General features: G+C 57.2%; 121 protein-coding genes, 2 tRNA genes and 1 pseudogene (2 of these 124 cut by a window edge). 58 read left to right on the top strand and 66 right to left on the bottom strand.

Going from position 1 to position 110,413, the window contains the following annotated elements:
* From AB1A64_RS14470 to AB1A64_RS14435, 8 genes are all read left to right on the top strand, one after another.
* On the top strand, window positions 1-560 hold the 3' portion of the coding sequence (locus tag AB1A64_RS14470; protein ID WP_366552053.1) for a GIY-YIG nuclease family protein. Its footprint begins 163 nt before the window's first position; the window shows 560 of its 723 coding nt (coding positions 164-723); its start codon lies beyond the left edge, outside the window; its stop codon occupies window positions 558-560.
* Entirely contained in the window at window positions 550-1,035 is a 486-nt protein-coding gene (locus AB1A64_RS14465; RefSeq protein ID WP_366552052.1) for a very short patch repair endonuclease, read from the top strand. The genes AB1A64_RS14470 and AB1A64_RS14465 overlap by 11 nt, the downstream gene beginning before the upstream one ends.
* An 11-nt stretch (window positions 1,036-1,046) precedes the next feature.
* The gene (locus AB1A64_RS14460; protein ID WP_366552051.1) at window positions 1,047-1,913 is read left to right on the top strand and encodes a hypothetical protein; all 867 of its coding nucleotides are present in this window, start codon (window positions 1,047-1,049) and stop codon (window positions 1,911-1,913) included.
* Window positions 1,910-3,226 carry a ParB N-terminal domain-containing protein gene (locus AB1A64_RS14455; RefSeq protein ID WP_366552050.1) on the top strand — a complete coding sequence of 439 codons (1,317 nt, stop codon included), beginning with the start codon at window positions 1,910-1,912 and terminating at the stop codon, window positions 3,224-3,226. Before AB1A64_RS14460 ends, AB1A64_RS14455 begins: the two co-directional genes overlap by 4 nt.
* Window positions 3,226-5,118, top strand: coding sequence for a DEAD/DEAH box helicase (locus AB1A64_RS14450; protein ID WP_366552049.1), 1,893 nt, complete (start codon window positions 3,226-3,228; stop codon window positions 5,116-5,118). The genes AB1A64_RS14455 and AB1A64_RS14450 overlap by 1 nt, the downstream gene beginning before the upstream one ends.
* Before the next feature lie 115 nt (window positions 5,119-5,233).
* Window positions 5,234-6,034 carry a DUF3883 domain-containing protein gene (locus AB1A64_RS14445; protein WP_366552048.1) on the top strand — a complete coding sequence of 267 codons (801 nt, stop codon included), beginning with the start codon at window positions 5,234-5,236 and terminating at the stop codon, window positions 6,032-6,034.
* A 193-nt stretch (window positions 6,035-6,227) separates the two neighbouring features.
* Entirely contained in the window at window positions 6,228-8,084 is a 1,857-nt protein-coding gene (locus AB1A64_RS14440) for a retron Ec67 family RNA-directed DNA polymerase/endonuclease (protein ID WP_366552047.1), read from the top strand.
* A gap of 32 nt (window positions 8,085-8,116) precedes the next feature.
* Window positions 8,117-8,980, top strand: a complete 864-nt coding sequence (locus tag AB1A64_RS14435) for a hypothetical protein (RefSeq protein WP_366552046.1) — start codon at window positions 8,117-8,119, stop codon at window positions 8,978-8,980.
* A 154-nt stretch (window positions 8,981-9,134) separates the two neighbouring features.
* Here the strand turns inward: AB1A64_RS14435 and AB1A64_RS14430 are convergent.
* The 6 genes from AB1A64_RS14430 to AB1A64_RS14405 all read right to left on the bottom strand — a co-directional run bounded on the left by AB1A64_RS14430 (window position 9,135) and on the right by AB1A64_RS14405 (window position 14,354).
* Window positions 9,135-9,211 (bottom strand) — tRNA-Met (locus AB1A64_RS14430).
* A gap of 83 nt (window positions 9,212-9,294) precedes the next feature.
* Entirely contained in the window at window positions 9,295-10,269 is a 975-nt protein-coding gene (locus AB1A64_RS14425) for an alpha/beta fold hydrolase (protein WP_366552045.1), read from the bottom strand.
* 1 nt (window position 10,270) lies between these two features.
* A complete protein-coding gene (locus AB1A64_RS14420; RefSeq protein ID WP_366552044.1) occupies window positions 10,271-11,743 on the bottom strand; it encodes an NAD(P)/FAD-dependent oxidoreductase in 1,473 nt (490 codons plus the stop codon).
* 133 nt (window positions 11,744-11,876) lie between these two features.
* The gene (locus tag AB1A64_RS14415; RefSeq protein WP_366552043.1) at window positions 11,877-12,116 is read right to left on the bottom strand and encodes a hypothetical protein; all 240 of its coding nucleotides are present in this window, start codon (window positions 12,114-12,116) and stop codon (window positions 11,877-11,879) included.
* Between the two features lie 33 nt (window positions 12,117-12,149).
* Entirely contained in the window at window positions 12,150-13,304 is a 1,155-nt protein-coding gene (locus AB1A64_RS14410) for an aromatic ring-hydroxylating dioxygenase subunit alpha (protein WP_366552042.1), read from the bottom strand.
* A 99-nt stretch (window positions 13,305-13,403) separates the two neighbouring features.
* Complete coding sequence (locus tag AB1A64_RS14405) at window positions 13,404-14,354, bottom strand: LysR substrate-binding domain-containing protein (RefSeq protein WP_366552041.1); 951 nt, start codon at window positions 14,352-14,354, stop codon at window positions 13,404-13,406.
* Between the two features lie 503 nt (window positions 14,355-14,857).
* On the opposite strand from AB1A64_RS14405, the gene AB1A64_RS14400 reads away from it, so the two are divergent.
* The 3 genes from AB1A64_RS14400 (at window position 14,858) to AB1A64_RS14390 (ending at window position 18,814) form a co-directional block, all read left to right on the top strand.
* Window positions 14,858-15,364, top strand: a complete 507-nt coding sequence (locus AB1A64_RS14400) for a hypothetical protein (RefSeq protein ID WP_366552040.1) — start codon at window positions 14,858-14,860, stop codon at window positions 15,362-15,364.
* Between the two features lie 115 nt (window positions 15,365-15,479).
* Window positions 15,480-17,111, top strand: coding sequence for a bifunctional aspartate transaminase/aspartate 4-decarboxylase (locus AB1A64_RS14395; RefSeq protein ID WP_366552039.1), 1,632 nt, complete (start codon window positions 15,480-15,482; stop codon window positions 17,109-17,111).
* A gap of 29 nt (window positions 17,112-17,140) precedes the next feature.
* On the top strand, window positions 17,141-18,814 hold the full coding sequence (locus tag AB1A64_RS14390) for a TrkA C-terminal domain-containing protein (protein WP_366552038.1): 1,674 nt from the start codon (window positions 17,141-17,143) through the stop codon (window positions 18,812-18,814).
* A gap of 1 nt (window position 18,815) precedes the next feature.
* On the opposite strand, the gene aspT is transcribed toward AB1A64_RS14390, so the two are convergent.
* Together aspT and AB1A64_RS14380 are read right to left on the bottom strand one after the other, a co-directional pair.
* On the bottom strand, window positions 18,816-20,516 hold the full coding sequence (aspT, locus tag AB1A64_RS14385) for an aspartate-alanine antiporter (RefSeq protein WP_366552037.1): 1,701 nt from the start codon (window positions 20,514-20,516) through the stop codon (window positions 18,816-18,818).
* Window positions 20,517-20,895: 379 nt separating this feature from the next.
* Entirely contained in the window at window positions 20,896-21,762 is an 867-nt protein-coding gene (locus tag AB1A64_RS14380) for a LysR family transcriptional regulator (RefSeq protein WP_366552036.1), read from the bottom strand.
* A gap of 109 nt (window positions 21,763-21,871) precedes the next feature.
* Between AB1A64_RS14380 and AB1A64_RS14375 the strand changes: the two genes are divergently transcribed.
* The 6 genes from AB1A64_RS14375 (at window position 21,872) to AB1A64_RS14350 (ending at window position 32,319) form a co-directional block, all read left to right on the top strand.
* Complete coding sequence (locus AB1A64_RS14375; protein ID WP_366552035.1) at window positions 21,872-23,416, top strand: trimethylamine methyltransferase family protein; 1,545 nt, start codon at window positions 21,872-21,874, stop codon at window positions 23,414-23,416.
* On the top strand, window positions 23,413-24,702 hold the full coding sequence (locus tag AB1A64_RS14370; protein WP_366552034.1) for an aminotransferase class III-fold pyridoxal phosphate-dependent enzyme: 1,290 nt from the start codon (window positions 23,413-23,415) through the stop codon (window positions 24,700-24,702). The genes AB1A64_RS14375 and AB1A64_RS14370 overlap by 4 nt, the downstream gene beginning before the upstream one ends.
* On the top strand, window positions 24,699-27,098 hold the full coding sequence (locus AB1A64_RS14365; RefSeq protein WP_366552033.1) for an FAD-dependent oxidoreductase: 2,400 nt from the start codon (window positions 24,699-24,701) through the stop codon (window positions 27,096-27,098). Before AB1A64_RS14370 ends, AB1A64_RS14365 begins: the two co-directional genes overlap by 4 nt.
* Window positions 27,098-29,509: an FAD-dependent oxidoreductase gene (locus AB1A64_RS14360; protein WP_366552032.1), complete on the top strand. Its 2,412-nt coding sequence runs from the start codon at window positions 27,098-27,100 to the stop codon at window positions 29,507-29,509. The genes AB1A64_RS14365 and AB1A64_RS14360 overlap by 1 nt, the downstream gene beginning before the upstream one ends.
* A gap of 3 nt (window positions 29,510-29,512) precedes the next feature.
* Window positions 29,513-31,192 (top strand): thiamine pyrophosphate-binding protein, encoded by a 1,680-nt coding sequence (locus AB1A64_RS14355; RefSeq protein ID WP_366552031.1) that lies wholly within the window; start codon window positions 29,513-29,515, stop codon window positions 31,190-31,192.
* Window positions 31,193-31,398: 206 nt separating this feature from the next.
* Entirely contained in the window at window positions 31,399-32,319 is a 921-nt protein-coding gene (locus tag AB1A64_RS14350) for a LysR family transcriptional regulator (protein WP_366552030.1), read from the top strand.
* Here AB1A64_RS14350 and AB1A64_RS14345 read toward each other — a convergent pair.
* From AB1A64_RS14345 to AB1A64_RS14305, 9 genes are all read right to left on the bottom strand, one after another.
* Complete coding sequence (locus AB1A64_RS14345) at window positions 32,316-34,730, bottom strand: FAD-dependent oxidoreductase (RefSeq protein WP_366552029.1); 2,415 nt, start codon at window positions 34,728-34,730, stop codon at window positions 32,316-32,318. The genes AB1A64_RS14350 and AB1A64_RS14345 overlap by 4 nt on opposite strands.
* Window positions 34,731-35,435 (bottom strand): hypothetical protein, encoded by a 705-nt coding sequence (locus tag AB1A64_RS14340; RefSeq protein ID WP_366552028.1) that lies wholly within the window; start codon window positions 35,433-35,435, stop codon window positions 34,731-34,733.
* Window positions 35,428-35,871: an SRPBCC family protein gene (locus AB1A64_RS14335; RefSeq protein WP_366552027.1), complete on the bottom strand. Its 444-nt coding sequence runs from the start codon at window positions 35,869-35,871 to the stop codon at window positions 35,428-35,430. The genes AB1A64_RS14340 and AB1A64_RS14335 overlap by 8 nt, the downstream gene beginning before the upstream one ends.
* 12 nt (window positions 35,872-35,883) lie before the next feature.
* The gene (locus AB1A64_RS14330; protein ID WP_366552026.1) at window positions 35,884-37,389 is read right to left on the bottom strand and encodes a trimethylamine methyltransferase family protein; all 1,506 of its coding nucleotides are present in this window, start codon (window positions 37,387-37,389) and stop codon (window positions 35,884-35,886) included.
* A gap of 552 nt (window positions 37,390-37,941) precedes the next feature.
* The gene (locus AB1A64_RS14325; protein ID WP_366552025.1) at window positions 37,942-39,090 is read right to left on the bottom strand and encodes an amidohydrolase; all 1,149 of its coding nucleotides are present in this window, start codon (window positions 39,088-39,090) and stop codon (window positions 37,942-37,944) included.
* A 157-nt stretch (window positions 39,091-39,247) separates the two neighbouring features.
* Window positions 39,248-39,727, bottom strand: coding sequence for a hypothetical protein (locus AB1A64_RS14320; RefSeq protein ID WP_366552024.1), 480 nt, complete (start codon window positions 39,725-39,727; stop codon window positions 39,248-39,250).
* A gap of 232 nt (window positions 39,728-39,959) precedes the next feature.
* A complete protein-coding gene (locus AB1A64_RS14315) occupies window positions 39,960-40,715 on the bottom strand; it encodes a MipA/OmpV family protein (RefSeq protein ID WP_366552023.1) in 756 nt (251 codons plus the stop codon).
* Between the two features lie 138 nt (window positions 40,716-40,853).
* Window positions 40,854-41,837 (bottom strand): alpha/beta fold hydrolase, encoded by a 984-nt coding sequence (locus tag AB1A64_RS14310; RefSeq protein ID WP_366552022.1) that lies wholly within the window; start codon window positions 41,835-41,837, stop codon window positions 40,854-40,856.
* 23 nt (window positions 41,838-41,860) lie between these two features.
* Window positions 41,861-42,442, bottom strand: a complete 582-nt coding sequence (locus AB1A64_RS14305) for a cytochrome b/b6 domain-containing protein (protein ID WP_366552021.1) — start codon at window positions 42,440-42,442, stop codon at window positions 41,861-41,863.
* A 230-nt stretch (window positions 42,443-42,672) separates the two neighbouring features.
* On the opposite strand from AB1A64_RS14305, the gene AB1A64_RS14300 reads away from it, so the two are divergent.
* A complete protein-coding gene (locus AB1A64_RS14300; RefSeq protein ID WP_366552020.1) occupies window positions 42,673-43,368 on the top strand; it encodes a response regulator transcription factor in 696 nt (231 codons plus the stop codon).
* A 4-nt stretch (window positions 43,369-43,372) separates the two neighbouring features.
* Window positions 43,373-44,629, top strand: a complete 1,257-nt coding sequence (locus AB1A64_RS14295; RefSeq protein ID WP_366552019.1) for a HAMP domain-containing sensor histidine kinase — start codon at window positions 43,373-43,375, stop codon at window positions 44,627-44,629.
* Window positions 44,630-44,649: 20 nt separating this feature from the next.
* On the opposite strand, the gene AB1A64_RS14290 is transcribed toward AB1A64_RS14295, so the two are convergent.
* On the bottom strand, window positions 44,650-45,555 hold the full coding sequence (locus AB1A64_RS14290; RefSeq protein ID WP_366552018.1) for a LysR family transcriptional regulator: 906 nt from the start codon (window positions 45,553-45,555) through the stop codon (window positions 44,650-44,652).
* Between the two features lie 95 nt (window positions 45,556-45,650).
* Here AB1A64_RS14290 and AB1A64_RS14285 point away from each other — a divergent pair, with 95 nt between their 5' ends.
* Both AB1A64_RS14285 and AB1A64_RS14280 read left to right on the top strand, forming a co-directional pair.
* Window positions 45,651-46,943 carry a Xaa-Pro peptidase family protein gene (locus AB1A64_RS14285; protein WP_366552017.1) on the top strand — a complete coding sequence of 431 codons (1,293 nt, stop codon included), beginning with the start codon at window positions 45,651-45,653 and terminating at the stop codon, window positions 46,941-46,943.
* Window positions 46,944-46,947: 4 nt separating this feature from the next.
* Window positions 46,948-47,226 carry a hypothetical protein gene (locus AB1A64_RS14280; RefSeq protein WP_366552016.1) on the top strand — a complete coding sequence of 93 codons (279 nt, stop codon included), beginning with the start codon at window positions 46,948-46,950 and terminating at the stop codon, window positions 47,224-47,226.
* Between the two features lie 522 nt (window positions 47,227-47,748).
* Here the strand turns inward: AB1A64_RS14280 and AB1A64_RS14275 are convergent.
* The 3 genes from AB1A64_RS14275 to AB1A64_RS14265 are packed head-to-tail and all read right to left on the bottom strand — an operon-like array spanning window position 47,749 to window position 49,164.
* Complete coding sequence (locus AB1A64_RS14275) at window positions 47,749-48,180, bottom strand: nuclear transport factor 2 family protein (RefSeq protein WP_366552015.1); 432 nt, start codon at window positions 48,178-48,180, stop codon at window positions 47,749-47,751.
* A 36-nt stretch (window positions 48,181-48,216) separates the two neighbouring features.
* Complete coding sequence (locus AB1A64_RS14270) at window positions 48,217-48,618, bottom strand: nuclear transport factor 2 family protein (protein ID WP_366552014.1); 402 nt, start codon at window positions 48,616-48,618, stop codon at window positions 48,217-48,219.
* A gap of 12 nt (window positions 48,619-48,630) precedes the next feature.
* Window positions 48,631-49,164: a peroxiredoxin-like family protein gene (locus AB1A64_RS14265; RefSeq protein WP_366552013.1), complete on the bottom strand. Its 534-nt coding sequence runs from the start codon at window positions 49,162-49,164 to the stop codon at window positions 48,631-48,633.
* Between the two features lie 72 nt (window positions 49,165-49,236).
* On the opposite strand from AB1A64_RS14265, the gene AB1A64_RS14260 reads away from it, so the two are divergent.
* The gene (locus AB1A64_RS14260) at window positions 49,237-49,845 is read left to right on the top strand and encodes a TetR/AcrR family transcriptional regulator (protein ID WP_366552012.1); all 609 of its coding nucleotides are present in this window, start codon (window positions 49,237-49,239) and stop codon (window positions 49,843-49,845) included.
* Window positions 49,846-49,939: 94 nt separating this feature from the next.
* On the opposite strand, the gene AB1A64_RS14255 is transcribed toward AB1A64_RS14260, so the two are convergent.
* From AB1A64_RS14255 to AB1A64_RS14240, 4 genes are read right to left on the bottom strand one after another with little or no spacing between them, the layout of a single operon-like run.
* A complete protein-coding gene (locus AB1A64_RS14255) occupies window positions 49,940-50,338 on the bottom strand; it encodes a nuclear transport factor 2 family protein (RefSeq protein ID WP_366552011.1) in 399 nt (132 codons plus the stop codon).
* 42 nt (window positions 50,339-50,380) lie between these two features.
* Entirely contained in the window at window positions 50,381-50,818 is a 438-nt protein-coding gene (locus AB1A64_RS14250) for a hypothetical protein (protein ID WP_366552010.1), read from the bottom strand.
* Window positions 50,819-50,828: 10 nt separating this feature from the next.
* On the bottom strand, window positions 50,829-51,224 hold the full coding sequence (locus AB1A64_RS14245; RefSeq protein WP_366552009.1) for a DUF4440 domain-containing protein: 396 nt from the start codon (window positions 51,222-51,224) through the stop codon (window positions 50,829-50,831).
* Between the two features lie 12 nt (window positions 51,225-51,236).
* A complete protein-coding gene (locus AB1A64_RS14240) occupies window positions 51,237-51,533 on the bottom strand; it encodes a hypothetical protein (protein WP_366552008.1) in 297 nt (98 codons plus the stop codon).
* A 105-nt stretch (window positions 51,534-51,638) separates the two neighbouring features.
* Here AB1A64_RS14240 and AB1A64_RS14235 point away from each other — a divergent pair, with 105 nt between their 5' ends.
* Window positions 51,639-52,535, top strand: coding sequence for a LysR substrate-binding domain-containing protein (locus tag AB1A64_RS14235; RefSeq protein WP_366552007.1), 897 nt, complete (start codon window positions 51,639-51,641; stop codon window positions 52,533-52,535).
* A 44-nt stretch (window positions 52,536-52,579) separates the two neighbouring features.
* Window positions 52,580-52,915 (top strand): annotated as a pseudogene (locus tag AB1A64_RS14230) (M24 family metallopeptidase); the annotation flags it as partial.
* Between the two features lie 206 nt (window positions 52,916-53,121).
* Here the strand turns inward: AB1A64_RS14230 and AB1A64_RS14225 are convergent.
* Window positions 53,122-53,197: transfer RNA gene (locus tag AB1A64_RS14225), tRNA-Ala, on the bottom strand.
* Between the two features lie 141 nt (window positions 53,198-53,338).
* Complete coding sequence (locus tag AB1A64_RS14220) at window positions 53,339-53,665, bottom strand: TIGR02300 family protein (RefSeq protein WP_366552006.1); 327 nt, start codon at window positions 53,663-53,665, stop codon at window positions 53,339-53,341.
* A gap of 100 nt (window positions 53,666-53,765) precedes the next feature.
* Between AB1A64_RS14220 and AB1A64_RS14215 the strand changes: the two genes are divergently transcribed.
* The 3 genes from AB1A64_RS14215 (at window position 53,766) to AB1A64_RS14205 (ending at window position 56,378) form a co-directional block, all read left to right on the top strand.
* Window positions 53,766-54,461: a SprT family zinc-dependent metalloprotease gene (locus tag AB1A64_RS14215; RefSeq protein ID WP_366552005.1), complete on the top strand. Its 696-nt coding sequence runs from the start codon at window positions 53,766-53,768 to the stop codon at window positions 54,459-54,461.
* 30 nt (window positions 54,462-54,491) lie between these two features.
* Window positions 54,492-55,139: a GntR family transcriptional regulator gene (locus tag AB1A64_RS14210; protein WP_170377391.1), complete on the top strand. Its 648-nt coding sequence runs from the start codon at window positions 54,492-54,494 to the stop codon at window positions 55,137-55,139.
* A 111-nt stretch (window positions 55,140-55,250) separates the two neighbouring features.
* Window positions 55,251-56,378 carry a lytic murein transglycosylase gene (locus AB1A64_RS14205; RefSeq protein ID WP_366552004.1) on the top strand — a complete coding sequence of 376 codons (1,128 nt, stop codon included), beginning with the start codon at window positions 55,251-55,253 and terminating at the stop codon, window positions 56,376-56,378.
* 4 nt (window positions 56,379-56,382) lie between these two features.
* Here the strand turns inward: AB1A64_RS14205 and AB1A64_RS14200 are convergent, their stop codons facing one another.
* Window positions 56,383-57,345 carry an acetyl-CoA carboxylase carboxyltransferase subunit alpha gene (locus AB1A64_RS14200; protein WP_170350282.1) on the bottom strand — a complete coding sequence of 321 codons (963 nt, stop codon included), beginning with the start codon at window positions 57,343-57,345 and terminating at the stop codon, window positions 56,383-56,385.
* A 121-nt stretch (window positions 57,346-57,466) separates the two neighbouring features.
* Here AB1A64_RS14200 and AB1A64_RS14195 point away from each other — a divergent pair, with 121 nt between their 5' ends.
* Window positions 57,467-58,300 (top strand): AraC family transcriptional regulator, encoded by an 834-nt coding sequence (locus AB1A64_RS14195; protein WP_366552003.1) that lies wholly within the window; start codon window positions 57,467-57,469, stop codon window positions 58,298-58,300.
* Window position 58,301: 1 nt separating this feature from the next.
* Here AB1A64_RS14195 and AB1A64_RS14190 read toward each other — a convergent pair whose 3' ends face one another.
* Entirely contained in the window at window positions 58,302-58,898 is a 597-nt protein-coding gene (locus AB1A64_RS14190) for a LysE family translocator (RefSeq protein WP_366552002.1), read from the bottom strand.
* Window positions 58,899-58,971: 73 nt separating this feature from the next.
* Here AB1A64_RS14190 and AB1A64_RS14185 point away from each other — a divergent pair, with 73 nt between their 5' ends.
* Both AB1A64_RS14185 and AB1A64_RS14180 read left to right on the top strand, forming a co-directional pair.
* Window positions 58,972-59,424, top strand: a complete 453-nt coding sequence (locus AB1A64_RS14185; RefSeq protein ID WP_366552126.1) for an Lrp/AsnC family transcriptional regulator — start codon at window positions 58,972-58,974, stop codon at window positions 59,422-59,424.
* 117 nt (window positions 59,425-59,541) lie between these two features.
* On the top strand, window positions 59,542-60,120 hold the full coding sequence (locus AB1A64_RS14180) for a PA14 domain-containing protein (RefSeq protein ID WP_366552001.1): 579 nt from the start codon (window positions 59,542-59,544) through the stop codon (window positions 60,118-60,120).
* Window positions 60,121-60,155: 35 nt separating this feature from the next.
* On the opposite strand, the gene AB1A64_RS14175 is transcribed toward AB1A64_RS14180, so the two are convergent.
* Window positions 60,156-61,115: an L-malyl-CoA/beta-methylmalyl-CoA lyase gene (locus AB1A64_RS14175; protein WP_170517888.1), complete on the bottom strand. Its 960-nt coding sequence runs from the start codon at window positions 61,113-61,115 to the stop codon at window positions 60,156-60,158.
* Window positions 61,116-61,410: 295 nt separating this feature from the next.
* Between AB1A64_RS14175 and dgcN the strand changes: the two genes are divergently transcribed.
* The 3 genes from dgcN to AB1A64_RS14160 all read left to right on the top strand — a co-directional run bounded on the left by dgcN (window position 61,411) and on the right by AB1A64_RS14160 (window position 64,378).
* Window positions 61,411-62,412: an N-acetyltransferase DgcN gene (dgcN, locus tag AB1A64_RS14170; RefSeq protein ID WP_366552000.1), complete on the top strand. Its 1,002-nt coding sequence runs from the start codon at window positions 61,411-61,413 to the stop codon at window positions 62,410-62,412.
* A 63-nt stretch (window positions 62,413-62,475) separates the two neighbouring features.
* Window positions 62,476-63,441, top strand: coding sequence for an N-acetyl-D-Glu racemase DgcA (gene dgcA / locus AB1A64_RS14165; protein ID WP_366551999.1), 966 nt, complete (start codon window positions 62,476-62,478; stop codon window positions 63,439-63,441).
* A 76-nt stretch (window positions 63,442-63,517) separates the two neighbouring features.
* Window positions 63,518-64,378, top strand: coding sequence for a D-amino-acid transaminase (locus AB1A64_RS14160; RefSeq protein WP_366551998.1), 861 nt, complete (start codon window positions 63,518-63,520; stop codon window positions 64,376-64,378).
* A 44-nt stretch (window positions 64,379-64,422) separates the two neighbouring features.
* Here AB1A64_RS14160 and AB1A64_RS14155 read toward each other — a convergent pair whose 3' ends face one another.
* The 3 genes from AB1A64_RS14155 to AB1A64_RS14145 all read right to left on the bottom strand — a co-directional run bounded on the left by AB1A64_RS14155 (window position 64,423) and on the right by AB1A64_RS14145 (window position 65,913).
* Window positions 64,423-64,737: a DUF1244 domain-containing protein gene (locus AB1A64_RS14155; RefSeq protein WP_170377405.1), complete on the bottom strand. Its 315-nt coding sequence runs from the start codon at window positions 64,735-64,737 to the stop codon at window positions 64,423-64,425.
* A gap of 112 nt (window positions 64,738-64,849) precedes the next feature.
* Window positions 64,850-65,089 (bottom strand): DUF6868 family protein, encoded by a 240-nt coding sequence (locus AB1A64_RS14150; RefSeq protein WP_366551997.1) that lies wholly within the window; start codon window positions 65,087-65,089, stop codon window positions 64,850-64,852.
* Between the two features lie 86 nt (window positions 65,090-65,175).
* A complete protein-coding gene (locus AB1A64_RS14145) occupies window positions 65,176-65,913 on the bottom strand; it encodes an N-formylglutamate amidohydrolase (protein ID WP_366551996.1) in 738 nt (245 codons plus the stop codon).
* Window positions 65,914-66,046: 133 nt separating this feature from the next.
* Between AB1A64_RS14145 and pyk the strand changes: the two genes are divergently transcribed.
* Window positions 66,047-67,492: a pyruvate kinase gene (pyk, locus tag AB1A64_RS14140; protein WP_366551995.1), complete on the top strand. Its 1,446-nt coding sequence runs from the start codon at window positions 66,047-66,049 to the stop codon at window positions 67,490-67,492.
* 48 nt (window positions 67,493-67,540) lie between these two features.
* Here the strand turns inward: pyk and AB1A64_RS14135 are convergent, their stop codons facing one another.
* The gene (locus AB1A64_RS14135) at window positions 67,541-67,984 is read right to left on the bottom strand and encodes an Lrp/AsnC ligand binding domain-containing protein (protein WP_058282928.1); all 444 of its coding nucleotides are present in this window, start codon (window positions 67,982-67,984) and stop codon (window positions 67,541-67,543) included.
* Window positions 67,985-68,182: 198 nt separating this feature from the next.
* On the opposite strand from AB1A64_RS14135, the gene AB1A64_RS14130 reads away from it, so the two are divergent.
* The 6 genes from AB1A64_RS14130 to AB1A64_RS14105 all read left to right on the top strand — a co-directional run bounded on the left by AB1A64_RS14130 (window position 68,183) and on the right by AB1A64_RS14105 (window position 72,050).
* Window positions 68,183-68,620 carry a universal stress protein gene (locus AB1A64_RS14130; protein WP_058282927.1) on the top strand — a complete coding sequence of 146 codons (438 nt, stop codon included), beginning with the start codon at window positions 68,183-68,185 and terminating at the stop codon, window positions 68,618-68,620.
* A gap of 14 nt (window positions 68,621-68,634) precedes the next feature.
* Entirely contained in the window at window positions 68,635-70,185 is a 1,551-nt protein-coding gene (locus tag AB1A64_RS14125) for an alanine/glycine:cation symporter family protein (protein WP_366551994.1), read from the top strand.
* 182 nt (window positions 70,186-70,367) lie between these two features.
* Window positions 70,368-70,568: a 50S ribosomal protein L35 gene (gene rpmI / locus AB1A64_RS14120; protein ID WP_010443552.1), complete on the top strand. Its 201-nt coding sequence runs from the start codon at window positions 70,368-70,370 to the stop codon at window positions 70,566-70,568.
* Between the two features lie 14 nt (window positions 70,569-70,582).
* Window positions 70,583-70,948: a 50S ribosomal protein L20 gene (gene rplT, locus AB1A64_RS14115; protein ID WP_008756009.1), complete on the top strand. Its 366-nt coding sequence runs from the start codon at window positions 70,583-70,585 to the stop codon at window positions 70,946-70,948.
* Between the two features lie 202 nt (window positions 70,949-71,150).
* The gene (locus AB1A64_RS14110; protein WP_366551993.1) at window positions 71,151-71,321 is read left to right on the top strand and encodes a hypothetical protein; all 171 of its coding nucleotides are present in this window, start codon (window positions 71,151-71,153) and stop codon (window positions 71,319-71,321) included.
* A gap of 45 nt (window positions 71,322-71,366) precedes the next feature.
* The gene (locus tag AB1A64_RS14105) at window positions 71,367-72,050 is read left to right on the top strand and encodes a phosphatase PAP2 family protein (protein WP_366551992.1); all 684 of its coding nucleotides are present in this window, start codon (window positions 71,367-71,369) and stop codon (window positions 72,048-72,050) included.
* A 153-nt stretch (window positions 72,051-72,203) separates the two neighbouring features.
* Here AB1A64_RS14105 and AB1A64_RS14100 read toward each other — a convergent pair whose 3' ends face one another.
* The gene (locus tag AB1A64_RS14100; RefSeq protein WP_366551991.1) at window positions 72,204-72,662 is read right to left on the bottom strand and encodes a hypothetical protein; all 459 of its coding nucleotides are present in this window, start codon (window positions 72,660-72,662) and stop codon (window positions 72,204-72,206) included.
* Between the two features lie 122 nt (window positions 72,663-72,784).
* The gene (locus AB1A64_RS14095; RefSeq protein WP_366551990.1) at window positions 72,785-74,176 is read right to left on the bottom strand and encodes an aminotransferase class III-fold pyridoxal phosphate-dependent enzyme; all 1,392 of its coding nucleotides are present in this window, start codon (window positions 74,174-74,176) and stop codon (window positions 72,785-72,787) included.
* A 221-nt stretch (window positions 74,177-74,397) separates the two neighbouring features.
* Between AB1A64_RS14095 and AB1A64_RS14090 the strand changes: the two genes are divergently transcribed.
* Complete coding sequence (locus AB1A64_RS14090) at window positions 74,398-76,026, top strand: acyl-CoA synthetase (protein WP_366551989.1); 1,629 nt, start codon at window positions 74,398-74,400, stop codon at window positions 76,024-76,026.
* Here AB1A64_RS14090 and AB1A64_RS14085 read toward each other — a convergent pair.
* The 9 genes from AB1A64_RS14085 to hmgA all read right to left on the bottom strand — a co-directional run bounded on the left by AB1A64_RS14085 (window position 76,023) and on the right by hmgA (window position 83,767).
* A complete protein-coding gene (locus AB1A64_RS14085) occupies window positions 76,023-76,364 on the bottom strand; it encodes a DOPA 4,5-dioxygenase family protein (protein WP_366551988.1) in 342 nt (113 codons plus the stop codon). The two genes, AB1A64_RS14090 and AB1A64_RS14085, sit on opposite strands and share 4 nt — an antisense overlap.
* Window positions 76,365-76,453: 89 nt before the next feature.
* Window positions 76,454-77,092, bottom strand: a complete 639-nt coding sequence (maiA, locus tag AB1A64_RS14080) for a maleylacetoacetate isomerase (RefSeq protein ID WP_366551987.1) — start codon at window positions 77,090-77,092, stop codon at window positions 76,454-76,456.
* Between the two features lie 4 nt (window positions 77,093-77,096).
* A complete protein-coding gene (locus tag AB1A64_RS14075; RefSeq protein ID WP_366551986.1) occupies window positions 77,097-77,294 on the bottom strand; it encodes a DUF2783 domain-containing protein in 198 nt (65 codons plus the stop codon).
* A gap of 5 nt (window positions 77,295-77,299) precedes the next feature.
* Entirely contained in the window at window positions 77,300-78,910 is a 1,611-nt protein-coding gene (locus AB1A64_RS14070; protein ID WP_366551985.1) for an FAD-dependent oxidoreductase, read from the bottom strand.
* 136 nt (window positions 78,911-79,046) lie between these two features.
* Window positions 79,047-79,997 (bottom strand): MBL fold metallo-hydrolase, encoded by a 951-nt coding sequence (locus tag AB1A64_RS14065; RefSeq protein WP_366551984.1) that lies wholly within the window; start codon window positions 79,995-79,997, stop codon window positions 79,047-79,049.
* The gene (locus AB1A64_RS14060; RefSeq protein WP_366551983.1) at window positions 79,997-80,473 is read right to left on the bottom strand and encodes a DUF2059 domain-containing protein; all 477 of its coding nucleotides are present in this window, start codon (window positions 80,471-80,473) and stop codon (window positions 79,997-79,999) included. The genes AB1A64_RS14065 and AB1A64_RS14060 overlap by 1 nt, the downstream gene beginning before the upstream one ends.
* Window positions 80,474-80,501: 28 nt before the next feature.
* The gene (fahA, locus tag AB1A64_RS14055) at window positions 80,502-81,758 is read right to left on the bottom strand and encodes a fumarylacetoacetase (protein ID WP_366551982.1); all 1,257 of its coding nucleotides are present in this window, start codon (window positions 81,756-81,758) and stop codon (window positions 80,502-80,504) included.
* Between the two features lie 22 nt (window positions 81,759-81,780).
* Window positions 81,781-82,404: a LysE family translocator gene (locus tag AB1A64_RS14050; RefSeq protein WP_366551981.1), complete on the bottom strand. Its 624-nt coding sequence runs from the start codon at window positions 82,402-82,404 to the stop codon at window positions 81,781-81,783.
* Window positions 82,405-82,411: 7 nt separating this feature from the next.
* Window positions 82,412-83,767, bottom strand: coding sequence for a homogentisate 1,2-dioxygenase (gene hmgA / locus AB1A64_RS14045; protein ID WP_366551980.1), 1,356 nt, complete (start codon window positions 83,765-83,767; stop codon window positions 82,412-82,414).
* 57 nt (window positions 83,768-83,824) lie between these two features.
* Between hmgA and AB1A64_RS14040 the strand changes: the two genes are divergently transcribed.
* Together AB1A64_RS14040 and AB1A64_RS14035 are read left to right on the top strand one after the other, a co-directional pair.
* Window positions 83,825-84,277, top strand: coding sequence for a MarR family winged helix-turn-helix transcriptional regulator (locus AB1A64_RS14040; RefSeq protein ID WP_366551979.1), 453 nt, complete (start codon window positions 83,825-83,827; stop codon window positions 84,275-84,277).
* Window positions 84,278-84,342: 65 nt separating this feature from the next.
* Window positions 84,343-85,581 carry an adenylate/guanylate cyclase domain-containing protein gene (locus tag AB1A64_RS14035; RefSeq protein WP_366551978.1) on the top strand — a complete coding sequence of 413 codons (1,239 nt, stop codon included), beginning with the start codon at window positions 84,343-84,345 and terminating at the stop codon, window positions 85,579-85,581.
* 27 nt (window positions 85,582-85,608) lie between these two features.
* On the opposite strand, the gene AB1A64_RS14030 is transcribed toward AB1A64_RS14035, so the two are convergent.
* The gene (locus AB1A64_RS14030; protein ID WP_366551977.1) at window positions 85,609-86,427 is read right to left on the bottom strand and encodes a DUF2189 domain-containing protein; all 819 of its coding nucleotides are present in this window, start codon (window positions 86,425-86,427) and stop codon (window positions 85,609-85,611) included.
* A gap of 96 nt (window positions 86,428-86,523) precedes the next feature.
* The gene (locus tag AB1A64_RS14025) at window positions 86,524-87,333 is read right to left on the bottom strand and encodes a division plane positioning ATPase MipZ (RefSeq protein ID WP_366551976.1); all 810 of its coding nucleotides are present in this window, start codon (window positions 87,331-87,333) and stop codon (window positions 86,524-86,526) included.
* A 206-nt stretch (window positions 87,334-87,539) separates the two neighbouring features.
* On the opposite strand from AB1A64_RS14025, the gene AB1A64_RS14020 reads away from it, so the two are divergent.
* Together AB1A64_RS14020 and AB1A64_RS14015 are read left to right on the top strand one after the other, a co-directional pair.
* On the top strand, window positions 87,540-88,427 hold the full coding sequence (locus tag AB1A64_RS14020; protein ID WP_366551975.1) for an AEC family transporter: 888 nt from the start codon (window positions 87,540-87,542) through the stop codon (window positions 88,425-88,427).
* 79 nt (window positions 88,428-88,506) lie between these two features.
* Window positions 88,507-90,102, top strand: coding sequence for an MFS transporter (locus AB1A64_RS14015; protein ID WP_366551974.1), 1,596 nt, complete (start codon window positions 88,507-88,509; stop codon window positions 90,100-90,102).
* A 45-nt stretch (window positions 90,103-90,147) separates the two neighbouring features.
* Here AB1A64_RS14015 and AB1A64_RS14010 read toward each other — a convergent pair whose 3' ends face one another.
* The 3 genes from AB1A64_RS14010 to rplS all read right to left on the bottom strand — a co-directional run bounded on the left by AB1A64_RS14010 (window position 90,148) and on the right by rplS (window position 91,206).
* Entirely contained in the window at window positions 90,148-90,375 is a 228-nt protein-coding gene (locus tag AB1A64_RS14010; RefSeq protein ID WP_170350315.1) for a hypothetical protein, read from the bottom strand.
* A 214-nt stretch (window positions 90,376-90,589) separates the two neighbouring features.
* Window positions 90,590-90,811 (bottom strand): 50S ribosomal protein L31, encoded by a 222-nt coding sequence (rpmE, locus tag AB1A64_RS14005; protein WP_050605278.1) that lies wholly within the window; start codon window positions 90,809-90,811, stop codon window positions 90,590-90,592.
* 11 nt (window positions 90,812-90,822) lie between these two features.
* The gene (rplS, locus tag AB1A64_RS14000) at window positions 90,823-91,206 is read right to left on the bottom strand and encodes a 50S ribosomal protein L19 (protein ID WP_366551973.1); all 384 of its coding nucleotides are present in this window, start codon (window positions 91,204-91,206) and stop codon (window positions 90,823-90,825) included.
* Between the two features lie 380 nt (window positions 91,207-91,586).
* Here rplS and AB1A64_RS13995 point away from each other — a divergent pair, with 380 nt between their 5' ends.
* Window positions 91,587-92,387 (top strand): GH25 family lysozyme, encoded by an 801-nt coding sequence (locus AB1A64_RS13995; RefSeq protein ID WP_366551972.1) that lies wholly within the window; start codon window positions 91,587-91,589, stop codon window positions 92,385-92,387.
* Here AB1A64_RS13995 and trmD read toward each other — a convergent pair.
* The 11 genes from trmD to AB1A64_RS13940 form a co-directional block, all read right to left on the bottom strand.
* Window positions 92,384-93,181, bottom strand: a complete 798-nt coding sequence (gene trmD, locus AB1A64_RS13990) for a tRNA (guanosine(37)-N1)-methyltransferase TrmD (RefSeq protein WP_366551971.1) — start codon at window positions 93,179-93,181, stop codon at window positions 92,384-92,386. The two genes, AB1A64_RS13995 and trmD, sit on opposite strands and share 4 nt — an antisense overlap.
* Window positions 93,178-93,993 (bottom strand): hypothetical protein, encoded by an 816-nt coding sequence (locus AB1A64_RS13985; protein ID WP_366551970.1) that lies wholly within the window; start codon window positions 93,991-93,993, stop codon window positions 93,178-93,180. The genes trmD and AB1A64_RS13985 overlap by 4 nt, the downstream gene beginning before the upstream one ends.
* Window positions 93,993-94,496 carry a ribosome maturation factor RimM gene (gene rimM, locus AB1A64_RS13980; RefSeq protein WP_170350321.1) on the bottom strand — a complete coding sequence of 168 codons (504 nt, stop codon included), beginning with the start codon at window positions 94,494-94,496 and terminating at the stop codon, window positions 93,993-93,995. The genes AB1A64_RS13985 and rimM overlap by 1 nt, the downstream gene beginning before the upstream one ends.
* Entirely contained in the window at window positions 94,489-94,638 is a 150-nt protein-coding gene (locus tag AB1A64_RS13975) for a hypothetical protein (protein ID WP_165590802.1), read from the bottom strand. The genes rimM and AB1A64_RS13975 overlap by 8 nt, the downstream gene beginning before the upstream one ends.
* A gap of 2 nt (window positions 94,639-94,640) precedes the next feature.
* Window positions 94,641-95,276 (bottom strand): 5,6-dimethylbenzimidazole synthase, encoded by a 636-nt coding sequence (gene bluB, locus AB1A64_RS13970; protein ID WP_366551969.1) that lies wholly within the window; start codon window positions 95,274-95,276, stop codon window positions 94,641-94,643.
* Between the two features lie 12 nt (window positions 95,277-95,288).
* Window positions 95,289-95,678, bottom strand: coding sequence for a 30S ribosomal protein S16 (gene rpsP / locus AB1A64_RS13965; RefSeq protein WP_366551968.1), 390 nt, complete (start codon window positions 95,676-95,678; stop codon window positions 95,289-95,291).
* A gap of 43 nt (window positions 95,679-95,721) precedes the next feature.
* Complete coding sequence (locus AB1A64_RS13960) at window positions 95,722-96,018, bottom strand: chorismate mutase (RefSeq protein ID WP_366551967.1); 297 nt, start codon at window positions 96,016-96,018, stop codon at window positions 95,722-95,724.
* A gap of 34 nt (window positions 96,019-96,052) precedes the next feature.
* On the bottom strand, window positions 96,053-96,604 hold the full coding sequence (locus tag AB1A64_RS13955) for a GNAT family N-acetyltransferase (protein WP_366551966.1): 552 nt from the start codon (window positions 96,602-96,604) through the stop codon (window positions 96,053-96,055).
* Window positions 96,601-97,158 (bottom strand): GNAT family N-acetyltransferase, encoded by a 558-nt coding sequence (locus tag AB1A64_RS13950; protein ID WP_366551965.1) that lies wholly within the window; start codon window positions 97,156-97,158, stop codon window positions 96,601-96,603. The genes AB1A64_RS13955 and AB1A64_RS13950 overlap by 4 nt, the downstream gene beginning before the upstream one ends.
* Window positions 97,155-98,660, bottom strand: coding sequence for a signal recognition particle protein (ffh, locus tag AB1A64_RS13945; RefSeq protein ID WP_366551964.1), 1,506 nt, complete (start codon window positions 98,658-98,660; stop codon window positions 97,155-97,157). The genes AB1A64_RS13950 and ffh overlap by 4 nt, the downstream gene beginning before the upstream one ends.
* Before the next feature lie 206 nt (window positions 98,661-98,866).
* The gene (locus AB1A64_RS13940; RefSeq protein ID WP_366551963.1) at window positions 98,867-99,385 is read right to left on the bottom strand and encodes a hypothetical protein; all 519 of its coding nucleotides are present in this window, start codon (window positions 99,383-99,385) and stop codon (window positions 98,867-98,869) included.
* Between the two features lie 89 nt (window positions 99,386-99,474).
* On the opposite strand from AB1A64_RS13940, the gene AB1A64_RS13935 reads away from it, so the two are divergent.
* A complete protein-coding gene (locus tag AB1A64_RS13935; protein WP_366551962.1) occupies window positions 99,475-100,005 on the top strand; it encodes a prolyl-tRNA synthetase associated domain-containing protein in 531 nt (176 codons plus the stop codon).
* Here the strand turns inward: AB1A64_RS13935 and AB1A64_RS13930 are convergent, their stop codons facing one another.
* A complete protein-coding gene (locus tag AB1A64_RS13930) occupies window positions 100,006-100,746 on the bottom strand; it encodes an aspartate/glutamate racemase family protein (RefSeq protein ID WP_366551961.1) in 741 nt (246 codons plus the stop codon).
* 73 nt (window positions 100,747-100,819) lie between these two features.
* Window positions 100,820-101,401 carry an NAD(P)H-dependent oxidoreductase gene (locus AB1A64_RS13925; RefSeq protein WP_366551960.1) on the bottom strand — a complete coding sequence of 194 codons (582 nt, stop codon included), beginning with the start codon at window positions 101,399-101,401 and terminating at the stop codon, window positions 100,820-100,822.
* Between the two features lie 118 nt (window positions 101,402-101,519).
* Here AB1A64_RS13925 and AB1A64_RS13920 point away from each other — a divergent pair, with 118 nt between their 5' ends.
* The 4 genes from AB1A64_RS13920 to AB1A64_RS13905 all read left to right on the top strand — a co-directional run bounded on the left by AB1A64_RS13920 (window position 101,520) and on the right by AB1A64_RS13905 (window position 104,152).
* A complete protein-coding gene (locus AB1A64_RS13920; protein WP_366551959.1) occupies window positions 101,520-102,398 on the top strand; it encodes a LysR family transcriptional regulator in 879 nt (292 codons plus the stop codon).
* A 26-nt stretch (window positions 102,399-102,424) separates the two neighbouring features.
* Entirely contained in the window at window positions 102,425-103,309 is an 885-nt protein-coding gene (locus tag AB1A64_RS13915) for a DMT family transporter (protein WP_366551958.1), read from the top strand.
* 61 nt (window positions 103,310-103,370) lie between these two features.
* Window positions 103,371-103,652 carry a hypothetical protein gene (locus AB1A64_RS13910; protein ID WP_366551957.1) on the top strand — a complete coding sequence of 94 codons (282 nt, stop codon included), beginning with the start codon at window positions 103,371-103,373 and terminating at the stop codon, window positions 103,650-103,652.
* 86 nt (window positions 103,653-103,738) lie between these two features.
* Window positions 103,739-104,152: a universal stress protein gene (locus AB1A64_RS13905; RefSeq protein WP_366551956.1), complete on the top strand. Its 414-nt coding sequence runs from the start codon at window positions 103,739-103,741 to the stop codon at window positions 104,150-104,152.
* Between the two features lie 6 nt (window positions 104,153-104,158).
* Here AB1A64_RS13905 and AB1A64_RS13900 read toward each other — a convergent pair whose 3' ends face one another.
* Window positions 104,159-104,494, bottom strand: a complete 336-nt coding sequence (locus AB1A64_RS13900; RefSeq protein ID WP_366551955.1) for a metalloregulator ArsR/SmtB family transcription factor — start codon at window positions 104,492-104,494, stop codon at window positions 104,159-104,161.
* 231 nt (window positions 104,495-104,725) lie between these two features.
* Between AB1A64_RS13900 and AB1A64_RS13895 the strand changes: the two genes are divergently transcribed.
* The 5 genes from AB1A64_RS13895 (at window position 104,726) to AB1A64_RS13875 (ending at window position 107,296) form a co-directional block, all read left to right on the top strand.
* Window positions 104,726-105,058: an AtpZ/AtpI family protein gene (locus tag AB1A64_RS13895; protein WP_170350336.1), complete on the top strand. Its 333-nt coding sequence runs from the start codon at window positions 104,726-104,728 to the stop codon at window positions 105,056-105,058.
* 2 nt (window positions 105,059-105,060) lie between these two features.
* The gene (locus tag AB1A64_RS13890; protein WP_170350337.1) at window positions 105,061-105,819 is read left to right on the top strand and encodes a F0F1 ATP synthase subunit A; all 759 of its coding nucleotides are present in this window, start codon (window positions 105,061-105,063) and stop codon (window positions 105,817-105,819) included.
* 48 nt (window positions 105,820-105,867) lie between these two features.
* Window positions 105,868-106,092, top strand: coding sequence for a F0F1 ATP synthase subunit C (locus tag AB1A64_RS13885; RefSeq protein ID WP_005981269.1), 225 nt, complete (start codon window positions 105,868-105,870; stop codon window positions 106,090-106,092).
* Window positions 106,093-106,178: 86 nt separating this feature from the next.
* Window positions 106,179-106,730 (top strand): F0F1 ATP synthase subunit B', encoded by a 552-nt coding sequence (locus tag AB1A64_RS13880; RefSeq protein WP_366551954.1) that lies wholly within the window; start codon window positions 106,179-106,181, stop codon window positions 106,728-106,730.
* A 5-nt stretch (window positions 106,731-106,735) separates the two neighbouring features.
* On the top strand, window positions 106,736-107,296 hold the full coding sequence (locus tag AB1A64_RS13875) for a F0F1 ATP synthase subunit B (RefSeq protein ID WP_170517985.1): 561 nt from the start codon (window positions 106,736-106,738) through the stop codon (window positions 107,294-107,296).
* A gap of 69 nt (window positions 107,297-107,365) precedes the next feature.
* On the opposite strand, the gene AB1A64_RS13870 is transcribed toward AB1A64_RS13875, so the two are convergent.
* Together AB1A64_RS13870 and AB1A64_RS13865 are read right to left on the bottom strand one after the other, a co-directional pair.
* Window positions 107,366-108,055 carry a hypothetical protein gene (locus AB1A64_RS13870; protein WP_366551953.1) on the bottom strand — a complete coding sequence of 230 codons (690 nt, stop codon included), beginning with the start codon at window positions 108,053-108,055 and terminating at the stop codon, window positions 107,366-107,368.
* A 177-nt stretch (window positions 108,056-108,232) separates the two neighbouring features.
* Window positions 108,233-109,003 (bottom strand): FCD domain-containing protein, encoded by a 771-nt coding sequence (locus AB1A64_RS13865; RefSeq protein WP_366551952.1) that lies wholly within the window; start codon window positions 109,001-109,003, stop codon window positions 108,233-108,235.
* A gap of 150 nt (window positions 109,004-109,153) precedes the next feature.
* On the opposite strand from AB1A64_RS13865, the gene AB1A64_RS13860 reads away from it, so the two are divergent.
* On the top strand, window positions 109,154-110,353 hold the full coding sequence (locus tag AB1A64_RS13860; protein ID WP_366551951.1) for a PLP-dependent aminotransferase family protein: 1,200 nt from the start codon (window positions 109,154-109,156) through the stop codon (window positions 110,351-110,353).
* A gap of 45 nt (window positions 110,354-110,398) precedes the next feature.
* Window positions 110,399-110,413 carry the start of a hypothetical protein gene (locus AB1A64_RS13855; RefSeq protein WP_366551950.1) on the top strand. Its footprint extends 396 nt past the window's final position, so 15 of the gene's 411 nt are visible here — the first part of the coding sequence; its start codon is at window positions 110,399-110,401; the stop codon falls past the right edge of the window.

Here is a 110,413-nt window from a genome sequence, read left to right as displayed (position 1 = left end):
ACGATGGTGAGCCGATCTATGTCGGCCAAACGAAAGAAAAGATTAGCACTCGAATTCGTCGCCATTTGACCAATCAACGGACTGACGCTGTTGCTATGTCGGTCCTCGACCCTTTCGAAGTATACGAAATAGAAGTGTGGCCGTTACCTGAATTTCAGGACACTAGCTCAGGCGACGCGGACGCCAAAGCGCACCTCGACGCCCTCGAAGACCTCATTTATCAGCAAGCTATCGAACACAGCACCTTCAAAGCTGTTTTAAATGAGAAAGACCCGCCGACACCTAGCGTCCAGATAATCGCTCCTCCATCACGGCGCTACCGGATCGTGTCGAATGAAGTATATAAAATCAGATCGCACCCTGATTTCAGGATCGCGCGCCGAGCGTTAATCATCTCTCGACTAGCGCAAGTAATATCGGAGCGTAAAGTTCAAGGGGGACTGCGTCGAGTGATGCTGACGCAGGCCAAGCGGCTCCAATGGCTGGCTCAGCGACGCTACCAAGCGTTGGGGGGAGCAGCTTCTGTCGAGACAGAGAACGGGGGCAGCGTTGCTGACTAAAGTTGATTGCCATCGTTCACGGATAATGCGCTCTGTGAAAAACAAAGACACGGCTCCAGAAATGATTGTCCGTCGCTTCGTTTACTCTCTCGGATATAGATATCGACTGCACCGCTCCGATCTGCCTGGCAAACCCGATCTGGTATTCGGACCAAGACGAAAACTTATTTTCGTAAATGGTTGTTTTTGGCATGGTCATACTTGCAAGCGCGGAAATCGCCAACCCAAGAACAACGCCCATTACTGGAGGGAAAAGATTCAAAAGAACCGAGAGCGCGACGCGTCCAACATAGAAAAGTTGCGTGCCCTTGGATGGGAAGTTCTGGTAGTGTGGGAGTGTGAAACGAAGCAAGAAAGAATGAAGCAGGCAATTGAAAGCTTTCTCCGATCAATAAATCAGACGGAAAGCCCGTGTAATCCCCCCGCTACCAGGTTACTTCAAACCGAATTCGCAAAACAACTTATTCAACCTTAAGGGAAAATTCTTTGGCCGGCGAAACCGCGACCCCGTGCAACCATCCAGGCGCGCCTCCCGACGAGGTTATCGAACTTGTGGCGGAGGCTGTAAAAGCAATAGCTCGCGACGAAGCTTTTCTACAAGGGCATGGTCTAACTGTTCAGGATTTCGAACTCGCGCTACCTGCTGCAATCCAGCGGATTCGGGGAAGTGCTGCGGCTGGTAATGCGGATCGCCGAGAGTTTCTAACTGACCTTTTCAATTATATGGTAGCCTCGGGAGCCATCAGTGATTTTGAAAAGCCAGAATATGGAAAGGAGACGGTATACCGCCTTCAAGTTCCTGGCGTTGGCAGTGTAGCAATTATTCAAAAAGGATGTCCTGACGGAGCCCATAGCAGCGTTGCTTGGTCCACACCGGAATGGGCTAAAGAAACCTACCTATGGTGGCTTTGTGACAGTCTACAATATGAACCAGGTGAGCACGTCTCTAAAGGCGTCAATCGCCTTCGAAAACGCTTCTTCTCCGATGCCTATAGCGACTCTATCGACGGCGTTATCTTCCACAATGCGATGTGCGGCAGCCCGCTTCGACCTTGTCCCAAAACAATGAGAACCATTGATGTAAAGGGGCGAGTTATCCCGCCCCCGTGTATATGGGTGATGCCGGAACGGAACAGTCTAGATAATCCTGACGCCACAAGTTGGAACTGGTCAGGTGAGCGAACTCGTCGGTTCCCTGTCGCTCTTCTGTCCGCTTTTGGGATTAAAGAGCAAGAAGTGCCACACTTTACCGGACACATTGGCTTCCTTAAGGGAGGACGAGGAACCCGAACTACTATCTCAACCAGATATGGCGCAGGTGCATCAACAACGTACAGGAGTGATTCACGTTGAACCCAGTAATTGACCAAGAGCGAGCAGGTTTTTTATCCCTTCGAGCACAAAAAGCTAGCAAACAGCTTTTGCCACAATGGGTTCGGCCGGAAAAGGAGTTGCCTGTCGTAACTTTGCCGATTGAATGGGTGCGTTTTTCAACCCTGAATCACAGGACACGCGCCGAACAGGACCGCGAAATACGTAAGAGCGGCAATGCTGAATTGTTTACGGGGGATCCGCTCGGAGATCAGGCTCAAGCCATTCAGCTGAAAATTTTGTCGGACCAAGGTGGTTTCGACGAACTTAAGAGTGATTTGGAAGACAGAGGGCAGCAAGAACCTGCGGTCGTGACCGCCGAAGGAATTCTTATAAATGGTAATCGCCGGGCAGCCGCGTTGAGAAAATTGTGGTTGGATAATCATGTTGAAAACGCTCGTTATATTCGTGCGTTTGTTCTGCCCGCAGATGCGACAAAGGACGAATTGATTGATCTGGAGACAGAGCTTCAAGTTTCAAAGGATTTTCGGGAAGAATATTCATGGGTCAATGAAGCCCTTCTGATAGAGGAGATTTTTGAATCATCGAACAAGAATTGGGAGAAAGTTGCGAAAAGAATGCGCCTTGAGAAGGATGAAGTTCAAGAGCAGTACGAAAAACTTCAGCAACTTCACCAGTTAGTTGCACTATCTCATGGGAAAAAGTTTCATGCGGACTTTGTAGGCAATAACTCTGCTTTTCGAGAATTGGCAATCCATATTCGTGGTAAGTCACCGCAGGAAGCCGCATCCGTTCGCAGCGTATATTTTCTTGGAACACTTGCGGGGACAAATTACCGCGACTTAAGGCATCTTAGAAGGAGTGATGCCGTTGAATTTGTCCAAGAGGAGTTCTCTAACGATTTGTTTTTAAAATCTCTTCTTAACAACGCCAACGATAGCAGCATTGAGACTTCTTTTGACTTGTGGGACGATGTTCTTGGTGAAGGCAATGGATCAAGCACAGCAGACCTTAGTCCTGTTCTATCTTTTCTAGCCGCTCAACAGCCGGAAGAAATTGCCACCTTGCCAACTGGTGAACAGGTCGCAGTTGAGCAGCTATTGACTTCCGTAAAAAGCGCGGTTGATGCGGCAGCAAAGGAAGCGAGTGAAAATGTTAAGGACGCTAAGGCAGTTGTAGCACCAACCAAGAAGTTGGACCTGGCGAAAGAAAACATCAATCGAGCCGGAGCGGCGCTAGCGAAAGCAAGATCACATAGTGAGTGGGATGAGAATGCGTTCAAAGAAAAAATTGCAGAGGTCAAGGCAGCCATAGGCCAAATAGAGACACTGTAATGATCACCGCTGAATTGTATCGCGAAGGCCGCCCTACTGTCATAGTCGAACGCGATGACGCGGCGAACCCAGGTGCTTGGGCGCGTCTTCAAGAGGCTTTGGCGCGTGGTATCGACTCTGGCTCTTCTCGTCGGACGGTTGTTCACGCGGACGTCTTCCTTTCGGAATTGAGCGTCCTACGTGAGCTCAGAGATGTTTTCGGTGAACGTGTCCAACCGGGCCCAACTCTGTCCGATCAACTCCGTTCCATGGCGTCAGACCGCATTGCACGGGAAGGCGTCGTCGAAGCGGGAGCAGCCGACGACGCCACGCTTGATGCTTTAGAATTTGAGCTCTCGCAAGCTGGGTTCAAACGAAAGCTCAGACGCTTCCAGACAAGAAATCTGTTTAGGCTTGTTAGCCTTCCTCATGGGGCAGATTTTTCTGTGCCGGGAGCAGGAAAGACTACCGTCGCACTAGCTGCCTACGCTGTTTTGCGCGCTCGTGGCGTAGTCCGACGCTTGGCCGTCATTGGGCCAATCGCCGCCTTCGGTGCATGGAAGGAGGAACTTGTTGAATGCTTTGAAGAGCCACCGCTTCTTTTGATCCACGCTGGTGCAGGAACCGTCATACCGACTAACACCGAGGTCTTGCTATCTAACTATAATCGAACTGCTAGCGACTATGATACAGTCCGATCCTTCGTTGCTGCAGAACCAACGCAAGTGGTTCTAGACGAAGCACATCGGGTAAAGCGCGGTGCGGCTGGCGTGCATGGGAGAGCCGTCCTAGACCTTGCCTACGCAGCTCGTCGTCGGGACGTACTTACAGGAACTCCGGCACCCCAGGGCGCTTTCGACTTAGTTGCATTGATAAGTTTCCTTTTCCCGGGGCAAGACAGGCAGGTGCTTCCAGACGCTGCGTACTTTGAACGTAAAGGCCGAGATGAAGACGTTCTCATAGAAACGAACAGCGCGATAAGACGATACTTCGTACGTACGGCGAAGGCCGAGTTAGATCTACCTCCGACGAGTTTTGAAGTAGTGCGAGAACCTATGCCGCCAATTCAAGCGGCGATTTACGACGCTCTGCTAGGTCAATATAGGTCGACTTTTTCCCTTCCTGATCGAGGCCGTCACGAGATGCAAAGGTTGGGGCGGATCGTAATGTACCTTTTGGAGGCTGCAACGAATCCAATGTTGCTTACGGCTGGTTCGGACGAAGGTGATGATCCGGCATTTTTGCATCCGCCGTTGGAACTTCAAGGACATGAACCCTTAGCCGATTTGCTCGCCCGTTACAGTAGCTTCGAACAGCCATGGAAGTACGAGCGAGTTTGTTCAATCGTGAAAGAAGCAGTTCAAAAGGGCGAGAAAATACTGATCTGGTCCAGTTTTGTAAAAAACCTTAAGGCCCTTGCCCGTCTATTGGACCAGTATCAACCAGCTATTGTTCATGGTGGTGTGCCCTCTGACGAAATGGCACCAGCCGAGGTCATTACTCGCGAACGTGAATTCGAACGATTTCGGCACGACCCGGCTTGTTCTGTACTCCTAGCAAATCCCGCAGCTTGTGGTGAAGGTGTTAGCTTACACTATTGGTGCCATCATGCGGTTTATTTGGACAGAACATTCAACGCTGGGCACTTTCTGCAGAGTCAAGATCGCATTCATCGGCTTGGGCTGGATGATGATGTAGTTACACGTTTCACATTGCTTATAAGCGCGGGTTCAATCGACGACTCAGTAGATGGGAGATTGGTCGAGAAAGTGAGCGCGCTTTCATTGCTAATGGACGATCCTGGCCTTGTCCAAATTGCGTTGCCGTCAGCCGACGAAGGCGCGGGAGGCACCCCCGCATTTGATGACGACTTTCAAGCAATTGCCACGCATATCACAGCTGAAAATGCGTGACCTCCCTACCAGAGGTAGGTGTCATGCAGTTTTTCTCTTGGCGTATAGCGCAAGGGTAAGGAACTGCTCAGACGTCGACGCATGGATTGTGGCAGCGCTGGACAAGCCAACGCACATGGCCGCCTCGCTAGATCTATCCGGAACAGCAAATCTACTTTTGGACGCCGGCCTAGCCAGAATTGAATCTTGTGTCGTGATAGGAAGAGGCCTGGCCAGATTGGATCGGGAAGCTGACCTGACCACTCTAAAAGGTATTGCTCGGTTGCTCCTGCGAAGCCGACCTCCAGATTGGCTCAGAGCAGTTGTAAATGAAGGTCGTTTGGCACCTGAGTTCATCCCGAAACAAGACTTTGATGCGATTGCCTGGTTAGGAGACGATCTTGAAGAGATCGTAATGACTGCGCATCAGCAGGTGTATGGTGAGACAGATGAACACTTACGAAAGCTGCTAGGCGACGCCGGAGAACTTGCGATAATGTCTGCGTTGCGTCGGGTTGGTCAACATGCACGACATGTTTCGCTAATATCCGATCGTTTTGGCTATGACATAGAGTACAACGAAGAGTCTCGAACCCTAGGACTGGAGATAAAAGCCGCCGTAAATGCCACGGCCGCCCGCATACTCATCTCCCGCAATGAATTCGAAGTCGCCAAACGGATGGGCGAACGATGGAAACTAGTCCAAGTGACTTTTTCATCGCGGGTTATAGCAAATGGGCGCGCGACCGCTGGAGACGTGGAGAGGATACGCGAACTGGCTAGTCATTCGCTCGTCGACATTGCACCAGTCGAGAAACAAGGTTTCCGTTGGACAGAAGCCGCTGAAATTCGCCCCTCAGATGCTGATTGGAAGCCAAGCCACCTTCGAATTGGAGAGGAGTTTGAGGTCGAATTACTATCCAGAAACAAAGTATAGTTTCGGGTATATCACACGGACTTTGTCTTGGCATCGTGCACAGTATCAGCGCGTTCGTCTCGCATAAGCGAACTTAACAGCTGCACATAACTTAAAAGCCACAAGTAGTTGTATATGCCCCTTGCAACGCAGGCCATTTTTTTTCTATAGCAAAAGGGCTTACGGGCAGACTTCCTGCTGCGCATCGCGGCAAATGACAACAATGGTAGGCATGCTGCTTACCTTCAGGTTCCCTTGCGGTATCATCGGCTTTCCCGTGTATCGCTTACGCTCGCTTAAGAGTGCCCGTAAGCACCAAAAACTAGAGTACAGGCAATTGAGTTCACTTGGAAAATTACAGAAGTCGGAAAGCCTCACCGATCTGGCTACATTGCTCGGCTTCACGCCCAAAGGGGCCAGCTACGTCCTCTATAAGTTGGATGCAGCCAAGAAATATCGCACCTTCGAGGTTCCCAAGAAATCCGGCGGGGCCCGCGTCATCCATGCTCCCGAAGCACAGCTTGCCTTGTTACAACGCCGCTTGGCGGAATTACTCTATGAATGCGTTAATGAGCGTAAAAAGGACCATTCCCGTTTCTGGTTTGCCTCTCACGGTTTCCATCAGGGCCGTACCATCGTCTCTAACGCTGAGGTACACAGGCGGCGGCGCTTTGTCTTCAATCTTGACCTGGAGGACTTTTTCGGCACCATAAATTTCGGGCGAGTGCGTGGCTTCTTCATAAACGATTCAATGTTCGCCTTGGAGCCGAAGGTCGCAACGATCATCGCCCAGATTGCCTGTCATGAAAACGCGCTGCCGCAAGGAAGCTCCTGCTCTCCGGTCATTTCCAACCTGATAGGGAATATTCTGGACTCGAGGCTGCTTGCGCTCGCCCGCGATGCGCGTTGCACCTATACTCGCTATGCGGATGATCTGACCTTCTCGACCAATGAAAAGCTCTTCCCTACCGAGATCGCTGTAAATGTGCATGGCGCTGACTGGGATGTGGGCGCAAAGCTCAAAAAGACGATAGAGAAATCGGGGTTTTTCATTAATCCAACAAAGACCCGAATGTCGTTGCGACGCTCCCGTCAGACCGTCACCGGGCTTGTTGTAAACGAAAAGGCCAATATCAATCAGGACTACTACCGAGCAGCACGTGCGATGTGCAATTCTGTGTTCCAGACCGGGTATTACTTCAAGCCGGGCGACGACCCGGCTAACGTGACCGACAACCTCAACCCGCTGGAAGGCACACTCTCCCACATCTACTTTGTGAAATCGCGGCGCGACCGGAAACCTAAGGTGAATAAGCTTGCCGTATCAGCAGGCGAATTTAACCCGCCGCGAGCGCCGGAAGAGCTCTATAGGAAGTTATTATTTTACAAATACTTCGCTGCACCGAATGCTCCGTTGATTGTGACAGAGGGTGTCTCTGATATTACCTATCTGCAATGCGCAATCCGGGCCTTGGTGAAGAAGTTCCCTCTGCTCGCAAAGGAAGATGACGGCAAGGTTATACGGTTAATCAATTTCCTGAAGCCATCGGGCACATCACGCGATATTCTGAACCTTGGTCATGGCGCAGCCGGGCAAGGCTCACTGATTTCCCAATACGCAAATATGCTCAAGAAATTTCCGCACAAGCCCATGGCGCATCCGGTCATCATCCTATGTGACAACGATGACGGTCTAAAAGCTGTCATCAAAAACGCGAAATCCAAGATCGGGAAAACTGTCTCTACGACGACGACCGACCCCTTCTACCATCTCGGGCTCAATCTTTATCTGGTGAAAGTCCCCGAAGGGACACCGCCAGCAGTTAAGGATATCGAATCCCTGTTTGACCCGACCCTTCTCAAGACGGTCTTGGGCGGCAAAACGTTCAACCCCAAGAAGGAACACGCGGATCATTCTGAGTATGGCAAGGTCGTCTTTGCCGAAGCCGTTGTCAGGGCAAATGCGGGCGGGGTCGATTTCTCGGGCTTCGAGGACTTTCTTACAAGGGTTGAGAACGTCCTAAAGCACTACTCTTCGCATTTGGCTGCAAAGACCGCTGCTGCGCCATAGATGAACGGGCATGAAGGAATTAGTCTATCAGCATGCTTACCAAATCATCTTCGGGTCTGGCCATTTCTGAGCCTCTGCAAGTCAACACTGTCGTTTGGGTGCAGTCATTGCCGGAGGAGGAGACCGGTCCGACAAGACGAATCCTAGAAGACCTTAGTACCGCTGCCGGTTTTCCTGTCATTCAATATTCGGTGCATGACACCGCTGAGTTGGAGGCTGTTTTTGACGAGATAACTGCACGGGCCAGAAGCGAGGGTCTCAGGCCAATTCTACACGTCGACGCGCACGGTACAGCGGAGGAGGGTCTGCTTCTCGCTCCCAGTGGTGACCGTATTTCTTGGTCGAATATTATAGATCATATGCGGCAACTGAACGTCGCGACCGAAAACAATCTCGTCTGCGTGTTCGCGCTTTGCTATGGCCTGCACTTGTATCGCGAAGTCTCACTCTCGCAGCCTGTACCGGCCTATTTCTTCATTGCGCCTGAAAAAAAGGTCACCGTTGGTTTTCTAGAGCAGCAGACACTTGAGTTTTACCGAGCGGTCAATGAGAACGCCAACGTGACAACCTCATTTGAAGCAACGCTGAAGGATCAGATGCAATTCTTCCATTGCCAAGGAGTTTTTTTTCAAACCCTACTCAGATACATAAAGCAACATTGTAAAGGTCGTGCGAAAGGTGAGCGTCTCGAGCGTATGGTGTCAGCAGCCTTAGAAAGAGATGGCATCAGCGAACCAACTGCCGATCAACTTAGGCAAATCAGACAAGACATCAAGGCGGCATTGAAACCGGATCAGTCTGTTGTTGATTATTTCGCTTCGCGTTTCCTGATCGGCAGACCCGCAGCCTTCGATTATCAAATTGTTAAGGAGTTTTTGGACCGCCAGTCCCAATAAACCCATCGAACTGTGCAATTCATCTCGGCAGACAGCGAACCGGTGCGTGACGCAAAATTCGTCTGCTGTTACCCAAAATGTCACCCAAAGCACATTTGGAGCACGTGCGAGCGACGTAATATTCGCGCATCCATCTGATTTATCAGGGAGGTTTTGGTAGCGGAGGAGGGACTTGAACCCCCGACACGCGGATTATGATTCCGCTGCTCTAACCAACTGAGCTACTCCGCCATGAGTGAGAGGCGATTTAAGCGAGGGGCTGTGGCGGGTCAAGAGGGAAAACACGGTCAAAGCCGGATTCTTTTCCACGCCGTTCAAACCGTCTCGGGCGCTGTCTTGATTTCGGAATACTTGGTTTCTGCGATCCGGCGGATGAATGCGGCGCATGTGTCCGGTGCCGTGATCAGGATCATATGACCTGCCCCGTCAATCCACTCGTTTGACAGGCCGAACTGGATCATTGGATCGCCGTGCGCGTGGGCTGCAAGTATCGCGTCCTGTGTGCCGTATAGAATGCCGCCGGGTACGGCTAACTCATCATAGCGGGCGACCTGCGCCGCCATGCTGTCATCAATCCCCACAACGTCCTGCGACCCGGTGATAAAGGCCGACGGGCGCAGTCCAAGCGCGCCGCCAGCACGATCCAGAAAGTCCGCAGGCGCAGGGTCGGGGGCGAAAACGACGTCCAGAGTGTGTGGTGCAGTTTTGGCGGCCACTGGTACGGCGATTGTGGTGCCGATCAGGCTGCGCAGCCATTCCGTGCGGATTTCCAGTGGTTTGAAAACCTGGGGTGTCGCAGGCAGAACTTGCGTCAGGGGGGCCAGCAGAGCCAGGGCCTTGATCTTTTCTGGGTGGTCCAGCGCCATGGCCAACGACACCGCGCCCCCCAAGGAATGGCCCACAAGGACAGCGTCGGTGACGTTCTTGCTGTCCAGAAACTCTTGTATCATGCGCGCCTGTTCGGGCAGACGGCCCAGATCGGCCCTGTCGCGGGTCGAATAACCACAGCCGGGCCGGTCCACAGCGATGACGTGATAGTCATCGGCCAGCATATCGACCAAGGCATAGGTGAAATGCTGCAACTGCCCAGCCAGCCCGTGAATCATGACAAGGGTCTGCTTCGACGGATCGCCTTTTTCGACATAATGGATGCTGCCACCGTTCACCGGCGAGATGGTCCCAAGCTGCGGAACTCGGATTTGGCCTTGGCGAGTCAGTTTGCGGGTCCACAGATTCATGCCGACAAGAAATGCGACGATTAGCAGGGCGATGGTCAGAAGAGTGGTCATGTCAACGGTCTCCGGCTTGGGGAGGGGCAGGGTGATACTGTTCCAGCCCGGATTGGGCCATGCGCTTTTCATACTCGGATACGGTGCCGGGCCAAAGCGTGGTATTGCGGCCTTGGGCATCCTGATACCACGAGGTGCAGCCGCCCGCTTGCCAGACGCTGTCTGAGTGGCGGTCCTGCATTTCCTGCGTAAAGGCTTCTTGTTTCGCGGCGTCAGGTGTGATGGCCTGTAAGCCGTTGCGCTGCATCTGATCCAGCACCCGACCTATATGGCGGACCTGTGCTTCGATCATCAGCACGACCGAGTTATGGCCCAATCCGGTATGTGGTCCCAACAAGATAAAGAAGTTCGGAAAACCTGCGATGGCAGTGCCCAGATTGGCCTGCATCCCATCGGCCCACGTTTGGCGCAGGGTTCGGCCATCGGTTCCGGTGACATCCAGACGCTCGACCACGTCGGTCACACGAAAACCTGTTCCCCAGATCAGCACGTCGGCCTGAGACCGGCTGCCATCCACGGCGATGATCTGATCCCCCTCGATCGTCGCCACCCCGTGCGGAATTACTGTCACATTGTCCCGCGCAAGGGCCGTGTACCAGTCATTCGAACTGAGGATACGTTTGCATCCGATCCTGTAGCCAGGGGTCAGGCGTTTGCGTTCTTCGGGGTCAGTGATCGCTTTCTCCAACCCACTTCGCCACATCTTCATGGCAAAGTTGACCATCCGATCTTCACCCCGAAACACACGGTGGCGGTACTCAAAAATCCAGTAGATCAGTTTGCGGCGTATCCGGGGCAGGATCGGGATGTGCCCATAGAGGCGGCGAACCCAAGGTGCAATTGGCCCGTCAGGGCGGGGCAGGACATAGGGTGCGGTCCGTTGGAAGATGGTGATGTGGGCCGCCGTTTTCGCAATTTCAGGTACGAATTGAACGGCTGAGGCGCCGGTTCCAACCACACCGATGCGTTTGCCCGCAAGATCCACGTCGTGATCCCATTCGGCAGAATGGAACTTGGGCCCGGGAAAGCTGTCAGCATCGGGTATGTCGGGCACATCCGGTAGATGCAGTGCCCCGATGGCCGAGACCAAAAAGCGCGCCGTCCAGTGCTGCCCGCCCTCGGTTTCAACCTGCCATTGGTCCCCTTCCCAGCGCGCGGATTTCAGTTGCTGGTGGAAATGGCACAGGTCGTAAAGGCCCTCATCCCGGCAGATTTTTTGCAGATACGCCTGAATCTCGGCCCCGCCAGCATAGGCGCGGCTCCAATCCGGGTTCAGGTGCGTGGCCATTGAATACAGATGCGAGGGGATATCGCATGCGACACCGGGATAGGTGTTTTCGCGCCACGTACCGCCAATATCGCCCGCTTTTTCAAGAATGGCTATATCGCTGATCCCACGCTTTCGCGCCTCGATTGCCATGGTCAGCCCCGAGAACCCAGCACCAATAATCAGCATTTCCGCGCTGTGCGTCATGCACCTGCCCCTCCCAAAGCGACCGTGACGGTTGCATTTGACTATAGGGGGCCTGAGACGTCTGAACAGGTTCCCGTGGGGTCATATAAAGTTTGGATGGCCTGGTTTGCATTCGCCCTGACGTGGCATTGACCTAAAACTCCAGACGATGCGCCCGACCATGCGCGACAAGGCGTGCATTAAGTGCCTCGGCCTCGGGCGCACCGGATTCCAGCGCGAAGACAAAGGCATGGGTCAGGTAAAAACAGGCGGCATCTATATCCTGCGCCGCCTCGCACTCATCCGCAGCCATTGTGTAATAGTGGATAAGGGCAGCATGATCGCTCTGCTCATGAGCCTTTAACAGCAGGCGATCCAATTCGTCTTTTTCCATTGGACCTCCTGCCAAAAGGGGCCGGCTGAGAGGTTATTCCGCCCGTCCGTTTTCGATCTGCGTTGCGACCCAGTGATGGAAGTTATGGGTTGGCCCGTCCATTGCGGGTGAAAACCGTCCGCCATCGAACATTACCCCGTGGCGGCCCTTTTGCATGCCCTCGACAACAAAGACATCTTCTTCGAAAATAGCTCGCCACTGTTGTGCGTTTGTGGTGCGTAGTCCGTCCAGATGCGGCGTGTCCTCAACACTTTTGGCATAGTACAGCCGGATATGTTCGACGGTGTTTTCGTGGTCGACCGGCTCAAGCAAGATGGCAAAGGCATGGTCGCGCTGCACCCCCAACAGGACATTTGGGTATAAGGCTACGTATTCCGCGCCTTCATCCCACTTGTCACTCAGGTCTTCGAAATCGGGGAAGGTCGCGCCGTCCTGATCCTTTAGCTGCCGATAGACCAGCGTACCCTGACCGGAGTAATGCCCGCGGGCTTCGATGTTATAGTGATCTTCCAGCCGGGAATAGCTGTTCAGGCCGGGATGCACCCAAGGCAGGTGATAGCTTTCGCAATAGTTCTCGACCGCCAGTTTCCAATTGGTTTTGACCTCGAGCTTGAATGAGGCCATCTCGCCTCCGTCATGCAGGGGATGTTCGAATTCCTTCCACCGCTCCAGCAGAGCGCCATGAGCGTCCTGAAACTCCGGCGCGTTGCCGTCTACGTTCACAAAGATCACATCGCGCCAGACATACGACCGGACGCGCACCAGCCCCAGATCCTTGTGATTGACGTTTTCGTGCTTGTTCTGACCGGGGCCGCCCACATGCGGGGTGGCGCGCAGCTCACCTTTCAGGCTGTAACACCAGCTGTGATAGGGGCAGCGGATCGCGCCTTCGATCTTGCGGGGCGTGTCCACAAGGATCATACCGCGATGACGGCAAGTGTTCTGGAATACACCGATCTCTCCATCACGATCACGGACGATCAGTAGTGGCATGCCCAGAAAGTCAACCGGCTTGGCATCGCCTACCTCGGGGACATCCAGACCAAACCCGATCCCGGACCAATTGGCAAAGAGGACCGAGCGCTTTTCTTCGGCAAAAACAACCGGGTCGATATAGTGTTCATTCGGCAGGCCATTTGCGATGGTCACATCGTTCAGAACGGATGACAGCGCGCTGTGCTTGTTCATCGGGCTCTCCTGTGGGTTGCTGGATGCGTACCTTTCCGTATTGGCGGATGGTGTGGCCCTTTCTCAATATCAGAAAACCTCACCCCTGGGTGACCTGATCTAAACTGAACCGTCTTGAACCTCTTGAATGATCCATGATTTTAGGGCGCGGGCGCTGTCCGAGAGGTCTTCGTCCGGGCGGCCAACAATGTAGAATTGGTTGGGCGCCGTCAGATAGTGCGGGCCAATGGCGACCAGCTTTCCCGATTGCAGCATCGGCTGGATCAGCCGTTGCCAACCCAGCGTCAGCCCAGCCCCCTTGCGCGCCAGTTGCAGGGCAACCGAATAGCTGTTCACCCTGGAGTCAATCGGGATGGTGCCCACATATCCCAGTTGTTTGAACCATTCCGGCCAGGTGGTCCAAGTGCGGTCTTCCGAGGCCATGTGGATCAAGCGTTCGGCTGCCAGCGCGTCGAGGTCAGCACCAGCCAATCGGTCCGCGACCTCGGGGCTTGCGACGGGAATCAGGTGATCGCGGAACAGGGGTGTGTGCGTCAAGTTCGGGTCGGGATCGCGCCCGTAGCGAATAAAGAAGTCCACATCCGGTCGGTCCCGAAATGGGCGATCCTGCGACAGCTGATCCACGTTGACGTCCGGCATTTCGCGCCAAAATCGGATCACGGCGGGTGACAGCCACAACGCCGCCACTGCCGTGGTCGATCCGACCGTGACCTTGCCGCCAGATTTGCGGTCACGGATCGTTGCCAGAACTTTCGAGATACGCCAGAATGAGGACGACAGCGCCTCGTAAAGCGCCTTGCCGTCTTCGGTCAGATCAACGCCGCGATGCTTGCGCTGGAACAGCGTGGTTTCCAGATCGCCCTCCAACGCCTTGATCTGGTGGCTGACCGCGCCCGGCGTGACCGACAGTTCTTCGGCTGCGTTCTTAAAGCTCAGATGCCGCGCGGCGGCCTCGAAGGCGGACAAGGTGGTCAGGGGCGGCAGGTTATAGTGGCGTCTGGACATGATGATCTGGGAAGCATTGTCTGATTTCAGATGAGTTCTCTTCATCCGAGTATTGGGCTTTTTATCGATGAAGGCCAGAACCGTGGGCATAGCAAAATTGTGTGTCGGTCAATTTTCTGGATGGGCGCAGTGAAATGTGGCCGTAAGCGGCGGGGGGAGCTGCTCTGCCCATAGGCGAGCCCGGTTGGTCAGGCGCTCACCCCCTGGTCCCGCTCGTACCCCCTCGTTAAATTCAAACTCGTAAACTGATCAGCAGGATTAAGTATTCATAGATGCGGAAATGGGCATAACTATTACAAGATCATGTCAGTTCTATGTATCTTTCGGTCGAAACCGCGCGATTTGCCCCAATTCCAACGTGCAAGATTTCAACAAACCTGCCGGAAATTGTATCCTTTCGGCCAGTTATGTTTGTGTTAAATAGCCGGTCGTGACATTTTAGTTTAGCCAACAAAGGGATGTTTTTTTGAAAAAATGGCGTTAAATCGCATTCGGATTTCCTTAAGAATTTCCATGTCCTCATTAGACTTTAATGCTGGAGGACATCTATGAATTTGGAATCCCACGAAGCCGCAACAGAGATTGCACCACGCGTCATCTCGATCGCAAAGCGCGAGCGCGAGATATTTCGGGCATCCAAAGCCGCCGAGGCCGCGTTTGAACGGGTCGCTCGCGCAGCCAAAGATGGTGCCGCAGTACATGGCGAGTTGCAGGACCGTGTCTTTTCCATTTTTCGCTGGTATTTCCTTTCAGCCTTTTGCACCCGCGTGCTGACCGGTGCGGCGCATCGGCTTGAGCATCAGACCTTGCAGGTTTCGATGGATATTTTCAGTGCTGTCAAAATGGTGCTGACCGAAAGTGAGATTGAGCGGTCGATGGCTTTGGTCAGTGTCGAGCATATGTCGCCAACGGTAGTTCGGGCGAATGACATTGGCAGCCGGGGGCATACTGTGGGCTGGGTTGCCGCAGGCCTGCATGAAAAGGGGCGGGAATTCCCTGGCGAGATTCAGAATGCGCTGGCCGGTGCGCTGGCGGCGTCGGCCCGGATCAACTGACAGCTGCGCAGTTACCCCAACGTCAGAGACTGACTACACAGTTTACACACATGCGAATCCTTGCGTACGATCCGATAGAATTTTTCCGATTGTTTTAACGCAAGGGTTTGATGCCATGTCAGAAACACTGGACCTGCATAAGTTCGAAAACCTAAGTCCTTTTCAAATCAAAGATGAACTGATCAAACTGGCGCAGAAAGAGTCACGTCAGATGGCGCTGCCCTATTTGAACGCGGGGCGCGGAAATCCGAACTGGATCGCCTCCAAAGCGCGCGAGGCGTTTTTCCTACTGGGTCAGTTCGCCATGACCGAAGCACAGCGCCATCGCAACGAAGCGCAGGTCGGTCTGGCAGGGATGCCGCAGGGACCGGGCTGCTATGATCGTCTCAAAGCATATTGCGCGGACTCGATCGCGAAGAACGGCCCTCCGGGCGCGGATACTCTGGCCGCTGTGGTGGATTTCGCGATTGAGAAATTCGGCTTCACCCCAGACGATTTCGTGCTGGAGCTGACCGATGGCATTGTCGGTGATCACTATCCGATGCCGGACCGGTGCATGGCGCATAACGAAGCCATCGTCCATGAATACGTGATGTGGGCGATGTGCGCCGGGCACCGGCCTGATGCCAAGTTTGACATTTACGCGGTCGAAGGCGGCACCGCCGCGATGTGCTATATTTTCAAAGCTCTCAAGAACCAAAGGCTGCTGAATGCGGGCGATACTATTGCGCTGGGCACGCCGATTTTCACACCCTATCTGGAAATGCCGGTGCTTGAAGATTACGGGCTGAACGTGGTGGACGTATCCTCGGAAGAAGAGGACCATTTCCAACTAACGGATGACGATCTTGAACAGCTAGCCGATCCAAAAGTTAAAGCGTTGTTCCTGGTCAACCCGGGCAACCCGTCCTCGGTCGCCATCAGTCCCGAGGTCATGGCCCGACTGGTCGAGTTCGTCAAAACCCGGCGGCCCAACCTGATTATCCTGACCGATGATGTTTATGGCACCTTTGTTCCAAATTTTCAGTCGGTGATGGGTCATCTGCCCGAGAACACCATCGGGGTTTATTCTTACTCTAAATATTTTGGCTGCACGGGGTGGCGTTTGGGGGCCATTCTGGTGGCCGAAAACAACATCTTCGACAAGATGATTGCCGAGGCTCCGGAGGAAACCAAGGCCGTCGTCAATGCGCGGTACGAGACGCTGACCCCCGATCCTTCGTCGTTCAAGTTCATCGACCGGATCGTCGCCGACAGCCGCGATGTTGCACTGAACCACACTGCAGGCCTGTCGCTGCCGCAGCAGGTAATGATGACGCTGTTTTCGCTGGTTGAATTGATGGACGAGGACAAGGGATATCAGAAGTTCTGCTGGGGTATCCTGAAGCATCGTTTTGATGAACTGGTCGAGGGGATGGGTATCGACGTGCCCGATAACCCATTGTTCGACAAATATTACGGCATCATTGATTTTGAATTCTGGCTGCGAAAATATGTTGGCGAAGAGGTGGTGGCGTGGATCAAGGAAAACGTCCACCCGCTGGATATCTCGTTCAAGCTGGCGCAGGACCACGGGATCGTGCTGTTGAATGGGTCGGGCTTTGATGCACCGAACTGGTCGGCGCGGGTTTCTTTCGCCAATCTGGACGATAGCGCCTATCGCCAGATTGGACGTGCCGTGCGGGCGGTGGCTGTGGGCTATGTACAGGCTTATCGGGCCTCGAAAGGATTGCCGCTACACGGCTGAGGCAGAGCCGCAGGGAAGGGGAGCTTATCATGGAATTGATCGGGTCGATCCTGGGCCCTCATCCTGCGCTGGCCTTGTTCTGCAGCCTTGCCCTTGGCTATGCACTGGGCAAGATCACCATCGGCTCGTTTACAGTTGGATCGGTGGCGGGCTGTCTTCTGGCCGGTGTTCTGGTCGGCCAGACCGGAGTGGTCGTTTCAGATGACTTGAAACAGGCGTTTTTTTTACTGTTTCTGTTCTCCATTGGGTACCGAACCGGGCCGCAGTTTTTCCGGTCTTTGAACTTTGGTGCGTTGCCGCAGATTGCCATCACAGTGTTGCTTTGTGTTGTGGCGCTGTTGGTCGCGGTGCTGTTGGCCCCACTTATGGGGCTGTCCGTTGGAATTGCTGCGGGGCTTTTAGCGGGCGGTGTCACGGAAAGCGCGACCTTGGGTGTTGCCATCGACGCCTTTGCCAAAGCTGGCGCCGACGAGGCCGCGCAAGCCATTTTCGACGGTGAGATTGCCACCGGTTTTGCCGTGGCTTACTTCGTCGGGGTCATTGCGACCATCTTTTTCCACACACAACTGGCGCCCAGGCTCTATGGCAGGTCGCTGAAAGAGGCCTGCGCAGAGTACGAGGCCGGGCTGAACAGCAACGATGCCCCTATGGTGTCCGAACACCGCGATTTCGAAGCCCGCGCATATCGTATCAACCCCGAATTCGTCGGCCACAAGATTTCCGAGCTTGAGGCCCGCGTGCCCGAACATGTCCGCGCATTCTTCGATCGTATCCGCCGGGGCAATAAGATCCTGCCCACTACGCGCGATATGGTGCTGCAAGAGGGTGACATTGCCGCCATCGCCGGCGTGCGATCCTACCTGATCGAACACACCGCCTTACTGGGGGAGGAGGTTGAAGACCCCGAACTTTTGGACCTACCGGTGCAAACCAACGACATTGTCGTGACCAACAACGAGGTGGTCAACAAGACCCTGGCTGAACTGTCCGCCCGGCCCGAAGCGCGCACAATTTACCTGCGCGGCATCATGCGCAGTGGCGAGCGTTTGCCGATCTTTCGCGGCGTGACCCTGCACAAGGGTGACGTGCTGACCGTCTCGGGCACTCGCAGTCATATTGAGGATGCCGCCGCGCGCCTGGGTTATCTGGACCGCGAAACCAGCAAGACCGACATGGTTTTTGTCGCCTTTTTCATCCTGATGGGTGGGTTGATCGGTATCCCCGCGCTGAAATACGGCGCGATTGAGTTGGGGCTTGGGACGTCTGTCGGCGTGCTGCTTGGCGGTTTGGTGGCGGGGTGGTTGCGCTCGGTCCATCGCACATTCGGCTTTGTGCCCGAGGCAACGCTGTGGATTTTCGACTCGTTGGGTCTGTGCGTGTTTGTGGCCTGCGTGGGCATCACTTCGGGGCCGAGCTTTGTGACCGGGGTAATCGAAAGCGGGCCATCTTTGATCTTTGGGTCGGTGGCCATCGTGCTGCTCGCTCATGGATCGGCGGTCGTTGTCGGGTGCAAGGTTTTTGGCATAAACGAGGGCGTTCTGGCGGGCACCTGCTGTGGAGCAGGCACCTCGGCCCCCGGTCTGGCCGCCGTGCAGGAAGCGGCCCAGAGTCAGGTTCCTACGCTGGGCTATGGCCTCGGCTATGCCGTGGGCAACGTCTTGCTGGCCTTGTGGGGTTCGGTCGTCGTTATTGTATTGATGTAGCTTACGGCACGAATGCCACAACCAACGGACCCCAGAGTGTCAGGAAGATGTTTGCCACCGCATAAGTCATGGTAAATGCGGGTGTTGGTGTCGCGTTCCCGGCTTTTTCCAGCAGCGTTGCAAAGCCCGGATTGCCCGACCGCGACCCCGTCACCACCGCACAAGCCTCGACCGGATTCTTGATACGCAAGACGAAATAATTGATCGGGAACTGCACGATCATCGGCATCAGCGTGACCACGACGCCCAGCAACAGCAAGGTGATCCCGTATTGTTGAATGGCTTCAAGCGCGGGCTTACCCGCGTTCAGCCCGACGACCCCGACGAACACGGCCAAACCAAAGCTTTGCAGGAAGTTCGCAGCCCCACGATTGATGCCACCGATCTTGGGCCGCCGGATGCGCAGGTACCCGATGATCAGCCCGGTTACCAAGCAACCAAGACCGGACCCAAGCGCCACTTTCGTGCCAGCAATGACAAAGCTGATCTCACCGATCAGGTAACCAACTGCCACACCGATCCCCAATGCAATGAAGTTGGTGACCGAGGCCGCGGGCGGTACATAGCCCGCCATTTTGGCCACCCGGTTCAGATCATCCTTGTGACCGACGATACTGACCTCATCGCCCGCGTGGATTTCGGTGTTGTGCAGCACTGGCACCTCATGGCCCATGCGGGTGATTTTTGAAATATGAACCCCCCGCCGCTGATCCGCCGTCAACGCCTCGCGCAATTCCGCCAGTGTCTTGCCGGCCAGTTTGCGGTTGGTGACCACGACATTGCGACGCTCTTCCACAACGGTCAGTTCGGGGGGGTATTCTCCGATTTCACCGCTGGCTGTACCTTCGAACTGAGTCAGGGTTCCGACCAAGCCGGAAACCACGATCACGTCCCCTGCACTGATTAAAATATCCGGCGTCGGATCCACTGGGACGCCGTCCTGCAGCAGTTTTTCAACAACCAGATCACCGTCATAGATGCCCTCGATGGAAATGACCGATTGGCCTGCAATCGCAGCGTCTGCGTTCACCTGATAGGCGCGGGCATCAAATCGGTTCATCGGAAGGAACTCACCTTCCTCCAGCTTGCGACCACCACCGCTGAGTTTCTGGGCCAGCTTGATCGCCTCTTGCCGAAGGTCGACACGCATGATGATCGGGATGACACTGACCGCAAGGATTGGGCCGATTGAGCCAAAGATATACGTAACCGAATACCCCACCGCGATATTGGTTTTCAGCTTTTCCGCCTCATCCGCAGCCAGCCCCAGCAAGTCGATGGCATTGCCAGCGGTGCCGATAATCGCTGACTGCGTCAACCCGCCGGCCGCTAGCCCTGCCGCCAGCCCTTTGTCCAACCCCGCCAGCCGGGCCACGACGATGACGAAGAACAGCCCCCATAGCGTCATCATGAACGCTGCCAGCAGCTTGGTCAGAGCAGTTCGGTTCAGGGCCGCAAAAAACTGCGGCCCGCCATTGTAGCCGACCATGAAAATGAACAGCGAGAAAAAGACGTTCTGAACATCCGTACTCAGGTTGATACCGCCGATCTGGCCCACGAAAACGGCCACCAGCAAGGTTCCGGCGATGCCACCCAGTTCGAACTTGCCCACCCGGAACTTGCCGACGCCGTATCCCAGGCCCAGACAGAGAAATAGCGCCATGATCGGAAAGGCGCGGAGCTGTTCAGTGATCAATTCCATCTTAAGTTCTCCAGGGTTCAAGTCTGGCTTTAACGGCGCCACGATTGGTGCTTCAGGGCGCTGATAATGCTTGGAAATTTAGATTACCTGTGTTGCGTCGCGCTCAGGTAAGCATCGGTTATGTGATCTGTCAAATTACCCGGTGAAATTCACCGCCTGCAATGGAATCGACCGAGACGCGGCAAATTGGGGTTCGAAGCGCTAAAGCATCCAACAAATGAAAGGAACGCCGAGCCTGTACTGCGCGAAATACGCATGCAGTTTCATTTTGTGCCACAACAATGTGTCACGCCGCTCTAAAGTGCGCGACACAACTTATGGATCGGCAGCTTCATGAAAACACTCTGGCCTCTCGCTCAACAACTGATGCACGTGTCAATCATGATTGTGTGACAAGCCATTCCTCAACTTCTCGAACCTCAGAACGGGTCCTGCTGGTGTGTTGGACGTCGATAAAATAGCCATGGGTCGGGGCGATACGCTCGTCAAAAATCCGTACGACTCTGTTTTCTGCTAGATCCTGGTCGATCAACGGAAGCCAGCCGATGATTGCCCCCTGACCTTCGGCAGCGCCGCGCAGCAGTACGTTTGCGTCCTCGAAGATCGGCCCGTAGAGCAGGTTGGTTGTTGAAACGTCCATTGCCTCAAACCAGTCGCGCCATCCCCAGTGATTTCTTTGATGCAACAGGGGCTGGGTCAACAGATCCTTGGGATGATCGATGGGACCCCGTGTGGTTACAAATTTTTCGGATGCTATGGCGACCGGGCTAAGCTCAAGCAACTTGACTGCATCTTCTGCCATGTCGGCGATGCGGTCCCAGCGGATTATGATATCGACATTCTCGCGTTCGTGCGCGCCGGGATGAAGAGCTGGCACCACTTCCAATTCGATCTCGCGATGGGCTTCCCAAAAATCGCTGATCCGCGGCATGAGCCAGCGCGCGGTAAAGATTGGTCCCGCCGAAACCCGCACCGCTTTGCGCGCGCTTCGCCGCAGGGATAGAACCGCATTATCCAACAGGCCAAAGGCTTGTTTGGTCGCATGGGCCAAACGCCTGCCTTCTTCTGTCAGGGCGACATCACGACCCTCGCGCCTGAAAAGCTTGACACCAAGCTGCTCCTCCAATCCGCGAATATGATGACTGATCGCTGTCGGGGTCACAGTAAGGTCCACCGCGGCTGCCCGAAAACTACCGTTCCGGGCGGCGGCGTCAAAGGCACGTAAGGCTGTAAGAGAGGCTACCACGGTAATCCGAATGATGAGTTATTCTCATTCATTGCTGAGAATGTTGCTTTTGTAAACTCTGCTATTTCCTGCGCAGGATAAGGTTGCATTAACTTGAGCTCATGAATCGATGACCAAGGCAAACCGTCGGCGCGGTCGCAATGACCGCCTAAAGCAAGTCTCGGAACGTAACCCGCAGCCACCGGTTTGGCCGGGGGTGGTTGGTGGGCGTCTGAAACCGCTATTATCTGATGAAGAGAGTATGGTCGAAGAAGCCGCATTTAAGCTTCTTGAAGACTTGGGGCTCAGCCAGGCCATTCCCACGATGATCGAAAAAGTCACCGCTGCCGGCGGGTCCATGACGGATGATGGTCGGCTGTTGTTCCCGCGCGCGCTTGTGAAATGGGCGATAGACGGAGCGCAGCGCGGGTTCACCCTATGTGGCCAGCGCCCCGAGAATGACCTGGAGATTGAAGCCGCCCGCGTGCATATGTCTACCGGCGGCGCGGCGCCTGGCGTGTTTGATCTCGACACTCATGAATATCGAGAGTCGACATTACAGGACCTCTACGACGCGGCGCGGATCGTGGACCGGATGGACAACATCCACCACTTTAGCCGACCGGTTGTGGCACGTGATGTCGAAGACAACGCGTCGATGGACCTGAACACGGCCTACGCCTGTCTGGCGGGTACCTCCAAACACGTTTCGATCTCGGTGACCGAGCCGCAGAACGTCGCTGAAATTGCGGAGCTTTGTTATGAAATCGCTGGTGGTGATGCAGCGTTTCGCGCCCGGCCCTTCCTGACTGTCATGGTTTGCCATGTGGTCCCGCCCATGCGCTTTGCCGAAGAAGCTTGTGAGGTGCTGGAGCTGGCCATCAAGGCAGGGTTCCCGGTGCAACTGATCAGCGCCGGGCAGGCCGGGGCCACGAGCCCGGCAGCGATTGCCGGATCGCTGGTACAGGCGGTGGCGGAAACGCTGGCAGGTTTGGTATTTGCGCGCTTGGTCGATCCAGAGGTCAGGGCGATCTTTGCCCCTAAACCCCTTGTGGCGGACCTGCGCACTGGATCGATGAGCGGCGGTGGCGGAGAACAGGCCATCTTGATGGCGGGTGCTGCGCAGATGGGGCGGCGATGGAATTTACCAACCAGTTCGATTGCCGGGATCACTGATGCAAAGCGGTTGGATGCCCAATACGGGGCCGAGAAATCACTGGCGGTGACAATGGCGGCGCACGCCGGGTCAAATATCATCACTCAGGCCGCTGGTATGATGTCGAGCCTTTTGGGTGTGAGCCACGCGGCCTATGTCAGCGACAACGACCTTTTGGGCAACATCCTACGCACTGTACGCGGCATCGAGGCAACGCCTGAGAACATCGCCGTGGATGTCATCGCAGACGTCTGTCGGGGAGAAGGCCATTATTTAGGTGAGCAACACACGTTCAGCCGCATGAAGTCAGACTATTTCTACCCCGAGATTGGTGACCGGCGTGCGCCCCGCGACTGGCAGGATGATGGCGCGCAACGGATCGGCGATGTTGCTCGCGACAAGACGCGCGAAATCCTGAGCGGGTATTTCCCAAGCCACCTGCCGGACGAAGTGGATCGCACGCTGAGGACGAATTTTGACATCCGCCTGACACGGGCACAAATCGGACGGCCTGAATGATGAACCAAGATCTTAGCATCCGCGCCCGCGCGAGCTTGCCAGGCGGTGTCAGCCATGAGTTGCGATATCGCGATCCGCACCCGGTTTTCATTGAACGCGCGCTGGGTGCCGAAAAATGGGACGTCGAAGGATGCCGCTATATTGATTTCAAGATGGGCAGCGCCAGTCAGATGTTGGGGCATTGTCACCCGGCAATTGTCGAGGCGGTGCGAAAACAGGCCGAACGCTCGATTTTTAGCGCAGATTGCCACGCCCAGGAAATCGAGTGGGCCGAGTGGGTCAACCAGCTGTACCCTTCTGCTGAACGCACACGTTTCACCGCATCGGGTACGGAATCCACGATGCTGGCGCTGCGACTGGGACGCGCTTTTTCTGGCAAAAACCATGTTCTGCGCGTGGAAGGCCATTTCCACGGTTGGCATGATCACGCATTGAAAGGGGCAAAGCCGGGCAGCGATCAGGCGCCGTCTTTGGGTATCCCGGATGCCATCAACGATCTGATCCATATCTGCGCGGCCGATACTCAAGCAATGGAAAACGCACTACGGGACGACCGCATCGGCACGGTAATTATTGAAGCCTCGGGTGCGAATTATGGCTGCGTCCCCTTGGCCACCGATACCTTGAGGGCACTGTACGACGTGGTGCGAGCTGCCGGTGTTGTGCTGATCTTTGATGAGATCATCACAGGATTTCGCTGGTCTCCCGGTGGGCGTCAGGCACGTGACGGGATCGTGCCTGACCTGACCACTCTGGCCAAGGTCGTCACAGGCGGTTTGCCCGGTGGCGCGATTTGTGGTCGCGCCGAAATTATGGAGCTGTTGAACAATAAAACCGTCCGGGGCGGGATTGGCCCGGCTGTCAGCCACAAAGGCACCTTTAACGGCTCGCCTCTGATTGCGGCTGCAGCCTGCGCTGCGATGCCGCTCTTGGCCAGCGGCGAAGCGCAGGCGCAGGCCGATGCTATGGCCGCCCGCATGCGCGATGGGATGAATACCGCGATGGCCAGGCAGGGCGTCGCGGGTATTGCCTATGGCGACAGTTCGATTTTCCACGTGTTTTTCGGCCGTGACAACCTGGATGGACTTGGCCCTGCCGAAATTAGGGGGCTGCCGAAACCCATGGTCAAAGCCTATCGGGACGGCATGCTGTTGCGTGGCGTGGATATGATGGCCTATACCTCTGGTTTGACTTCAGCCGCGCATACACCCGAACTGGTGGACGAAGCCCTTTTGGCCTTTGACGACACCTTGTCGGACATGATCCGCGACGGAGCATTGCAATGACCCTCCCATCCACTGCCCGTACCGTTATCATTGGCGGTGGCGTCATCGGCTGTTCCATCGCCTATCACCTCGCCCGCGAAGGACGCAAAGATATCGTGGTGCTGGAACGCTCAAAACTGACGTCAGGCACCACATGGCATGCCGCCGGTCTGGTGCGCCGTCTGCGCCCGTCGGCGACTCTGACGAAGCTGATCAACTACTCGATTGACCTTTATAGCGAGCTGGAAATTGAGACCGGACAGGCCACCGGCTGGACCCAAACGGGCAGCTTGACGCTGGCCACGAACCCCGACCGGCTGACCAATATTAAGCGGCAGGTGTCGCTTGGCCGCGCCTTTGGACTGGAGTCCGAGGTAGTCGATGCAGCCCGTGCGCAAGCGCTTTGGCCGCTGATCAAGGTCGATGACGTGATAGGCGCCGTTTGGTCGCCTGCTGATGGGCGCGTGAACCCGTCTGATGTGGCGCTTGCGTTGTCTAAAGGAGCCAAAGCGCGCGGTGTGAAATTCTTCGAAGACACCCGTGTGACCGGAATGCAAAAGAAAGATGGTAGCATCTCGGGCGTCGAAATCGGTGAGTACTTGATTAAGGCCGAAGAGGTCGTGATCGCCAGCGGTCTCTGGTCTCGCGAAGTGGCCGAAATGGCTGGTGCGCATATGCCGCTTTATGCCTGCGAGCATTTCTACATCCTGACGAAGCCCCTGGCCGAGGTGCAGGCGCTTGGCAAAGGTGTGCATCTGCCAACACTGAACGATCAGGACGCCTATCTTTATGCCCGCGACGATGTTGAGGGCTTGCTGGTCGGCTCGTTTGAACCCCATGCCAAGGGCATTTCCACGCGCGATCTGCCCGCAGATTTCTCGTTCGATCTGCTGGATGAGGATTGGGATCACTTCATGCCGATGATGGAGAATGCGCTGCGCCGCATTCCCGCGCTGGAAACTGCCGAGGTGCGGATGCTGCTGAACGGCCCCGAAAGCTTTACGCTCGACAGCCAGTTCATGTTGGGTGAAAGCCCTGAGGTGTCGGGCCTGTTCCTGATGGGCGGCATGAATTCTACCGGGATCGCGTTGGCAGGTGGCGCGGGCAAGGCGATGGCAGAATGGATCATCGCGGGCGAGCCGACGATGGAACTGAACGAAGCCGATATCCGCCGTTTCAGTCCAGAAATGAATGTACTCGGCGCATTGGAGGCCCGCATCCCCGAGGTGCTGGGTCGCCACTATGAAAACCCCTATCCGGGTCGGTCGATGGACACGGCACGCGGTCAGCGCCGCTCGCCCATTCACCAGGGGCTGGCTGCTGCAGGCGCGCGTTTTGAGGTGCGCGGAGGCTGGGAACGCGCCGTGCATTTCGGCGGCGATGCAGCGCATTTGCCGCTCACCTTCGCCGCACCGAAATGGCGCGGTCAGGTGGGGCGCGAAGTAGACGCCTGCCGCAATGGCGCGGCCATTCTGGATCAATCCGCTTTTGGCAAGATCATGGTGCAGGGGCCGGACGCCTGCGCCTTTCTCAACCGGCTATGTGCCGCGCAGATGGACATCGTCGAAGGGCGCATCGCCTATACCCAAATCCTGAATGCGCGCGGCGGTGTTGAAAGCGATCTGACCGTGCAACGTCATGGGCCAGAGACCTATCTGATGATCGTCGGCGCGGGCGAAGTTGTGCGAGTCATGAAACGTATGCGCGACACCAAAGGTGACTTCCGTGTCGAGTTTGCCGATGTGACAAGCGGCTATGCCGTGATTGGCCTCGCCGGGGCCAAAGCGCGCGACGTGTTGCAGGCCACCAGCAATGCGCCAGTACCTGACCTCAAACGCTTTGGTTTTGCGCCGGTCGAGATCGGGTTGGCGCGCGGTTGGGCCGGTCGTCTGAGCTTTACCGGTGAAGAAGGGTATGAACTTTATGTTCCTGCTGACATGGCCATGGCCGCGCATGAGGCGCTTGTCGCGGCAGGTGCCTCTCATGCGGGCCTCTTTGCCAGCGGCAGCTTGCGGATCGAAAGTGGGTTTCGTGCCTTCGGTCATGAATTGACACCGGGCACAACGCCGCAAGAGGCCGGGTTGGGTGCGTTCTGCGCCTTTGGCACCGGCTTCGTGGGTGAGATGGCGCTGATTAAAGCGGATCCACCCAAGCATCAGATCGTTTCGCTTCTGTTCGATGACCCGAACGCGATCCCGATCCATGATGAACCGATTTACTATGATGGCCGCGTCGTTGGACAGATCTCCTCTGCGGCGTGGAGCTATCGTTTTGGCCGCTCTGCTGCGCTGGCGATGATCAACGCGCCGCTGGACCTGATTGCGGGACAAGACGTTGTGACGGGGTTCGAGGTTGAAATCGCCTGTACCCGCTATGGAGCAAAATGTTCGCTCAAACCCGCCAAGGAGGCGTTTTGATGTCGCAGACCACACGCACCACCCGCGTTGCGATCATTGGCGGCGGCATTATGGGCGTCGCAACCCAGTTCCAACTCGTTGAAAACGGCTGGACCGACACGATTCTGTTTGAAAAGGCCGAACTGACCAGCGGGTCCACATGGCACGCAGCAGGGCAGATTGCCCATGCTGTGGGCAGCCGTGTTGCAGGCTGGATCAACAAGACCTCGATCGAGACCTACAAGCGCGTCGAGCAGGAAACCGGGCAAAGCATCGGCTGGCATGAGGTCGGCGGTTTCCGCATTGCCACAACCGATGATGAAGTCGACTGGATGAAGTCGATCATGGGCGTTGGTAAATTGCTGGACTTGCCGATGGATTTGGTTGGGCCCGAGGAAGTTGCCAAAGGCAACCCTTTCTACAACGTGGATAACATCAAAGCCGCCGTGCGCACCTATGAGGACGGGCATATTGACCCGTCTGGTGTGACCATGGCACTGGCCGCCGCTGCTCGTGCGCATGGGGCAAAGATCGAGAGACACAATCAGGTTCTGGGTGCCAGTCGCAGGGGTGATATGTGGCTGCTCAAGACCCAAAAGGGCGGTGTATTGGCCGAGCATATTGTGATTGCTGCCGGATCCTACGCCAATCAGGTCGGCGAATGGTTCGGGCTCAAGATCCCCTCGGTCTCTTGCCTGCATCACTACCTTGTCACCGACACAGTGCGCGAATTCGAAGGTCGCCCGGAACTGCCCGTGATGCGCGACAACTCCTACGGGGGTTATATCCGGCAGGAACAGAAATCCGGGTTGATTGGTATTTACGAGGGCCATGTGTGCCCGACCGTTTGGGAAATGCCTGAAGGCGCGCCATGGGCCGTCGAGAATGAGCTGTTTGCGGCGGATTACGACTCGATTGGCGATTTCCTGATGGTCGCTTTCGACAAGATGCCAATCCTCGCCGAGCTTGGGATCAAACGCGTTGTGCGCGGCGCGATCACCCATACGCCGGATGGCGGTATGCTGGTCGGGCCTTCGGGTGCGCCCAATGTCTGGCTTTCTTGCGGCTCATCCATCGGCCTTGCCTGGGGCGGCGGTGCTGGCAAGGTGCTGGCCGACTGGATGGTGCATGGCGAAACCTCGATCAACACACGTAGCCTTGATCCCCGTCGTTACGGCGATTTCGCATCGGATCATTACATCGTTGAGCGCACCAAAGACGAATTTATGCGCCGACATGACACGCCATGTCCCGGAAAACAATTCCGCAGCCTGCGCCCGGTGAACCGGCACCCTCTCTATGATCGGCTGGCTGCCAAAGGTGCCGTGTTTGGTGAGATCGCAGGATGGGAACGTCCGCGTTACTTCGGGGATGTCGGTGAAGTTGAACAAATCGGCTGGGGCCATCAGTCCTGGCATGAAAATGCCATGCGCGAGGCAAAAGCCACCCGTGAAGCCGCTGGTGTGATCGACCTTTGCGCATTCGCCCAATTCGAGATCACCGGCAAGGATGCGGGCAAACTGCTGGATCGCTTGTCTGCCAACCGCATCCCCCGCAAAGACGGGCGGATGAGCCTCAACCATCTGTTGACCGACAAGGGCCGCTTTGAGACCGAGATTACCATTTGGCGTATTGATAAGGATCGCTATTTCTCCGGCTCCCCCATTGCCCGCGCCAACCCGGATTTCGCCTGGATCAAAAGCCATATCCAGGCCGGTGAAGACGTACAGGTGGTAAATCGCAGTGCCGATTGGGGAATGCTGGCAATGTCTGGTCCTTCTTCGCGGAAGATTCTGAGCCAACTGACCGACGCAGATCTGTCCAATGCCGCCTTCCCGTGGCTTTCAGGGCAGGAAATCACTGTTGCTGATGTGCCCTGCTATGTGTTGCGGGTCTCGTTTGTGGGCGAATTGGGCTGGGAGTTGCACGCCCCGCTGAACCGAATTCCCGAACTTTATGACGCCCTGTTTGATGCGGGCACTGCCCATAGGCTGACCGATCTTGGCTCTTACGCCTTCAACGGGTTGCGTATGGAAAAAGCCTATCGCGCCAGCGGAGAACTCACTACGGATGTTGGGCCGCTGGATGTGGGTCTGGAGCGGTTCGTCGTGACCAGGGATCGCGACTTCATCGGAAAAAAAGCGCTGCAACAGCGCAACCAGGAATGGGAACTCTTTTACGCGGAACTCCATAGCGATGATATCGATATTCACGGAGGGGAGCCGGTTGTACAGAATGGCCAGATCGTTGGGCTGACCACATCGGGCGGCTATGGCTATACGGTCGGCAAATCGCTCGGGTGGCTCTTTGTAAAAAAGGGGACGCCACGGTCGGAAATCTCAATTGAGATTTTGAATAAGGCTTATCCGGTGACGATACATGACGCCCCGATGTTTGATGCCGACAACCTGCGCCCAAGAGCCGAGGACTGAGAGATGATTTATATATCCGGCGGTGAGGCCGTCTATCGCGTTTTGAAGGCCAATGGGATCGACACTGTGTTCGGCCTCTTAGGTGGATCGATGCTCGAGCTTTATGACGCGATGTATGAGGGCGGAGAGATTGCCTATGTCGGTGCGCGCGATGAACGCGCGGCGGGTCACATGGCCGATGCTTGGGCGCGTATGACCGGCAAGCCAGGCGTGGTTTTAGGCGCGCAGGCCGGTCCCGGCGTGGTGAATATCGTGACTGCCGTGGCCGAGGCGCATCTAGCCTATTCTCCGATGGTTGTCATTGCGGGCGCGATCACCCGTGCAGATCAATGCAAGGACACTTTTCAAGAGGTCGATCAGGTCGCCCTCTTTGCGCCGATCTGCAAGCGGTCGGTGATGGTAACTGATCCTTCGAGGCTGGCTCCGATGCTTGAGGATGCCATTCGTTTGGCCAACACCGGTCGCCGAGGCCCCGTTGTGCTGCATGTCCCACGCGACCTTTTTGCTGAAGAAATCCCCGCCATTGATCCCAAACCGCTAAGGATTGCGCGCCCGGGGCCAGCCGCTCCTGCTGACGTCACCACCATTGCCGCGTTGCTGGCCGGGGCGGAACGCCCGGTGATCTTTGCCGGAGGTGGTTTCAAATGGGGCGCGGGTCGTGATGCGCTGACCGCGCTGGTAGAAACACTTGAAGTGCCCGTTGTGGCCTCGACCGGCCATGCAGATGTGATGCGCCATGGCCACCCCTGGTTTGCCGGACAAGCCGGACCGCGCGGCAACCGCGTGGCCAGTCGTCTGACGAAAGAGGCAGATGTGATGGTCGTGATTGGCGCTCGTCTTGGCTTCAATTCAACCTTCCATTCCAACGACTACGTTGGTGCAGATACCCGCATCGCGCATGTTGATGTCGAAGGCTCTGCCGTTGGTCGATATTTCCCTGCTGAAATCGCGGCTCAAGGTGACGCGCGCCTTACGGCCGAAGCGCTGACCGAGGCAGGCCGGAAGCCAAATTGCGACGCATGGCGCGAGAGCTTCAAGGCGGATATGGACAGTCTTTGGGCTGAACGGGCCGAAGAGGCTGTAATCGAAACGCTGCCCTTGCACCCTCGCCGCGCTTTGGCGGAGCTGCGCAATGCCTTGCCTGAAGACGCCATTGTTACGCTTGATACCGGCAACACCTGCCTTCAGGCCGCGGATCGCCTGGCCCATTACGAACCAATGTCACTGATCACACCGCTGGATTTTGGTCTAGTCGGCTTTGGTCTTGCCGCAGCGATCGGCGCAAAAGCCGCGGCCCCTGAGCGTCCGGTTGTTGCGATCATGGGCGACGGTGCTGTTGGTTACACTATGATCGAGATTCAAACCGCCATTTCGCATAGGCTTCCGATTACCGTCGTGGTGCTCGACAACGAGGCATGGGGCGCTGAGAAAGCCTATCAGCAAGAGTTTTACGGCAGGCGTCTTCTGGGCGCGGAAATTGAAAGCCCCCGCTTTGACAAATTCGCCGAACTCTGCGGTGGCAAAGGCATCTGGGTTGACGGCCCCGGCGGTATGGGCCCCGCCCTGCAAAAGGCTATCGCATCGGACCAAACCACTGTTATCCAAGCCAAGATCGACCCCGCCGCGCTTATGACGCTGCGCAAGGACCTGTTCAAGGCACCGCAGAAAGGGGCAAAGGCATGAGCGCCTGGGCTCCATCATCATCGACGCTGGTAACACGGCTTTTTGTGCCGCGCATGCAGCCCGCGAAAAGGGCGCAAGCGTGTTGATGCTGGAATCTTTGCCCGAGGCTTAAGCCGGGCAGTCTCACTCGATCAAAGTTTCGACTTGACCTGTGATGAATAGCAATAAAGAAAATCACCTGTTATGTGAAATCTACTCAGGTTCAAATGGCAGAAGGCCCCTTTCTTGATTTGCGTCATCTTAAGATGATCCGCGCGATTGCCGAACACGGGCGTGTCAATGATGCGGCCGAGGCTTTAGGGGTCACTTCGTCGGCTCTTTCGCATCGCATCAAAGAAGCCGAGCGACGGTTGGATCTGGTTCTGTTTACACGCATCCACAAGCGCCTGCGCATGACCCCGGCGGCAGAATATCTTGCCGATGTCGCGGATCGCGTTCTGACCGAAATGGACCGGGCCGAGCGCGATGTTCGGCGAATGGACCGCGGTGTGGAGCATGTCGTGCGCATCGCGGTCGAAACCTACAGCGCGTCGCATTGGTTGCCCGATTTCACCCGCTATCTGCAAACTCGGCTACCTGGAATTGAGCTTCAGGTCATGGCAAGCGTGACGCGCAAACCTGCCGGCGCACTTGCAAACAGGCATGCCGACATCGTTATTACGTCAGAGGACGCAACGCCCATTGGAACGCATTGCGTTCCATTGTTTAGGGACGAGTTGCTGTTCATCTTCGCACCAGATCACCCCCTTGCCGCAAAAACTCATATCGAAGGCAGCGACATCGAAGGGGAAGACTTCATCACCTACGCCCTGACCCCTGAGCCGGATCGTGAATTTGCCCGGCTGTTCCGCCCATCCGGGCGCTATCCACGCTGGACCACAACGGTAGAGATGCCTGAAGCCATTGTCGAACTTGTGGCCGCTGGTCAGGGCAGCAGCGTGCTTGCTGGCTGGGCCGTGCGCCCGGCCATCGAAGCCGGACGTATAGTCGGCCTGCGCGTCGGCAAGGACGGAATCGAAGTGGCTTGGGTCGCAATGATACGATCCGAAGACAGGGGCACAGGCCCCATTCTGGAAGTCACCCAAGCTCTTGCGCGGTGGTCTTCGGCAAACGGCGGGTTCGGTTAGGACCGAAGCCTCTCGTTTTTTGGATCGTACACATGGTGAGAATGGCACGTTGCCGAGCGCAACTCGCCGAAGGCCTGAACCAAACAGTCCTCTCCCATCTCGAGCGAACCATTTTCGACATAGCCAAGCGCCAACAACTTGCCTGTTCGATAGCCCATCGAGACCGACGTCAGATAACCGATGACCCGCCCCTCTCGGATGATCGGGTCGGATGGCAATGGCTCTGGCCCGGGATCGGTGATCTCTAACCCGATGAAGGCCCATGAAGCTTCCTGCATTGCCTGTTCTTCAACGGCCTGCCGACCGGTAAAAGGCTTGGACATGTTCGCAAACTTGGAAAGACCGGCATCGAACAGCGTGTATTCAACGCCAAAGTCCGCGCCCCAACCGTGATACCCCTTTTCGACGCGCATGGCATTCAGCGCGTAAGAACCGAAATTGCAGATGCCATGCGGCCTGCCCGCCGCCCAGATCGCGTCGTAAAGGGCGACCAGATCTGACGAGGCGACATGAAGCTCCCAACCCAACTCGCCCACGAAGCTGATCCGCATGGCCGTGACCTGCATACCTGCGATCTCGATTTCGGCCAGGCTCATCCAGGGAGCATTGGCCGCGCTCAGGTCATAGGCGGTGAGTCCCTGCAACAGATCGCGGGATTTGGGACCCATCACCAAAAGCGCGCCATCGCGAGCGTAACCCTTGGTCAACCGAACGTCGGCATCGCCGCAAGCGGTCTCAATCCAGTCGAAGTCGCGATCACCAGCCAGGGTAGGGCCACACAGCAGAAATCTGTCGTCGGCCAAGCGGGAAATTGTCGCTTCTGACCATATATGTCCCTTGGGTGTCAGCATATAGGACAGACGCACCCGACCGACGGGCGGCAACGTTCCGCAGACTACTTTATCAAGCACCTTGGCCGCGTCGGGCCCGTCCAGGGTAAATTTTGTGAAGCCGCCATGGTCCATGACCCCGACTCGATCGCGAACCGTTTCACATTCAATCCGCACGGCATCCCGCCAGGGCTCGTGGCCGAAGCTCAAAGCGCCTGGATCGTTTGTCTTGCCCAGATCGAACCAGAACGCCCGTTCCCAGCCGCCGATTTGTCCCATGACCGCGCCCTGTTCGACAAGTTGCGCGTATAGCGGCGTCTGGTTGAGCGGTCGCCCGGACTCCATGATCCGGTGCGGATAGGGGATCGCATATTGCAGGTCATAGTGCTCGGACGCGCGGGCCGCCGCGTAGTCTTGCGTGGCCCATGCGCCAAACCGGCGGGGATCCCAGGCGGACAGATCCCATTCGGTTTCGCCCGTCGTCAGCCATTCCGCCATGGCCTTGCCGATGGCCGCCGAATGGGTGATGCCAATCTGTACGCCCGTCGCGTGATAGAAATTGCAGGTACCGCCAGCAGGGCCAACCAGGGGAAGCGCGTCCGGTGCATATGGGATCGGGCCATTCACGAAACGCTGAGCCCCAGCTTCAGCAAGCAACGATACATGGGCAGAGGCCGCTTCGAACACCGCCATCATCCCGTCGATATCATCTGCAAACAACTGATGGTCAAAGTCCTGGGGCACCCCATCTTGCCAGACAGGGCGGCCTTCGTGGGCATAGGACCCGAGTAACAAAGCGTTTCGTTCGCGTCGGAGATAAAAGCGCAAGTCGGGGTCTCGGATCAATGGAAACGTGTCGGTGTCCTTCCCGAGAACCGCAAGAGGCGATGTCACCAAATATTGGTGTTCAAGGGTGACGACGGGCACGTGCATGCCCGCCATTGCCGCAATCCGTCCGCCGCTTGAGCCCGCCGCATTTATCACGGTTCCCGCGACAACGGTGCCAGTTGATGTTTCAACCACCCATTCCCCCGACGCGCGCTGACGCAATCCGGTGACCGGCGTGAACCGATGAACCTTTGCACCTAAGTCACGGGCGTGTTTGGCCAGTGCCTGGGTCAACTGACTGGGGTCGATGTCGCCTTCATAGGGATCAAAAATCCCCCCATGGATTGTATCATCCGCCTGCCAATAAGGATGCATCTGTTCGATCTCTGACGGAGTCAGCATCGACAGCTCAAACCCCGCCGATCGAGACACACCACACAGGTGTTGGAATAGTTGCATCCGCTCAGGCGTGTGAGCAGGCCAGATAGCGGATGTATGCCGATAGGTGATCGGTGCGACCGGGTCTTTGGCAAGCTCCTTGTAAAGCTGCCAGGCATAGTTTCCGGCGCGCATGCCCAACCACGAGTTAGCGTAGGTGGGAATATTGCCCGCAGCATGCCAGGTCGACCCCGCAGTCAGTTCATTCTTTTCAAGTAGAACGGCATCGGTGATACCCGCCTTGGCCAGATGATACAGGATGGCCGCACCAACTGCGCCTCCGCCAATAACAACAACCTCTGCATGGCTTTGCATTCAGTGCGACTCCAACAGTCTTCCAAAACCAGTGATCGGATCGGTTATGCCGACGGTGCGCAGCGCTTGCCAATAGACCGCCGCATTGCAGGCCACGATTGGTTTGCCGTGGGTTGCTTCCAACGCGCCGATCATGGCCACCACGGGTAGCGCGGTCCCGACTTGAAGGATAACGTCGCAATCCGAGGCAGCGACCTCAGCAAAGACGGACCGGATATCGTCCAATGGAGTTTCACAGATGGCAGGAAGCGAGGGTGCTTCGGTGCCCTTGATCGCGACCACCTCGAACCCGGCGTCTTCAGTGTTCGCTTTCACCACAGCATCGACTTCAGCGTTGAACGGCGTGACAATGCCAACGCGCGTCGCCCCCAAAGCGCGCAGCCCCGCATAATCGGCCTGCGAAGCGCCAATCACCGGCACGCCGACCTGCTGTGCGATATCTTCGCACCGTGCCTTCAGTTTGTCCGGCCCGCCGGGCCCTGCGTCGGTTGTCAGACCGACGGCGATTGCCGAAGGCGCACAGTCCATCAACTTGGCCGCTTCGTCGGGCAGGTCATCCGACACCGCCTCGCCCCCCAAACGAAAGCGCTGCATCTGGTTAGTCACACCCTTCGGTCGCAGCAATTCCAGCTCGGGCTGGACGACAGTATTCATCGCAGGCGTCATGACGCCAATCACGGCGCGAGGGGCAAGTGTGTCAGCCATTCTCAGTCTCCTTCAGGAATTGGTTCAGTCCGATCATGCCACCGATATAGATCTCGTCGCCGACGGTCTTTTCCATTTCATCAGCGACCCCGGGAGCGCAGTCGAATTGGCTTTCCCAGATGCCCATAGTTTGGCGTGTATGGGTGATCGGAATGAACCGATGCGTGGACACGTACCTGGTCACGGGAAGCGCACTTTCGAGGATGTTATAGGTATAAGAATGATCGGTATCGGAATGGGCCAACAAGGTTTCCCGGAACACTGTGCCATCGGCGATGTCCAGCTTGCGGATGGTTCCGATGGCAGTCGGGGGTCCATTCTCCAAGCTTGCACCTACCACGCCCGGATTCCAATGCACTACACCGTCAAAGGCGCGGACGGCGGCCCAGACTCTGCTTATGTCACCGTCGATGACCATACTTCTGAAAACGTGCATGTCGGCTCCTCTTTAGGGCTGAAGATGGATAGGATAGCTGGCGCGAATACGCGCTTCAGCCTCTGCATCAAGATGCGCTGAAGGTTCTGCTGCCAGAATCTCGGCCACGCGGGCCCTTGCCTGATCCCAGATTGAAAGACGGCCTGCCGCAACCCAATCATCGACACTTTGGCGATCGGCAAGAGCCGGATAATGATAATCTGACTTCATGCGCTTGAGCGTTTCTATTTCCCCCAGATAATGCCCGTCCTGGGTGACGACGCGTTCCACCGCGTCCAGATCGAGTGTCGCCACACTCACTTCAATCCCCCTGATGCTGCGCAGGATTGCCCCACACATGTCGTCATCGATCACCATCGCTTCGGGGCTGGCCACCATGATCGAGCCCAGCATCCCCACGGAAAGGTTGATCATGTCGGCCCCACCATGCCCGGCCAGGGCGACGGTGTAGCCTTTTTCATAGCCCGCTTGGGCATCCACCATCTTGGAATCCGTCATGCCCGCCGAGACTGTGGATGGTAGGCCGATATGAGCCAGAAGCTGGGCCGCGGCAGCATTGGCGATCGCTGCTTCACCGCTGCCACCGCTCATGGCTCCGGTGCGTAAATCGGAAATGAAGGGCATCAGCGCATAAATGCACGGGCTACCCGCCTGGATACCGTCAACCACCACTAGGCCAGCGAGCGACTCTGCCAAGCCCTGTGCCAATGCGCCGGCCAAAGTGACCGGACTTGTCGCACCTGCCTGGCCAGCCGAACAAATCTGCGGGATCATGCCTGACTTCACGGCCTTCTCCAGCATCAGAATTCCTTCGGCGCTATAGGTCAGCGGGGGAACCACATGGACAATCACTGCCATGCAAAACGGTCTTTCCCGAAATGCATGTTTGTGGCCGAGCGCTATATCGAACATCTCGACTATCGGGTCGACGTGGTCTGGCTCGCAAAAGCTGATGCCAATTGGTTTCGAAGTGGCTTTGAGGCAGGTAAACGCGGTGTTGATGTCCAGCTCGAACGGGTCTGTCAAATCCCTGGCAACAACGGGCCGTACACCATAGTGGATATTCGGCGACGCATCCAATACGCGCATCAGATCGTAGAGGTCGCTCAGCGAGCTGTCCTTGTAGGCGCTGGTCTTGGCATCCAGAGTCTGAACTGCCGCTCCGCCGGTCCCGATGTGAACCCGGCTGCCGCCGACCTGCAAATCCCTGTCTGCAGTGAAACCCGGTAACGTGATCCTTCTTGGAGCGCGCGACAGTGCATTTCTGATCATCTCATTAGAAAAACAAAGGCGGCCATCAGGGCGATGCCACGCCCCTGCAGCAAGCGCCCGTTCGGTCGCCTCTGCTGGCAATCCGACCATACCCACTGTCGAAAGAATGTCATAGGCTTGCGCCTCGATGGCTGCCAATTCCAACGACGACAGCGGCTTCAAAGCACCCCCAATCTGAATTGAAGGCGGTGCGCCCGGTTTCAATCCGGTTTCTGATGTCTCTTGTATTCGCGTGCGTCTAACCATCTACGCCCCTCAACAACACCAATAAAACGCAATTGTCTTGTGTTGAGAATTCAATAAACCGGCTCAGATGGTGAACAAAATTCATGAATGGTCTTTGGCGTTGCCTTGCGCTGCATGTGTCTCATCGCAACAGTTCGGATTATCTCAAACCAGTGAATGTCTTGCTTTTGAAAAAGGCTTTCCCGGGACGTTTGTGTTCCGCCCATGCCACTATGGGTTGTTGAAGTAGATATTGGAGTTCAACATTCTAAATGTCCGCTCCATCCCAAATTGGGCAGGTCAACAACGCCGACCGAGGTGTGAACGCCCGGTTTTCTCGCCGCGCTGCGGTACAACTGCCGATTCCCATGCAGTAAAATATCCGCTGCAAGCGTGCGCAGCGAAAAAACCAAATTCACAGAATGGGCTCTCTCCCGCTGTTCTCTATATCCTGAACAAATGCCGGGATTTGGAGTCCAAAATGTCCGGTCCCGTGATGCAATCCGGTAGTTCTGCGGACAAAGTGAGCCTTTGACCAGAAGCGACGAATGGCGGCTTTTCGAAATTGCAGGCTCACCCTCCCAAGAGATCCCTCGCTATCCGTTCAAAGATTTTGACACCCATCGGCAGCAGATCATCGGGAAAATCATAGTCGGGCGTGTGAAGCCCGGCATAATCTTCGCCGTGCCCCAAGCAGAGCATTGCCGCTTTTGCGCACCAGCCGAACACTCCAAAATCCTCAGACGCGCGCATTGGCAGCCCGTAGTCGCCATTCTCGATCCCAAGCGCATTCATTGCTTCAATTGCCACATTGGTCGCTTCGGGGTGGTTGATCGAAGCTGCGAAGTCATCGAACACTTCGAATTTCACCGTTAGCCCAGCCTCTCGCGCGGCTTTGCTGGCCAGACGGCGCGCTTCGTTCGACATATCTGCCATGGCCTCGTCGCGCGCGGTCCGCAATGTCGCGTAGATCACCGCATCACCCGGCGCCGTGCCAAAGGTCGGTTCGCCTATTTGGACGTGCGTTATAGTGACGAGGCGAAAGTGATCATCGAGTCTTCCGCCGTGTCCCAGGTCGTCAAGCTCTGGGACGAGTTTCACCACCGTTCGCGCCGGAGAAACACCGTCTTCCGGATCAGCGGCATGGGCTGTCTTACCTGTCAACCTGATCTGCAGCCCCTGGGATGCACAGTTGATCAGCCCAGCCCGGCTTGAGACATAGCCCCAGGGCCGGCCGGGCTCGATGTGTATGGCAAATGCCCAATCGGGCCTGATCGCCTCAAAAGCCGGGTCCGCTACAACGGCGCGGGCCCCGCTGCCGTCTTCCTCGGCAGGCTGGAACATCAGGACCACGCGACCTTTTTCAACCGGCCTGCGCGAGAGCAGACGGCCGAGCCCCATTAAAAACATCATGTGGCCGTCATGACCGCAAAGATGCCCCTTGCCGGGAACCTCAGATGCCCAGGGATTGGCGGATTTCTCATGAATGGGCAGCGCGTCCAGTTCTGCGCGAAACAAAACCGTCGGGCCTTCCTTGCCACTGTCAAACACGGCCGCCACGCCGTGGCCACCAAGGCACCTCAAAATCGTTGTTGGAGCCAGCGCTGTCAGCTCTCCGGCAATCGTCTTGGCGGTTTCGATCTCTTCACCAGACAGCTCGGGGTGACGATGCAATGCGCGGCGGAGTTCGGTCAGTTCCACACGATCAGAATTGCTGAGCAAGCTGCTACCCCCATGTTGCCGGTGTTCCGGGTGTTTATCCTATTCCGCACTGCATTGGCGCGAAACCAAATGTCGCAGCGACCACTGCTTTTGCCATCAAAGCAAAACGGGCGCCGCGGTTGGCGTAGCGCCCATTGAGGTGCAAAGCACTTATCGACTACGAACAGGTTGCGCTCAGCAGAAGCGTCTCATCCAGCTCCAGCTTGTAGTCCAACGCGCCATCCTCGGCGATCGTGAGTGTGTTGGTTTCCAGAACAAACGTGTTGTCCGGCAGGAAAGTGACTTCCTCTCTCACGATTGACCCGTCTTTCCAGAACGTGGCCTCGTGGGCAGGCAGGAAGGGCAGCACAGTGCCATCGGCAAGATGATGGTGATCTTCGCCGCGGCGCACGATGCCGTCTACGTCCCAGACCATCTCGATGACGCCGTGTTCCTTGGTCTTTGTTGCGAAGGTGACGGTATCGCCATCAACATTGACCTTGGCGGATTCGAAAAATTCTGACATGTCGCCACCGGTCTTCTGACAGGTGTCGTAGCTTGAGCGGATGTGGTTCAGCGTGCCAGTTTCGCCGCTGGCTTCGACTGCAAAACCGAGTGCGATACAGGCGGCAAGCGTGGGTGCGAGATAGTGTTTCATGTCAGGTCCTTTTTCAGATGGATGCTTGAGACAGAACCTATCTAGACCGCGCGCATTTCTGGTGTTTGTACCGCGTGAAAAGATACGTAAAGCTCTGACCCATTTCCAAGATCAGTAGCGAGAGCTTCAAACAGCGCGCCAAAAAAGATGACCCGAACGCCGAGGGGGAAGCGTCCGGGTCAGGAGGTAAGTGAGTGGTGTCTTATTGGTCTTGGGGAGAATTGAGTTCGGATCAGAAACTGTAGGTGACGCCGAGAATGAGGCTGTAGATATCATCCTCATCGACAATGGGGCTGTCTGAGACATTGCTGGGCAGGAAGTCCGCCCGCGCGGTCCCGATCAGGGTCCAGTTCTCGTTGAGTGGCACAAAAGCATTGACCGCGGCATAAGGGATGATGACGTCACCGGGGGCATAGGCCGGTCGACTAGCACGCGCTTCCGAGGGAGAGACCCCCCAGATGAAAGCGCTCAGATCTTCGCTTTGCCAGGCCGCGCCCGCGCTGAACTCCAACCCCACCCTGCCGATCTGGGTGCCGTAGCCGAGATCCAGCACCAGCTCCTGCCCGTCATGCTTGCCGGTGAATTCCTGCCGGAAGGTGAGATCAGCGCCGAAGCCATTGCCCAGATCGTATTCCAGCCCCAAGGCGACGTCACCCGTCACCTTGCGGTCGATCCCATCGAGTTCGGGCGCGTCGGTCGAGAACAGCCCAGTAAAGCGTGGCACAAGCCCCGCTGAGAAGGTCAGGTGTTCGGTAGCGTAGAAATCATATTCAACTCCAAATGTCCCGATGGAAAACGGCCCGTTCCGGTAGGTGAGCGCCGGATAGGGAAATACTTCAGTGTCTTCATCAAGATAGGGGTTGGTGGCGATAGCTGCGACGACGCCAAGGCTCCAGCCATCGCTCGGCCCATCTTCCTGCGCGATGACCGGCGTGGCCAGGGTCAACGCCACTAGGGCCGCTGTGGGGGGTCTGATCGAATAGGTCAAGCCAAGTGTCCTTTGATATGTACGCTGATGCCGGCGCTCTCATGCCAATGCCGCGTCCTTTGATTGGGTTTTAGAGGGAGAGTTTTTCGGTTGTGTTGCTAGTTCGTAAAGTTGTGTAAAGCGCGGGCGATTGCCGGCCTATTCCAGCCGGTCAAGCTCTGCTGTGATCGCCAACATCACCTGATCCGTCTGTCGATCGAGCGGCAGGTAGTGGCCGCTCTCGAACGCGATAACGCTGGCATTCGCGAGGGCGGCCGCGTCCCTCTGCCTGCGCGGCACCACGACATTGTCGTAGCGCGCGATCATAATCTGGGTGGGGATGCCGCGCACGCCAACTGTCCTGTAGCTTTCCGCAAGCTGGGCCTGCCAACCGGGCGAAACACCATCTTTTGCGATCAGGCCACGCTTTTCATCGGAAAAATCCTGTCCCGCGTAGCGCTGAAAATAGTGCTGCATGCGCGCCTCGGACAGAAACATGCCGCCGAACACGCCATCCGCCTCATTCTCCGACTTGATGAAGGCAGGCGCGATCACGGGCACCAGCAGGCGCTGCGTGGTTGAATAGTCCAGTGGCGCCACCGGCGCGAGCAGGTGCAGCGACGCGATCTCAACACGCGGGTCAGCTGCCATCAGCACGGCGGTTGCATCACCATAGCTATGGCCGACGACATGCAACGGCAGATTGTTGCGCTGTGCGATGGCGGCCAGCACCGCAATCTGGTCTCGCACATAGGCGGCGCTGTCGGCGTTGGCGACCGGCGCGCTGTCGAAATGTCCCCGCCAGCTCAGCGCATAGAGGTTGTAGCTGCGCGGGATCGTCTCAAAGAACTCTTCCCAGACCCATGCGCCACCACCGGCGCCGTGGATCAGCAGGATATTGGCCCGCGCGCCGGGCGTCTCACGGGCATGGACGCGCACCCGTAAATCTTCCTCAACCGGAACGTCGAAGGTGTCATACCCGGTGATTGCGCGCGGTGCTTGGAACCCTTCACTGTCATTGACCTGTTGGACAAAGCCCATGGACGGGATTTCCAGCCCATCCTGCAACCGGGCCAAATCGCAACCAGTGACGGCAAGCGCGCCAATCAGCGGGATTGCGGCGAGACCAGACGATTTGAACACGGTAAATCTCATGGTGCAGACCCTTAAACCTTCATGCGCCGCATGATGTTGTCGCGAAGATAGTATTGGTGGGTGAGCGCCCCTGTAATGTGAAGGACCAGCAGCGCCTGAAGCATATGCACCAGAAAGGCGTGTAGAGCCGCCCGTGTCTCATAGCCATTTCGGTCGAGGAAACTGAAGGTCTCTCGCAGGTCGATTGCCCAAAACAATCCTGTGGGCAAATCATGGGCGATTGCGGCAAGAATTCCGGTGACCGGGACCAGGATCATCAGCGCGTAGAGGGCCAGATGCACGACCTCGATTACTAACCGGTGCAGCCTGGACGCCGCATGCGGACGCGGGGGCGGAAAGGCTAGGCGCCAAAACAGCCGGAGGACGGCAAAGCTGAGCGTCAGGACACCAAAATTGGCATGCCTTGAGAGCGTTGGAGCCACTTCGACGGGATCGGCCTCGTCTAACCCAAACCCGATGAACATAGTCGTGAGGATGAAAACGGCCATGATCCAATGCAGCCATCGTGCAACCCCCGTGTAAGCTTCGGGTTCGTCGCGCACGGTGCTGATGTTCTCCGAGGGTGGTGTTGTCTGTGGTGCCTTGTGACGCATATCGCTTCCCTCCCGGAATCTGGGCTTCAATCGCTTCGACATGAAAAAAGCGATGCGACCTCAACTAAGACCGGCCTGTTTCTGTGTTTTTTCTCAGGGGTAAAGTTTTGTTAAGCTTGCCCGTGGGCATGCCACACGCCGGTCTGCTTCACAAAACTTTACAGGGCAGCAAAACAAGCGAAGCAAAAAGCAGCCATTGTGGGCTTAGATTTGGAAACAGGACCAACCGCATGACAGACCATATCCTCCTGATTGATGACGACGCGCGGCTGGCGGAGATGATCAGGGAGTACCTGCAGGAGTTTGGCTACGACGTGACAGTTGCTGGCACCGGCAAGGACGGGCTGACGGCCCTGAGAACCCAGAGTTACCACGCGCTCATTCTCGATCTGATGCTGCCAGACAAAGATGGGCTGGAGGTATTCAGGGATATCTCGGCCGAACATGCTCTGCCTGTCATCATGCTCACCGCCAAGGGCGATCCGCTCGACCGTATTCTTGGCCTAGAACTTGGGGCCGACGATTACCTGCCTAAGCCCTTTGAGCCACGAGAGTTGCTTGCGCGGTTGAAATCCATCATCCGGCGCGGGCCACGTGGACAAAGCCGCGACATTGGCAACATCACCGCATTCGGACGACTTGAGATCGATCAGGACGCATTTGAAGCGCGGCTGGATGGTGCGCGTTGCGATCTGACCAATTACCAGTTCCAGATCCTTTGCGCTTTGGCGGCGGGCGCGGGTCGTGTCATGACCCGCGATCACCTGATGAACCAGCTGCAGGGCCATGATCTTGACGCTTATGATCGCTCGATCGATGTGCATGTCTCGCGTATCCGGGCCGCAATCGAGGAAGACCCGAAGCACCCCCGCCGGCTGATCACCGTGCGCGGGTCAGGCTATCTCTTCGCCAAAGTTCAGGATTAAGATGATGCTCGATCGTCGCCTTTTCGTTCAGGTCTGCGCGGTAATGCTGGTCGGCCTGATGCTGTTTGCCTTGATCATGTCGCTGGCCTGGAACGCACTTGTCAACGCACGCTTCAACCGAGCGGTGCAGGACCAGGCCACCTCACTTTCGGTCTTGCTGCTGCCCGACGCTGAAGAGCCAGCCGCTGCGCAGGGTGCGGCCCTTGAAAGGCTCGCAGACCATCTATCGATTGACTTCACCCTCTACGAAGCAGACGGCCAGCTGATCGGCGCAAGCGATGCCCCAGCTTCCTGGGTCGAACCGACCGAAGCCCCCGGCGTCTGGGAGCCCATCCGTCACCTGTCGCACTGGATGACGGTTCTGCCGGATGGGCGGGTCGTCATTCTGGACATCAGCCAGCTTTCCATTCCGAACGAGGCCATCGCCTTGACCGTCAGTTTCGTTTTTCTCGCACTGATCATCGCAGTCCTGATGTATCCCATCGTCCGACGCGTCACGCGCAGGCTTGAACGTCTGCAAAGCGAGGTGGAGCAAATCGGTGCCGGCGACCTGTCTGCCCGGGCCACTGTCGATGGCGGTGATGAGGTTGCCAAGCTCGCCATCAGCTTCAACCGATCGGCCGAAACCATTGAGGATCTGATAAACCGCCAGCGCATGCTGTTGGCCAACGCCTCACATGAGCTGCGCACGCCTCTGGCGCGTATCCGTATGGGGATCGAAATGCTGGAGACCCGCGACACACCGCAACGCCGTGCGGATCTGCGACGGGAAATACGCGAACTTGATGCGCTGATTGACGAACTGATCCTGATGACGCGTTTTGACACCGGCGCCGCACTGGAGACCTACGAAACGGTCGATCTGACAGCGATCGCAGCTGAAGAATGCGCCCGAACAGAGGGTTGCACCTTGAGCGGTGATACGGTGGAGATCCCCGGCGATGCCAGAATGTTGCGACACCTGGTTCGCAATCTGCTGGACAACGCAAGCAAACACGGCGCACCGCCAATCAGAATCGAGCTTCAGACATCATCCGATGCTGTCGTTCTTACCGTCTCGGACGCTGGACCCGGCATCAATCCTGAAGACCAGCGCAAAGTGTTCGAGCCATTCTATCGCGGCGCGGGCAAGCAGAATACAGAAGGCTCCGGCCTTGGCCTGCCCTTGGTGGCACGGATCGCAGAGGCACATGGCGCAAACCTCGAAGTCCGGAACACGCCACGGTCGGAAGTTGCGGTGTCATTCGCCTGTGCCGGTTGAGCCGAACTTGCGACGAGGGCTCAGGCTGTCCCAGCGGAGAGGAAGTCCAAGAGGCGCTGCACTTCCGGACGCAGTGGGCGCGTGTCCGGGAAAGCCAGGAAATAGGCGTGCCGCGTGGATCGTGCAACGGGGGCCAGTTGCAACAGTTGGCTCTCACCCAATTCGGCAGCAAGGACATGCGGGCTCGCCAAAGCAATGCCTTCGCCTTCAAGCGCAGCGCCTATTGACCGGGCGTAGGTCTCGCATTCGATGCGCGCCCACCCTTCGACCTCATTGGGGTTACCCCAATTGTCCCAATTGGTCCAATCGGGCGTGATCCGGGTAAAGTTTAGCAAGGGCGGTCGCGCGCCGGGATCGATCAGCGACAGAGCCTGGGCAGATCGAATGCCCATCGCGTCAGCCAGCCGCGTTGAAACCACTGGAACCAACAGGTCGGGAAAGAGGGGCAGTACCGTCAGCCCCTGCCAAGATCCGGTTCCATGTAGAATGGCAATGTCGTTGCCAGAATCCTGCAGGATGGTGGGCTGGTCCGAAGAAACAAGTTCCACCGGATGCGCCTGATCGGACAGGCCAAAGGCTTTCAACTTCGGGGTAAGCCAGAATAGCGACACCGCGCTGTTGGCGGCGATCCGCACGGGAGCGTCGGGGCGAACTGTGACGCTGGCCAGTGCATTTTCCGCGAAGTCGAGAAGTATGGCGCTCTGTTCAGCCAGCTTGCGACCATGATCTGTCAGAGTGATGACCCTTCCGGATCGAGAGAACAGAGCAACACCAATATGGTCTTCAAGCTGGCGAATGCGCTTGCTGACCGCAGTCTGAGTCACAAGCAATTCCTCGGCCGCATCAGAGAAATTCTGATGACGCGCGGCGGCCTCTAAAAAGATCAGGCTATCAAGCGGGGGTAAGGAACGACGAAATCTGTTCATGACTTTTTGTTGGGCAAACTTCAAACTATTTGGAATTTTACACCAGTTCACATGATTTTCTATCCTGATTGGCATCAAGCGGCATTGGAAAAATCATGGCAAACTTTGACTGGCACGCGGAACGCAGCGATCTCTCTGGCATAGCCCTGCTGGACCGCTCCCCCGAAAGCGAAGGCATCGATCTGAGGGCTGTGCGCGGCTATCGCCTGGGGCGGGTCCGTAGTGAAATGGCCAGGCGGGGCATCGGCGTGCTGATCCTGTCAGATCCGATCAATATCCGCTACGCGACCGGCACGAGAAACATGCAAATCTTCTCGATGCGCAATGGGCCGTCTCGCTACCTGCTGCTGACCGAAAACCGGTCTATCCTGTTCGAGTTCACCGGATGCCTGCATTTGGCCGAGGGTTATGAGACTGTAGATGAAGTGCGTCCCGCCAAGACTGCTAGCTTTGTGGCCGCCGGACCGCATATTGCCCGGCGTGAACGGGATTGGGCCCGTGAGATGGGCGATCTGATCTCCGATCTTGTCGGGCGCGGCGCGACTGTGGGCATGGAGCGGATGAACGCAGGAGCGGCGATTGCCCTGAGGGAGGCCGGGTTCAACGTGATCGATGCGCAGGAACCGGTTGAAATGGCCCGCGCAGTCAAATCCGCAGAAGAGATGAAATGCGTGCGCGCCTCGCTCCGCGCCACTGAAATTGGCGTGGGTAAGCTACGCGATGCCCTGCGTCCCGGTCTGACCGAGAATGAGCTTTGGTCCGTGCTGCACAAATCGGTGATCGAACAGAACGGTGACTATTGCGAGACCCGGCTGCTGTCGGCTGGCGAGCGCACTAACCCTTGGTTCCAGGAAACCGCGCACCATCTGATTGGCGCCAACGAATTAGTGGCACTGGATACAGATGTGGTGGGGTGTCACGGGTATTACAGCGATTTCTCCCGCACTTTCCATTCCGGACCAGAAAAACCGACAAACCTGCAAAAGACACTATACCAGACCGCGCTGGAACAGGTGTATCACAACATGGGAATCCTGAAAGCCGGTATGACGTTCCGCGATTATGCGGATCAAGCCTGGGACATCCCCGGGCAATACTATGCGAACCGCTATTACCTGTCCTCGCATGGCTGTGGGATGACCGGTGAATACCCCTATCTCTATCACCGTGGCGATTTTCCGGACGCCGGCTATGACGGGGTGATCGAAGCAGGCATGACCATCTGCGTCGAAAGTTACATCGGTGAGGACGGCGGCCACGAAGGGGTCAAACTGGAACAGCAAGTCCTGGTGACGGAAACCGGCATTGAGCTGCTGTCAGAGTTTCCATTCGAAGAAACCTTGATGGATAAGAGCTTCCGCCCTGCCTTTCCGCTGCCACGGATCTGATGCGATGCAGGCTTTGGCAAAGGAGATCGTTGACATCGCCACCAGCGCTGAGCCGACGCAGGCATTGCTCAGAGCCGTTAAGCGTGCCGCACCCGGCGCGCATGTCATCTATGCCCGCGGTTGGTTTCTGACCGATGCAACACTCGCATGCGCGGCGCGCGACCTCTTCTATCAAGGCCGGGTCGATCTCGTGCAACAACGCGTCAGGGCCGGTCGAAGCGGCAAGTTCGCCTATATCGCCATCAAGAGAAGGTTACCGCCTGCCGCAAGGCTAGGGACCTAACTTAGCTGTCTATCAGTTGCAGACATTCGTCCAAGTTGCAGCATCGGTTGGAATGGGCTCAGAGCGGTCATCTGTAGTTTTAGGTAGGACAGTTAGCCGGTTCTGGCGGCTTCATGGTCTGCTCTGTGGACAAAGCCGCCAGTAGCCGCACAGCAGCGATCAAACACCTTCTGAGCGTCGCTCAGCGGACTTTGCAACCGTTACCCCGCTCGAAACGAAAGGTCGCATTGCGCGCTTTGCGACAGCAACGAAAAATAGCACGGGAGGATCCCCCAAATTGGCGACCGCCGCGAAAGCACCCCGACCTTACTACGGAATCAGACCTTCCAATGAGTTTGATAGCGCCTCTCTCCGGGGCGCTATCTGCATTCGCTTGCCCCAACCGGATGCCATCTTTTGGTTGCGTACGATCAAGTTCGTAGATTTGGCCAAAGGGTTCAACCGGGAGTATCAGGGGCCGGTGCAGCGCGGGTCGAGATCAACCAAACTTGCGTCACCGGCGAGTGTTCCGTGCTGTAGGTTTTAGTTCCCCCCGAGCGCGTGCTGATGCCACATATCGGTGACGATTTCCCAGCCATCGTCTTCGGGGCGCAAGACGAACAGGTAGGTGCCCGTGGCATCCATACCGACGGTTTCGATTTTAGCCTCAACGAACCCGATCATGACCGCCAGGGTCTCGTCGTCTGAGACATATAGGTGGTCAATCGTATGAGTAACATCACCTTTATTGGCGGTGACGAATTCGAACAGCTCCCGTGGGCCCTCCAAGCCTTGACGCACAGGCTTGCCCTGTTCGATCCAAAGCGTGTCCTCGGAATAGAGTGAGACCAGTCCGGCTGCGTCGTGGTCGGCAGCGAAGGCGTTGAACTGGTTGTTGACAGCGTTCAGGCTGGTGGTTGCGTCATCCGCTACAGCTACGCCCGCCGACAACAAGACGGCTGCGGTAGTGGTCATTATTCGCATAGTGCGTTCCTTTTTTGTGGATAGGTGTCAGGTAATCAGCTCTGGGTCTGGGCGCGCGAAGATCACCTCTCGCGTGACCTGCCAGCGGTCGTCTTCGAAAATCAGATCGATGCTGAGCTCAAGCACTTTGCGGGCATCACCGATTGGCACGCGTCGCGTGATCAGGACATGCCCTTGGTCTCCATTGGCTTCAACGGTGTTGAAGCGTGCCCATTTGTGATCATCCGGGTTGGTGTCTTTGACTGAGTTGGCCATCAGCGCCATGAAACCGGGTTTGTCAAAACGTGCCAATTCGCCACTGATGTCCAGCATCAGGATTTGCATGTCATTGTGGTAAATGCGGTCAAGGCCGCTGGCATCGCCGTGGACCGCGACATTCATCAGGTCCTCAATCGCGGCGCGTACGCCTGTTTCTGTTCTGTCTGTCATAGTCGATCTCCTTCAAGCGTGAGTGCCGTTGACGGGGAAGTCACCTGAAAACCCACGCAGGAACCGGATGCCCATCACAAGGCTTGTCAGGCTGGGGCGGGCGAACGGAACATTCGAAATATCGACAATCTGCAGTACGCCCTGATCGTTGATGACAAACAGACCGGGCTCGGCAAACGGCCCTGCGACATCCATCCCATTGCGCGGTCCGGAGATGTACAGACCCAGCGTCTTCATCTGCTCAACGCTCAGACCAAAGCCGATATCGAAGGTTGGTGAGACCTCTTGCATCTGCGCGGTGGCGCGCTCTGCGCTGTCGGCCGAGACCCCCAGGACATCGACGCCCAAAGCGTTAAGGTCAGGGAGCGCGCTGTTCAAATCTCGCAAGTAGGTCGTGCAAAGCGGGCAGTGTTTACCGCGATAGACGACGGTCAACATCCAGTCGTACCCGTCCCGGGGTGTGGACAGGCTTCGGGTGCGACCTCCAAGCACAGGTATATTGATCGCCGGAAATGCCTTTCCGACGGCAGGTTTGGGGCTGGTCATGAGGAGCCTTTCTGATTATATATCGATTGATACATAACTATCGCGACCACGCGAGAGTCAAGGACTTATATATTGACCGATACAAAAAAATTAGGCCGCCCAAGAACCTTCGATTACGACGAAGCCCTTATGCAGGCGATGTCGGTCTTCTGGACCAAGGGATATGACGGTGCGTCGCTGCGTGATCTGACGCAGGCGATGGGGATTACCGGGCCCAGTCTGTATGCGGCCTTCGGTGACAAGCGAGAGCTGTATCTTAAAACCATTGATCTGTACGCAGACGTGGATGGCTGTGCGCCCGTTGTGGCATTTGAAACCGAAGAAGACATCACCAAGGCCATCAAGGGATTTCTGTCCGAGGTTGTTCACTATGCCACCGAACATGAAAGCGGCGCGAAAGGGTGCTTTTTGGCCTCAAGCGTGGTCACGACGGTCGGGCAGGTCGAAGGCGTGGCCGAACGCGTTGAGGCGGCGATTGAAGATACCGAGAAACGCCTTGCCGCTCGGTTCGACCGGGAGATCGAAAAGGGGACGTTGCCCGCAGATTTTCCGTCCCGTGAACGGGCCGCGCTTCTTTATGACCTGAGACAAGGTTACATGTTCAGAGGACGCGCCGGTTGGAGTGGCGAACGCATGCAGCAAGACCTCGATTCCAGAATCCAGATGCTGCTGTCGCATTGAGTGCTAAAAAAAGTTGGTCATATACCTGTAGTTTCTTCTATCGGAACCACTATGTGATTGAGCCTGGTCATGTCGGACGTCCATTCAGGGTGCCTTAGTCAGTGATGACCGGCGGGCCGTAAGGGCAGTCGATCAGGTAGCCCCAGCCACCATTTTTGAGTTTCTTGGCGACTTCGGTGGATTCCCCTTCGGCGATCACCGATCCGTCCGGCGCAACGACGCTCCATTTGGCGCGCAGCATGGCGGTGTCGCCGGTGGTGACTTCGCTGATCACTTGGCTGTTGATGGTCGGGCGGATGTCCAGCATCTCCTTGAAGCCTTCGCGCACGCCCTCGATGCCGGTTTTTGGGGGCTGATCTGGCGGAAAGAAAATCACGCATTCGGGGTGGAACATGGAGGCGATACCTTCGAGGTCGCCTTCCTGCAGGTAAGCGCTCACACAATGGGCGATGTCTCTGGGACGCTTCGCGATATGTTGGGTAGTGACAGTCATAAGTTTGTCTCTGTTTTTTGGTGGCGTGAGTGAGGCAAGGGCTTAGAAGTCGAAGGAACCAGCGGCGCGAACCTCTTCCGGCAACCAGGTCTCGTGGATGTGCAGCCATTTGAGTGGCGGCCCCATGTCGATTATCGCGCTGGTGACGCGGGCATTGTTCGAAGGCTTCGAGGTGGTCGCCCCGATCTGCCATTCAGTGTAATTCGCCAAAACCACGCTGCCGATCTGGCGGCGAATGGTGACGTCACGGATTTGGATTTTGAAATCCTTGTTCGTGCCGTAGCCGCGCTCGAACATGCCTTGCAGCCCGGCACCCTCGACCACACGCCCTTCGGGCGGGATGAACACCACGTCAGGATCGAACCGGGACAACAGCCTCGGCTCCAATTGATCGCGGTCGATTGTTCCGTTGAACCAGGCCACGAAGAACTCGTGGATATCAACGATCTCGTGGCGGACATCATCAAGAAGGCTACTCATGTCGGCGTCCTCAAGCTGCGTCGCGGTGGTCGTTGTTGTCGACGTCGAGCACCAGCTTCCAGGAGCCGTCCGTATGGCGGCGATAGCACAGGGTCAGACGACCTTCGCCGCCGCCCTGCTGGCCGGACTCTTTATTGGTGAACGAAACGGTGAAGCGGCCGATCATCATAGCCATGTCGCAATAGACCCGGATGTGTTCGATGTCGTAGGTGGATTTGAAGGTGTAGGCTTCGATGCGTGGGCCGTACTTGTCCCGTACAGCCTGAATGCCAACGGTTGTTTGCTGGCGCTCGTTGCAGATCACAACCTCGGGGTCGCAGGTTGCAATCATGCGTTCCAGATCGCCGCTGTCGAGGCCCTGAAGCCATTCATTCACGGCGTGCTTTACATCATCGATGTCGCTCATTCTGTTTCTCCTCTACGGGGTAAGTTCGGTGAACCATTGGCCGACGATCACGTCTTCGATCTCGGCCAGGAACGCTTGCGTTGCTGGCAGCTTTGAGAATTGCGCCGTAACTCGCTTGGCACTTTCAACGTCGGGATAGGTGTAGACTTCAGTGAAGAGGGTCGGCCGGTCTTCGTCTGTAGTCACGAAGGTCGTCCCGGAGGTGATACCGCCGAGGGACAGATAGTCGGCCCGGGCGCGTTCGCGGATGGGAGCAGCGCTATCAGCGTCTTTCATTTTGAGAACGAATATCTCGGTAATTTCTGACATCGACCGGCCCTCTTCGCTGAAGTTTTCTGCTGTCATTGAAAGTAGGGAACTGTAATTGTAAGATAAATGACGAAAAATCTTACAGTCCGTTAGGAATATCGAACAATGCAACGCAACCAGCTGAGCGACATGACCGTCTTTGTTGAAGTCGCACGAGCCAACGGCTTCCGGGCAGCGGCAGAGAACCTGAAACTCAAAGCCGGATCGGTCAGCGAGGCGGTGCAGCGCTTCGAAGAGCGTCTAGGTGTCCGACTATTCGAGCGCTCAACGCGATCAGTGGCTCTCACGCCGATTGGTGAACGCCTGTATGAGCGCAGTCTACCGGCGATCAACGATCTGGAAGCCGCCGTTTTGGACCTCGATGAACACAGGGACACAGTGAATGGAACGCTGCGCCTTTCGGCTCCTTACACAGCCGGGCCCTCGTTCCTTGATGAACTGATCACCCGATTTGCAAGCCAGTATCCCGATGTGAAAGTGGAGCTGGTCTATGACGATCAAAAAGTTGATCTCGTTGAATCGCAGATCGACGCGGCGATCCGCTCTCACACCTTGCTTGAACCCGATACCCATGCGGTCCCTGTCGGTCCGGCCTTGAACATGTCTATCGTGGCCTCAGATACCTATGCAGTCGCTAAAGGTGTGCCGCAAAACCCCGAAGACATACTCGATCACGACGGCATTTGTTTCGCCATCGGTTCTGCTGACCGTCTCGCCCCCTGGGAGTTTGAAGGGTCCGAAGGGCGCTATAGCGTGGCACCAAAACCGCGCATGATCGTCAATGATCTCCGGTCGATGCTCACCTATGCTGAAGCAGGCTTGGGCCTCGCGTATCTCTACACTGACGTCGCCGCTCCGTTGATTGAGGAAGGTAGGCTGATTGAAGTCATGCAAGGCCAGGTTCCGCCGTTACCGCGATATTCGCTCAACTATCGCAGCAAGAAACACATGACCCGCCGCCTGCGTGCCTTCATCGACTTGGCAAAAGAGGTCAGCGGTTGAAAGTCGACATTGGTAGTTAGCGTAGCACAGGTCGCTTATACGACACGGCACTAGAGCAGATTTACCACAATCTAGACCTTGTTCGCCCGGGTATGAGCTTTGACGAATTCAACGCTGAAAGCTGGCGTATCCCAGAGGCTCATGTGCCCTACCGCTATTCACTGGCGGTCCACGGCGTTGGCATGGCCGATGAATGGCCGGTGGTGCCTTTACATGTAGACTGGGGTCCCGGTGCCGCGACGGGCTGTTTTGAACCAGGTCAAGTTGTCTGTGTGGAATGCCTGATCGCCGAGGAAGGTTCGGAGAACATTAAACTGGAAACACAGGTTCTGGTCACAGAAACAGGGGCCGAACGGCTGGACAGTTTCCCGTTTGAATAGCGCGGCAAAAAAACAATCTGAACTCAACCTCAGATCGCAAAGTTAGAAAGGCTTGATAGCTGCCGATCATCCGCAGTGCAGCATAGGTTGAAACGGGCTCTTCCCTGCCTTTCTCTGCGATCTGCACAAAGGGCCAGTTCGGCCGCAAAGGAAAGTACTGCTGCCAAAAAGGAAAACCTTTGGTGCGCGTATCATTTGTTGAGGTTTGGTGGAGCCTAGGGGAGTCGAACCCCTGACCTCTTGCATGCCATGCAAGCGCTCTCCCAACTGAGCTAAGGCCCCATCCAGGTACTGCCGAAGCAGTGGACGGACGTTTATGAGACGGCGACGGTGAGCGCAAGACCAAAAATGGAAAATGCCAAAAAGTTTCCGACCCGCGTCCGGGGTGGGCATGAGGCGACTCGGGGCCGCCTCTGACCGGTTCTAGTTTTCGTCTTCCGACGACATGTCGGTGATATCGTCCAACGAGACTTTGTCGTTGTCGTCATCATCGTCGTCCAGCAGATCGTCGTCCAGTTCGACGTCGACATTGTCGTCATCATCCAGAACGATATCTTCATCCGACGCGTTCTCACGCGCTTTGGCCGATGCGGCATCCTCCGCATCTGCGGCGATCATCCGGCTTTTGCCGGTTTCAAGCTCCACGATCTCGCCAGTATAGGGGCTGACGATCGGGTCCTTGTTTAGGTCATAAAACCGCTTGCCGGTTGTCGGGCAAACGCGCTTTACGCCCCATTCTTCCTTGGGCATGTGAAATCCCCTTGATATCAGGTGAGTCGTATCAACGATTCAGGTCACGTGCCACATGCAGCGGGCACTGTCAAAGCCTTTGCGCAGGAGAAACAGGCATATGGGAGATCACGCACTGCCCGGGACGCCACCGGTACCGCTGACGTTGCGCAAATCGGCGCGGGCGCGGCGGATCAGTTTGCGGATTTCCCAGTTGGATGGTCGGGTTACGCTGACCTATCCACAAGGCGTGCCAGAAGCCGAAGCGCTGAGTTTCGCACGCACCAAAGAAGAGTGGATACGTCAGCACCTGCTGGACCGTCCTGACCCTGCGGTGGTTCAATTCGGGCAGACCATCCCGATTGAGGGCGCAGAGCGGCGAATCGTACCTGCCAATGGGCGGCGTGTGCTGTTACGGGGCGATGAGGTTGCAGTGCCCGAAGGGGCCGAGGCGCGGCGTCTGGCGCGGTTTCTCAAGGAATTGGCGCGTGATCGCCTGACCGGCGCCTGCGATGATTACGCGGCGATGCTGGGACGTTCTTATTCCAGCCTGACCATGCGCGATACACGGTCGCGTTGGGGGTCGTGCAGTTCCGCTGGCGGTCTGATGTTTTCCTGGCGATTGATCCTCGCGCCGCCTGATATCCTGCATTATGTCGCCGCGCATGAGGTGGCGCATCTGGTAGAGATGAACCATTCGGCCGATTTTTGGGCGCAGGTCGAGCGGATTTTCGGCGACTATCGCGATCAGCGGCGTTGGCTGCGCGACAACGGGGCGCAACTGCATCAATACAGATTTGATACCAAGGCGAGTTGACCCCGGGGTCATTTGTGATCACATGGGGGAATGTTGTCCGCGCGCCCCACTGAATCCCACACCGCCACGCATGATCGGGTCTATCGCATCCTTCGCGCACGTATCATGCACGGTGAAATGGCGCCTGGGCAGGCGCTGACCCTGCGCGGGATCGGTAAGGAATTTGGCGTCTCGATGACCCCTGCGCGCGAGGCCGTGCGCCGCCTGGCAGCCGAGGGAGCACTGTTTCTATCCACATCGGGCCGGGTTTCGACGCCTGAGCTGACTAATGACCGGATCGAAGAGTTGGCTGCGCTCCGTGCGCTGCTTGAGGTCGAACTTGCCAGCCGGGCCCTGCCGCGTGCACATATGGCGCTTATTGACCGGTTGCAAAGCATCAACATGAACGTGGCCGAGATGGTCACCAAACGCGATGCCGTAGGCTACATCCGCTCGAATCTAGAATTTCACCGCACGCTGTATTTGCGGGCGCAGGCTCCGGCCATGCTCGCGATTGCGGAAACCGTCTGGCTGCAACTTGGTCCCACCATGCGTGCGCTGTACGGCCGACTGCGGCGGACCGACCCGCCGCATAACCACAAACTGATCATCGCGGCTTTGCAGGCCGGTGACGAGCCAGGATTGCGCTTGGCCGTCCGCTCGGACGTGACTCAGGGTCTGAGGTTGCTGGTCAGCTGAGCGGCTTGTTGCCGAAGCCCAGAATTTGCATCTGATTGGCGTCGTCGTTCTGGTTTGGGGATTGGGTCTGGGCTAGTCTGGACCAAATCACAACAAGAGCAGTTTTCAGTTATGATCAATCGACGGATATTTTCTTTGGGGCTTGGGACGGCCCTGTTGTCGGCCTGTTCCACAGGTGCCCCCAACAGCGCCCCGGCATCCCGGATGCGGCCTGTGCCCAACGCCGGGTGGGATGCGTGGGTTGCCGGTTTCAAGGGCCGCGCGGCGTCTCAGGGGATATCGCAGACAACCCTAAACCTGGCTTTTCAGGGGGCGGGGTACCTGCCCGATGTGATCGAGCGGGACCGCAATCAGGTCGAATTCAAACGCTCGCTCGAGGATTACCTGGCCATCGCGGCATCAGATGAGCGGATCGCAACCGGCAAGCAGATGCTGGTGCGCCATGCCGGAACCTTGTCGCAGATCGAGGCCAAGTATGGCGTCGACAAAGAAGTGATCGTTGCTGTCTGGGGCTTGGAAAGCCGCTATGGCGCGCGGCGCGGGGATGTGCCGGTGGTGTCCGCTGTGTCAACGCTGGCCTATGACGGGAGGCGCGGCGCGTTTTTTGAAAAGCAGCTGATCGCAGCCTTGAAGATCATACAAGAGGGCGACACAAGCCCCGCCAACATGACCGGCAGCTGGGCCGGGGCAATGGGGCACACACAGTTCATTCCGACATCTTATCTGGCCTATGCGGTGGATTTCACCGGCGACGGACGGCGGGATATCTGGTCCGAGGATCCCACGGATTCGCTGGCCTCGACCGCGGCCTATCTGGCGCGCGCGGGCTGGGTACGCGGGCAGCCTTGGGGCGGTGAGGCTGGCACTGTATCCGGCACGCCGGTTACAGTTTTGCAGCCGCAGACACCCGGCCCCCGCATTGCGGTGTTCCGCAATTTTCAGGTCATCAAGCGCTATAACAACTCGGACAGCTACGCGATTGGCGTTGGCCACCTGTCTGACCGGATTGCGGGCGGTGCGGCGTTTCAGGCCTCATTCGGGCCAGACGCAACGGGTCTGACGCTGGAAGATCGCAAGGAGCTCCAGCGCCGACTGACATCGGCCGGATATGACACGCAGGGCGCGGACGGGGTAATCGGCAATAACACCAAATCCGCCATCAGCGCCTATCAGCGCGCCAGTGGCATGCCGGTCACCGGGGAACCCTCGGTTGCGTTGCTGCGTAGTCTGGGAGGCTGACGGTTTACGCCGCCAGCCCTTTCGAGCCGATATCGAGGAATTTCTGACGACGGTCCTGAATCAGGGCCGCCGCATCTTTGCCGTCCAGCTCTTTCAGCATCAGTGTGATAGCATCCCGAACGGATTCGACGGTGGCAGGACGGTCGCGATGGGCACCGCCTTTGGGTTCCTGGATGATAAGGTCGCAGACGCCCAGCTTGTGCAGGTCCTGCGCGGTCAGGCGCAGCGCCTCGGCGGCCTCGCGCATCTTTTCGGCATCTTTCCATAGGATCGAGGCGCAGCCCTCGGGCGAAATCACCGAATAGACCGAATGTTCCAGCATCGCGACCCGGTTCGCCGTGGCAAAAGCCACTGCCCCACCGGACCCACCTTCACCGATGATCACCGACACCAGCGGCACGCCGATCTTCAGGCACATCTCGGTCGACCGGGCAATGGCCTCGGACTGGCCGCGTTCCTCGGCCCCTTTGCCGGGATAGGCACCTGCCGTGTCGATCAGAGTGATTACAGGCAGGCCAAAGCGACCAGCCATTTCCATCAAACGCACGGCCTTGCGGTAGCCTTCGGGGCGGGCCATGCCGAAATTCCGTTCAATCCGCGATTTGGTGTCCGAACCTTTTTCATGACCGATCACCATCACCGGCTGATCGTTGAACCGGGCTAAACCACCGATAACCGCCAGATCGTCTGCAAAGTTGCGGTCGCCCGCCAGCGGGGTGAACTCGGTAAACAGCGCCTCGACATAATCCTTGCAGTGGGGGCGGTCCGGATGGCGCGCCACCTGACATTTCCGCCAGGGGGTCAGATCGCCATAAAGCTCTTCCAACAGCTTGGCAGCTTTGGCGTCGAGGGCGGCGGCCTCTTCGGCCACGTCCATCTCTTCGTTGGCACGGGCCAGCGCGCGCAGTTCCTCGGCCTTGCCTTCAATCTCGGCCAGCGGTTTTTCGAAATCCAGATACTGGGTCATGACGCCTCTCAACGCGGAAGTTCTTTGCTATATGACCTGAGGTTGCCCGGGATGCAACTCAGCAAGATTTGTGGATGCGGAAAATGCGACCACGGTTAAGCAAAGAGAAGGAAGGTTGCCGATGGCAAACAGCTACGAAGATCGCATTCTGCGCGTGTTGGCCTATATCCACGATCACCCTGCCGGGGACCTGTCGCTGGATGCGCTGGCTGACGTGGCTGCGATGTCCCGGTTTCACTGGCATCGCGTGTTTCGCGCCCTAACGGGCGAAACCTGCGCACAGGCGGTTCGCCGACTCCGGTTGCACCGTGCTGCATGTTGGCTGGTGCAATCCGACCGGTCCGTGGCAGAGATCGCGTCGGCGGTGGGTTATCCCAATCTGAATTCCTTTGTGCGGGCCTTTTCGCTGGCCTATAGCGCCAGTCCGGCAGCCTTTAGAAAATCCGGGCGTTGGCTGGTGCTCAATCGCAAATTGAGAATCGGAGAATATCCCATGCATCCCGTTACGACCCGTACAGAACCCGCCCGCCGCGTTATCGCCTTGGCTCATAAAGGGGACTACGCCGTGATCGGCAAAAAGTTTGAGGCATTTGGTGCCCTATGTGAATCCCGCAATCTGTGGCCTCAGCTTGGTCCGGTCATCGGTGTTTATCTGGACAGCCCTGATGATGTGTCACAAGACCAGCTACGCAGCTATGCAGGGGCCGAATTCAAGGGCGGTGACACGCCGGAGGGTATGGAAGACGTGCAGATTCCAGGTGGCAAAACAGCTATTCTGACATACAAAGGTCCATATTCGGGTTTGCACGCGGCGTATCACACATTGTTTGGCAATTGGCTGCCCGAGTCGGGCGAGGAGCCCGCGGACCAGCCGTGCTACGAGATCTATCTGAACGATCCGCGCAACACTGCACCCGAAGAGCTGCTGACCGAAATCTGCCTGCCCCTGAAATAGGTCAGTTCGGCCACAGAACCGGGTAGAGCGAGGCAACCAGCAGCACCGCCATGGTCCAGTTGAACACCACCAACCGGCGCGGGTTTGTCAAAATCCGCGCCATTTGCTGCCCCAGCACCGTCCAGGTGCTGACCGACGGCAGGTTCACAGCCCCGAAAATCAACGCCACGATGACGATGGCTTGCAACGTGTGATCCGGCGTATAGGCCGTGGTGGCCGTCAAGGCCATCGCCCAGGCCTTTGGGTTGACCCACTGAAAAGCGGCGGCTTGCAGAAAGGTCATTGGGTCACCCTCGGCATCTTTGCCTTTTGTCGGGGCCGCATGTGCGATCTTCCACGCCAGGTACAGCAGGTAGACGACCGAGGCGAGTTTCAGCACCGTGTAGCTGACCGGGTATCGGTCAAACACCTGCACTAGCCCGGCACCGACCAGCAGCACCATGACTGTAAACCCCAACCCAATTCCCAACATATGCGGGATGGTCCGGCGGAACCCGAAATTAGCGCCCGAGGCCATCAGCATCAGGTTGTTTGGCCCCGGGGTGATGGACGAGACGAAAGCAAAGACGATCAAGGCCAGAAGGATATCATAGGTCATGGCGCGGATAATCACTGACGAAACAGCAAATGAAATTGCGTTTTTGTGCGTGCTTGGGGTAATTTCACAATTAATGGCGAAAATTGATCACATAAATCAACAAATATTGCACGCGCTGACACGTGACGGCCGTATCAGCAACCTGGAACTGGCGGACCGCGTTGGCCTGTCGCCCTCGGCCTGCTTGCGTCGCGTGCAAGAGCTTGAACGTGCAGGCGTGATCACCGCCTACCGCGCGGTATTAAGCCCGAAAGAGCTGGGTATAGGGTTCGTGGGTTACATCGGCGTTGGATTGGGAGAGCATACCAAAGCCGCGCAGGAAGGTTTTGAACGGGCCGTGCAGCATGCGCCTGAAGTAATCGAATGCCACAATATTACTGGCACCATCGAATACTTGCTGCGTGTGGAATGCGCCGATCTAGCCGCGTACAAAACCTTTCACACCGAGGTTCTCGGGACCCTGCCGCATGTGACGTCGATCACCTCCTACGTGGTGATGGATTCACCCAAGGATTTGCGCGCCTGACAGGGAAATTGTGAATTTTAACCGTCTTGCGGGGAAAATCCTCACATCCTAGTGTCACAGCAATGGGAAAACCAAAATGGGGACAAACCCCGCTTATGCCGTCACAGGGAGACGATCATGAAACTTATCAAAGCCGGTGCGCTTGCCGCAGCTATGGCGTTGATTGCCGGAGCGGCAGTGTCAGCGCCGCTTAAGCTGCAACCCGCAAATCCACAACCCAGCCCGCAGGCCGGGTTGAATGTGAAATACTATGGTACGGGCAATCAACACAAGAAGATCCGAGATCTGAGCCAGGCAAAAAGCCTGCTGTCTCAAGCGCAACCCGGAACACCGTTGCGGGGGTTGGATTATAGGGACACCAGCAAGGGTGACGATGTAATGACGTTCGACGGCGCTTATAACGTTGCCGCCGAAGTTACGGGGTATATGCGGTTCGACTCGCCGGGGATTTATGAGTTGGAAACTTGGTCAAATGACGGAATTGAAGCCTCGGTTGGCGGTCAACAGATTGGCCACGTAACTGGCATTCAAGGCTGTGAAGCCAATCAACGTACCGAAGTAGAAGTGCCCCAGGCGGGCTGGTATCCGTTGAAGATCATCTATTTCCAAAAACTGGGATCCTCTTGCCTGATGATGAAGTCGGGCAAGCAAGGTGAAAAGCTAACCTGGGTGCCCAACGACATCTTCGGGCGGTAACAAGAAGGCGCCCCGCAGGGCGCCTTTTTTGGCCATTAGCCAGCGGCGATAAGTTCCGCCTGCGCCACAATCACTTCGGCCTGTTTGATCGAGGCGATATCGACCAGACGCCCTTTGTAGACGGTCGCGCCTTCGCCATTGGCCTTGGCCTGTTCCATTGCCGCCAGGATTTCGCGCGCTTCCGAAACAGCGTCGTCCGAAGGGGTAAAGACCTGATTGGCCAGTGCGATCTGCTTGGGGTGGATCGCCCATTTGCCAACCATACCCAGCGTGGCTGAGCGTTTGGCCTGTGCGATGTATCCCTCATCATCCGAGAAATCACCGAACGGCCCATCCACCGGCAGCACGCCGTGGGTGCGGCAAGCGGCGACGATGGCCGCTTGTGCCCAGTGCCATGGGTCGGACCAGTGCTTTTCGCCTTCGCGCAGCATGTAATAGTTTTCCTGCGTTCCGCCGATGCCGGTGGTCTGCATGCCCATCGAGGCCGCGAAATCCGCCGCACCCAGGCTCATCGCCTGCATTCGTGGTGACGAGGCCGCGATGTCCTCGACATGTGCAATGCCAGCGGCGGATTCGATGATGACCTCGAACGAAACTGGTTTGGTGCGGCCCTTGGCGCGCTCGATGGCGGTCACCAGCGCGTCCACGGCATAGACATCTTCGGCGCAGCCGACCTTGGGGATCATGATCTGATCCAGACGGTCGCCAGCCTGTTCCAGCAGATCCACAACGTCGCGATACCAATAGGGTGTGTCCAGACCGTTAATGCGCACGGACATGTACTTGCTGCCCCAATCCACGGTGTTCAGCGCCTCGATCACATTGGCGCGGGCCGCGTCCTTGTCCGACGGCGCCACCGAGTCCTCAAGATCAAGGTTGATCACGTCTGCCGCTGACGCGGCCATTTTCGGAAACAGCTTGGTGTTCGATCCGGGCCCGAACAGCTGGCAACGGTTGGGGCGGGCGGGGGCGGCGGGTTGAAGGCGAAAGCTCATCTGGACCTCGTGCGAGAAATGAAATTACAATTTTCCTGCTCATTGAGGTATTAAATTGCGTGCTTATGCGCAAGCATCTTTATGCAGGTGCGGCATTGCGTTCGCAGCATTTGCCGTGGAAAGCGATCAAACTGGTGATTAAAGTTTAATCACTGTGAAAACTTGAAAGAATATTTCAATAGATGAAGAAGTCGCGCGAAAATTTCCCACCAATGGCAACTATGCCAGGCGAAAACGCAAAGCACTCGTCAGGCACGTCCCATAGGCTGCGCCGGAATCAAAGGAGTGAACCGCAATGATCGAGACACCGTACCTGCTGTTTTTGGGCGATGCGCCCGACCAATTGGCGGCCAAAGTGGCAGTTGGCATCAAGGACTGGCGCCCGGAAAACGCTGTGGGCCAGTACCGGATGGACGGCTGCAAGGCCGATCTGGGCCTGACTGACATGACTCTGACCGAGGCAAAAGAGGCGGGCGCCAAGACTCTGGTCATCGGTGTGGCCAACCGTGGCGGCGTGATCAGCCAGGAATGGAAAAAGGTTCTGGTGATGGCGTTGGAGGAAGGTTTTGATCTGGCGTCAGGCCTGCACAACCTGCTGCGTGATGAACCTGATCTGGTTGCCGTTGCCGAGGCCACAGGCCGCAAGCTGCATGATGTGCGTGTCCCCGAGGTCGAGTACCCGATCGCAAACGGCATCAAACGCAAGGGCAAGCGGTGTCTGGCAGTTGGCACGGATTGCTCGGTTGGCAAGATGTACACGGCGATGGCAATGGATGCCGAGATGCGCAAGCGTGGTATGAAATCTACCTTCCGTGCCACCGGCCAGACCGGTATACTGATCACCGGTGACGGTGTGCCGCTGGACGCTGTGATCGCTGACTTCATGGCCGGATCGGTCGAATGGCTGACACCCGACAATGATGACGACCACTGGGACCTGATCGAGGGGCAGGGATCGCTGTTCCACGTGTCCTATTCCGGTGTGACCATGGCGCTGATCCACGGCGGCCAGCCGGACGCTCTGATCCTGAGCCACGAACCCACTCGCGAGCATATGCGCGGTCTGCCGACCTATACCTTGCCGACGCTTGAAAACCTGCGCGACACCGCGCTGGCGCTTGCCAAGGTTGCAAACCCTGATTGTCAGGTCGTGGGTGTCTCGGTCAATACGCAGCACATGAGCGAAGAGGACGCTGCCGCCTATTTGGCGAAGGTCGAGGCCGATATGGGTCTGCCCGCCACTGACCCGTTCCGCTTTGGTCCGGGCAAACTGGTCGACGCGCTGGCCACGTTGTGATCAATAGACCCCGCCAGAGGACTCTCTGGCGGGGAAATCTTGAATGAATAAAGGAGTGGGCGCGTGCAGATTGATGTCTCTCGTGATGTATTCCGGTTGGCTCAGGTCTTTACGATCTCGCGCGGGTCAAGGACCGAAGCGAATGTGCTGACTGTACGTGTATCGGATGGCGCGCATCAGGGGTGGGGCGAATGTGTACCCTATGCCCGCTATAATGAGACGCTGGAGTCGGTCGAGGCTGAAATTGCCGGTTTGCCCCAGACGTTTGATCGAGCGCAGTTGATGGATCTGTTGCCCGCCGGTGCCGCCCGCAATGCGGTAGACTGTGCGCTGTGGGATCTTGAGGCGAAGCGCGCCGGACAACGTGCATGGGAACTGGCCGGACTGCCCGCGCCCGGCCCAGAGATCACCGCATACACCTTGTCGCTGGACACGCCGGAAAAGATGCAGGCACAGGCGGCTGAGAACGCGTATCGTCCGCTGTTGAAGATCAAGCTGGGCACGCCAGACGACATGCCTCGTCTGGAAGCCGTACGCGCAGGTGCGCCTGACGCCACGATCATCGTCGACGCCAATGAGGGCTGGTCGGCCGAAGTCTATGCCGATCTGGCGCCGCATCTGATGCGGCTGGGAGTTGCGCTGGTCGAACAGCCTCTGCCAGCCGGGGAAGATGACGCCCTTATCGGGATGGACCGCCCGGTGCCGGTGTGTGCCGATGAATCGTGCCATGACCGCAGTAGCCTGCCCGCGATGAAGGGCAAGTATGACGTGGTCAACATCAAGCTCGACAAGACCGGCGGTTTGACCGAGGCGCTGGCCCTGCGTGAACAGGCGCTGGCCGAGGGTTACAAAGTCATGGTCGGATGCATGGTCGGCAGTTCGCTGGCTATGGCGCCCGCGACACTGCTGGCGCAGGGTGCGATGGTAACAGACCTTGACGGCCCGCTTCTGTTGGCCGAAGACCGCGACAACCCGCTGAATTTTGATGATGCCGGAGTGCATCCGCCTTTGGCGGCGCTCTGGGGGTGACGAACGCCCGGAAAATGATCCGGTGGATCATTTTCAGCAAGGAACGGGCGAAGCCCTGAGACGAAAAGGATATGACATGACCCGCACCGTTTACGTGAATGGCGAATACCTGCCTGAAACCGAAGCCAAGGTTTCCATTTTTGACCGTGGTTTCCTGTTCGCAGACGCCGTTTACGAAGTCACCAGCGTTCTGGATGGCAAGCTGATTGACTTCGAAGGGCATGCCGTGCGCCTCAAGCGGTCTCTGGACGAGCTGGAAATGGCCGAGCCCTGCACCAAGGGTGAGCTGCTGGACATTCACCGCAAGCTGGTTGAGCTGAACGGCATCGAAGAAGGTCTTGTGTACCTGCAGGTCAGCCGCGGATCAGATGGCGACCGGGATTTTGTGTTCCCGTCGGCAGATACCAAGCCCAGCCTGGTTCTGTTCACCCAGAACAAGCCGGGCCTGGCCGACAGCCCGGCGGCGAAAAAGGGCGCCAAGATCATCTCGATCGAGGATATCCGCTGGGGTCGCCGCGACATCAAAACCGTTCAGCTGCTGTACCCGTCAATGGGTAAGATGATGGCCAAGAAAGCGGGTTGTGACGACGCGTGGTTGATCGAAGACGGCTATGTCACCGAGGGCACCAGCAACAACGCCTACTACGTGAAGGACGGCAAGATCGTCACCCGCCCGCTGTCGACGGACATTCTGCACGGCATCACGCGTAAAGCCGTGCTGCGCATGGCGGCTGAGGCGCAGATGGAAGTTGAAGAACGCCTGTTCACCATCGACGAAGCGAAAGAGGCGGACGAAGCCTTCACCACCTCGGCAAGTGCGTTCGTCATGCCGGTGGTTGAAATTGACGGTGTAACGCTGGGGGATGGCACACCGGGCCCGATCGCCAAACGGCTGCGTGAGATTTATCTGGACGAAAGCCGCAAGGCAGCGATCTAAACAAAAGGCCCGCCGGATTGGCGGGCCTTTTTCGTTTTAGGGGATTAGTCTTTTTTCCCAACATTTTCTTCAAACGCGACCTTAAAGGCGGCCTGTTTCTCGGGGCTGGCATCGGTCTGATAGTTGGCCTTCCACTCATCCATGGTCATGCCGTAGAAAATCTGGCGGGCTTCGTCCTTGCCCATTTCGATGCCCTTTTCGTTGGCGGCTTCCTGATACCAGCGCGACAGGCAGTTGCGGCAGAACCCGGCCAGATTCATCATGTCGATGTTCTGAACGTCAGTGCGGTCTTCCATAAGGTGCTTTTGCAACCGGCGGAACGCGGCGGCCTGAAGTTCGATTTCGGTTTGCTTGTCCATTTTCGGGCTCCCACTGAGTGTCATGCGTCTTGTGCCTGACCTAACAATCCGAAAGCGTCGTTACAACAAACAGGAAGGGCCAGTCGGCCCTTCCCACCATTGGATATCGAAATTAAGCCAGCTTCAGGGCCAGCCACGGCATCAGGCAGAATACGATGGTCAGGATCTTGTAGTTGGCTAGGTATCGGAAATAAGCCCTTTTTGCATCGCCCGGTTCCATCTGGAACATCCGGCCGTGTATCCCGGCGGCCCAGTCCTGCAGGGCTACGATCAACATTGTAGATAACGCCAAAAGGGCAAAGTTAAGGACCGTCATCCAACCGAAGACGGTCGTCAGGAATTCCTGAGTCATGGTCGTCTCCTTTCCCCTTATATATGGGGGCTCGGGATATCCTCACAATAACGTGAGGCCCGGAATCGACCTTATTTGACCTTACGTCACAGACCGCTTTCACCCAAAGCGTCCTGTAGAATTACGGCCAGACGTTCGGCCCATTCACGCTGTCCGGCATTATTCGAAATAAGATCATTGCGCAGTTCGATCAGGGCGTTAGGGCGGCCATGTGTTGTGCAGTGTCGATCAATCGCGTCACCGGGCAGTACACCGGTATAGGGCTCGTTGACGCCAACACACAGGTCCGCTTCGGCCTGAAGACGGTCGATCAACGGGCGCGAGAACCGTTCATCTGGGGTGTGCAGCACTCCGATATGCCATGGGCGTGGGTCGCGGCCACGCAGTTGGCGGGTGAAGGAATGCATCGACACGATCACCGCATGCGGCAGGCCCGCCATACGTTCCAGCGCCTCGTGATAGGGGCGGTAGCACATGTTCAGACGCCGTTTGCGCTCGGCCGCGTCTGCGTGGCGGTTGCCGGGAATGATCGAACCGTCATACAGCTTCATCAGCAGGGTTGGGTCATCCTCACCCCGGTTGGGATCAATTACCAGACGGGAGAAATTTGCGGCAATAACTGGCGCGTTCAGGATCTCTCCCAAATGCTTTGACACCTCATACGCGCCCACGTCATAGGCGATGTGACGCTCCATATCCTCGCGCGGCAGGCCGAGGTCTCCGCCGTTGATTTCGGGTGGCACCGTGTTGGTTGCGTGGTCGCATGTGATCAACCAGCGCGAAGGGCGATCAGCGCCATGGATAAAAAACGGGGAATACGTCATAAGCCTGTCATCTAGTTTGTCGCAGGTGTAGGGCAGTTGCTTCGGAAAGGGAATTGCGCAATAAGCAGCTTGAAGCAATGTTTGCGGTAACATTTGCGCGATGCAGAAAGAAGACGTGAGGAGAGCAAGACCAATGCGACGCCTGAGAAATGTAAAAATCGTGGCGACGCTGGGACCGGCGTCCAATGACTATGACACCATTCGCGCGCTGCACGAGGCTGGCGCGGATGTGTTTCGCCTGAACATGAGCCATGGCAGCCATGACGAGATTCGCGAACGTCACCGGATCATCCGGCAGGTGGAAAAGGATCTTGAAAGCCCGATTGCGATTCTGGCCGATCTGCAAGGGCCGAAGCTGCGTGTAGGTGAATTCGCCAATGACGCCGAAGAATTGACTGAGGGCGCGAGCTTCCGGCTGGACCTTGACACTGCGCCGGGGGATGGGGGCCGCGTTTGCCTACCGCATCCCGAGATTTTCGCTGCACTTGAGCCGGGTGCACGGCTGTTGGTCAATGACGGTAAAATTCGCCTGATCGTTCAGGAATGTGGCAAGGAATTCGCCAATTGCACGGTAGAGGTCGGAGGCACGATATCGAACCGGAAGGGTGTAAACGTCCCCGATGTGGTTCTTCCATTGGCCGCACTGTCTGAAAAAGATCGAGACGATCTGGAGTTCGTTTGCCAACTCGGCGTCGATTGGCTGGGTTTGAGTTTTGTTCAGCGCGCCAAGGATGTGTTTGAAGCACGTGGGTTAGCTGATGGCCGGGCCTCGATCTTGTCCAAGATCGAAAAACCGGCGGCAGTTGAGGCATTTGATGAAATCCTCGATGCTTCTGACGGGATCATGGTGGCACGTGGCGATCTGGGGGTTGAACTGCCGATCTCTGCGGTGCCTCCGATCCAGAAACGTCTGGTCAGGCGGTGCCGCGCGGCAGCCAAACCAGTGATCGTGGCCACACAGATGCTGGAAAGCATGATTGAAAGTCCTATGCCCACACGGGCCGAGGTTTCGGACGTGGCGACTGCCATCTACGAGGGCACCGATGCCATCATGCTCAGCGCTGAATCGGCAGCGGGATCGTATCCGATCGAAGCTGTGCAAACCATGAACCAGGTCGCCATCGAGGTCGAGGCTGATCCGACCTATACCCAGATCATCTCGGCATCGCGCACCGCCAAAGGCACGACGATTGCCGACGGGATCGTGGCTGCGGCACGTGAGATTGCCGAAAAGACGGACATCAAGGCTATCTGCTGTTTTACCCAAAGCGGCACAACGGCCCTGTTGACCGCGCGGGAACGTCCCGGAGTGCCCATCATCGCCATGACGCCCGCCACCGGAACCGCACGGCGCCTGTGCCTGAGCTGGGGCTGTCATTGCGTGATGACGCCCGAGTTGGAACGTTTCAAAGGCGCTGTTGTCAATGCAGCCCGCACTGCCCGCGCGAGCGGGTTTGCGACCGAGACTGATCAGATCGTGGTGACCGCTGGGGTGCCATTCAACGTGCCCGGAACCACCAATATTCTGCGTATTGCGCCCTGTGACGAACGCCTGATTTACAACACAGATCCGGGCTGATTGAATCGCGTCAACGTACAATCCGCCTTTTGGCCGAAAGATCCTTTGTCAGGAGATTGGGCTTTTCACGATCTCCATAACTGTAAATGAGCTTGTCTGGTGAATTCCCGGCAGCTTATTTATTTTCTCACCGAGGATATCGCGAAAGTGTGTAATGTCTCGGGTGCGCACCGTCAGGAGATAATCAAACGATCCTGCCACCATTAAACAGCTTTCAATTTCTGGAATATTGCGGACAGCGTCATTGAACCTGCCAAGAGATTGCTCAGCCGTCGCGGCCAGTGAAACCTGCACAACCGTGACCAAGGCTAGCCCCATTCGCTCTTTATCGACGATGGCACAATAGCCTTTGATGTACCCGTTTTTTTCCAAGCGCTTGACCCGCTCGGAGCAGGGGGTATTGGTCAGGTTGACACGTGCCGCAAGATCGACGATCGACAACCTTCCGTTGATTTCCAGCTCTTGCAGGATGCGTTGGTCTATTTTGTCCAATTCTCTATCGATCAGTAAAAATCCCTGAAATTTTAGCGTAAGACGACATTTTTCACTGAATATAGACTAAAATAATCCCCAATTCCTAGTGATTATTCCTGATACTTATCTGAAGGCAGCTGCGTCAATGTGTTCCAAGTTTGGCTGTCTTGTCGAGGGCACGGGCCTCGACCCAACGAAAAAAATTGGAGAACCGACATGACAACAAAAATTGTCATAGGACTGGACGGGACAGAGACCGGGGAGCGCGCGATCGCCTTTGCCAAAGATTTGGCAGGGCGCATCGATTCATGCGAATTGCTTGTGGTTTATGTGATCGAATGGTCCCCATTTACTTTTCAGACACCTGAAGAAAATGCCCTGCGCCATAAGCGGCGCGAGGAAGAGGTCGAATTGGCCTCGACACGGATCGTCACCCCTGCGGTGGACGCATTGAACGCGGCCGGTTTCACAGCGCATGGTATTGTGCGCCACGGTGACGTGGCCGAAACGCTGAATGCGATCACGGTCGAAAACGGCGGCACTCAGATCGTCGTCGGGCGCGCTTCGGCGGACGGGTTCAAGAAACGAATCTTTGGCAGCTCGACCCAGAATCTGGTCATGCATGCCGATGTGCCGGTCACCGTTGTGAACTGAGGGGAGTGACGAGAATGAATAGGATTAAACAACTGGGCATGGCCACAGCGGCCGCCCTGTTCGCCACGCCCGCACTGGCCCAGGATGCGCCGGGTCTGGACGACAAGATCAACCAGGCATTTGCTGATTTCACCGGGCCGTTCGTTAGCTTTATCTTTGCCCCATTTCCAGGCACTAGCTTCCCTTGGATCGTGGGTTGGCTGGTCGTAGCGGCCACAGTGTTCACGCTGTATTTTGCCTTTGTGCAGCTGCGGTTCTTTAGTCACGCGATCAGCCTTGTGAAAGGCGACTATTCCGATCCCAACGATGCGGGTGAGGTCAGCCACTTTCAGGCGCTGGCCACGGCGCTTTCCGGGACCGTCGGTCTGGGCAACATCGCCGGTGTGGCGGTGGCTGTCGGGATCGGCGGGCCGGGTGCCACGTTCTGGATGATCGTCGCGGGCCTGCTGGGCATGGCGTCGAAATTCACTGAGTGTACGCTGGGCGTGAAATACCGCAACGAATACGACGACGGCACCGTTTCCGGTGGCCCGATGTATTACATGTCCAAAGGGTTCAGTGAGCTGGGCTTGCCGGGCGGTAAGATCCTGGCTGTTCTGTTTTCGATCTTCTGTATTCTTGGCGCGCTGGGCGGGGGCAACATGTTCCAGGCCAATCAGGCGCACCAACAGATTGCAGGCATTGTCGGGGATTATCCGGGCTGGATTACAGGCCTGGTCTTTGCCGGTATCGTGTTCGCAGTGATCGTGGGCGGCCTGAAATCCATCGCGCGCGTCACCGAAAAGGTCGTGCCGTTCATGGGTGTTATGTACGTGGCGGCAGCACTAGTGATCATCATCATGCACGCAGACCAGATCGGCTGGGCCTTCGGCCAGATCTTTGCGGGTGCCTTCACTGGCCTCGGCATCGCAGGCGGTATGGTTGGGGCGCTGATCCAGGGCTTCCGCCGTGCGGCGTTCTCGAACGAGGCGGGCGTTGGTTCTGCGGCGATTGCCCACTCGGCCGTGCGGACCAAAGAGCCGATCACCGAGGGCTTCGTGTCGCTGCTTGAGCCGTTCATCGATACGGTCGTGATCTGTACAATGACTGCACTGGTGATCATCATCACTCAGCAGCTGATCATCGACCCGGAAACCGGCCTTTACATGCTGACCGAAGATGGTTCGGCTATTGCCACCGTTGACGGTAATTCGGGTGTCAGCCTGACGTCCGCGGCGTTTGGCAGTGCGTTCAGCTGGTTCCCCTATGTTCTGGCGATCGCGGTGGTTCTGTTTGCCTTCTCGACCATGATCAGTTGGTCCTATTATGGCCTCAAGGCCTGGACTTATCTGTTCGGCGAAGGACACACCAAAGAGCTGGTGTTCAAGGTCATCTTCTGCATCTTCGTTGTCATCGGTGCGGCGGCCAACCTTGGTCCGGTCATCGACTTCTCGGATGCGGCGATCTTTGCAATGGCGGTTGTGAACGTCTTTGCGCTCTACTTCCTGATGAAAGTGGTGCGCGAAGAGCTGGCCAGCTATGCAGCCCGCCTGAAAAGCGGCGAAATCCGCAAATTCGAGCACTAAATCACTCCACCGGGGCGGCCAACGCTGCCCCGGTGCCTGACCACCCTGCGAAAAGCGCAGATTCTGGTCAAAACCCCCTTGCCAGTATGGAAGAACTTGCGTAAACGGCGCTTCTGATCGCGTGACCGGCCGAGATGGCATGCCGAGTCGCGTTTGAAACCGAACCCCGAAAGGAGACGGAAATGCCTAAGATGAAGACAAAGTCGAGCGCCAAGAAGCGCTTTAAGGTGACTGCGACCGGTAAGGTCCTTGCTGGCCAGGCCGGCAAACGTCACGGCATGATCAAGCGGACAAAGAAATTCATCCGCGACGCCCGTGGCAACACCACCCTGTCCGCCCCCGACGCCAAGATCGTCAAGGGCTACATGCCCTACGACCGCTAAGAGGAGATTAAGAGATGTCCCGCGTTAAAGGTGGAACCGTAACTCACGCCCGTCACAAGAAGGTCATTAAGGCCGCCAAAGGTTACTATGGCCGCCGCAAGAGCACCTTCAAGGTTGCCCGTCAGGCCGTCGACAAGGCCAATCAGTACGCAACCCGCGACCGTAAGAACCGCAAGCGCAACTTCCGCGCGCTGTGGATCCAGCGTATCAACGCTGCTGTGCGTTCGCATGACGAAGCACTGACATATTCCCGCTTCATCAACGGCCTGAACCTGGCCGGTATCGAAGTGGACCGCAAAGTTCTGGCCGACCTGGCCGTGCACGAACCGGAAGCGTTCGGCGCGATCGTCGCCAAAGCACAGGCCGCTCTGGCAGCCTGATCCTCTTTCGAGAGACAGTGAATGAAGGGCCGTCCCATGTGGGCGGCCTTTTTTGTTTTGTGTTCATTCAGACAATTATTTCCGACACCAAACGCTCGGGCTGAATCTTGATTGCCGGCGAATTAAGAAAACTTAATCCAAACCCGCTATGCGCAGCTATGAAACAACAACACATGAAGCTCACCTAATTGGAGTGAGTACCATGAAATATACTGCTGCTTTGGGTCTCGTTGCCCTGAACCTGGCTGTTCTGAGTGGGCCAGCCCTTGCCGATTGTTACTTCGGAACTGATGCGGTGACCGGCACCGAGACAATCATCTGCGAAACGGATGGGGGCTTTTCCAGCTGGGGAACGATGATCGCTGAAGCGTGAAGCTTTTTGACAGAGCCTGTCGAATAATCTGAAAGGGAAACCGCCATGCTTAAGAGTGCTATTGCTGTTGTTGCTTTCGTGGCTTTTGCTGGCCCTGCCATATCGAGTCAGTTCTATCCGGCGAACAGTCTTGACAGTGTGGCACTGATCGGACCTCCGGCAGAGCCGGGATCAGTTGAGTTCGACAAGGAAATGTTCACCGTCCTGTGGCTTCAGGAGAGCCGAACCCCTGAACAGGTGGCGTTTGTTCAAAAGTCCGTCGACCTGGACCGCTTCGCACCTATCGTTGCAACCGGGTTGCTGGATGTGGACACACAAGTATTGGGTGAAACGCTAGAGCAGATTATCGATGAAGTTCGCGACGACTATAATCTGGTCAAAGCGAATTACGATATTCCGCGCCCTTTCGTGATCAACGACGCGGTTGAACCCGTCGCGACGGCATTCCCCGTGACGTCATATCCAAGCGGGCACACGATCCGTGCAATAGTCTATACGTCGGTCCTTTCGGATATCTTCCCCGAGCATTCCGAACAGCTTGAAGCTTTTGGGCGTGAAATCGGCTACGGTCGTGTGATCGGAGGCGTTCACTATCCAATGGACGTCAAATCCGGACAGGTGCTGGGTGATGCCTACATGGATGTGATACGGGAACAGCCTGCGTATCAGGACGCGTTGAATGCCATCCGGAACGAGAAAAGCAACGAAGCCCTGCCAGTCACGCAATAAGCGTTGAAAGAATGCACCAAAGGGGGCGTCGCTCAATGGAGCAGTGGGTTTCGGTTTCGCGAAAACGGAAGGATGCCTTTCAATTTCCTGCCCGTGCCGGCAACTGAATTGCGGCTGCGGTGGACGTCTCTCACTTTCAACGTGGGCGTTGGGTCACTTGCCGTCCTTCTTCACCAACTGCGCCGCAAAGGCCACGCCCGTGCCCGGCCCGGCATAAGTGACCATGATCACGTCATCCAGATAAACCCCGTTGAAAATACCGGCCGAAACGTCCTCTCCCGATATCCCGGCTTCGGCCAGAACAAAGCGGGTGGGGTCGTCCAGGCTGAAGGTGCCCATCGCCTCTTCGACGATCCATTCTTTGTCCCCAATGCGGCGCCAGCGGTTGGTGGCTGTGATCAGGTTGCCGTCCAGCTTGGTGACTTCCAACTCCATCTCGGTCTGCAGCAGGCCTTTCTCGTGGTTGGGGTTCGATTTGGCGAAGGCCACTAGATAGGTGCCATGCCATGTGCCGACGATCTGAGGGAAGCCGCTGCCATCTTCGGCGCTGGCAGGGGCTGCAAGGGCTAGCACAAGGGCGGCGGCAATGCTGCGGAAAAGGTTGAGTACCATGGGGCGATCTCCTGCAAAGGGTGCCATCAGGCTAACCCAGTTCAGGAAATTGGCAAACCATGGTGTAGAAACAAAAAAACCGGCGCCGAAAGCGCCGGTTTTCACAAGCTTTGTACAGCGAATTAGCCGAACACGCGACCCAGCGCGCCGTCGACGGCGTCGGTGATCTGGTCGATGTCATCTGCCGTTGCGATCAGCGCGGGCGAGAAGCACAGCGTGTTGTTACGGCTTGGGATCGAGCGGTTGGTCGCACCAATGATGACACCTTGCGCCATACAATCGGCCACAACTGCCTGGACTTTTTTCTCATCCATCGGCTCTTTGGTCGAGCGATCTGCAACCAGTTCTGCCCCCAGGAACAGGCCTTTGCCGCGCACGTCGCCGATGACCTTGTGCTTTTCCATCAGCGCTTGCAGGTTGCCCAGCATGCGGTCACCCATGTCGGTGCAGTTCTGCAGCAGGTTCTCGTCCTGAATGATGCGCATGTTTTCAACTGCAGCCGCCGGACCGGCGGTGCAGCCACCAAAGGTCGAGATGTCGCGGAAGTAGCTCATCGGATCAGCTGCGTCGTCCTTGAACATGTCAAAGACTTCCTCGGTGGTGACCATGCAGGCAATCGCCGCATAGCCGGAGGCAACGCCTTTGGCCATGGTCACGAAGTCCGGCTTGATGCCGTATTGCTGATAACCGAACCAGGTGCCGGTACGGCCGACGCCGCAGACCACTTCGTCGATATGCAGCAGCACGTCGTACTTCTTGCAGATTTCCTGCACGCGCTGCCAGTAGCCTTCGGGCGCTTCGATCACGCCGCCGCCTGCGGTTACCGGCTCAAGGCACAGGGCGCCAACGGTGTCGGGACCTTCGCGCAGGATGACCTCTTCGATCTGATCTGCGGCCCAAACTCCAAAGTTCTCTTCGGGCGCGCCGTCCAGCTCGTGCTTGCGGTATTCCATGCAGTGGGGAACACGCACGAAATCGGGCGCGAAGGGGCCGTACTGCGCGGTACGCTCGTCCTGACCACCTGCCGACATCGTCGCTAGGGTCGAGCCGTGATAGTCGCGGTCGCGGTACAGGATTTTGGTCTTCTTGCCGCCATAGCGCTTGTGTGCGATCTGACGGACCATTTTAAAGGCCTTCTCGTTCGCCTCAGAGCCCGAGTTGGTGTAGTACACCCGGCTCATGCCCGGCATTTTGTCGATCAGCATTTCGGCAAAGATCGAACCAGGAATCGAACCGGCTGTATTGGCGAAATAGCAAAGCTTCATCAGCTGGTCATAGACCGCCTTACAGATTGATTCGCGGCCATAGCCGACGTTGACGGTCCAGACACCACCGGACACGGCGTCCAGATGCTCTTTGCCCTTTTGATCCCAGACGCGCATGCCCTTGCCTTCGACGATGATGCGTGGGTCATTGGTTTCAAAGGGTTTATGCTGGATCAGGTGGTGCCAGATGTGGGCGCGGTCGGCCTCGACTACGCGGGAAAGATCGTTTTCGTTGAACGTGCCGTCCATGACATGTCCTTTCAATAAAGCTCGTTGCGCGGATTGCAGGGGCTATCCCGAACCGGCAGATGTTTTCGATGGCTCAGATCACCTTGAATGGCCTGTCGGAGATAGGGCCAGATTGCACCATCCCGTATTGCCAGTCCATTCCTGAGACGTATTTTTACGGGTTTGTCAGACGCTCAACTTTATGCTCAATTCGCGCAAATCGCGATTGGGAGGATCAGCGGATGGGAGCCACACAAATTTACGAGCGTCATCTGGGCAAATGCCGGGCCAACTATGTGCCTTTGTCCCCGTTGAGCTTTATTGAGCGCACGGCGCAGATTTACCCTGACTATCCGTCGGTTGTGTACGGCGATCGCCGGTATAGCTGGGTCGAGACGTATACCCGGTGTCGCCGTTTGGCGGGCGCATTGGCCGCACGTGGAATCGGCCAGGGCGACACAGTGTCTATCATCGCCGCCAATATCCCCGAGATGTACGAGGCGCATTTCGGTGTCCCCATGGCCGGTGCGGTTCTGAACGCAATCAACACACGTCTGGACGCAGTAATCATCGCGTTCATCCTGAACCACGCAGAAGCTAAGGTGCTGCTGGTCGATCCCGAATTTTCCGGCGTGGTGAAAGACGCGCTGAAACAGGTCGACCATGACCTTCTGGTCATTGATATCGAAGACGCCAGCTTTGAGGGCGGGGAAAAGCTGGGCGACCTGACCTATGATGCGTTACTGACCGAAGGTGATCCGGAATTCGACTGGTCTTTGCCCAAAGATGAATGGGACGCGATCACCCTGAATTATACGTCAGGGACCACGGGCAATCCCAAAGGCGTAGTCTATCACCACCGGGGCGCGGCGCTGAATGCGCAGTCGGATTTGCTGGACTGGGATATGGCGAAACACGCGGTCTATCTGTGGACCTTGCCGATGTTTCATTGCAATGGCTGGTGTTTCCCCTGGGCCATGGCGGCGAACGCGGGCGTGTCGGTCTGTCTGCGTGCGGTGCGGGCCGAACCGATCTATGCGGCCTTCCGGGATGAGAAGGTCACGCATTTCTGCGGCGCGCCGATTGTTCTGAACATGCTGGCCCACGCGCCGGATCACCTGAAGGACTTTGACCATCAGATCAAGGTGATGACCGCGGGTGCCCCGCCGCCTGCCGCCGTGATCGAGGCAATGGAAGACATGGGGGTCGAGGTGACCCACGTTTATGGTCTGACCGAGACCTATGGCCCGTCAGTTGTCTGCGCCTGGAAAGACGAATGGAACAGCAAGGGCGCGCAGGAACGCGCGGCGCTGAAAGTACGGCAGGGGGTGCGTTATTCGGCCCTGTCGGGCCTGATGGTGGCTGACCCCGAAACGTTGGAACCCGTACCTGCCGATGGTGAAACCATGGGTGAGATCTTCATGCAGGGCAACGTGGTGATGAAAGGCTATCTGAAAAACCCCGACGCAACGGACAAAGCCTTTAACGGCGGTTGGTTTGCCTCGGGCGATCTGGGGGTGATGCATCCCGATGGCTATATCGCGCTCAAGGACCGGTCCAAGGACATCATCATTTCAGGGGGTGAGAATATCTCGTCCGTCGAGGTGGAAGGCATCCTGTATAAACACCCGGCGGTGATGGAGGCCGCTGTTGTGGCGCGGCCCGACGAAAAATGGGGCGAAACCCCATGCGCCTTTGTCGAGCTAAAGCCAGATGCTACAGCGACCGAGGCCGAATTGATTGCGTTCTGCCGGGACAACATGGCCCATTTCAAAGCGCCCAAGACGGTGGTGTTCGGAACTTTGCCCAAAACATCGACCGGCAAGGTTCAGAAGTTCGTGCTGAGGGATCAGGCGCGTGCGCTGACCTAAGCGCCCATCTTGTCAAAGATCGAAAGGTTCAGCTCAAGCATCTCACCCATCCAGATGGCGCGGTCCCGGTGATCCTCAAGGTGTTGGCCGGTTTCGGGGTGGGTGAAGATGGTCAGGCCCTGCCGGTTCAACATCAGCCACGGAATGACCTGATCGAACACGTCCGGCGCAAAGGCCAGCTGGCAGCTCCAGCGGGGGTGCGGACCGACATTGCGTTCATGCACGCGGCCCATTTCAACGGGGAACAGACGCGCGGCGGTTTCGCAAACCTGTCGCGCGACATCCACTGTGTCCGCGTCAAAATAGACATGGGCGTGATAGCCGGTGATCTCGGGCATGGTGACCTCATCCATCTGTTTCACAGAAATCCTAGGCCGAACTTGTAACCATTCCTATCCTCATCGGCACACATACCCTGTGCGCCGCGCTAGGTCGGGGCATTCGCATCCGGATGTGCGGCGGCAAAGGCGGTATGGTCGGCACAGGCGGTCTCAACAGCAAGGATGCGGGGCAGGTCTGACAGATAAACCTGCCAGCGCCGCGCGTTGTACAGTTGCGGCATCAGACACAGATCGGCCAGCCCTGGACTGCTACCAGTGCAATAAGGTGCCTGTTCAAATCCCGCCAGCAGCGCTTCAAACGCCAACAGTCCAGGACGGATGAAATGGCGCATCCAATCGCCTGGCATCCCGTCGGCTCCCTTGCTGAGCGTTGTGGCATACTGCGCCACCGACAGGTTGCAGACCGGGTGGATATCCACCGCGATGGACTGCGCCAGCGCCGCTGCCTTGGCGCGCAATGCAGGCTCAGCAGGCAATAAACCCAACCCCCGGCTTTGATCCAGATAATCGATGATTGCCAGAGATTGCGTCAATCGCAGCCCGTCAATATCCAGCACCGGAACCAGCCCCTGCGGGTTGCGCGCCAGATGGTCGTGTGACTTCTGATCCCCGGCTTTTAGATCAACAAAGACAGGGCGATAGGCGATCCCCGCTAGGTTCAGCGCGATACGCACCCGGTAGCTGGCCGATGAGCGCCAGAAATCAAAAAGGACCACGTCGCCCATAGTTTCAGGTCTCTCTAAGGGCCGCGGCCTCGACCGCCTGGTTCAGCACGTCGGAGTCCCCGATATGGTTCGCCAGCACCAGCACCAGACGCGCGTTCAACGCGTCGCTTGCGGACTTGTCCAACCCGTCATGGGCGGCCAGCAACCCGGCATAGAAATCATCGGCATTGTCGAGATTTGGGGTGAGGATCAGATCAGCCATTTTGCTTACTCCTTGCCGGTGGCCCGGCGGATCGCCTGCCGGAATGCGTTTTCTTCGTAGCTGTCACGCCGCGCGGCAACATGCTGGTCAGGGCGTATCAAATAGACTGCGCCCGCGGCATCGCCCAGATACCGACGCTTCAGTTCCAGTGTCAGGTCATCCTTGACCGTCAACGCAAGCCGGGTGGCCTCGACCCCGTCTTCTTCGATCCACTCGGGGGCGTCGGCGTCAATAGTCAACAGGGTGAACTTGCCCGCCAGTTTTGGCAACAGGAATTCATTGCCCAGGGGCGCATCCGGGCAGGCTGAGCCCGGTCGCGTGATATCCGGGCCGTTAAGTGCATCGGCTGAGCTGAGCGAAGACCCCTGATAGGTGCAGGGCGTGCTCAACCGTCCGGAATTGACCAGAGGGCGGGCGAATTCGAAATGTTCGCTGAGATCCAGAACCGCGTCCCGCAACAGGCGCGACATCTGGGATTTCGGCGTTATGAAATCGGTCGAGCGGCTGGATTTCGCGATATTCTCGTCCGCAGCCTGCACTCTTTCGCGGCTGTAGCTATCCAGCAGAATTTCGGGCGCTTTGCCGTCCAGAACCAGTTTCAGCTTCCAGCAAAGGTTATCTGCATCCTGTATCCCTGTATTAGCCCCCATCGCACCGAACGGGCTGACCTGATGGGCGCTGTCCCCGGCAAATAGAACGCGCCCATAGCGGAAACGCTCCATTCGGCGGCACTGGAACGTATAGATCGACACCCATTCCAAATCGAAATCCACATCCTCGCCCAGCATCGCCTTGAGGCGAGGGATGACATTCTCGGGGCGTTTTTCGCGCTCTTTGTCGATGTCCCACCCCAGTTGCAGGTCAATACGCCAGACATTGTCGGGTTGTTTATGCAGCAACGCTGATTGTCCGCGATTGAACGGCGGATCGAACCAGAACCAGCGCTCGGTGGGGAAATCGGCTTCCATCACCACGTCAGCGATCAGGAAGTTGTCTTCGAAGACGCGGCCATCAAAATCCAGCCCCAGCATTCGACGGGTAGGAGAGCTGGCACCGTCGCAGGCAATCAGCCACTCGGCTTCTACGTTATAGGGCCCCTCAGGGGTCTCGACCTCAAGCACCACGTGGGTGTCATGGGTGCCGATGGCCTCGACCTTGTTGCGCCCACGGATTTCGATGGGCGCGCCCGAAGCCTGCAATTGCCGCACACGGTCGACCAGAGCATTTTCGAAATAGTATTGCTGAAGATTGATGAAGGCCGGGTTTGCATAGCCCGTGTCGGGTTGCAAATTGAACTCATAGACCTGGCGATTGTCGAAATAGACCTTGCCGACATTCCACTGCACGCCCTTGTCCACCATGGGGCTACCCGCGCCCAGACGGTCAGCAATATCCAGTGTACGTTGCGAAAAGCAGATGGCCCGGCTGCCGAAGCTGACCTTGTCATTGTCATCCAACACCACGACCGGGACACCTTGCTGGGCCAGATCTATCGCAGTGACCAGCCCGACCGGCCCGGCACCAACCACAATGACCTTGTGCCGGATGGCGATGGCAGCGTCCTGATCCGGGCTGCGTTCGTAGGCATAAAGTGGGACTTCGAAAATCTTGTTCATGGGTTCTCCCCCGATACATATGCGCGCAAGACGCAAATCTCCTGTCCTCTGACGCGGCCACGCCCGAGACCTTGCCCAATGCTTTCATTGATTTTTCCGACGCAAAACGATCTGGATCAAATGCGACGGAATGTCCTTAACTTTGCAGATCCGACCACATCTCAAGGTCGCGCTGGGCGGTCCAGATGCGTGGTGTGTCAATGCCGCGTGCCTCGTCATAGGCGCGCGCGACGTTGAAGGGCAAACAGTGTTCATAGATCGCATAGTCGGCGAATTTGGGGTCGCATTCAGCGCGCACAGCATCCCAGGCCTGTTTTAAGGTGCCGCCACACGCAGCGACCCGTGCCGCCGGACGGTAGGTGCTGTTGACGAAGTCGCGGGTGCTTTCTATCGCTGCGTTCACCATGTCTGCCCCGATCAGCGCATCCCCGCGCCCCGGGGCAATGGCATTCACATCAAACGCCTTGATTGCGTCCAGCGTACCGCCCCAGTCGCCGAAATGCCCGTCACCGCAGTAGCAGGCGGAATGATATTCGACGATGTCGCCGGTGAACATCACGTTCTGGTCCGGCACATGGATCACGATGTCCCCGGCAGTGTGGGCGCGACCCAGATGCATGAGGTCGACCCTGCGATTGCCTAGGTAAACAGTCATCCTGTCGCGGAATGAAGTCGTGGGCCACGTCAGGCCGGGAATGCTTTCGTGTCCTTCAAACAGGCGGGGAAAGCGTTGAAACTCGCTATCCCAATCCTCTTGCCCGCGTTCGGCAACCATGGCGCGGGCCTTGTCCGACATGATGATCTGCTGCGTGCCATAGGCACTGGCGCCGAGTACGCGGACGGCGTGGTAATGCGTCAGCGCCAAATGTGTAATCGGCTTATCCGTGACAGAACGCACGCAGTCGATCACCTTGCGTGCCAGCCGCGGTGTGGCTTGTGCTTCGATAATCATCACGCTGTCGTCGCCGATAATCACGCCTGAATTTGGATCGCCCTGCGCTGTAAAGGCATATAGGCCCTCGCCAATTTCGGTGAACGAGATCGCCTTCTCTGAAAGATCCGATTGTGAGGCGAAGGCCTTTGTCATCAGTTTTTTTCCTGCAGGATTTTTGCCAACTCAGGTGTGATCTGCAAGGTCACGCGCTGCATGTCAGCGGACAGGGCTCCCATGGTTTGCTGCATGAACGGCTGCATTTTGCCCATGATGGCACTGCCATGCTCTGATCCGTAGAAATCGATCAATGCAGACAGTTCTTCGGCCGAGAACAAGTCAGCGCTGCTGTCGATCATCTGCTGTTCCAATTTCGGACGCAGGCTTTGCATCGCGCCAGACATCACAACACCGATGCGCTGCAACTGGTCCTCCGTCACAGTAACGCCCGGCGGAAGAGTGGCTGCAACCTGCGCTGCCATACCTTCGGGTGAGAACATGTTGTCCATCATCAATTGCACATCCGACAACTTCACATATTCCTCGGCCAAGGCTTGATTATCGGCGGCCAAGGCCGAATGGCTGAACCCGATAGCCAGTATCAGAGAAGCAACAAGAGTTTTCAGTGTCACGTTTGATCCAATCACTTTTGGGCACGTTTCATCGTGCATATGGGGTGTCGAGCGCGGCGAGAACGGTTCCGGTGCAATTGCCGAAGCCAATCGTGTAACCGTCACCTTTGGCAGCGCCCTTCAACTCTAGCGTGTCCCCATCTTCTATGAAACTGCGGGTTTCGCCGCTGTCCATTGTCAGGGGTTCCTTTCCCCCCCAGCTTAGCTCCAGCAGCGAGCCGCGTTCGGGCTTGGTTGGGCCCGAAATGGTGCCAGACCCCAGCAGATCGCCGGTGTTCATCGGGCAGCCGGATGTGGTGTGATGTGCCAGTTGTTGCGCGGCTGAATAGTACATTTCCTTGTAATTGGTCCGCGCGATGGTTGTGGCGGCCTTGCCTTTGGGAGCCATGGTGACCGACAGATCGATGTCATACAGCATCGGGCCGCAATCTTTCAGGTGATCCAGCAGTTCGACCTCACGTTCCGGGGTGTCACAGCGGAATGGCTCCAACGCCGCTTTGGTGACAATCCAAGGGCTGATCGAGGTGGCCGTGGCCTTTGCCTGAAACGGGCCGAGGGGCTGGTATTCCCAAGCCTGGATATCACGCGCGGACCAGTCGTTCAGCAGGACGTAGCCAAAGATGTTGCCGTCCGCCTCCTGCACCGAGATCGGACCCTCCGACGGGGTGCCGACGATGGCGCCCATTTCCAGTTCGATATCGAACCGGGCAGAGGGGGCAAAGCGGGGCTTGTCGTCATTCGGCCCTTTCAGCTGACCCCACGGGCGGCGAATGCCCGTACCCGAGACAACAACTGACGACGCCCGGCCGTTATAGCCGATCGGAATGTGCAGCCAGTTCGGCGGCAGCGCGTTTTCCGGGCCGCGGAACATGGTTCCGACATTTTGGGCGTGATGCCGTCCCGCATAGAAATCGGTGTATTCGCTGACGGCAAACGGCATGTGCATTTCAGCCTCTGCCTGCGCGACAAGCAGGGGTTCGACCTTGTCTTGCTCTTCCGACCCTTCGGTCAGCAAATCTATCAGCCGGTCGCGCAAGGCGGCCCAGACGGCGGGGCCTTGCTCCATCAGCGGATTCCAGAAGGGCAGATCAAACAGCGGCTCATCGGACAGCTCGATCAGACCCTCGGATTCGGCTGAGGTGACATCCAGGATCATGTCACCGATGGCGACACCACATCGGGGCTCGTTGCCCCCGGTAGAAAACACGCCATAGGGCAGGTTGTTCAGCGGAAACGGGTGGGCCGCGTCATTGGCCGAGGCCACCCAGGATTTCATCAAAGGCATCTGTGATCCTTGTTTGTCTGATCTATTGCGCGTCGCGCAAGGATTTTAGGCCCAGCAGAAGCGCGGCCACTATCATGAACCCGCCGCCCGCCCGATCCAGCCACAGCCGTGCTGAACCCTTGAGCCGCGCAGCCAGCCAGCTGGCGCTGCCGCCATAGGCGGTCAAAAACAGCCCGTCGATGGTCAGATAGGTGACGGACAGGATTGCGAATTGCGGCCAGAATGGCAGCGCGCCGTCGATGAACAGCGGGAACAGGGCCGCGAAGAAAACTACAGCCTTGGGATTGGCGGCCGAGGTGATGAAACCCTGCATCCACAGCGCCTTGCGGCTGGCGCGCGACGCGGTCTGCGTGGTCTTGCGGTCCGCCTTTACGATCATCTTGACCCCAAGGAACACCAGATAGGCCACGCCCAGCCATTTGATCACCGCCAGCGCTGTGCCCGAGGCCGCAATGATCGCGGCCAATCCAAGCCCCGCGGCCAGCATTTGCAGCAGATTGGCCGTCAGATCCCCTGCCGCCGTGAACACGCCGCGTTTCAGGCCATTGGTCGCGGAATTGGACAGCATCAGCAATTGGCTGGGGCCTGGTGTGCTCATCAGCAGCAAGACGGTGATGACATAGGTGATCCAGATATCAAAGCTCATCTAAGCCTCACTTTTTGCCAGGGGTTCCGTCGAACTTTTTCTCAAGAGAGGTCCAGCAGTCAATGTAATCGTCCTGCAAAGGGGCCTCATTGGTGGCAAAAGGTGTCAGATGCTGTGGGAAACGGGTCTCGAACATGAAGGACATGGTGTTGTCCAGCTTGTCGGGCCCCAGGTTGGCATTCGAGGCCTTTTCGAACGCCTCGCGATCCGGCCCGTGCGGCAGCATCATGTTGTGCAGGCTCATCCCGCCGGGAACAAAGCCCTGCGGTTTGGCGTCATACTGACCGTAGATGTTGCCCATCAACTCGGACATGATGTTCTTGTGATACCACGGTGGGCGGAATGTGTCTTCGGCCACCATCCAGCGTTCGCGGAACAGGACAAAGTCGATATTGGCCGTGCCCGGCTGCCCCGAGGGCGCGGTCAGCACGGTAAAGATCGACGGGTCGGGGTGGTCGAACAGGATCGCGCCGACCGGGCAATAGGTGCGCAGATCGTATTTGTAGGGCGCATAGTTGCCGTGCCAGGCAACCACATCCAGTGGGCTTTGACCGATCTTCGTTGTGTGGAACTGCCCGCACCATTTGACGGTCACGGTCGAGGGCACCTCGCGGTCTTCAAACGCCGCCACCGGCGCTTTGAAGTCTCGCGGATTGGCCATGCAATTGGCGCCGATCGGGCCACGGCCGGGCAGCTCGAACTTCTGGCCGTAATTCTCGCAGACAAATCCGCGTGCGGGGCCGTCCAGCACCTCGACCCGATAGACCAGCCCGCGCGGGATGATGGCGATTTCTTTGGGTTCAAGGTCAATGATCCCCAACTCGGTCGCAAACCGCAGGCGGCCTTCTTGCGGTACCACCAGCAATTCGGAATCGGCCGAGTAGAAATAGGCGTCCACCATCGACTCTGTGATCAGATAGATGTGGCTGGCCATACCCACTTGTGTGTTCACATCGCCCGCCGTGGTCATGGTGCGCATGCCAGTCAGCCAAGTCAGCCCCTGATCGGAATGGGGCACTGCATCCCAGCGGTATTGGCCAAGGCTGATCACATCCGGATCAACGCAAGGCGCGGATTTCCAATAGGGTAGGTCGGTCTTTTCGTAGCGATGCGAATGCTTGACCGACGGCCGGATGCGGTAACACCACGTCCGCTCGGGCGGGTTGGCGGTGAACGCCGTGCCGCTGAGCTGTTCGCCATACAGGCCGTAATTACACCTCTGAGGGCTGTTCATCCCCTGCGGCAGCGCACCGGGCAGGGCTTCGGTCTCAAAATCATTGCCGAAGCCGGGCATATAGCCCGCATGAGTGCCAACCGGGGTGCTGGCTTGGGTCATCTGATGCGGATCAGTCGGATGGTTCATCCAGTGTTCCTCCATTTGCTGCTTGCCGGATAATAGTTGATTTTGTAACTAACAAGCATGACCCAGCATGATTCCACAAAAAAAGATGACTTTGATTTACAGGATTTCCTGCCATATTTGTTGAACCGCGCTGCCGAAGAAAGCTCTCTGGAGTTTCAGCAGGTTTACAAGGACCGCTACGGTATGCTGCGCACCGAATGGCGGGTTCTGTTCCATCTGGGTAATTATGGCGAGATGACCGCGAAAGAGATCGGCGAACGCGCCCGGTTGCACAAAACCAAGATCAGCCGAGCAGTACACAGTTTGGAGATCCGACGATTTCTTGTGCGCAATCGCAGTGAATCAGATCGCAGGGTCGAAAACTTGATGTTGACCCAGACAGGGCAAACCGTCTATCGCGAGCTGAGCGGTATTGCCGAGCAATATGATGCAAAGCTGGCGGCCCAATTTAACGCAGATGAAGTCGTGCAATTTCGCGATATGCTGCGGCGGCTGGCACATATGGAGTGAGCACTGGTAATCGCGGCCACCGGTCCCCAGATGACAACCAGAGCGGACACTGGAATAATATAAAAATGACGACCCTGACTGCCGAAACGGCAAAATCCAATGATCTTATTGACTGGTTGGTTACACGCGGCCTGGAAGGGGCCGCGAAAGAAGAGCTGCTGGATGGCTATTGCAACAAACTTTTGGAACTTGGCGTGCCGCTAATGCGTTTTCACGCCGCGCAGTCGGCCTTGCATCCCGTTTACGGCGGGACCGGGTTCAGCTGGTACGAGGGCAAGGGCGGAGAATCCGAGACCTTTGAGTATTCCGAGCAACCCAGCGAACAGTGGCAGCAAAGCCCTTTGTTTGCGATCTTGAACAATGAGATGGACGAGATCCGCGAACGCCTGGTCGATCAGAACGAAGCCAGCCGTTTTCCTTTGTTAAACGACCTGCGCCAAATCGGCGCGACCGATTATTACGCCACTGGTGTTAATTTTAACGTTCCCACTCACAATGCGCCGATGGACGCCAAAAATGCGGTAGACGGGGTGCTGTTGTCTTGGACATCGAACGCCCCCATGGGGTTCGAGGACAAAGATCTGGATTTGATCCACACAGCCTTGCCCCATCTGGGGCTGGCGCTGAAATCTGCTGCAAGTGCGCGTGTTTCCAAGGATTTGATGCGGGTCTATCTGGGTCGCGATGCGGGACGGCGGGTGCTGTCTGGTGAAATCCGGCGGGGATCACTGCAGCAGATCGATGCGGTGATGTGGAATTTTGACCTGGAAGGATTCACAAGCCTTTCCGAAGAGCTTCCGGGTGCTGAAATCATCGACATGCTGAATGACTATCTGGCCGTAGCCGTTGGTGTCGTTCACGACAATGACGGCAATATTCTGAAATTCATGGGCGATGGGCTGATGGCGATGTTCGACGTCGGCGAGATCGACGAAGACGCGCGCGCCGCGCTGAAGGCTGTACCGATGTTGCAGCAGCGGATGGAGGCCCTAAACGCCCGCCGTAAGGCAAACGGTTTACCAGTGGCCAACTTTACTCTGGCCCTGCATGCGGGCGAGATTTTGTATGGCAATATCGGGTCCGAGACCCGGTTGGATTTCACTGTTATCGGGCCAGCCGTAAACCAGACCGCACGGATCGCTGGAATGCACCGGTCGCTGGGGCAGAGAATTCTGATCTCGGATGACGTGGCCCGCGCGGCCCAGCCTTGCGGTCAGGACCTGATCTCGGTCGGGCGCTACATGCTGCGCGGCGTGTCCGAGCCGAAAGAGTTGTTTACGGTCTACAACGCTGCCGAGGCATAGTCGGGGCGTTTTAACTGGTTGGGTTGATTAGCTCTCTGCCGGTGAAACGGCCCGCTTATACAGGTGCCAGGTGGTGTGGCCAAGGATTGGCAGAGTGAAGATCAGGCCTAGAAACGCCGGAACCATCGATAATAGCATGGTGACCGAGATGATCGCCGCCCAACTAAGCATGACCACCGGGTTTTCCGTCACGACGCGAATGGACGTTATCATGGCAGAAACGAAATTGGTTTCCCGGTCCAGCAGCATGGGCATGGCGATGACGGTCACCGTGAACAGCACAGCCGACAGAAAGCCGCCTACGCAGGTGCCAACAGCCAGAAAAATCCAACCCTGCGTCGTGAAGAAGACAGTGTTCAAGAACCCGTCAAAATCCGAGAAGGATGCATTCTGCAGGATAATCGCCAGCCAAAGCCGAACCTGGTAAACCCACACCCAGAAAATGAACAAGGTGACAAAGGCCATCCAGCCCAGTTCACGCTTGCGTTGATTGGCCATGACGGTGAGGATTTCGGACCAGCCGAAGCTTTCCCCTTTTTGCAACCGACGGGACATTTCATAAAGCCCGGCCGCGGCGAAAGGCGCGACCAGTGGAAAGCCTACAATGGCGGGAATGATCATCCAAATCTTGCCGAGCCAGACCAACCCCCAAACAAACAGGATTCCGAAAACGGCATAGAAGAGGCCGAAGAAACCGCTCATTAAGGGACGAGCTAAAAAGTCGGAAAACCCGGCCTTCAGCGACGCAGTGATATCACCGGTGGTCACTTTGTTGACTTTGGGCATAGCCTGTTGCTGCGGCGTCAGTTTGTCAGGTGGCGTGGAACCAGCGGTCTTGGATGTCATGACATGCCTCCTCCGCAAACAAGTTTGCGTCAGGGACAGCGCAAGAGCAAGGGTGGAGTATAGCGACTTGGTTACGCAGCCTTGTCAGAACAATTTCTAAAAGTCGATCTCGACCCCAGGCAGGTTCAATTCCTTCATCATGTCGCGCAGTTCCTGCCGGGCTGCGATGTTCGAGATGTTCAGCTGTTTGACCCCGATATCCTTGAGGTCCAACAATGTCAGGCCACGCGGGAACAGCTCGCGGAAGATAACCCGCTCGGAAAAGCCAGACGCGACGCGGAAACCGATGCGTTGAGACAGCATTTCAATCGCGCGCTGCATCTTTTCCTTGTTGACCATGCGCTGTGTACCAACGCGGTTGCGCACGACTACCCAGTCGATGGGCTTGAGCCCGGCCTGCGCCCGCAATTGCCGCGCGTTCCAGACCATTTCGGAATAGACCGAGGGGCCAAGAATTTTCTCACCCTTTGAATCGATCCGTGCCAACAAGTCAAAGTCGATGAAGCTGTCGTTCAGCGGAGTGATCAGCGTATCGGCCAGCGAATGCGCCACCTGGCTGAGCCGGGTGTGAGAGCCGGGGCAGTCGATCAGGATAAAATCGCTGTCGCTTTCCAGTTCAGAGACGGCGGCGGACAGGCGGTGGTCATAGATATTCTCACCGGGTTTCAGCTTGGAGGCGTCGATCTCGGGCAGGTCATGGTGGCGCGGGCTGGGCAAGGGGAACTCGGACCCGTTCATGAATTTGCCGCGGTTTTCGAAATATCGTCCCAGGCTGCGCTGTCTCAGATCCAGGTCCAGCGTGCTGACTTTGTGACCCAGTCGTGCCAGTGCGGTGGCGACATGCATCGACACGGTCGATTTGCCTGCGCCGCCCTTCTCGTTTCCGACTACGATGATATGTGCCATGCCTGTATTCCCATGTCCCGCCGTGCTTCGCACACGTTGTTGCGAACCACTATATGTTGTGGAAACCGAGATGGGAAGAACCTCAATCGGTGATTTCAGGCTCTAAATTGGAAAACTATGACGTAGGATAGGGTTAAGCTGTGTGCTTGCCAAAAGTAGTGCCCTGTTTCAGTGTCAGACGCAAAGAAATGCGATAGGGGCGGCCGGTGGATCATCTGTTTCTGAACGTTCTGAACGTGGTCTTGCCCGTGCTGATATGTGCCGGAATCGGCTATTGTCTGGCCCTGATCAAAGCGCCGTTCGACAATAAGGTGATCGGGGGGATCGTGTCGCGTGTGGGCTATCCGACGCTGATTATCTCACACCTGTCTGCCACGAGTATTGCTATCGATACCTTTCTGGATGTGATGACCGCCGCCGCGCTGGCCATTGCCGGATTCGGAGTGCTGGGGTTCGTCGCCCTGAAGGCGATGCGCTTGCCGGTTCGTGCGTTTCTGACACCGTTGATGCACAGCAATGTGGGCAATATCGGCTTGCCGATCACGCTGCTGGCGTTGGGGGACGCAGGCATGGCCTATGCGATGGGCTTCGTTGTCGTCGTGCTGATCAGCATCTTCACCATCGGCATGTGGATTCCAGCCGGAGAATTCTCGCCCCGGAAAATTGCCACCTCGCCGATCATCTACGCTGTGACCCTCTCGCTGATTTTGATGGCGACCGGGTACAACTTGCCGCAACCAATAGCCAAGTCCTTCGACATTCTCGGAGGGCTGTCGATTCCGCTGATGTTGCTGACGCTGGGCCATACACTGGCGACTTTGCGGATCAATCGTCTGGGTCTGGCGGTGGTGCTGACCCTGCTGCATCTGGTTATGGCGGTTGCAATCTCAAGCGCGCTGGTCTGGGCGTTCGGCTTTACCGGGGCTGAACGCGGCGCGTTTATCCTGTGTTGTCTGATGCCATCTTCGGTGGCGACTTACTTGTTCATTGATCAGCACATGCCGGAATATGGCCCGGATGTTGCCGGGTTCATTTTGGTATCAACACTGACCACGATTGTGGTCCTGCCGGTTGCGCTGTCCTACTGGATCTGACGGACACCCTATGCGCAGCGGCAAAAATCGCTAAACTGCTGATAAATTGCATTAAAGATATACAATTTGAGGGACGTTGATGACTGGCAAGACCTCGGAAGAAGTCACCCCACAGGCGCGTGCCCGCGTGGTGCTGGCGATGACGGCGATCTGTATGATGGTCGTGGGGTTCAATACGACCGCCGTGACCACCATCCTGCCCAACCTGAAGGCCGAGTTCGACCTGACCCCGTCCGGGCTGCAATGGGTGATGGCAACCTATTCCGTGGCCAGTGCGACGCTTGTCACCATCGTCAGCCGTCTGGGCGACATTACCGGCAAGATGGGCGTATTTTTCTTTGGTATGATCGTCTTTGCGATCGGGTCAGCCTCGGCGCTGTTTGCTCAGGATGGGGCGATGCTGCTGATTGGTCGCGGCGCACAGGGGGCAGGGGCCGCGGCACTGTTCGGCACCTCTTTGTCCTTGTTGACTGCCGCTACGCCCGAGGAGCAGCGCGCCAGTGTCACCGGGGCCTGGGGCGCGATCGTTGGACTGGCCATTGGTGTCGGGCCTATCGTCGGCGGGGCTTTTGGCCACTATGTCAGTTGGCGAGCGGTTTTTGCGGCTGATCTTCTGCTGCTGGCTGTTGCCTTTGCCATCGGAATGTATGTCAGCAAACGGAAATACATACCCGACACCCGCCTTGCCGGTGCGAAGTTCGACTATCCGGGTGCAGTTGCCATCCTGTTGTTCCTCGGGCCACTTTCCTTTGCGCTCAGCAATGGGGAAAGTGGTGGATGGGCCACGCCGTTTACTTTGGTGCCGTTGGCCATCGCGGCAATGGCGACCGTCGTGCTGGTGATTGTTTCACGCCGCAGCGCAGATCCGCTGGTCGAACTGCGATACTTTCGCCATCCGCGTTACTTTATGGCAGCGGCGGGCATGTTTGTTACGGGCTTCACGTTGTTCTGCTTTTTTGTTTATTTCAACACCTTCGTGCAGTCGCCGGACGCCTTCAGATACAGCTCTATCGGGGCAGGGCTGGCGATCATGCCGCTCAGCCTCAGCATGTTCGTCATCTCGGTGACCGCGCCCCGCTTTTTGGCGCCCTACAGTTTCCGGTGGCCCGTTACAATTGGCCTGGGCGCGATGGCCTGCGGGTTCCTGTTGCTGATGACAACCAACAATTCCACGCAATATGCCGAGATTTGGTGGAAACTTATGATTGTCGGCATCGGTATGGGGATCTGTTTTTCCTTGCTGCCGCGCCTCGGCCTGCGTCTTCTACCCGAAGAACATGTCGGCCAAGGATCGGGCGTGATCAACGCCTGCCTTTATTTCGGAGCCACCCTTGGAGCGGTTGTCGGTGGACTGGCCGAGTCCATCACAATTCGCCGCGGTCTGTCCGAGGTGATCGCTGCGCTGCCCGCTGGGTCAACCCAGCGCGAGGATCTGGCACATGCGCTGACCCACGGCACGCCCAGCCAGATCCAGCAATTGATCGCGGGGATGGACCCGTCGACCAGCTCTGTCTTGGCCAAAGCTTTGCGCGAATTGCAGGACAATGCCTTTGACAGCGCCATGGTGGTCGCCGCGGTTGCCGCGCTTGTCGGCATGGTACTGGCATTGCTGCTGCTGCGCGGGCCGGTGCCGCCGTTGCACAGTGCGGCAGAACTGACGCGCAAACCCCGGTAAATGCAATAGCGGAAAAAGACGTCGACCAGTCTGGATCAAATGGGTTTAACCTCCAAGGTACACCCCATCTTTGGGTCGATAGAAAACCTTCTGATCGTGCAGCTTGCCAAGTAGATCATGGACGCGGCGCAGGGTATTTTCGCGAACCACTTTGCCGTCATCCGTTTCATCTGGTGTTGCCAGCGAACGGGAGGCAGCCAAGCCGCGCAAAGCCGTTTCGATCAGATCCATATCCTGCACCGAAAGTTCGAACATATCATTGTACTTGGGCATTTCAGGGTCTCCGTCGTATCAGGGCGGTTTTTGGTGTCAAGTGTAGCACTTTTTTAGCATTGTGCGGCGAACCCTGCGTGTGACGCGTGAGGTCGGCGAGGGTGCCTTCAGGGGCTTCCTTTCTGGTAGGCCCTTTGTATCGTCTCATATGCCTGTCCCAAAAAGAAAAAGGCCGCCCCTCGGGACGGCCTTTCGCATTCGAAACGGGTTGGGATTAGAAGCCCAGACCTTCGTATTTCTTCTTGAACTTCGACACACGGCCGCCGGCGTCCATCAGGCGCGACGAACCGCCGGTCCATGCGGGGTGCACAGAGGGGTCGATTTCCAGAGCCAGCTGGTCGCCTTCGGCGCCCCAGGTGGACTTCATCTGAACCACGGTGCCATCGGTCATTTTGACGTCGATGACGTGATAATCGGGATGGATGTCTTTTTTCATCTTTCCGCTCCTTACGCCTCGGCGCCAGCCTTGGGCTTGTAGTTGGTGACTTCTGCGATACGCGCGGATTTACCACGGCGCGAGCGCAGATAGTACAGTTTGGCGCGACGAACGCGGCCACGGCGGACAACGGTGATGCTGTCGATGTTGGTCGAATGCAGCGGGAATACACGCTCCACGCCTTCGCCAAACGAGATTTTGCGGACGGTGAACGAACCGGCGATGCCGTCGCCACCTTTGCGCGCGATGCAGACGCCTTCGTAGTTCTGCACACGGGTGCGCGACCCTTCGGTCACTTTAAAGCCGACACGGATGGTGTCACCGGCTTTGAAATCGGGGATGTCCTTCCCCAGGGCGGCAATCTGTTCCGCCTCAAGCTGTGCGATCAGGTCCATCGCAGTTACTCCTATCTGCTCGTGGTTGGTCCACGAAGTTAAGCACGGCCTGAGAGCTCTTGGTCTTCATCGGGTCCTGCGCACAGCCCGCCAGAGGTCAGATCGAGTGTTCCTTTGGTCCGGTCCGCCCTGACACGCCTTGGCTGAAGAAAGCTAAGCGTTGCGCCATGATGCAAACCAAAACACCGGAGTCGCGTCGCGCGGCACCGGATTGCGCTGCTTTACGGGGTTTGCGATCAGGGATCAAGATAAAAACACCATATTTTCAACGCAAGGATGGTGGGTTTTCGCCGTCAGCAAACTGCACCGTTGCCTTATCATGCCGATCAGGCATTCTGGGGGGCAATTATAAGAGCAGAAATTTAAAACAGGAACCGATCATGCGCATTGCATTGATGTTGGCCGCATTGGCCTTTGCGACCCTGTCTTGCGGTCGCAGCACCCCTCCGCCTCAAAAGGTCGAGGCCAAAGCTTTTCTGAGTACAACTTCCCCTTCGGTCATCTACCCGGCCTTTGGCGACGCCGATCCGCATGACTGGGATGGGCGGCATCCCGGCCATTATCCGGTGCATGGGCTGGATGTGTCTCGTTGGCAGGGGCCGATTGACTGGCATCAGGCCAAGGCATCAGGCGTCAGTTTTGTGTTCATCAAAGCGACCGAGGGCGGCGATGTCGCCGACCCCTTGTTCGAAGTCCATCGCCGAGGCGCGCAGGCCGCGGGCGTGCCATGGGGGGCGTATCATTATTATTATTTCTGCCGTCCAGCCCATGAACAGGCCCGGTGGTTCATCAAGAATGTGCCAAAGGGGGCCGACCTGCCGCATGTGCTGGATATGGAGTGGACCCCGCATTCCAGAACCTGCAGGTTGCGCCCCGATGGTGCCACCGTCCGGGCAGAGGCCAAACGGTTTCTAGATATTCTGGAACGTCACTATGGTCGTCGTCCGATTGTTTACACAACGGTGGATTTCCATGGGGATACAGAAATCGGGCGTCTGCGCGGAACCGAATTCTGGCTGCGATCCGTTGCCGGGCATCCCCATCAGGTTTATCCGAAATCATCCTGGCGGTTCTGGCAATATACCGGCACCGGGCTGGTGCCGGGCGTGCAGGGCAAGGTGGATATCAACACGTTCAACGGCCACCCCGAGGCTTGGGCGCGCTGGAAGGCGGGGGGTTAGTCCCGCTCTTTTCGGTAGTTCTCCCACAGATCGGGTCGCCGTTCGCGGGTGATCTGTTCCGACATGTCGTGCCGCCATTCGGTAATGCGCCCGTGGTGGCCGGACATCAGGATATCGGGGATCGGGCGGCCTTTCCATTCGGCCGGGCGCGTGTATTGCGGGTGTTCCAGCAGGCCTGACGAAAAGCTCTCCTCCTCGGCCGAGGCCTGATTGCCCAGCACGCCGGGTATCAATCGGACCGTGGCGTCGATCAGCGCCTGCGCCGCGATTTCACCGCCAGTCATGACGAAGTCGCCCAAGCTGACTTCTTGAACGCCGTAATGTTCCAACACCCGTTCATCGACGCCCTCGAAGCGACCACACAGCAGGGTCATGCCGTCGCAGCGCGCGAGGTTCTGCATCATGCGCTGATCCATCCGGCGACCACGCGGGCTGAGGTAAATCAACGGCCAATTGCCCTGAACACCCGCCATCGTGTGTTCTATCGCCTCTCCAAGAACGTCGGCACGCAGCACCATACCTGCACCACCACCCGCAGGCGTGTCGTCGACGTTGCGATGTTTGCCGATGCCGAACGGGCGCAGATCAACGGTTTCCAGCTGCCACAAACCTTCCTGCAATGCCTTGCCGGTCAGGCTTTCGCCCAGCACCCCAGGAAAGGCTGAAGGAAACAGAGTGATAATCTTGGCCTTCCACACCCCGTGCAGATCAGGCGTGGGGGTCAACAGCTCGCGAGGTTTCAGGGTTGGGCGGATCGCCTTGCGACCGTGGGATTTGCTGGGTTTGTCTGTCATGTCGTGCCGGTCAGAGCGCCTTTTGCGCGTTCAATTATCGCCGTCTTTTGCGCGATCAAGGCGGCTTCGTCCAGACGTGAGCGATTCAAATCCAGCAATTCCGCCAGAACGTCCTCGGGTAGGCGATTGTTCACCCGGGAAGGCGGTACCAGACGTTTGGTTTTGTCGCGCGACAGGTTCAGAAATTCGGCGAACGGGGTGCCGGGACCAAAGCGTTGCAGTTGCAATTCCTCAAGCCAACCTGTCTTTACCGTGACCGAAGGCAACCGATCGCGGATTTGGTCTGCCGTGTCTTGCAAAGATGGCAGATGATCCATGCTTGCCCGGAAGGCTTCGAAGTCATGGACCTGACGCATGCGTTCCAGATCATGCGCCCAGAGGCTGCGCAGCCAGCCGCCGCGCTGGCGCAAGGACAGGTAGATCGTGATTTCGACCTCTTGCTGGTCAAAGCGATGCCGGACCGCATCCACTAAACAAGCGGCAAGTTCCGGTGCGGCTGCATAGCCCTGTTCGATGTTGCGGCTAGGGCGTAGTCCGGCAAAGTTTTCTTCGCTGACGATCAATCCGCGTCTGGTGCCGAAATCCAGCGTATCGAGAAAGGCGCGCATCCGGGTGCCGAATTCGGACAACGTACCCACGGTGCCATAAATGGAATGTGTGGTGGCTGCGCGGGACAGGCCCGAGTTTCGAGTGCGATAGGGCAGGATCAGCGAAAAATGCGGCCAGATCAATTCGCGGTTGTCATACAAGAAAGACTGAGCCGCGGTGGTGCCGGTTTTGTGCAGCCCTAGATGCAACAAAACCCTTCGCATCAGATCAGCCCTTCGGGCGGATCCGCGACAATGCGGCCCTTATCCAGATCTACCGTCGGAACAGCCTCGCGCGTAAAGGGCAGCAGGACGGTTGATTTCAGACCCGGCCCATGAAGCTCCAGCAAGTCGGCCGCGCCGTGGTTTTGCACCGATTTCACCCGACCCAGCAGAGTGCCGCCGGTGTCGTAAACCTCAAGCCCGATCAGGTCGGTGTGATAGAATTCGTCGTCGGGTAACGAGGGCAGCTGATCGCGACGGGCATACAGACGCAGGCCATTGATCGCGTCCGCTTGTTCCTTGGTTTCAATACCGCCCAATCGGGCGGCGAACCCGTTCTTGATGGGGCGGGTCAAAACCAAGGGGTAACGCTCGCCGCCGTTTTCGTCCGTCAGTGGGGAATAGGTCTCGATATCCTCGGGGACCGCGCAAAAGCTTTTCAGGCGCACTTCGCCGCGTACCCCGTACGAGCCCGCAATGCTGCCGACACAGATCAGATCACTCATTTGGCTTGTCCACCGTCACACATAATCCGTCCTGCCAATCACCGCGTGCCTCACAGGCCTCGCGTTGGTTCGAGCGTTCAAAGAACACGCCTACAATAAATGCGATCATCAGCAGGATGGGAAGTCGAATAAGCCCGAACATCCTTAGCGCACCTCAATCGGCAGCGTGTCGCGGCGGCTTTCCCAGCCGACACGTTCCAATTCGGGGGTGTCGGAAAACTCTTCGGGGCGTCCGACGCAGAAATAGCCGATCAGGCGCCAGTCGTTCGGCACGTTCAGATCGCGGGCCAACTGATCAGGGTCCAGAATGGACACCCAGCCCAGCCCCAGCCCCTCGGCCCGCAAGGTGAGCCAGAACAGGGTAACGGCAGACACAACAGAATAGCGCCGCATCTCGGGCATGGTTCCGGCACCCAGACCTTGCCCCTTATCGGTGGCATCATCGCAGAACACCGCCAATTGCACCGGGGCTTCTTGCATGCCGGACAATTTCAACTGGCTGTAAAGTTGGGCTTTTTCGCCGGAATAACCGTCCAACGCCTGCGCGTTGGCGGTTTGGAAATTCTCAAGCGCCGCGGCACGCGCGGCCTCACTTTCGACGCGGATCACACGCCAGGGTTCGCTGAGCCCTACCGAAGGGGCCAGTCGAAACGCGTCGAGGCAGCGCATCAGCACTGCCTCGTCTATCGCGTCGGTGCGGAACCGGCGCACATCGCGCCGGAGCCGCATCAACAGATCGAACTGCGTGCGGAAATCGTCAGTGAAAGTCTGATCCTGCACGCGCTCGCCTGCTTATTCTTCTGCTGCTGTTTCTTCAGCCGGTGCAGTAGCTGCTTCGGCAGCTTCAGCAGCCTTTGCAGCTTTCTCTTCCGCGCGTTCCTGAGCTTTCTTGCCCGGGGTCCCCTTGTTGGGGTTGTTACGCTCGGCTTTGTCACGGGTGCCAGCAGCTTCCAGCATGCGCGCGATACGGTCGGTGGGCTGTGCGCCCTGATCCAGCCAGTACTGGATGCGCTCCATGTTCATTTTCACGCGCTCTTCGCTGTCTTTCGGCAGCAGCGGGTTGTAGGTGCCCAGTTTCTCGATGAAACGGCCGTCACGGGGCATGCGGCTGTCAGCAGCCACGATGCGGTAGAAAGGACGTTTTTTCGAGCCGCCGCGGGCGAGACGAATTTTCATTGCCATGGTGGTATCTCCTTTGGATGGCGTTTACCGGGATCGTTTCCGGTTAATTCTGGTGTTTCTTGTGGTGTCGGATGACTTCCTGAATGATGAAATTCAGGAAAGCCTTGGCGAAGTCGGGGTCCAGATCGGCCTCTTTCGCCAGGTCTTCTAATCGTGCGATCTGCGCAGCTTCGCGCGAGGGATCGGACGGGGGAAGGTCGTGTGCGGCCTTGAGCTTGCCAACAGCCTGCGTGTGCTTGAACCGCTCGCCCAGCGTATAGACAAGGATCGCGTCCAGCCGGTCGATGCTTTCGCGATGCTCTTTCAACAGCACGGCAGCCTGTGTCACGGGGTTGGTCATTGGCCGTTCCTCTTTGCGGGCAAAGCGATGTGGATCATGCGTAAGCCTCCATGCCGCCATTCACCAGATCGGCGGGGGCAGGGTGGCGCCAAATCTCGGTCGCGCCGAATTTCGGGTGTTCGTAGTGGTAGTCGAGCTTGGCGCCCAGCCGCTTGGCCACGGCCTTGCTGGCGTGGTTTTCCGGGTCGATCAGTGAAATTGCCGTGTCCCAACCCAAAATGTCATAGGCATGGGCGCGCGCGGCCAAGGCGGCCTCGGTCGCATAGCCCTTTCCGGTTGCATTATTCATCAGGGTCCAACCGACCTCGGGCTCGGGCCAACCTTCGGGAAACCAAAGGCCGATCCGCCCGACATAGGTGCCAGTGTCTTTTTCGTCCACGCTCCAATATCCATAGCCGCGCAGAGCCCAATGACCAAAATGCATGGCAATGATCCGCCACACTTCATCACGACGCAGAGGCCCACCGACATATTGTGCGGCATCGCTGGCAAAGAACGCGGCGTCCGCGTCCAGATCAGCTTCGGCTGGTGCGCGCAGGATCAAGCGCTCGGTTTCCAGAGTCGGTATGGCTAGATCAAGTTTCATGCCGGCACCTCGTCATAGCGCCAGACATGCTGGTCTGCATCAAATGCACGTTCGGCAACTGCGTCGCGCGATGCGCCCAGACGCTGTGCCAACGCATTCGAACGGGCATTTGATGCCGATACATAGCTTACGAATTGCCCCACCCCCAACAGGTCAAACCCGAAATCGCGAACAGCGGAACATGCCTCGCTGGCGTAACCCTGCAGTCTGTGATCTGCGCGGAACAGGTAACCAAGCTCGGGTTCCTGATCGTCCCATTCGAGACCCAGAATGACAAAGCCAATGACCTGTGCATCCTCTTTCAGTGTGACGGTGAACAGACCATGTCCGTGCAACAGCCAGCCAGAGGTGTAGTAGGAGAACTCGGTCCAGGCGTCCTGATCGGTGTCACCAAAGCTCTCCTTGCAGATCGAAGTCCACACCGACAGGTCGTCCAACGTGGGCGCGCGCAGAACCAGCCGCCGGGTCTTAAGGACCGGCAGGGGCGCGCGATACTGCGCTGCTGCCATCGCCGCCTTACCGGACGGGGGCTGGGTGCAGCGTGCGGGCGTCACTTTTTCTTCCCGAACCCGCTGAGGCCCGGAGGCAGAGCCATGCCGCCGCCCATACCGGGCATGCCGGGCATTTTGCCGCCCATAGCCTTGGCCGCCTGTTCCAGCGCCTTGGGGTCAATGCCTGCGGCCATTTCTTCGGGCGACGGGCCGCCTTTGCCGAACATGCCCTTCATGGCCTGTTTCAGCATCTTGCCTTTACCCATCTTGCCCATCTTCTTCATCATGTCCGACATCTGCCGGTGCATTTTGAGCAGCTTGTTGAGGTCGCTGACCTCCATCCCGGAACCGGCGGCAATCCGTTTCTTACGGCTAGCCTGCAACAGTTGCGGGTTGGCACGTTCGCGTTTGGTCATCGACTGGATTAGGGCGATCTGCTGGCGCAGGATTTTGTCGTCCAGACCGGCCTGATCCATCTGCTTGGCCATCTTGTTCATGCCCGGCATCATGCCCATCATGCCCTGCATGCCACCCATCTGGATCATCTGCTCCAGCTGCATTTTCAGGTCGTTCATGTTGAACTGACCTTTGACCATGCGCTTCATCATGCGCTCGGTCTGTTCCATCTCCATCGTTTCCTGGGCCTTTTCGACCAGGGCAACGATGTCGCCCATGCCCAGAATACGACCGGCGATCCGGTCCGGCTCGAAGGTTTCGAGGGCGTCCATCTTTTCGCCCAAGCCGACAAAGCGGATCGGCTTGCCGGTGACCGCGCGCATCGACAGCGCCGCACCGCCACGTCCGTCACCGTCCATCCGGGTCAGAACTACGCCGGAGATGCCGACCTTGGCATCGAATTCTTCGGCGACCTCAACAGCGACCTGGCCGGTCAGGCCGTCGACCACCAGCAGCGTTTCGCGCGGGTCTACCGCGTTGCGGACCTGCTCGACCTCGTCCATCAGCACTTCGTCGATATGCAGACGCCCTGCAGTGTCGAGCATGTAGACGTCATAGCCACCCAGCGTCGCCTGCTGCTTGGCGCGCTTGGCAATATCGACCGGTTTCTGGCCAGGGACGATCGGCAGGGTATCGACGCCGACCTGCGTGCCCAGAACGGCCAGCTGATCCATCGCAGCCGGGCGGTAGACGTCGAGCGAGGCCATGAGGACCTTTTTGCCCTCTTTCTCTTTCAGGCGTTTGGCAAGCTTACCGGTGGTGGTGGTCTTACCCGAGCCCTGTAGACCGACCATCAGGATCGGGGCAGGCGGGTTGTCGATCTTCAGCGCACCGGGGTCTTCCTCGCCGCGCAGCACGTCGACCAGCGTATCATGCACGATTTTAACGACCTGCTGACCGGGAGTGATCGACTTGGTGACCGCCTGGCCGGTGGCCTGGCTCTGAACTTTTTTGACGAATTCACGGGCAACCGGCAGCGAGACGTCGGCCTCAAGCAGGGCAACCCGAACCTCACGCAGGGCGGTTTTGACGTCTTCTTCGGACAGGGCGCCCTGTTTGGTCAGCCGATCAAAGACGCCAGAAAGGCGTTCGGATAGATTTTCAAACATGCCTTCGGCCTCCTTAGCCGGTTATCTCGTGGCGCCTCTTAGATAAGAAACACCGGTTAAATGCACAATTGCCCCCTCCCACAGAGTTAGACGTGGGGGTAATGCCAAATGGCATTGCCCCCACGGGCGAAACTCGCTGGTGGGGGGCGATCCCTGAACGACTCAAGGGACCGGAAGATCAGATGCTTCCGGATGTTGGTGGCGATTTAGGCCGATTGGCTGGCAGAGTCAACCTTGCGCGCGGGAAACCATTCATTGACGGCATCCACCAGCCGATGCGCGCCGCGCCCACTGGAATAGGCCTCAACAATGGGGTGCCGACCCGCGCTCATGCCTTTGTCCAGTATGAGTACTGGGCGATACAGGGTCGATGAGCCCTTGTTGCTGCGCGAAATCGTTGTTTCAATCTCGGCATGGGACAGGTTCGACAGCTTGTGTTCGACTGCATCATAGCCAAAAACCGAATGCCTACGGATCACGATGCTGTCTTTGTCCCGGTCCAGAATGACCTGAACGCGCCGTACAAAGGCGCAGAAGGCCCCAAATCCCAATCCTCCACCGCCGAGCGCGAATATCAGGCCGAACAGGATGGCCTCGCCCCCTTCGGTCATCAAGAAGAGACCGAGGCCGACAAAGATGAGAATAAATAAGACGAGCGTGATGCCTATGAACCATGGGGTATCGGACAAGATCAGCTGGTTCGATGTGTTGCGCGTGACTTTCATGGCGGCACGCTAGCATTGTGTTGCGGGTCTGTCGTGGCTTGAATCTCGATCCATGTTGCGCGAAGAGCGCGTTACACAAGGAGGTTCCCATGGACGCATCATCTGCCTTTCAAGATACATTGCCGCTCAGCTCTGATGCGCTGCTGACGCAGTTGGACGATTGGGGGCTGGCCTATCGGTTGCACAGTCATATCCCGCTGCGCACGGTCGAGGATGCAAAAGGGGTTGAGGATCAGTTTCTGGTGCCCGGTGAAAATACGCTGCGGCTCAAGAACCTGTACCTGCGCGACAGGAAAAAGAGGAACTATCTAGTGACGCTGGAACAGAGCCGCGAGATTGACCTTAAAGCCTTGGGTGCGGAGTTGGGTGTGGGGAACCTGTCCTTTGGTTCCGCAGATCGTCTGATGCAGAACCTCGGTATCCGCCCCGGCGCGGTCAGCCCATTGGCGATGATCAATGGGGTTCAGAACGAAGTGCGGTTCTTCATGGATAGCGCGGCGCAGAATTCAGACGTAATCAACATGCACCCGCTGGTGAACGACCGTACCGTAGTAATGACGCGCGCCGATCTGATGGCGTTCTTTGACCGGATCGGCTGTGAAGTGACCTGGTTGCCCTGATCAACCCTCCAGCGCCTCTTTCAATGCCGCCTCGACATGCGCTGCGGAAGGGTTGATGAACAGATGTCCGTCGGCCTTGAAAACCGGATCGTCCAGATGATCAGGAAAGGCCAGAGGTAACTCGGTGCAGGCTAGCAGGATGGCCGCTCCGGGCGCCGCATGTTTGTTGCAATAGGCCAGAAGACGCGCGTGGGCTGCGTCAGATGCACCGCCGTAGAAATCGCTGTCGATCATGGCCTGCATCTCGGCAATCTCAGGTTCCGGCAGGCGGTCGTTGGCGGTGATGCCCTCTTTGGCCAGACGATCGGCATAGTCAGTCGCCTGCATGGTCACTGCCGTCCCCAGAACCAGCGCGTTTAATGCTCCGGCAGAGGTAGTGGCTTCGGCGGTTGCGTCAAAAATGCTGAGAATGGGCATCGCCACGCCTTGCCGGATCGCGTGCAGCCTTGCGTGTGGCGTGTTCGAGGCGATGATGCCGAAATCGCAACCCGCGCGTTCCAACGTCAAAAGGGCCTCGCGGAAAACGGCGTCGAATTCGGCCCAGCTGGCCTCATCCCCTGCCACACCGCGCAGGACGCGGGTTTTGGCCTGTGTGACGGATTCAATAGTCATGGGCGGGATGGGTAGCGGCGAGCCGTGACCGCGGTCAGCAAAGTACCGACCCGCGCCCTGGGCAATCGCCCGGTAATAGTCCACGGTCGAGGCCCAGCCCACTCCGCCCAGAATTCCGATCTTTTTCATGACTAACGCCCAGCATGCCAATTCCCGTTCGGGAGGCAGACTGGACGTTTCAGGATGCAAAGACCAGAGGCGATCAGGCCGCCAGCTCAGTTACCGCTTTGTGGGCGTTGCTCAGCGCGGCCTCGGCGTCCAGCGCCATTTTGTCAGCGGCGACCACGTCGACGTTGGTGATGCCAATAAAGCCCAGAACGTGACGCACATAATTGGTGGCAAAGTCGATCTCGGATCCGACAGCGGTGCCGCCCGAGGCGATGGCCAGAACCACACGTTTGTCGGTCAACAGCCCCACTGGACCGTTCTCGGTATACGAGAATGTCAGGCCGACGCGGGCAACCAGATCAATCCAGGCCTTGAACGCGGCAGGCACCGAAAAGTTATAGATCGGCAGACCGATAACGATGGTGTCGGCCTGTTGCAGCTCACCCACCAGGGCATCGGACAGGGCCAGACGCTCGCGTTGCGCGTCATTGCGCTGATCGGCGGGGGTGAAGTTGGCGCTGATCCAGTCTTCGGTCAGCAGGGGCAGGGGGGAGGCCAGATCACGCCGGATGATACGTGCAGCACCCAGGTGGTTTACGACACGGTTGGACAGATCGCGGGTGGCAGAACCCTCGCGGCGGGCCGAGGCGTCGATATGCAGGATGGTCTTGGTCATTTCACTTGGTCCTTCTGATAGGATTTTGCGTCTGGGGCCAATATGGATATTGCGAGAATGAACAAAACTCGGATATATCAACACTGACTGTTGGAATTTGCACATCCGAGGTGATGCCGTGGACAATTGGGACGAAGTAAGAACCGCTTATCAGGTTGCCCGTATGGGGACCGTCAGCGGCGCGGCCGAGGTTTTGGGCGTGCATCATGCCACCGTGATCCGCCATATCGACGCGATCGAGGCGCGGCTAGGTGTCAAACTGTTCCAACGCCATGCACGTGGCTATACGCCGACCGAAGCCGGGGATGATCTGTTGCGCGTGGCGCAAGCGACCGAGGATCAGTTCAACCAACTGGTCGGGCGCATGAAGGGGCGGGGGGATGATGTGTCGGGTGAACTGGTCGTGACCTCGCTGTCCTCATTGGCGCCTTTGGTGGTTCCGGTACTTAGTGAATTCCAGCGCCTGCACCCGGGCCTGATCGTGCGCTATCTGACTGGTGATCGCCTGTTTCGTCTGGAATATGGCGAAGCGCATGTGGCGATCCGGGCGGGTTCAGCCCCTGATCAACCGGACAATGTGGTGCAGCCGTTTATCGATCAGGAAGTCGGGCTTTATGCCAGTACAGCATATGTGGAGCGTCACGGTCAGCCCAAGAGTGTCGAGGACCTTAGAAACCATTTCTTCGTTGGTGCCGACGACGAAAACAGCCGCGCTCCGTTTTCGCGCTGGTTGCGCAAGACCGTAGCGGCCGAAAACATCATCTTTCGCTGTACCAATAATTTCTGCAACCGCGAGGCGGTTATGTCAGGGGCTGGGATCGGTTTCATGGCTCGTTGGGAGGCGGGCCGCGACCCCAATCTGATCGAGGTGATAGAGCCGTTGCCCGAATGGTTCGGGAACTTGTGGCTTGTGACCCATGTGGATTTGCACCGCACCACCAAGGTTCAGAGCTTCCTGACCTATCTGAAAGAACAATCCAAAGGCTGGTCGGCGTGAGTCCTCAGGCCCAGGGCCACCTGGCCATGCTGGTTTTTTCGGCTCTGGTGGCGGGCAGTTTTTCGCTGGGATCTCTGATTGCGAACCAAATCGCGCCCGAAGCAATCACGGCGGCCCGTTTTCTGATTGCGTCGGTTGTGATCGGCGTTGCGGCGCTGCTGACGACCGGGTTACCTCGAAGCGCGACACAGGCACCCTGGCGCTATCTGGTGTTGGGTGGCTTATTCGCCAGTTACTTTGTGCTGATGTTTCACGGGCTAAAGACCGCGCCCCCGGTCAGCGCGGCAGCAGTGTTCACGCTGACGCCGGTGATGTCAGCGGTTGCAGGGTGGGTGTTGCTACGGCAGGTCACCACGCCAAGGATGGCTTTTGCCCTGTCGGTTGGCGCGGTGGGCGCGCTTTGGGTCATATTCCGGGCCGACTGGCGGGCCTTTATAGCGTTTGAGATCGGCGGCGGTGAGATCATCTATTTTTGGGGCTGCGTAATGCACGCGATCTATACGCCGATGGTGCGTAAGCTGAACCGGGGCGAGCCGGCGGTAGTATTCACCTTTGGCACTCTGGTCGCGGGGTGCGTGTTGCTGACGTTATATGGTTGGCCCGAGATCCGCGCGACCAACTGGGCCAACCTGCCTCTGATTGTCTGGGTCGGATTGCTTTATGTTTCGATCTTTGCCACGGCAGCCAGCTTTGTTCTGGTGCAATTCGCGACATTGCGACTGCCGTCGGCCAAAGTGATGGCTTACACATATCTGACACCCAGCTGGGTAATTTTGTGGGAGGTCGCATTGGGTCAGAAACCCCCAGCATTGCTGGTCTTCGTTGGGGCAATTCTGACCGTCGTGGCGCTTGTTCTACTTTTGAAAGCCGAGGAGCAGCCTGGCGCTTCATCCAAACCCGTCCCCGAATGAAGCTTGTACTCCCGCCAGATTGTGCCAGCGTTGGTCGCAGGCAATACAGGGGTAATAACCAATGAGACCAGCACTTTATCTGATTGCAGCGGTGGGTTTGTCCGCCTGTTCGCACCCTTCCCCGAACAACGCCGTTTCGGACTCCGAACTTCAGGGCAGTTGCGAGGCGCTGGTCTCGGCAGAAACGGGGGTTCGTCCACAGGACGTGAGCGCCATTTCCACCCAGGCCGCGCCAACAGGATCGGTGACAACCCTATCCGTCGCGGGGGCAAAGGCACCATGGTTGTGTATGTCTGATCCGTTCGGCGTCATTACCGGTGTGGAATACAGTCAAGAAGGTTAGCCTTGGCGATCCAAGCCAATAGTTGAGACAGATCAAAGTAGACATATGCAAAAATCTTTATCCTTCGGGTCTAGGAGGGCTTCGCCATGTTCACTCACATCATGTTCCCCGTTGATCTGCACCTTCCGCCCGAGGCGCGAAAGGCCGCGAACGTCGCGGCCGAGGTTGCCAAATGGCAAAGCGCAAAGATTACGGTTGTCAGTGTGACAGGTACTCAACCTGGCGATCCGGTACAGACGGACGCGTCCGTGAATGAAGATTTACGTGCTTTCGCTGATCAACTTGCCAAGAACAGCGGGGCGGAGGTAGCTTTCCGCAATATCCATTCAGTCGATGTTGCGGCCGAGGTCGATGGCGACTTGATGCGAGCTGCCGAGGATATCGGGGCCGACCTGATTGTTGTTGGAACTCATGCACCGCGGATCACTGACTACATCTTCTCGAGCCATGCTGGATACCTGGCCAACCACGCCAAGGTTTCAGTGTTTGTGGTGCGTTAGGGTGATCTAAGTATCATTAGTCGCGGGCAGCTCGGTTTCCAGAAACCGTTCAAACGCGTCCAGATTGACCGGCTCGAATTGCCCGAACCCTTGCATCCACACAGATGTCGCACGCAAAGCATCGGGTTCCAGCTTGCACCACTTCACCCGCCCACGTTTCTCCTGACTTATCAGCCCGGCCTTGGTCAGGATCACCAGATGTTTCGAGATCGCGGCCAATGACATCTCGAACGGTTCGGCCACATCGGTCACGGCCATATCATCCTCAAGCAGCATCGCCAGAATGGCGCGGCGCGTGGGGTCGGCGAGGGCTGCGAATACGGTGTCGAGATCATTGGACATCCCTTCGCTCAACCACAGCCTTCGAGTTTGGTCAACCATTTGGTTGAATATGCGGATTCATGGGTTTTGGTTGAAGCCGCTGTGCTTGCGCAGGTTTTACCTCAGCTGAGGTTGGATAAAAAACACTTAAAATCAATCATTTAAGCTGCGGCAATTCGGTTGCTCAACGCCGTTGACTCTGTGCGCCTTGCCCCTTAGCACCCTACCCAAGACTGTACGAGGGAAACGCCCGTGACCGATGATGACCAAAAGCAGCGTATGGCGCAGCTGGAGGCGAAGATCGAGGCGGCGAAAAAGGCAAAGCAGCCCAAGCCTCGTGCAGATGCTGACGTGTCCGGGGGCGAACTTGCCTGGAGGATGGTCATCGAAATGGTATCCGGTCTGGGGATCGGATTTGGCATCGGATACGGGCTGGACAGCCTGCTCGGGACGATCCCGATCTTTCTGGTGCTGTTCACATTGCTGGGCCTCGTCGCCGGAGTGAAAGTAATGCTCCGCAGCGCCAAAGAGGTTCAAGAGAAACAAACGGCAGCGACGGCTGCCGAGAAGGACGAGAGGGACTGAACGTGGCAACTGAGACCACCGCAGCAGAAGGCAGCAGCCTGGTTTTCCACCCGATGGATCAGTTCATCGTCAAACCGCTTTTCGGTGACGGTGCAATTGCATGGTACACGCCCACCAACGTGACCCTGTGGATGTTCCTGGCGATTGCCGCGATCTTTGCTCTGCTGGTTCTCAGCACTTCGAAACGCGCGATTGTTCCGACCCGGATGCAGTCGGTGGCTGAACTGGCCTATGGTTTCATCTACAAGATGTTGGAAGACATCTGCGGCAAGGAAGGCGTTAAGTACTTCCCCTATGTCATGACCCTGTTCATGTTCATCGTCTGCGCAAACTTCCTGGGCATGATCCCGACGTCCTTTACCACCACATCGCATTTCGCCGTGACCATCCCGCTGGCGTTGGCCGTGTTCCTGACCGTGACTGTTCTGGGTTTCGTCAAGAACGGTGCCGCGTTTCTGGGTCTGTTCTGGGTCTCCAGCGCACCGCTGGCCCTGCGTCCGGTTCTGGCGATCATCGAGCTGATTTCGTACTTCGTACGCCCTGTCAGCCACTCCATTCGTCTTGCCGGTAACGTCATGGCGGGCCACGCGGTTATCAAGGTGTTCGCAGGCTTTGCCGCGATCGCCGTGATCTCGCCCGTGTCTGTTCTGGCGATCACCGCAATGTATGGCCTCGAGGTCCTTGTGTCCTTTATCCAGGCCTACGTTTTCACCATTCTGACCTGTGTCTATCTGAAAGATGCTCTGCATCCGTCGCACTAAGGTCTGATACCCCAACATCGAAACTTCCAATTCGTAAGGAGAAACATCATGGAAGGCGATCTCGCACACATCGGCGCAGGCCTGGCAGCAATCGGTTCCGGCGCAGCCGCAATCGGGGTGGGCAACGTTGCAGGCAACTTCCTGGCCGGCGCCCTGCGCAACCCTTCGGCGGCTGCATCGCAGACCGCAACCCTGTTCATCGGTATCGCATTCGCAGAAGCCCTGGGGATCTTCGCATTCCTGGTCTCGCTGCTGCTGATGTTCGCCGTATAATCTGCGGAACCTGATCCTTACGCGCAGGTGGGCCCAAGCCATAGCGGCCCACCTGTTGTAAAGACAACGTTCCGACGGAGGACAACATGGCGACTGAACCTATTGCCGAAGAAGTAGTTGGCAAATGCGTGGACTCTCATGGCTCGGCCATTGGGATGCCGCAGCTCTGCTTTGATTGGTTCCCCAACCAGATTTTCTGGCTGGTCATCACGCTGGTCGTCATCTTTCTGGTTCTGTCCCGCGTGGCCCTGCCGCGCATCGCGGCAATCCTGGCTGAACGCCAGGGGACCATTACAAATGACCTGGCTGCGGCCGAAGACCTGAAGGCCAAAGCGGTCGAGGCCGAAGAAGCCTATAACAAAGCGCTGGCCGATGCCCGTTCTGAGGCGCAGCGTATCGCTGCCGAAGCACGCGCCGAAATTCAGGCTGGCCTGGATGACGCGATCGCCAAGGCGGACGCGGAAATCGCTGCAAAAGCGGCTGAATCGGAAAAGGCGATCGCCGATATCCGTGCCGGTGCGCTGGAAAGCATTCAAGTGGTTGCCAAGGACACGGCGGCTGAACTGGTAACTGCACTGGGCGGCGAGGCGGATGCCAAAGCCATCGACAGTGCAATCGACACGCAGATGAAAGGATAAGCGACATGCGGAACACTCTTGCCCTTATCCTGACCTTTGGCGCTGCCAGCCCCGCGCTGGCCGCAAGCGGCCCGTTCTTCTCGCTTGGCAACACCGACTTTGTGGTCCTGTTGGGCTTTATCGTCTTCATCGCGGTCCTGTTCTATTTCAAGGTGCCGGGCATGATCGGTGGCGCGTTGGACAACCGTGCCGAAGGCATCAAGTCCGAGTTGGACGAAGCCCGTGCCTTGCACGAAGAAGCCCGCACCCTGTTGGCCTCGTACGAGCGCAAGCATCGCGAAGTTCAGACGCAGGCAGACGCAATTGTGGCTGCTGCAAAAGACGACGCCGCGCTGGCAGCCGAACAGGCCAAAGCGGATCTGGAAAAGTCCATTGCGCGCCGTCTGGCCGCTGCACAGGATCAGATCGCATCGGCCGAGGCTTCGGCGGTTAAAGAGGTGCGTGATCAGGCGATTACCGTTGCTGTTTCGGCGGCAAATGCGGTTCTGGCCAAGCAGATGACGGCGACGCAGGCGAACAAGCTGATCGACGCTGCAATTGCCGATGTGGGCGAAAAGCTACACTAAGATCTTCACATGATGAAATTGAAAAACCCGGCCTCAGAGCCGGGTTTTTTCTTCCTTACGATGCGAAGATCATGCCGCTGAGCGTTGACTTGGCAGACGGTTCAGAATGTCCGCATATTTGGTTGAGGCGACAAACAGTTCCGGTAATTCGCTCAGTACAGCGTCGATGGGATCGTAAACCGCCGACGCTTGATCTAGAATCTCATCGGGTATGGATTTCTTTGCGCGTTCTGTTCTTTCGGGCAGGGTAAAGTTCAACTCCAGAAAATCGGCAACTTCGCTCTGTCTGCGCCAGATCGCATCATAACTCAGGCACAGGACAGGCACGTTTTCGAACGTGGCCCATTGCCTCATCTGCTCTGCTTGGTTGAGAACGTCGTATTTGAACAGATCTTCAAAGGTTCCTTTGGCGTGAAGATGTGCGAAATGCTGGTTGATCCAGTCGCGGCCATAGCGACCAAGTACGGAATAGACCGAAAGCGCCGAGTCTTTGGTAGGGCCATAGCAAAACAAGACTTTGACGTTATCGCGGCCTCTTAATCCGCCGGGAAAATCATGTGTTTTGACAAGGCTTCCCTGATGCAACTCGGCCTGTGCCAGATCCATTTCAAAGGTCGCCTTGGGCTTGGGCCACACACGCCGCCGCTTTTGTGCCTTCCACAAAGCATCAAACATGAGCGTGCTACCGGATCGACCGTTGCTGGCTACGATCAGGCAGGGGTTCGTTATTGGGCGTTGCCCGGGTTTGAAAAGGATCATGTCAGACACCAGGGTTTCAGCGACGGTTAAGGTTCGCGACTTGCCTGTCTAATTGGTTTAGCTGCGGGTCAATATCCAGCAGATAACCAGCAGAAATTGCGTAATAAATTATGAACTTTTTGTGTACGGATTTGAGCCGCGACAGTTTGGCGCTGTGCGGGATATCTCGCGCGCTCTTCAGGTTTGACCCGTCTCATGCTGCAATCGCTGCTGCGCGATGGCTTCGTTTCGCAGGGCTTTCTGGTGATCTTCCATACAGCTCTGGACATAGTTCAGATGCTGTTGGACTGCATCGCGGGCTGCATCGGGGTCGCGTGCCTGCAGGGCTGTGTTGATCGCGCGGTGTTGGTCCAGAATGGCACCACGCGTTGTGCGCTGCTGAAACATCATCTGACGGTTGTAGAACACGCCTTGTTGCAGCAGGTCGTACATCGACCGCATCATATGCAGCATAACTACGTTGTGACTGGCCTCGATGATGGCCATGTGGAATAGCGCATCCAGTTGCGCCTCGTCTTGAGGGGCGTTGCGCGCATGCGCAGCCTGCATCTTGTCAAAAATCGCCTGCACCACTTTCAAATCGCTGTCTGATCCCAGCCGTGCGGCACGCTCGGCCGCCAACCCTTCTAGATCGCGGCGGAAAGACAGATAGTCGAACACCGCTTCTTCGTGGCTGCTGAACAGCCGAACCAGCGCCGGGGAAAAGGCAGAGCCCAGAACCTCGGCCACATATATACCGGACCCGGCCTTGGCGGTCAGCAACCCCTGATCCTGCAACTCCGAGATCGCCTCGCGCAACGAGGGGCGCGATACGCCCAGCCGCTCTGCCAACTCGCGTTCCGCCGGAAGCCGCTCGCCTGGGCGCAAGATGCCACGCAGGATCAGCAATTCGATCTGTTTCACCACTGCGATGGACAGCTTTTCAGTCTGGACTTTTTGAAAGGGCATGTCGGCTATTCCGAAATTGGTCAAATCATATGACCACGTAATATTAGCCGGTTCAAGAACAGGTGAGTGTTGGCTTGAAATATTAGGTCAGAATTATTGACATTAAATAATTCACGCTTAGTCTGCCCTGCGAGATAGGGGAGGAGACCAATGTCGACCAAAGACCTGTTTGCCACGCGAACAACGCGGATGAAGGCGTCCGAGATACGCGAATTGCTCAAGCTGTTGGACCAGCCGGGCATTATTTCCTTCGCAGGTGGAATTCCGGATCCGGCTTTGTTCCCAGCAGAGGGTTTTGCAGCTGCATTCCAAAACGCACTGGGGACCGAGCGCCAAGCTCAGGCGCTGCAATATTCCGTCAGCGAGGGCCATGTCCCGCTGCGTGAATGGCTAGTCGATCATATGCGCCAGATCGGGATCGACTGCGGGCTTGATAACATCCTTATCACGTCGGGTTCGCAGCAGGCACTGGATTATCTGGGCAAGTTGTACCTGTCGCCGGGTGATACAGCGCTGGTCGGATGGCCCACCTATCTGGGGGCACTGGCCGCGTTCAATGCCTATGAGCCGCGCTTTGATCGGCTTGGCATCAACGGCAATCGCAGGGCAGCTGAATACGCTGCTGCAGCAGGTGAGGGGGCGGTTAAGTTTGCGTATCTGTCGCCTGACTTTGCCAACCCAACCGGAGAAACCGTAGACCTGCGTGGCCGCGAAACCCTGCTGGACCTGGCGGACGAATTGAACTGTGCTGTGATCGAAGACGGAGCCTATCAGGCCCTGCGCTATGACGGGGATGCGATCCCGCCGGTTTTGGCGCTGGAATTGGCGCGCAAAAGGTCGATCGAAAACTGCAGAACGGTCTATTGCGGAAGTTTCTCGAAAACCCTGTCTCCGGGTCTGCGGGTGGGGTGGGTTGTGGCCGCCAAGCCGGTGATCTCGCAGCTGGTGTTGATGAAACAGGCGGCTGACTTGCATTCCGCGACGATCAACCAAATGGCTATCAACGAAGTGGCGCGTGCCTGCTTTGATACGCATATCCCCATGTTGCGCCGCGTTTACGGCGCACGACGCGATGCGATGCTCAGCGCATTGCGCGAACATATGCCCGATGGAGTGGACTGGACCAAGCCCGAGGGCGGCATGTTCATTTGGGTGACCCTGCTCAAAGGGCTGAGCGGGGCTGACCTGCTGGCCAAGGCGCTTGAGACGGTGAAGGTGGCTTTTGTTCCCGGTCAGGCGTTTTTTCCGGACGGATCCGGGGCCAATACGATCCGCCTGAGCTTTTCGAATTCGGATGAGGCAACAATCCACGAGGGTATCCGCCGGTTGGGCGTCGTCCTGCGAACCTAAATGCAGGAAAGGTTCTGTTAACCATATTGCGGCAATGCTGGCCGCATGATCCGGTATCTG

This window comes from Ruegeria sp. ANG10 (genome assembly GCF_040705255.1).
GTDB lineage: Bacteria > Pseudomonadota > Alphaproteobacteria > Rhodobacterales > Rhodobacteraceae > Ruegeria.
This window is presented reverse-complemented; position numbering and strand designations above follow the sequence as displayed.

Excerpts from the sequence above, each read along its gene's own strand:
- AB1A64_RS14450 (WP_366552049.1), top strand. The coding sequence starts at position 3,226 with ATGATCACCGCTGAATTGTATCGCGAAGGCCGCCCTACTGTCATAGTC.
- AB1A64_RS14445 (WP_366552048.1), top strand. The coding sequence starts at position 5,234 with ATGGCCGCCTCGCTAGATCTATCCGGAACAGCAAATCTACTTTTGGAC.
- AB1A64_RS14440 (WP_366552047.1), top strand. The coding sequence starts at position 6,228 with ATGACAACAATGGTAGGCATGCTGCTTACCTTCAGGTTCCCTTGCGGT.
- AB1A64_RS14435 (WP_366552046.1), top strand. The coding sequence starts at position 8,117 with ATGCTTACCAAATCATCTTCGGGTCTGGCCATTTCTGAGCCTCTGCAA.
- AB1A64_RS14425 (WP_366552045.1), bottom strand. The coding sequence starts at position 10,269 with ATGACCACTCTTCTGACCATCGCCCTGCTAATCGTCGCATTTCTTGTC.
- AB1A64_RS14420 (WP_366552044.1), bottom strand. The coding sequence starts at position 11,743 with ATGACGCACAGCGCGGAAATGCTGATTATTGGTGCTGGGTTCTCGGGG.
- AB1A64_RS14415 (WP_366552043.1), bottom strand. The coding sequence starts at position 12,116 with ATGGAAAAAGACGAATTGGATCGCCTGCTGTTAAAGGCTCATGAGCAG.
- AB1A64_RS14410 (WP_366552042.1), bottom strand. The coding sequence starts at position 13,304 with ATGAACAAGCACAGCGCGCTGTCATCCGTTCTGAACGATGTGACCATC.
- AB1A64_RS14405 (WP_366552041.1), bottom strand. The coding sequence starts at position 14,354 with ATGAAGAGAACTCATCTGAAATCAGACAATGCTTCCCAGATCATCATG.
- AB1A64_RS14400 (WP_366552040.1), top strand. The coding sequence starts at position 14,858 with ATGAATTTGGAATCCCACGAAGCCGCAACAGAGATTGCACCACGCGTC.
- AB1A64_RS14395 (WP_366552039.1), top strand. The coding sequence starts at position 15,480 with ATGTCAGAAACACTGGACCTGCATAAGTTCGAAAACCTAAGTCCTTTT.
- AB1A64_RS14390 (WP_366552038.1), top strand. The coding sequence starts at position 17,141 with ATGGAATTGATCGGGTCGATCCTGGGCCCTCATCCTGCGCTGGCCTTG.
- aspT (WP_366552037.1), bottom strand. The coding sequence starts at position 20,516 with ATGGAATTGATCACTGAACAGCTCCGCGCCTTTCCGATCATGGCGCTA.
- AB1A64_RS14375 (WP_366552035.1), top strand. The coding sequence starts at position 21,872 with ATGACCAAGGCAAACCGTCGGCGCGGTCGCAATGACCGCCTAAAGCAA.
- AB1A64_RS14370 (WP_366552034.1), top strand. The coding sequence starts at position 23,413 with ATGATGAACCAAGATCTTAGCATCCGCGCCCGCGCGAGCTTGCCAGGC.
- AB1A64_RS14365 (WP_366552033.1), top strand. The coding sequence starts at position 24,699 with ATGACCCTCCCATCCACTGCCCGTACCGTTATCATTGGCGGTGGCGTC.
- AB1A64_RS14360 (WP_366552032.1), top strand. The coding sequence starts at position 27,098 with ATGTCGCAGACCACACGCACCACCCGCGTTGCGATCATTGGCGGCGGC.
- AB1A64_RS14355 (WP_366552031.1), top strand. The coding sequence starts at position 29,513 with ATGATTTATATATCCGGCGGTGAGGCCGTCTATCGCGTTTTGAAGGCC.
- AB1A64_RS14350 (WP_366552030.1), top strand. The coding sequence starts at position 31,399 with ATGGCAGAAGGCCCCTTTCTTGATTTGCGTCATCTTAAGATGATCCGC.
- AB1A64_RS14345 (WP_366552029.1), bottom strand. The coding sequence starts at position 34,730 with ATGCAAAGCCATGCAGAGGTTGTTGTTATTGGCGGAGGCGCAGTTGGT.
- AB1A64_RS14340 (WP_366552028.1), bottom strand. The coding sequence starts at position 35,435 with ATGGCTGACACACTTGCCCCTCGCGCCGTGATTGGCGTCATGACGCCT.
- AB1A64_RS14335 (WP_366552027.1), bottom strand. The coding sequence starts at position 35,871 with ATGCACGTTTTCAGAAGTATGGTCATCGACGGTGACATAAGCAGAGTC.
- AB1A64_RS14330 (WP_366552026.1), bottom strand. The coding sequence starts at position 37,389 with ATGGTTAGACGCACGCGAATACAAGAGACATCAGAAACCGGATTGAAA.
- AB1A64_RS14320 (WP_366552024.1), bottom strand. The coding sequence starts at position 39,727 with ATGAAACACTATCTCGCACCCACGCTTGCCGCCTGTATCGCACTCGGT.
- AB1A64_RS14305 (WP_366552021.1), bottom strand. The coding sequence starts at position 42,442 with ATGCGTCACAAGGCACCACAGACAACACCACCCTCGGAGAACATCAGC.
- AB1A64_RS14300 (WP_366552020.1), top strand. The coding sequence starts at position 42,673 with ATGACAGACCATATCCTCCTGATTGATGACGACGCGCGGCTGGCGGAG.
- AB1A64_RS14295 (WP_366552019.1), top strand. The coding sequence starts at position 43,373 with ATGCTCGATCGTCGCCTTTTCGTTCAGGTCTGCGCGGTAATGCTGGTC.
- AB1A64_RS14290 (WP_366552018.1), bottom strand. The coding sequence starts at position 45,555 with ATGAACAGATTTCGTCGTTCCTTACCCCCGCTTGATAGCCTGATCTTT.
- AB1A64_RS14285 (WP_366552017.1), top strand. The coding sequence starts at position 45,651 with ATGGCAAACTTTGACTGGCACGCGGAACGCAGCGATCTCTCTGGCATA.
- AB1A64_RS14280 (WP_366552016.1), top strand. The coding sequence starts at position 46,948 with ATGCAGGCTTTGGCAAAGGAGATCGTTGACATCGCCACCAGCGCTGAG.
- AB1A64_RS14275 (WP_366552015.1), bottom strand. The coding sequence starts at position 48,180 with ATGACCACTACCGCAGCCGTCTTGTTGTCGGCGGGCGTAGCTGTAGCG.
- AB1A64_RS14270 (WP_366552014.1), bottom strand. The coding sequence starts at position 48,618 with ATGACAGACAGAACAGAAACAGGCGTACGCGCCGCGATTGAGGACCTG.
- AB1A64_RS14265 (WP_366552013.1), bottom strand. The coding sequence starts at position 49,164 with ATGACCAGCCCCAAACCTGCCGTCGGAAAGGCATTTCCGGCGATCAAT.
- AB1A64_RS14255 (WP_366552011.1), bottom strand. The coding sequence starts at position 50,338 with ATGACTGTCACTACCCAACATATCGCGAAGCGTCCCAGAGACATCGCC.
- AB1A64_RS14250 (WP_366552010.1), bottom strand. The coding sequence starts at position 50,818 with ATGAGTAGCCTTCTTGATGATGTCCGCCACGAGATCGTTGATATCCAC.
- AB1A64_RS14245 (WP_366552009.1), bottom strand. The coding sequence starts at position 51,224 with ATGAGCGACATCGATGATGTAAAGCACGCCGTGAATGAATGGCTTCAG.
- AB1A64_RS14240 (WP_366552008.1), bottom strand. The coding sequence starts at position 51,533 with ATGTCAGAAATTACCGAGATATTCGTTCTCAAAATGAAAGACGCTGAT.
- AB1A64_RS14235 (WP_366552007.1), top strand. The coding sequence starts at position 51,639 with ATGCAACGCAACCAGCTGAGCGACATGACCGTCTTTGTTGAAGTCGCA.
- AB1A64_RS14220 (WP_366552006.1), bottom strand. The coding sequence starts at position 53,665 with ATGCCCAAGGAAGAATGGGGCGTAAAGCGCGTTTGCCCGACAACCGGC.
- AB1A64_RS14215 (WP_366552005.1), top strand. The coding sequence starts at position 53,766 with ATGGGAGATCACGCACTGCCCGGGACGCCACCGGTACCGCTGACGTTG.
- AB1A64_RS14210 (WP_170377391.1), top strand. The coding sequence starts at position 54,492 with ATGTTGTCCGCGCGCCCCACTGAATCCCACACCGCCACGCATGATCGG.
- AB1A64_RS14205 (WP_366552004.1), top strand. The coding sequence starts at position 55,251 with ATGATCAATCGACGGATATTTTCTTTGGGGCTTGGGACGGCCCTGTTG.
- AB1A64_RS14200 (WP_170350282.1), bottom strand. The coding sequence starts at position 57,345 with ATGACCCAGTATCTGGATTTCGAAAAACCGCTGGCCGAGATTGAAGGC.
- AB1A64_RS14195 (WP_366552003.1), top strand. The coding sequence starts at position 57,467 with ATGGCAAACAGCTACGAAGATCGCATTCTGCGCGTGTTGGCCTATATC.
- AB1A64_RS14190 (WP_366552002.1), bottom strand. The coding sequence starts at position 58,898 with ATGACCTATGATATCCTTCTGGCCTTGATCGTCTTTGCTTTCGTCTCG.
- AB1A64_RS14185 (WP_366552126.1), top strand. The coding sequence starts at position 58,972 with ATGGCGAAAATTGATCACATAAATCAACAAATATTGCACGCGCTGACA.
- AB1A64_RS14180 (WP_366552001.1), top strand. The coding sequence starts at position 59,542 with ATGAAACTTATCAAAGCCGGTGCGCTTGCCGCAGCTATGGCGTTGATT.
- AB1A64_RS14175 (WP_170517888.1), bottom strand. The coding sequence starts at position 61,115 with ATGAGCTTTCGCCTTCAACCCGCCGCCCCCGCCCGCCCCAACCGTTGC.
- dgcN (WP_366552000.1), top strand. The coding sequence starts at position 61,411 with ATGATCGAGACACCGTACCTGCTGTTTTTGGGCGATGCGCCCGACCAA.
- AB1A64_RS14160 (WP_366551998.1), top strand. The coding sequence starts at position 63,518 with ATGACCCGCACCGTTTACGTGAATGGCGAATACCTGCCTGAAACCGAA.
- AB1A64_RS14155 (WP_170377405.1), bottom strand. The coding sequence starts at position 64,737 with ATGGACAAGCAAACCGAAATCGAACTTCAGGCCGCCGCGTTCCGCCGG.
- AB1A64_RS14150 (WP_366551997.1), bottom strand. The coding sequence starts at position 65,089 with ATGACTCAGGAATTCCTGACGACCGTCTTCGGTTGGATGACGGTCCTT.
- AB1A64_RS14145 (WP_366551996.1), bottom strand. The coding sequence starts at position 65,913 with ATGACGTATTCCCCGTTTTTTATCCATGGCGCTGATCGCCCTTCGCGC.
- pyk (WP_366551995.1), top strand. The coding sequence starts at position 66,047 with ATGCGACGCCTGAGAAATGTAAAAATCGTGGCGACGCTGGGACCGGCG.
- AB1A64_RS14130 (WP_058282927.1), top strand. The coding sequence starts at position 68,183 with ATGACAACAAAAATTGTCATAGGACTGGACGGGACAGAGACCGGGGAG.
- AB1A64_RS14125 (WP_366551994.1), top strand. The coding sequence starts at position 68,635 with ATGAATAGGATTAAACAACTGGGCATGGCCACAGCGGCCGCCCTGTTC.
- rpmI (WP_010443552.1), top strand. The coding sequence starts at position 70,368 with ATGCCTAAGATGAAGACAAAGTCGAGCGCCAAGAAGCGCTTTAAGGTG.
- rplT (WP_008756009.1), top strand. The coding sequence starts at position 70,583 with ATGTCCCGCGTTAAAGGTGGAACCGTAACTCACGCCCGTCACAAGAAG.
- AB1A64_RS14110 (WP_366551993.1), top strand. The coding sequence starts at position 71,151 with ATGAAATATACTGCTGCTTTGGGTCTCGTTGCCCTGAACCTGGCTGTT.
- AB1A64_RS14105 (WP_366551992.1), top strand. The coding sequence starts at position 71,367 with ATGCTTAAGAGTGCTATTGCTGTTGTTGCTTTCGTGGCTTTTGCTGGC.
- AB1A64_RS14100 (WP_366551991.1), bottom strand. The coding sequence starts at position 72,662 with ATGGTACTCAACCTTTTCCGCAGCATTGCCGCCGCCCTTGTGCTAGCC.
- AB1A64_RS14095 (WP_366551990.1), bottom strand. The coding sequence starts at position 74,176 with ATGGACGGCACGTTCAACGAAAACGATCTTTCCCGCGTAGTCGAGGCC.
- AB1A64_RS14090 (WP_366551989.1), top strand. The coding sequence starts at position 74,398 with ATGGGAGCCACACAAATTTACGAGCGTCATCTGGGCAAATGCCGGGCC.
- AB1A64_RS14085 (WP_366551988.1), bottom strand. The coding sequence starts at position 76,364 with ATGCCCGAGATCACCGGCTATCACGCCCATGTCTATTTTGACGCGGAC.
- maiA (WP_366551987.1), bottom strand. The coding sequence starts at position 77,092 with ATGGGCGACGTGGTCCTTTTTGATTTCTGGCGCTCATCGGCCAGCTAC.
- AB1A64_RS14075 (WP_366551986.1), bottom strand. The coding sequence starts at position 77,294 with ATGGCTGATCTGATCCTCACCCCAAATCTCGACAATGCCGATGATTTC.
- AB1A64_RS14070 (WP_366551985.1), bottom strand. The coding sequence starts at position 78,910 with ATGAACAAGATTTTCGAAGTCCCACTTTATGCCTACGAACGCAGCCCG.
- AB1A64_RS14065 (WP_366551984.1), bottom strand. The coding sequence starts at position 79,997 with ATGACAAAGGCCTTCGCCTCACAATCGGATCTTTCAGAGAAGGCGATC.
- fahA (WP_366551982.1), bottom strand. The coding sequence starts at position 81,758 with ATGCCTTTGATGAAATCCTGGGTGGCCTCGGCCAATGACGCGGCCCAC.
- AB1A64_RS14050 (WP_366551981.1), bottom strand. The coding sequence starts at position 82,404 with ATGAGCTTTGATATCTGGATCACCTATGTCATCACCGTCTTGCTGCTG.
- hmgA (WP_366551980.1), bottom strand. The coding sequence starts at position 83,767 with ATGAACCATCCGACTGATCCGCATCAGATGACCCAAGCCAGCACCCCG.
- AB1A64_RS14040 (WP_366551979.1), top strand. The coding sequence starts at position 83,825 with ATGACCCAGCATGATTCCACAAAAAAAGATGACTTTGATTTACAGGAT.
- AB1A64_RS14035 (WP_366551978.1), top strand. The coding sequence starts at position 84,343 with ATGACGACCCTGACTGCCGAAACGGCAAAATCCAATGATCTTATTGAC.
- AB1A64_RS14030 (WP_366551977.1), bottom strand. The coding sequence starts at position 86,427 with ATGACATCCAAGACCGCTGGTTCCACGCCACCTGACAAACTGACGCCG.
- AB1A64_RS14025 (WP_366551976.1), bottom strand. The coding sequence starts at position 87,333 with ATGGCACATATCATCGTAGTCGGAAACGAGAAGGGCGGCGCAGGCAAA.
- AB1A64_RS14015 (WP_366551974.1), top strand. The coding sequence starts at position 88,507 with ATGACTGGCAAGACCTCGGAAGAAGTCACCCCACAGGCGCGTGCCCGC.
- AB1A64_RS14010 (WP_170350315.1), bottom strand. The coding sequence starts at position 90,375 with ATGCCCAAGTACAATGATATGTTCGAACTTTCGGTGCAGGATATGGAT.
- rpmE (WP_050605278.1), bottom strand. The coding sequence starts at position 90,811 with ATGAAAAAAGACATCCATCCCGATTATCACGTCATCGACGTCAAAATG.
- rplS (WP_366551973.1), bottom strand. The coding sequence starts at position 91,206 with ATGGACCTGATCGCACAGCTTGAGGCGGAACAGATTGCCGCCCTGGGG.
- AB1A64_RS13995 (WP_366551972.1), top strand. The coding sequence starts at position 91,587 with ATGCGCATTGCATTGATGTTGGCCGCATTGGCCTTTGCGACCCTGTCT.
- trmD (WP_366551971.1), bottom strand. The coding sequence starts at position 93,181 with ATGACAGACAAACCCAGCAAATCCCACGGTCGCAAGGCGATCCGCCCA.
- AB1A64_RS13985 (WP_366551970.1), bottom strand. The coding sequence starts at position 93,993 with ATGCGAAGGGTTTTGTTGCATCTAGGGCTGCACAAAACCGGCACCACC.
- rimM (WP_170350321.1), bottom strand. The coding sequence starts at position 94,496 with ATGAGTGATCTGATCTGTGTCGGCAGCATTGCGGGCTCGTACGGGGTA.
- AB1A64_RS13975 (WP_165590802.1), bottom strand. The coding sequence starts at position 94,638 with ATGTTCGGGCTTATTCGACTTCCCATCCTGCTGATGATCGCATTTATT.
- rpsP (WP_366551968.1), bottom strand. The coding sequence starts at position 95,678 with ATGGCAATGAAAATTCGTCTCGCCCGCGGCGGCTCGAAAAAACGTCCT.
- AB1A64_RS13960 (WP_366551967.1), bottom strand. The coding sequence starts at position 96,018 with ATGACCAACCCCGTGACACAGGCTGCCGTGCTGTTGAAAGAGCATCGC.
- AB1A64_RS13955 (WP_366551966.1), bottom strand. The coding sequence starts at position 96,604 with ATGAAACTTGATCTAGCCATACCGACTCTGGAAACCGAGCGCTTGATC.
- ffh (WP_366551964.1), bottom strand. The coding sequence starts at position 98,660 with ATGTTTGAAAATCTATCCGAACGCCTTTCTGGCGTCTTTGATCGGCTG.
- AB1A64_RS13940 (WP_366551963.1), bottom strand. The coding sequence starts at position 99,385 with ATGAAAGTCACGCGCAACACATCGAACCAGCTGATCTTGTCCGATACC.
- AB1A64_RS13935 (WP_366551962.1), top strand. The coding sequence starts at position 99,475 with ATGGACGCATCATCTGCCTTTCAAGATACATTGCCGCTCAGCTCTGAT.
- AB1A64_RS13930 (WP_366551961.1), bottom strand. The coding sequence starts at position 100,746 with ATGAAAAAGATCGGAATTCTGGGCGGAGTGGGCTGGGCCTCGACCGTG.
- AB1A64_RS13925 (WP_366551960.1), bottom strand. The coding sequence starts at position 101,401 with ATGACCAAGACCATCCTGCATATCGACGCCTCGGCCCGCCGCGAGGGT.
- AB1A64_RS13915 (WP_366551958.1), top strand. The coding sequence starts at position 102,425 with ATGCTGGTTTTTTCGGCTCTGGTGGCGGGCAGTTTTTCGCTGGGATCT.
- AB1A64_RS13910 (WP_366551957.1), top strand. The coding sequence starts at position 103,371 with ATGAGACCAGCACTTTATCTGATTGCAGCGGTGGGTTTGTCCGCCTGT.
- AB1A64_RS13905 (WP_366551956.1), top strand. The coding sequence starts at position 103,739 with ATGTTCACTCACATCATGTTCCCCGTTGATCTGCACCTTCCGCCCGAG.
- AB1A64_RS13900 (WP_366551955.1), bottom strand. The coding sequence starts at position 104,494 with ATGTCCAATGATCTCGACACCGTATTCGCAGCCCTCGCCGACCCCACG.
- AB1A64_RS13885 (WP_005981269.1), top strand. The coding sequence starts at position 105,868 with ATGGAAGGCGATCTCGCACACATCGGCGCAGGCCTGGCAGCAATCGGT.
- AB1A64_RS13880 (WP_366551954.1), top strand. The coding sequence starts at position 106,179 with ATGGCGACTGAACCTATTGCCGAAGAAGTAGTTGGCAAATGCGTGGAC.
- AB1A64_RS13875 (WP_170517985.1), top strand. The coding sequence starts at position 106,736 with ATGCGGAACACTCTTGCCCTTATCCTGACCTTTGGCGCTGCCAGCCCC.
- AB1A64_RS13870 (WP_366551953.1), bottom strand. The coding sequence starts at position 108,055 with ATGATCCTTTTCAAACCCGGGCAACGCCCAATAACGAACCCCTGCCTG.
- AB1A64_RS13865 (WP_366551952.1), bottom strand. The coding sequence starts at position 109,003 with ATGCCCTTTCAAAAAGTCCAGACTGAAAAGCTGTCCATCGCAGTGGTG.
- AB1A64_RS13860 (WP_366551951.1), top strand. The coding sequence starts at position 109,154 with ATGTCGACCAAAGACCTGTTTGCCACGCGAACAACGCGGATGAAGGCG.